Here is a 115,343-nt window from a genome sequence, read left to right as displayed (position 1 = left end):
GTTATTCCTCTTTAGCCTATTTGACAGAGTACCCAATTGACGTATTAAAAATTGATCGTGCTTTTATTTCTAAAATTGGTGATCACAAACAAGAAGCTATTGTAAATGCAATGATCGCGATGGGTAAAAGTATGGGACTTAAACTGGTTGCTGAAGGTGTAGAAACAAAAGAACAAGTCACCTATCTACAAAAACAACAATGTGATTTTTTACAAGGCTATTTCTTTAGTCGCCCTATTCCTGCCGAGCAGATTATTCCTTATCTACAAACAAATCCGCATATTTCTTAATTGTTCCAATCATCTACTTTACCTATGCTGCTTTTTCCAAAAATGAGCGTTTTTGACTGTGAGAAATAAAGAAGTAGTGTTATATTCTTTAGCATTTAGCTCACCACGGGGCTATTGGCAATTCGTCTACTATTCTCTTAATTGGTAAAAATTAAAGCGTAGTTAAAGAAGTGAGTTGCCTCTCCCTAAATGAGCAATTTGACTAGTTTGCTTTTTTGTATCAAATAGAGACTCAGATGGACGATCAATCTTTAAAACAGGCCGCTTTAAATTACCATGAATATCCAAACCCAGGGAAAATCAGCGTCACCCCAAGTAAGCAACTTGTCAACCAACGAGATTTGGCTTTAGCCTACTCACCAGGAGTTGCTGCGCCATGTTTAGAGATTGAGCGTGATCCATCTGCTGCTGCTAAATATACAGCTCGCGGAAACTTGGTTGCCGTAGTCAGTAACGGTACAGCTGTTCTTGGTTTAGGTAATATTGGACCATTAGCGTCTAAACCTGTAATGGAAGGTAAAGGCGTACTTTTCAAGAAGTTTGCTGGTGTTGACGTATTTGACATCGAAATTGCAGAAAACGATCCAGATAAAATTGTAGATATTGTTGCCTCTCTTGAGCCAACTTTCGGTGGTATCAACCTCGAAGATATTAAAGCGCCAGAATGTTTCTATATCGAAAAGAAACTTCGCGAACGCATGAAAATTCCTGTATTCCATGACGATCAACACGGTACAAGTATCATTGTAGGTTCAGCTTTGCTTAATGCATTGCAACTTGTAAATAAGAAAATTGATGAAATCAAAATTGTAGCTTCAGGTGCAGGCGCTGCTGCCCTTTCTTGTTTAGATTTACTTTGTGCTTTAGGCGTAAATAAAGAAAATATCATTGTTGCCGATTCTCGCGGTCTACTCACTACTTCACGTGAAGGCTTGGATGAATCGAAAAAACGTTATGTTCAAGACATTAAAGCGACTCAGTTACATGAAGTAATGGCTGGTGCTGATATGTTCTTGGGTCTTTCTGCTGCTGGTATTCTCACCAAAGAAATGGTGAAACAGATGGCTGAGAACCCTATTATTTTTGCTTTGGCAAACCCAGATCCAGAAATTTTACCTGAACATGCACATGAAGTACGTCCTGATGTAATCATGGCAACTGGTCGTTCTGACTATCCAAACCAAGTAAACAACGCATTATGTTTCCCTTACATTTTCCGTGGTGCGCTTGACGTTGGTGCAACAACGATTAATGAAGACATGAAAATTGCATGTGTACATGCAATTGCACGTATGGCACACGTAGAAGCAGATGCAGCAACTTATGGCGAAAAATCTGCTTCATTTGGCCGTGACTACTTAATTCCACGTCCACTTGATCAACGTTTAATTTTAGAAATTGCCCCTGCTGTTGCTAAAGCTGCAATGGATTCAGGTGTTGCAACTCGTCCGATCGAAGATTTCTCTGCATACCGTCAAAAATTATCTGAGTTTGTTTATAACTCTGCATTCTTGATGAAACCGATTTTTGCTCAAGCAAAAACTGATCCTAAACGCATCGCATATGCTGAAGGTGAAGATGAGCGCGTATTACGTGCAGTGCAAATCGCAGTTGATGAAGATTTAGCTAAACCAATTTTAGTAGGTCGTACTGCTGTAATTGAAGCTAATATCAAAAAATTAGGCTTACGTTTACAACATGGCGTAAACATTGAGATTGTAGATCAAGAACAAAACCCGATGTATGAAGAGTTTTGGAAAGACTACTATCAAACTATGCAACGCAAAGGTATTACTGTTGAATATGCTCAACGTGAAGCACGTCGCCGTTCAACATTAATTGCATCTCTACTGGTTAAATTCGGTAAAGCAGACGGTATGTTATGTGGTACTTACAGTAGCTATAACATTCACCTTGACTTTGTACGCAATGTCATCGGTCTAAAAGAAGGTATGAATAACTTCTTCACCTTAAATGCATTAATGCTTGAAGATCGTAACTTGTTTATTGCTGATACATACGTAAATACAAACCCGACTGCTGAACAACTTGCTGAAATGACTATTTTAGCAGCTGAAGAAGTACGTCGTTTTGGTATTACTCCGCGTGTAGCCCTGCTTTCTCATTCAAGTTTTGGTAGTGACCAGACTGACTCAAGTGCTCAAAAAATGCGTGAAGTTTATCGTATTTTATCTGAGCAAGCTCCTGAGCTTGAAGTTGAAGGTGAAATGCACGGTGATGCAGCATTAGACGAAAACATTCGTCAATTTGCATTCCCTGGCTCACGTTTCAAAGGTTCGGCAAACTTGCTCATTATGCCAAACCTAGATGCAGCAAATATTTCATTTAACTTGTTGAAAGCAACTTCTGGTAACAACGTTACTATTGGTCCAATTTTACTTGGTGCAGCAAAACCTGTTCATATTTTGACACCTACAGCAACAACTCGTCGTCTTATCAATATGACTGCTTTAACTGTTGCTGAAATCCAACAACAAGAAAAGTAATTTAGAAACTGCTTTTTACGAAAAGCATCTCTAATGACTTGAGAAAACCTCTATTCTGTAGCATGATTGCTTGAAGAATAGAGGTTTTTTCATGCAAGTGTATTTAGTAGGCGGTGCCGTCCGTGATTTTTTACTTGGGCATCCCTATCAAGAAAAAGATTATGTTGTTGTCGGTGCAACGCCGGAACACATGCTCGCCCAAGGTTTTCAACCTGTAGGCAAAGATTTTCCTGTGTTTCTTCATCCCGAAACGAAAGAAGAATATGCACTTGCACGTACTGAAAGAAAATCTGGTAAAGGCTACCACGGCTTTCAATTTTTTACCGATACCACAGTAAGTTTAGAAGAAGATTTAATTCGCCGTGATTTAACCATCAATGCCATAGCAATGGATCAAGATGGCAAATTATACGATCCATATGGCGGTCAAACAGATTTAGAAAATAAAACTTTACGTCATGTTTCAGAAGCTTTTGCTGAAGATCCTTTACGTGTTTTACGTGTTGCACGCTTTGCGGCTCGCTATTCTTCATATGGTTTTCAGATTGCGCCAGAGACAATGCAGCTTATGCAAACCATGGCCGAATCAGGTGAGCTTGATGCCTTAACACCAGAACGTATATGGAAAGAGACTTCTCGCGCACTTTTAGAAGATCATGCGGATGTTTATTTTCAGACATTACGTGACTGTGGGGCGTTGAAACATCTTTTCCCTGAAATTGACGCATTATTTGGTGTACCACAGCGCCCTGAATATCATCCAGAAGTGGACTGCGGCATACATACCTTAATGTCGTTACAGCAAGCTTGTAAATCAAACTATTCACTTGATGTTCGATTTGCTGTTTTAGTACATGATTTGGGTAAAGCATTGACTCCAGCTAACGAACTTCCTCGCCACATCATGCATGAAGAACGTGGAGTAAAACCTGTTACCGAGTTATGTGAACGTTTAAAAGTTCCAACTCAAACTCGACAGTTGGCATTATCAGTGTGTAAAGAACATCTAAAATGTCATCAGATTATGTCGTTAAAACCAGGAACAGTATGGCGTCTATTACAGCGTCTAGATGTATTACGTCGTCCTGAGAGAGTGGAAGCTTTTGTACAAGCATGTGAATGTGATGCTAAAGGAAGATTAGGTTTAGAAGACCGACCTTATCCACAAGCTCAGTACATGTTAGATGCGATGCAAATCGTTCGCTCTATTAAAGTTCAGGATTTACCTGAAAACATTAAAGGTGCGGAGATTGGTGAAATGCTCATTCAGTACCGTATTGATGCTTTAACTGAGTTCAAACATCAGCATCAAGCACTGTCTCATACTTAATTAACACCAAGAAAAAAGCCTCATTACGAGGCTTTTTTATCTTTACTGTTTAGGCAGCGGTATAAATTGTGATTGAGTATTTTGGTTTTTTCTTTCCCCTACTGTCACCACAAAGTTTTGTTGCTTCCCATCTCGCTCGACCATTACATTAATTTCGCTGTTAGGCGCTTGTAATGCAACATAATTAATCAAATGAGATGCTGAAGTGATTTGTTGGTTATTCACCTGAATAATTTTATCACCAATCTTAATACCTGCTGATGCAGCTGGACCATTTTTCAAGACATCTGCAACCACAACACCAATTTGCTGTTTAGGTGCTAATACGTCTTCTTGTGTAGGCGGTACTAAACTAATACCTAACCATCCACGGACTACACGGCCATCTTTCAAAATCGAGTTTAAAACTTGTTGGCAAACTTTAGCAGGAATTGCAAAACCAATTCCTAAAGAACCACCTGACTGAGAGAAAATAGCAGTATTTACCCCGATTAAATTCCCAGCCACATCAATTAATGCTCCACCAGAGTTACCTGGGTTAATTGCGGCATCTGTTTGAATAAAGTCTTCATAGGTATTAATGCCTAAATCAGAGCGTTCAGTCGCAGAAATAATACCTTGAGTTACCGTTTGGCCTACGCCAAATGGGTTACCAATTGCTAAGACCACATCACCTACTTCATTACCACTGAGTTTAAATGGCAATACAGGTAATTTATCTAAATCGATTTTAATTACAGCTAAATCAGTATCAGGGTCTGTTCCAACAATCGTTGCTTCTGCACGACGGCCGTCATGTAATGCAACTACAATCTGATCAGCTTGAGCAATCACATGATTATTCGTCAGAATATAACCATCAGCTCGTACAATAACCCCAGAGCCTAAGCTATTTTCATTTTGCTGTTGTTGTTCAGGAACCTGATTTCCAAAAAACTCACGGAAGACCGGATCACTTAATAATGGATGATTTTGTTTAACTTTCTGGGTCGTAAAAATATTAACAACTGCTGGCGCTGCAACTTTTACTGCAGCGCTATAAGATACCACCCCGCCCGCTCGCGAAGTATCAACGAGTGGTTCAACTTTCTCAGCAGGCATTTGCACCCCATCAACTGCAACAGTTGGTTTCGGCTGATGGTATTTTTGCCATGCAATAAAACTGGCAATTACAATAATAAGTAACACCCAAGGTAACCATGTAAAGGTGCGGCGCACGTTCATATCCTCTACGCAAAGAAGTTTTTAATTAAATTAATATATTGAACAAAAAGAGTTTTCAGTTAAGCATTTTAAATTAAATATGTCGATATACATAAAAAAGTCAAAAAAGATTTGTCTAGCTTTAGTTACACAACAAAATATGTTTCTATAGCTTTAGCAATTATTTACTACTCAATTCAGGAAATATCATGGCAAATTTGCATGAAATTATTCAGTGGTGCGACCAAACCTTAAAAGCGGCAGAATTTAAAGATTACGCACCAAATGGCCTGCAAATTGAAGGTTCAACTGAAGTAAAACGTATCGTTTGTGCGGTTACTGCTTCCGAAGATGCGATTGATGCAGCAATTGCTCAAAATGCAGATTTATTACTCGTACATCATGGTTATTTTTGGAAGGGTGAACCGTATCCAATTATTGGAATGCGAGGCAACCGCATTAAAAAACTCATTCAAAATAATATTTCATTAGTCGCTTATCATCTACCTTTAGATGCACACCCAACTTTGGGCAACAATGTAGCGATTGCAGAAAAACTAAACTTGAAGAATTTAGAACCACTCGATTTAACCGAGAAACATCCGATTGGTAATATTGGTTATTTAGAGCAAGCAGTTTCTGTAGATGAGTTTAAAGCACAGCTTCAAAACAGTTTTGATTTTAAAGTGATTCATTTGCCAGCAGAAAAGCAAAGCATTCAAAAAGTAGGCTTCTGTACAGGCGGCGCTCAAGATTTTATTGCTAAAGCTGCTTTGCAAAATTGTGATGCTTATATTTCAGGTGAAGTCAGTGAACGAACTTTTTATGAAGCAAAAGAATTAGGGGTTCACTATTTCGCCTGTGGTCACCATGCTACTGAGCGTTATGGAGTTCAGCGTTTGGCACAAGCGATCTCAAAACAGTTTTCAATTGAAGCTGAATATTTTGAATTGAATAATCCGATTTAATTAAGTCTTTTTTTCAATCTGTGTTATGCGTATTAATTAGATCTTTATTGTGTATAGTTCTTTAAAACGATGCCCTATTGTTACCAGAATCATTTACAATAGAGCCACTTAATTGTATAACCCAGCAAATGCAAGGAATAGGAACATGACAACCATTACTTTACCTGCACTTCCATATGGCTATGATGATTTAGCGCCACATATTAGTAAAGAAACTTTAGAATACCATCACGATAAACACCACAATACCTATGTTGTTAACTTAAACAACTTAATCAAAGGGACTGACCTTGAAGGTAAAACTTTAGAAGAAATCATTAAAGCGACTGCTGGTGATGCATCTAAAGCTGGTATTTTCAACAATGCTGCTCAAGTTTGGAACCACACTTTCTACTGGAACAGCATGAAGCCAAATGGTGGTGGTAAGCCTACTGGCGCAATCGCTGCTAAAATTGACGAAGCTTTTGGTAGCTACGAAAAGTTTGCAGAAGAATTTACTGCTGCTGCAACAACTCAATTCGGTTCAGGTTGGGCTTGGTTAGTTGCTGATGAAGTAAACGGTAAATTATCTATTACTAAAACTTCTAATGCAGACACTCCACTTGCACATGGCCAAATTGCTGTATTAACAATTGACGTATGGGAACATGCTTACTACATCGATTTCCGTAACTTACGTCCTAAATACATCGCAACTTTCCTAGAAAGCCTTGTGAACTGGGACTATGCAAATGCAAAACTTGCAGGTCAACCAGCTGGTGTAGAGAAATAATTTTATTTCTTTATGAAAAACCACCCTATTTGGGGTGGTTTTTTTATTTTTAATACAGCAAAAGCATATTAATCAAGCAAACGATTCATTTTCTTTAATATTCTTATTGACGCTTTTAGATTTCATCCATAAAATGCGCATCAGATTCTCCAATAGCTCAGTCGGTAGAGCGACGGACTGTTAATCCGCAGGTCCCTGGTTCGAGCCCAGGTTGGAGAGCCATCTACTAATCTCCCATAGCTCAGTCGGTAGAGCGACGGACTGTTAATCCGCAGGTCCCTGGTTCGAGCCCAGGTGGGAGAGCCAAGATTCTAAAAGCCCGCATTTATTGCGGGTTTTTTCTTTTCTAATGATTTAATAATTTTTCATTATTTTGAATAAAATCAATGTTTCGAGTATTTTTAAACCAAACGATTAGATATTCACTCTAATTCTGTTATTAAGGCTTGACCCAGCCCTCTTTCCTGCCTAAAATCCTTTTCCAGATTCTCCCATAGCTCAGTCGGTAGAGCGACGGACTGTTAATCCGCAGGTCCCTGGTTCGAGCCCAGGTGGGAGAGCCAAGATTCTTAAAAACCCACTCATCATGAGTGGGTTTTTATTTGTATGATGCCTTCACATGTTCGAATCGAGTCACTTATTTTTTATTGTTTTAGGTTGCGTAAGCACCTGTATTTTTCTTCTTGTTTGTTTACGCCCTTATTTATTTCCAAAACAAAAATTCTTTGCTCGCCCTGTCATTACAAACTTTGAAACTCAAATGTTTATACGTTTAAAACAAAGTTTTCCAAATTATCATGTGTTAGCACAAGTGGCGTTTAGCGCATTAATTACCAGTAATGACTATAAAATTCGTAGTCAGTTCAATCGTAAAGTTACTGACTTTGTTGTGCTCAACGACAAGATGGAAGTCATGGCCATCATTGAACTAGATGACCCTACCCATCTTGAAAAAGTAGAAGAAGACCGTATTCGTGATCAAATGCTTACTGAAGCAGGCTACCTTGTAAAGCGTTACACAAATATTCCTACTGTACGCCAATTACAAAAGGATATTCATTAACAAGCTATTTCGATTCAGAATTTGCAGCTTCTTTCTCAGCTATTCTTTTTGCCATCTCTAAACGCTGTTGTTCATATTGTTTTTTATTCTTAGCATCGCTTTTTGCAGCCAAGAAAAGTATTCCAATAATTAGAAAAGGAATAAGTAAACCTAATCCCATTAATAACCAAGGAACAGATTTTTTTTCAACAGGTTGCTGGCTCATAAGTTCTTCAAACTCAAATAGTATCAAATCAAACTGTGTAACAATATAACAAAAAAGGCCCTTTTCAGGACCTTTTTAATTTGAAGATTTTAAATACAAAAAATTATTGTGCTATTCCAGTACATTCAACATTCTTACTGGCATCTATTACTGATGGATCAAGCACTATATTTGTTTTAGCTGGCATCTTAGATTGAACAAATTGATAAATTTCAGCATTTCTACATACAATCGCCTGAGTATGGGCAGCTCCAACAACAGGTACAAATGTCACATCAGTTCCCATTTTTTTAAGTCCCTCTTGTAAGGCATTAGTAACAGGATATGGTACAGCCATATCCGCAGTACCTTGAACAATCATGACTGGTGAATTAATTTTTTTGGTAGCAGGTTGATTATCTACCAAGAATTTTTGTACCGTTGGATTCTCCTGGAAATTACCAGCTAGGCCTGGATAATCTAGAACTGTTTTACCAGTATTAGTCGCAAGAAAATCTCGAATATCATCTGCAAATTTATTATGCAAATCAGTTAAACAGACTCCATTTTCACCCGTAGTGCCTTCTGCAAACTCAGCTATACTTTGAGAACGTTGTTGAAAGATTGCACGATAATTAAATTTAGGTTCATAAGCAGTAATACCCACTGTGGTATATGCAGCATATGCAAGTAGCTCGGCATACACTTCCACAGCCGTACCAACAGGTGCGGTACCAGCCTGCTCTTTCTGAAGAATGTCTCTAATTGCTTGCGGAGCAATTTTAGAAATAATATCGCCAAGGCTAGAAGCTGGTGCTGTTGCAACAGCTCCTTTGTAGTTAGTGTCGTTATTAGCAAATTCAGCTGTTCCTAATGAAGCATGGCCTCCTTGAGACTGCCCAATTGACATCCATGAACTATTTAACTGACTACCGTAATGATCTTTAGCAGCTTTAACTGCTGCAATTGCAGATTTAGCCTCACTTCCTAAATTAAGGTATGGATGCATGCCTCTAGTACCTAAACCTTCATAGTCAGGTGCCACAATCACATAACCAGCAGCTAATAAAGTATCCGCTAGAATTTTAAAACGTGGATTAATCGTATTGTTGCTTGGTGCACAACTATCCCCTACACCTACTGTGCCGTGCTCCCATACCACTACGCGATAACCATCTTTTGGTTGAGCAACTTTAGGGAACATTACCAAAGCAGTTGCTTCAGCTGTTTTCCCTTGTACATTCACCATGTTATATGTCATCACTTTTATAGATGAAGCACCACTTAAGGTATCCTTAGAATAGGATTTTTCAGAAACATAAGTTTTATCAGGATTTACACCAATATAGTCATCATCATCGTCATTACACGCTGTAAGAAATAGTGCTGAAGTTGATAATGTTATAGCTAAAGCAATTTTTGACCGTTTCATAGAATATCCTTTTTATGTGTTATTTATTCCGCATATTTTTATGCACAAATATTAAGACATAAAAAAAGTGCTCTGCATAGAACACTTTTCAACCTCACGGTCATTTTTACTATATGAAATTTAAAAATATTCCTAGAAAAATGATTAATCCCACCCAACGATTGTGACGAAATGCCCAAAAACAAACTTGAGGGTTGCGGTCTTTGGTTTTAACTGTTTGATATACAAAATCAAAGGCCACTACAACTAAAGCAATAATTGCCCAGGGGAATAAAATATTTTCTAAATATAGTGCAGTACCAATCAAAACAAGACTAGTTGCTTGTAAAAGAGCAATAATCTGGATGTCATATCGGCCAAAAAGAATAGCTGTAGATTTCACGCCAATCTTTAAATCATATTCACGATCTGTAATTGCATATTGAGTGTCAAAAGCCACTGTCCATGCCAAATTACCAAAATAAATTAGCCAACACGTTATATCTAAAGGCTTACCCATTGCAGTAAATGACATTGGAATCCCCCAAGAAAATGCCATACCTAACACTACTTGCGGTAAATGGGTATAACGTTTCATAAAAGGATATATAAATGCTAACGCCAAGCCCCCTAATGCACAGTAGAACGTCGCGATAGGTAAAAAGAACAGCGTACAAGCACTGGCAAATACTAATGCTAAAAATACATATACCGCTTCTCTTGGACTAATTACCCCTGTTGCCAAAGGGCGCGTTTTTGTACGCTCTACATGTCCATCTACTTTACGATCAGCAAAATCATTAATCGCACAGCCAGCGGCACGCATAAAAATTGTACCGAATACCATCGCCAAAAGAATATGTAGAGGTGGCATTCCCTCTGCTGCAATCCAAAGTGCCCACATGGTTGGCCAAAACACCAGTTCTGTTCCAACAGGCTTATCAAATCGACATAGATAATAATAAGCTTCTAAACGCTGACGCCATGTTGTGCCTGTTGCAGTCGTCATAGTAATTCCTTGTCGTGCTGCTGATTTAAAAAAGCTTCAAAAGCCGGTAAGAATGTTTCTTGGACGATAAATTTACATCCATGCCAAGTATAGCAACTTTGTCGCGTCCAGCCTTCTGGCAAACGAATGACACGACGGTCACAAAGCGGAGTTGTTCTTTGAAATAGAAAAAAGCCAATCGGTTTAGAACCGATGTGCTGAAATATACGCGCTTTTTTTTGTAAACTTTGAATTGGAAAAATACTTTTTGCTTTCACCCACGGCTCTGCTTCACAGCCATATAAGTAGGTTTCCCTTACCCATGAAGTATGAGCATGAGACATGTTCATCCATTGGCTATCTACAAACGTTAAACGCTGAAAGTGTTCTTTAAAGGGCCTCACACTAAACTGGCCGCCACCGAGCTCAGTTAATTGTTGAGTCAGAGAACCAGAAGCATACAACCATGTTTTCAACTCAGGATTTAAAGCCTTTTCCTGTTTAAGTACTGGTTGTCGTTTACGCATAATCTGCTCACATGAAAACTCGCACTTAGTTTACTCCAATTTTTTGATAAAAAACGTAGAGAATTCAATCAACATTCCAGGCAATAAAAAAGCCTGCATATGCAGGCTTTTTTACGAAATACGTATTACAAGCTGTAGTACATATCGAATTCAACTGGATGAGTAGTCGTGTTAAGACGACGTACATCTTCAGTTTTAAGTTCGATGTATGCATCAAGCATTTCTTTAGTGAATACGCCGCCTTTTAACAAGAATTCGTGATCTGCTTGAAGTGCTTCAAGAGCCATATCTAAGCTATGAGCAACTGTTGGGATTTTTGCTTCTTCTTCTGGAGGAAGATCATACAAGTTCTTATCAGCAGCTTCGCCCGGATGGATCTTGTTTTGGATACCGTCGATACCAGCCATTAACAATGCAGCGAAACCTAAGTACGGGTTCATCATTGGGTCTGGGAAACGAGCTTCGATACGCTTACCTTTAGGGCTAGAAACGTATGGAATACGGATAGAAGCAGAACGGTTACGTGCTGAGTAAGCAAGCATGATTGGTGCTTCGAAGTGAGGAACCAAACGCTTGTATGAGTTTGTAGATGGGTTTGTGATTGCATTCAATGCACGAGCGTGCTTGATGATACCACCGATGAAATACAATGCCATTTCTGAAAGGCCTGCATATTCATCACCAGCAAACAAGTTTTTGCCATCTTTAGAGATAGACATGTGAACGTGCATACCAGAACCGTTATCACCTACCATTGGTTTAGGCATAAACGTAGCTGTTTTTGCATATTGATGTGCAACGTTCCAAACAGCATATTTGAACTGTTGAACTTCATCAGCTTTACGTACAAGTGTATTGAAGCTCACACCAATTTCTAACTGGCAAGAAGCAACTTCGTGGTGATGTACTTCTACACGACCTGGACCCATGATGTCTTCGATTTTTGCACACATTTCTGCACGCATATCTTGTGAAGAATCAACTGGAGGAACTGGGAAGTAACCGCCTTTAACACGTGGACGGTGACCAGAGTTACCAGACTCGTAATCTTTACCAGTAGACCAAGCAGCTTCTTCAGCGATTAATGTATGACGAGCGCCAGACATATCGATGTCCCACTTCACTTCGTCAAATACAAAGAATTCTGGTTCTGGACCAAAGAATGCAGTATCACCGATACCTGTAGATTTTAAGTATTCTTCTGCACGGCGAGCAATCGAACGCGGGTCACGCTCATAACCTTGACCAGTTGAAGGTTCAATAACGTCACAAGTCACAACTACAGTTGGTTCAGCAAAGAACGGGTCGATAAAACCAGTTTCCGCATCTGGACGTAAAATCATGTCAGATGCTTCAATGCCTTTCCAACCAGCGATTGAAGAACCATCAAACATTTTACCGTCTTCAAAAGTATCTTCATCAATAGAATCAGCTGGGTAAGTTACGTGCTGCTCTTTACCCTTAGTATCAGTAAAGCGAAAATCGACCCATTTTGCGCCACTTTCTTGTATGAGTTGAAGGACCTTGTTCGCCATGCTCATTTTGCTCCAATGAAATTTTGTTGCACTTGTTAAGTGCGTGTTAGTTGCTGGTATTTATATAGCAATTCTCATACCAACTTTATAAGACTTACCTAAAACATTGAATTGCTTATAACTATCCATGATTTAGGCCCCTTGTCTTGAACCCATTATACTGTTTGCATAGTTAAATGCACCATATTCAGACATTTTCAAATTATGGCATACAAGAATAGCTCGCAATCGCCCTAATTTAGTGCAAAATTGTTGCGCTAATATGAATCACCGCATCAATATCTAACAGTAATTTGTGATCATAATACTTTCTTATATAGAAATCTGACTTTCTTACTGTAATCCTTAAAAATAATAATCTATTCCCGATAGAACTATTAATCTCTAAATTAGACGATGGTATCTACAATATGCCCTTGCCAAAAAAGTTTGAACATAAATACGATTTCTAAGTAACTCTACACAATTTTTTTAAATAATATCAATTACCACTCTTCACTGCCCATCCATAGAAAGGTTGAGGTTTTAAAGTGTTAATTTAATTTTTCTTATCGTAGTTTTACGCTAGGGCTGGTCTGATCAGCTTTGGTGCAGCAAGAGGAATCTTTTCGACTGATAATTTCAACTTTCTAATTTTTTACCATTTGTTATATACCTTTTTTATACATGACCAACTTGCTTTTTCATTTTAAAAAATCTAAAAAATAAAACATAACTTTTTTTTATAATTAAACAAACTAAAAGTTTTGTTTTATCTAAACTACAAATATGTTCAAAGGATTTGAAATGAAGCATGAACTCGAACAATATGACAGAGCTTTTTTCGGCCATCCAAAACCATTAAAAACTTTATTTTTTACAGAGCTTTGGGAAAGATTTTCTTATTATGGTATTCGGCCTTTACTCGTTCTTTATATGATTGCAATGGTTAATGACGGTGGTTTAGGTCTTGACCGTCCAACTGCAGCCGCCATTGTGGGATTATTTGCAGGTTCCATGTATTTAATGACCGTCTTTGGTGGATGGATTGCCGATAACTGGTTAGGTCAGGCGCGTGCTGTCTGGTATGGTTCTATTATTATTGCACTAGGTCATTTATCAATTGCCCTCACCACCATTTTTGATCAATTCTTTTTTTATTTCGGTCTAGTTCTGATTGTTCTTGGCTCAGGTTTATTTAAAACTTGTATTTCAGTCATTGTAGGAACTTTATACAAAGCTCAAGATAGTAGACGAGATGCTGGATTCTCCATTTTTTATATGGGAATTAATATGGGCTCGTTTATTGCCCCGCTCATTACAGGCCTATTAGCTCGCGATTATGGCTGGCACTTAGGCTTTGGTATTGGTGGTATTGGGATGCTCATTGCTTTATTAATTTTCCGCTTTTTAGCTATCCCGCAGCTCCAAACTTTTAATGAGTTACGTCAAGAAAATGACAATTGGAATAAACCTGTCGTACAAAACAAAAATGCACCAAAAATTGCTTTCTCCTTTTTACTATCTGTTGCAGTCGTTATTGCTCTTACCTTATTTGGTGTCATTCATATCAATCCGGTCGAGGTAGCAACTTATTTAACAGTTGGGATTGGTATTGGGATTATTGCTTATTTTGCATATTTACTGCTTTTCCTGAATTTAGAACAACATGATAAATTTAAAATTATTATTTGCTTTGTTTTATTAGCAGCCTCTGCCCTATTCTGGTCAGCTTTTGAACAAAAGCCCACAACTTTTACTTTATTTGCACAAGACTATACAGATCGTATGTTTTTTGGATTTGAGATTCCAACTGTATGGTTTGAATCAATTAATGCCCTATTCATTATTATTTTTGCCCCAGTTGCAGCATGGCTTTGGGCAAGACTAGGTAAATCAAATAAAGACCCAAGCTATATCAGCAAATTTATTATTGCATTGTTATTCGCAGCAGGTGGCTTTCTTGTTATGTCTTTTGCTAGTCGTTTCGCAATTGCTGGCGGGCTAGTTTCACCATTTTGGTTAGTAGGAACTTTATTTTTACTTACCATAGGAGAACTGTGTTTAAGCCCAATTGGGCTATCAACCATGACTAAACTTGCACCTGATGTCATACGCGGTCAAATTATGGGGCTATGGTTTACTGGCACAGCTTTAGGTAATCTCATCGCTGGCTTAATTGGCGGGCATGTATCAGCAGATAATATTGATCATTTACCAAATCTCTTTATGCGATGCGTTTTGGCATTAGTCGTTGGTGCAATCGTGTTATTTTTATTAAAGAAACCTATCAATAGATTAATGAACAAAAGTACCAGTAAAGTTCAACCTGAGTTGGAAACTATATGAGCGTTTTAACTGTTCCAGAAAAACTTGAGAAACTTCGTCAACTCATGCGCAATCAGCATATTGATGCTTTGATTGTGATGAGTGCCGATCCCCATATGTCAGAATATTTACCAGACTACTGGAAAGTAAGGCAGTGGTTAAGCGGTTTTAGTGGTTCTGTTGGTACGCTTGTGGTGACCCAAAAGTTTGCAGGTCTATGGGCGGATGGTCGCTATTGGGTACAAGCCGAGCAACAACTCGCTGAAACTGGCTTTCAATTACAAAAACTGACCAGTGATGAGTCTTCAACACATCTCGTGTGGATTGAGAAAAATTTATCAACTGGTTCGGTCATTTCAGTAAATGGACAAACGCTTTCAATCCAGCAATTTAAAGCTTTGGAAAATACGGCAAAACAACGTGGCTTTAAACTTGAAACACAGCAAGATTTAATTGGTTCGATCTGGTCTAATCGTCCAGAACTTCCTTTAGAGCAGATTCATTTAATGCCTGAAGGGTTAAATGCCCTATCTCGTAAAGAGAAAATTCAGGCAATTCGCGAGAGCTTAGCTAACAAGAATATTGCGGGTCATTTTATTTCATCTTTAGATGATATTGCTTGGGTCTTAAATGCACGTGGACAAGATGTAGAGTATAACCCTGTATTCCTTTCACATTTGTATATCAGTACTCAACAGGCTGTTTTATTCATTGATAGCAACAAAGTTGATTCAACCTCTCAACAAGCTTTCAAAGCTGATGACATTGAAATTCGTAACTACGAAGATACAGCTAAGTTTTTATCGAATATCTCTGATGCTTCAGTACTTTTAGATCCAGCCAAAGTCTCGATTTTTCATGAACAAGTCATCGCAAAAGATATTCGAGTTGTATACGACATCAACCCGAGTACACTTTTTAAATCACGTAAACATGAAAGTGAAATTGCCCATATCCGTCATGCCATGGTGAAAGACGGAGTCGCGCTTTGCCACTTTTTCCACTGGTTAGAGAAAGCCCTTCATCATGGTGAAAGCATTTCAGAACTCACTATTGATGAGAAGATTACAGCTTTCCGTGCTGAGCAAAACGGATTTATAGGCCCAAGTTTTTCAACGATTGCTGGCTTCAATGCTAATGGTGCTTTACCTCACTACCGTGCAACTGAAGAGCACTATTCATTTATTGAAGGCGATGGTCTATTACTCATTGACTCTGGCGGGCAGTATATTGATGGAACAACAGATATTACCCGTGTTGTTCCCGTCGGGACACCAACAGAGCAACAAAAACGTGACTATACTCTGGTTTTAAAATGTCATATTGCTTTGGCAAAAACGATTTATCCAGAAGGTTTAGCCGCTCCTCTACTCGATTCAATTTGTCGCCATACGCTATGGCAACATGGTTTAGATTATCGCCACGGCACAGGCCACGGCGTAGGCTTTGCGCTTAATGTTCATGAAGGTCCGCAAGTTCTTTCTTATTACGCGCCTATACATGCCTATAGCAAATTGTGTGAAGGAATGATTATTTCTAACGAGCCGGGCTTATACCATGAAGGACAATACGGCATTCGTATTGAAAACCTCGTTGCAAACAAACTTCACTCAGGGTTTGAGAAAACCTACGGCGATTTCTTAGAGTTTGAAACGCTGACTCTTTGCCCGATTCATTTAGATTGTATTGTTGTTGACATGCTAACGAATGAAGAGAAAGACTGGTTAAATAGTTATCATCAAACTGTTCAAGAAAAACTGGCTGAACATTTATCTGGCGATGTTTTAGATTGGTTGATTTATAACACACGTAAGATTTAATCTTCTTTTTGATTAAGGCAGAATAGTTTTTTATTTACAATAGAAGCTTATTCTGCCTTATTTGTACTTATCTCTAATTTCAAAAGGCTCACTTCTTAAAGCCATTTTTTCTGTAAATTTCTAACGAATGAAATAGTTAAACTGGTTACTTCTTTTTTTGCTATATTAGCCCATTAGAAAGCGGCTTTTTATTTGATCAAATAAAAGTACTTTTTAAAAAATGAGTAACATTGTGAGTAAAACTCTAGTCACTTATTAAATATCTATTAATTATCATGAGGTTAAGTTCATCATGCTTCTAATGATCGACAATTACGACTCTTTTACCTACAACATCGTCCAATATTTTGGCGAGTTGAATCAGGAAGTAAAAGTAGTTCGCAATGATCAAGTCACATTAGAGGATATTGAACGATGGCAACCTAAATACCTTGTGATTGGTCCTGGCCCTTGCTCTCCAAGTGAAGCAGGTATTTCAATTCCTGCAATTAATCACTTTGCCGGAAAAATTCCTTTGCTTGGCGTGTGTTTAGGGCATCAAAGTATTGGGCAAGCTTTTGGCGGAAAAATTGTAAGAGCCAAAACGGTGATGCACGGACGTTTATCTGATATGTACCACAGCAATAAGGGTATTTTCAGTAATCTTCCTAGCCCATTCTCGGCAACTCGTTATCACTCTTTGGTGATTGATCAGCAAACACTGCCTGATTGCCTTGAAGTAACATGCTGGACCAATGAAGCAGATGGCTCAATGGAAGAAATTATGGGTGTTAAACATAAGACACTTCCTGTTGAAGGCGTGCAGTTCCATCCTGAATCAATCTTGAGTCAACATGGCCATCAAATCTTTAAAAACTTTTTAGATATCTATGCATAAGGCAGCCGTAAATAGATTATTTTAAAAGTAATTTGATAAGAAACTGAATAAAAAAGCCAACTACGATCAGTTGGCTTTTTTCATGCTTGAATCAATTACAACTTTAACTGCTGCACAATCGATCCATCTTGTTTTGCCACCAAAGATTCGCAGAGTTGAATACGCTCTTTGGTCTGTTTCAATCCTCTTTCCACCCCGACCAATTCTTTAGTTCGTGGTGCAAAAAAGTCATTTAACTGGACTGCCTGTTGTTGGGTACATGCGGCCCCACTAAACATTGCAGGGAAACGCCCAGCCGAAGATTTACCTAAACGATCAAACACGGCGTCATGATTTACTTTAAACCAAGACCATAAGCCACCTTGTTCATCTCCATAATTATTGATTGAGTTGACCACGGTACGAACTTCACCAACTTTAACACGCGGGTTTAAAATCAACTGTCGTGCTTGTTGGCGTGTTGCTTCTTGATTTGCTGAACCTAGAGCCGTAAGAATCGCAAGACGTTGTGTTGGTTGAGTCACGCGTTGTAACTCTCCAGATAAACGATCAAAAGCAGGTTGGCCTTTTTCTTGTACACGTACAGCTAAAATGGTTGGCAATAATTCAGGGGTTACTTGCGCAAAGTTAAGCTGCTTTTGAGCAAATAGAGCATCTGACTGTTTTAACAGTTGTGTACGGACTTCTGGAACTTGAATATCTAAAGCAAGAAACTTAACTAACTCGCTACGCCATAAACTGTCTTCGGCTGATTCATCTTTTTTGTTTACATAACCCAACTGATTTAATTTAGGTAAATATAAATTGGCCAAGACTTTTCTAAAATGTTCACGTTCAGCTTCCGTTTTCAACACATGACGATTAATGGTACTTAACTGAGAAAACAGCGCTGTACTAATTTGTCGGCTATTCGAATTGGCAAATTTCTTCGCAGCATCTACGACAACCAATAAATTAATATCGCCATGGTTAAATGCCGCTGAAATCGCGTAGGCGTAGGCCAACTGTTCAGTGTTAGAAAGCTTTTCTGTAGCAGCAGTCAGACGAGTAAATTCTTTTTGTGGCAAACTAAATTGGTAGTATCCTGCCGCGTCTGCATTTGGTATATACCAACTGCCAAGGCTGGCACCTTTGAGTTCAATCTTGGCTTCTGCTTGGTCTACCAATTCACATTGCACTTTACTACCTGCATTTGGAACATCATAACGTACACATAATGGTACACCCCACAGGCTTCTTGCATCACCTTTTGAACCCACAGGTAAGTAACGGCTTTGCTTCACATTTAAAAAGACTTTATTGCCTTCTTGCTGTAATGCGGTGTTAATTAAAGGCACACCAGGTTGATCAAGGAAACTTTTCATCGCTTTGGCAAAGCGCTCACCTTGCTCAGACTGCTCTGCTAAAGCGCTAATTAAATCATTGGCTGTCGCATTACCATATTGGTGCTTATTAATATAATTGCGTACGCCTTGTTTGAATTTTTCTTCACCTAAGTAGCTTTCAAACATATTTAAAACAGCCGCACCTTTTTGATAAGTGATGCCATCAAAAGCCGTTTGAATATCGGCATTGCTTAAAATAGGCTGACGAATACGACGCACACTTACCAAGCTGTCACTTTTCATTGCATCTGCGGTATCCGCAATACGTTCTAAGTCAGCATTAAATTCGGGATGTAATTTTTGAGTGATTTTACTTTGCATCCATGTCGCAAAAGATTCATTTAGCCATAAATCATCCCACCACGGCATCGTGACGACATCACCAAACCATTGATGCGCCAACTCATGTGCATTGACATTAAATGAATTCTGTACAAAAGAGACTGGCGAGTCCTTATCTAGCAACATCAAGTAATCTCTAAAAGTAATTAGCCCTGGGTTCTCCATTGCACCAGCGGCAAAGTCTGGTGCTGCCAGTAAATCTAGCTTGTCAAATGGATAACCAAAGGCAAAATAATCTTCTAAAGTTTTTAAAATGGCTGGCGTTTCAGATAAGGCATGCTGCATTTTTTCAGCTTTTGCATCGGGTGCAATACCACGTAACTGGATCGGCTGCTTACGCCATGAAGTTGCTCTAATATCAGGCCCGTTTTGTAATTGCCACGGTCCAACAGCCAACGCAAGTAAATACGTTGGTAGTGGTTTGGTTTGTGCAAAACTAAGCGTTTTCCAACCCAACTTCTCTGCTTGCTCCGACGTTTGTTGAGTATTGACAAACCCTGAATATTTGCTTGGAATCGTCAAACGAATATTAAACGGTGTTTTAAAACGTGGCTCATCAAATGATGGGAATGACTGGCGTGCACTAATTGCTTCCATTTGAGTCATCACATAAGGTTTACCCTCAAACTCGATTTTATAAATACCGTCAAGTTGCTGGTCATACGCTGCATTAAAATCTAGAACGAGTTGATACTGTCCTGCGGGCAAGGTTTTGGCAAATTTAATTTTACTCACCCCATCTACCTCGGAGGCTTGCTCATATTTTGCTTTGGTTTTGACGCCCTCTGCCGATGTGATATTCACATCTTTCACCGTCAAAGATTTACCATGAATCCAAATGTGATCTGTGGCTTGAGCCAGTTTTAGATGAATCGTAGTTTTACCGGTATAGCCTTTTTGTGCGGGATCAATCTTAAAATCTAAATCATAAGATTCTGGTACAACCCATTCAGGTAATTTACCAATCGGGATTTGTTCACTGTTATTCGATGCAAAAATCTGTGTCGCAGATAAAGATAATAATGTTGTAAGTAGCAATCTTTTTTTAAATGAAGGCTTGACCAGCATAAGGGGTTTTATCCTCTGTAGTTTTAAATAAAAAGATGCAGCAAATGCTGTACCACTTCGCTGCATCCATACATCATTCTTAGAATTTATAGTTAAACTCCAACCAACCTTGACGGCCAAATGGTGAATATGATCCTACCGGATAATACGGCCAACCGCCTGTGTCATCTCGTTTCACTTTGTCAAACAGGTTATTAATAATGATTGAAGCAGACGCTTTTGGAGAGATTTGATAAGTACCACTCCAGTTCACCAAATACGTTGGGCTTAGGTAAGCAGTTTGATCGCCGTTTGGAATTTTGCCATAGCGATTAACTAATACTGTTGATGCCCAATCTCCGAAACTCCAGCTGAGACTGGTATTAAAACGGTCACGCCAATCAGGAATGGTTAAATCTTTTAAATAGTCATCTTTCTCGCCATCTTTTGATTGTTGATATTCATGTTCTAGTACACGGCTATAATTGATCATCCAGAGAAAGTTACCAAAGCTCTCTGTTTTCCAGCGCCATCTGCTAGTGAAATCAATCCCACGGGTATGGTCTGATGCAGCATTAATCGGAACAATATTAATATTCTTAATCACATTTGGATCGACAACTGCATTTGCAGGATTACGCTCTACACGTGCCAATGCATCAATACAGGCCGCAGAGTTAATATCTTGGTTGCCTAAACGACAATCTGCCTCTAAACGTAGAATTTTATCTTCACTTAAATTGGTCACAAGATTATCAATCTTGATATCCCAGTAATCGATGCTGATATCAAATTTATTGGTTGGTGACCAAACAAAACCTGCACCATAAGATTTACCCTCTTCAGGTTTCAGCTCTTTGTTTCCAGTTAAAGTATAGTTCGCCCCAGGCGAGTAATCTTTAAAGCTACATTTATCTAAAGGTTGTCCCGTTTGGCTACAACGTAAATAATCGGTCGTACTTGGGAAATAACCTTTTTGCTTATTTAAGAACAGATAGTTCATATCTGGTGCACGAAAACTAGTTGCGTAGTTACCGCGCACCAATAAAGTCGGATGTGGCCTAAACTCAAGGCCTGAACCGAAAGTTAGCTTATCAATACTGTTATCTGACAAAGCATAACGATCATAACGTCCAGACAAGGTTAAATTTAATGGCTTTGCTAAAGGTAAGAATAATTCTGCACCAAGTGCTTGGCGTGTACGAGTGCCACTATATTCGCCACTAGAACTCGTATTATAAAACTCACCATTTTCAAGTGCCTGATCTGGCTTAATCGAAAAACCTTGACGCCCAATTTCAGCCACTGCTGCAAGTTTGGCAGTTCCCGCAGGTAACTTAAACACATCACCATTCGCACTTAAGGTTAAACTTTGTGCCCACGATTTATCTTTTTCTTTTGTTGTGCCCGAAATACTTTCAAATTCACTTGCTGTTAGTGGTCGACTTAAACGATCTAAATGAGGGGAATAAATAGGAATACCATCTGCATCTGTACCAAGTTGCTGACCTAAGAAATATTCATCAACATTCGAACGTAATAAGCCTTGGCGGCGTAGCTGACTGGTATAGATGGAACCATTATAGGCCGCCTCATAACTCCAGCTCGTCTCCCCAATATCGCCTCGAATTCCAAAATTTAAGTTTGAAGAAAGTTCTTTCCATTTTTTATTTACTCGCTCTACCCCGCCTAATTCTTCAGGTGCAAAACGACGATTCCAAATTTCATAATTTCCCGAATCTTGATTGAGGAAATAACCACTTGATCCACCTAAAGATGTCCATGTCGGACCACGCGTATTGTTTTCAATTTGATTGGCGCCAATTAAAAAATCGGCAAACAATTGAGTTTTATCATTTAACTCATAGTCTAAACCGAGATAACCATTTTGACTGCGGTTTTGGGTTTGGATCGTCCAATAGGTTGGTCGTGCCAAACCACTAGCACAATTGTCTGCACCAGCTTGTCCTATATTACTGACTGAACCTTTGAATAAACCATTAAAGGCCTGACACCCACCAATGGAAAGATATTTTCCAGTATTGGCATTTTTACGACCTACAACCGTATCTGGTTTTTCTCCCAAACGAGTTCGGCCCGACATAAAATCTCGATCGGCTGCCCAAATCGGTTCACGGCCACTGAGTTCAACCCCATAAACAAGGCTGAGCTTGTCTAAAGTTTTACTACCACTCAGTTGTAAACGTAAGTTTTCACCAGCTTCTTTTGTTCCGCCTGCCTTAATATTAAATTGTGTGCCGTCTGTTTTCTTTTTCAGAATAATATTCACCACACCTGCAATTGCATCTGAACCATAAATTGCAGAAGCGCCACCGTTTAATATTTCAATACGGTCAATAATGGCAGTGGGAATATTGGCTAAATTTACGAAATTGACAGAACCGTCGTACGGTACAGGATAGTCTGCAACCCGATGTCCATTAATTAAAGTTAAAGTATGATTGGGCCCCAAACCTCGTAAACTAATGGCATTAGCCGCAGGTGTAAAAGTATTTCCATAATCGGCACCTTGTACAAAACCCGTGTTCTGCGTCAGATTATTAAGCGCATCAAATGCATTACTAAAACCTTGTTTTTCAATATCGGCTGCGGTAATTACGGTCACACTCGTCGGGCCATCTTTTTGTGCTTTTGAAATCCGAGACCCTGTCACAGCAACACGGACTACTTTATCTGTTTTAGCTTGCTTTTGTGGTTGCTCTACAGCTTCTTGCGCATAGCTTTCCAGTGGATGAAACAGTGCAACAAATACAAAAATAAATGAGCGCTTATTTTTTAAAGCTCCTACATATTTCAAGTTATTTAAATACATATTTATTAATAGACAAAATAAAGATCGCCCTACTATATCCACTTTTATTTGACTAATTTATACGCATTTTTCCTAGATATATTTATGTTTAAGATATACCAAATGTTTAATTATTTATCATAAAAACTCACAACAAACTAAAACCTTTTTCAATGAATAAATTCTGTTTATTAATCAAACTAAAGTAATAAACCAGCAAATTTTTTAAAACTCGTATCGAACAACAAAAATCTTTGGTTATTTTCTGCTAACATAGCTCCCCGTAGCTAGTGAAACATGGAACGCAACAAGCTGAACATCCCACTCTTGATCAACTTCACCTAAAAATTTTAATCATTAATGCTGTAAATCATGACTATGAATATCCAACAGGCGCTCAACCACATTACCAAGAACATTCATTTGACTCAGCCTCAAATGGAAGAAATTATGCGCAGCATCATGCAAGGTGAGGCAACCGAAGCACAAATTGGTGCTTTGATGATGGGCCTACGCATGAAAGGTGAAAGCATTGACGAAATGACAGCTGCTGCACGTGTCATGCGCGAATTTGCGATCAAGATCGATGTTAGTGATATCAAACATTTAGTTGATATTGTGGGTACTGGTGGTGATGGTCAAAATTTATTTAACGTCTCTACAGCGTCAAGCTTTGTCATTGCAGCAGCAGGCGCAACCATTGCAAAACATGGTAACCGTGGCGTTTCAAGTAAATCAGGTTCATCAGACCTACTTGAACAAGCAGGTATTCATCTTGATTTAGATATGCAACAAACCGAGCGCTGTATCCGTGAAATGGGTGTAGGTTTCTTGTTTGCACCAAACCATCACAAAGCCATGAAATACGCTGCTGGCCCACGTCGTGAACTTGGTATTCGAAGTATTTTTAATTTACTCGGCCCACTGACCAATCCAGCTGGTGTAAAACGGTTTGTAATTGGTGTGTTCTCAGATGAACTGTGTCGCCCAATTGCCGAAGTGATGAAACAGCTTGGTGCTGAACACGTGATGGTTGTTCATTCAAAAGATGGTCTTGATGAAATCAGTCTTGCCGCTCCCACTGCTATTGCCGAACTCAAAGATGGCGAAATTACTGAGTGGACGCTTAATCCTGAAGATGTCGGAATTGAGTCGCAAACTTTAAGTGGTTTGGTTGTCGCTGATGCAACAGCAAGTCTAAAGTTAATTAAAGATGCTTTAAGCAAAAATAAATCTGATATTGGTGAAAAAGCAGCAAACATGATTGCGCTTAATGCAGGTGCAGGCATCTATGTGGCGGGCATTACCAAAACTTATGCTCAGGCTGTTACATTCGCTCAAGATATTATCTATGGCGGCCAGGCTTTAGAAAAAATGAGTGTTTTGGCTGAATTTACCAAAACATTAAAGCAATCTCAGGCAGATTAAGGATTTCTCATGATTAATATTCAAAATACCATTTTAGGTAAAATTGTTGACCGTAAACATGAGGAACTTGCTGCGCGTTTAAAACAACGTAATTTGCAAGATGTTGAAGAACTAGCAAAAGCTGCGACTCCAGTTCGAGGCTTTGCAAATGCTTTAAAACATAAACGCCCGGGTGTAATTGCTGAAATTAAAAAAGCGTCTCCATCAAAAGGAATCATTCGCGCAGACTTTAATCCTGCCGAAATTGCCCAGCAATATGAACAAGCTGGAGCAGCATGTCTATCGGTACTGACCGATGTTGATTTCTTTCAGGGAGCAGATGAAAATATTGCGATTGCCCGTAATCATTGTGCCCTCCCTGCTTTACGTAAAGACTTTTTGGTAGACCCATACAATGTAGTTGAAGCACGTGCTTTGCATGCTGACTGTATTTTATTAATTGTTGCATGTTTGTCTGACCAGCAACTCGAAGAAATGTCTAAAACTGCGTTTGAACATCAACTCGATGTATTAGTTGAAGTTCATGACGAAGAAGAAATGGAACGCGCTTTAAAGCTTTCTGAGCAATGTTTATTAGGTGTGAATAACCGTAATTTAAAAACGTTTGATGTGGATTTAAATACATCCATTCGATTGAAAAAATTACTTCCGGCCTCACGTTTACTAATTACTGAAAGCGGTATTGCGACACCAGATGATGTACATATGATGCAAGAGCATGGTATTCACAGCTTCTTGGTGGGCGAAAGTTTTATGAAACAACCTCGTCCAGATCAAGCTTTTACTGCCCTTTTTGGACAACCCCAAACGGTTTAATGAAGATATATGAGTAATAAAGATTCATCGCTTTCTAAAGAGCAACAGAAGTTATTGAAGCAATTTAAAAAGCAAATCTCCAATCCTCATTCAAGCAAAATCACAAATCAGCCTGAGGCTAAAAAATCTCAGGCTGAGTCTGAAGAATTGGAAGATACCCATCTGTTTCAACAGGCTGTTGCAGGTGTAAAACGCATCAACAATAGCAATGTTGCCGATGTAAAAACACCTCGTGCCAGAAAAGTCGACGCACAAACGCTAGCGAAACGTGCAGCTGCCGAAGGTGGTCGTGACACCGAACATGCTGAGTTATCCGATACTCAAGCTGCTTTAAATCCGGTCGCAAGCCAAGCAACGCTAAGCTATCGCATTGCGACTCTTCAACATAAAGTTTTTGAAGATTTAAAAGCAGGCAAGATGCGTTGGTTTGAAGCTGTAGATTTACACGGCTGCACGATTGAGCAAGCACGTGACGCAGTTTTACAAATTATCCAGATGGCAAAAGATGAAAATCAAAATGTCATCAAAATTGTGCATGGTAAAGGCCCAGAAGCAGTCTTAAAAACCTATGTCAACGGATGGTTACGTCAACACCGCGATGTTTTGGCCTTCGTAAGTGCACCTGAAAATCAAGGTGGTACAGGTGCCGTTCTCGTACTGCTTAAACGTGCAGAAAAAAATCCTAAGTTCGAACAAAAAAAATGATCCTTTGGGATCATTTTTTTACATCAAATACTTGTAATAATTGAGCAACTACAGCAATGGCAATCATTGCAGGTTGTTTCGATGAAATCCCTTCTATCCCGATTGGGCAAACCATACGTTGTAATGTTTCCTGAGTATAACCTCGCGCCTGCATACGCTTTTCAAAAATAGTCCTTTTACTTTTTGAGCCAATCATCCCAACATAAGCAAATGGTTTTGCCGCAGGTTTCAAGGCTGAAAAACATAGTTGCAAATCTAATTGATGATCGTGAGTTAATATTAAAATTGCGCCTGAACGGTCAAAATACTCGATCTCGGCTTCTAAGGTATCAGTCGTTAAGCATTGCACCTGTTGCAGTAAATCTGGTGGAAAAATATCATCACGCGGATCAATCCATTTCACCCGAACACCAATAGGCAATAAACAACGGACAATTGCTTCACCCACATGCCCTGCACCACAAATCAGCACTTGCATGACATTTGGTTGAATCTGCTGGCCAAATTGCCATTCTTCACTGCTGCCAGAATGAAACTCGAAACTTGGTTGTTGCTTCATATCCATAGTCTGCCAAGTGGATGCATATTGATGTGAGACGTTACGCCATATATGCTTTCCAGCTCGCCATGCTTGCAAACTCACAGATAAATCCGACGCAATTTCAGCGGGTGATATTTTTTCAAACAATAACCACATTACTCCGCCACAACACTGCCCTAACCGAGCACTGAGGTTAAAGCGTTCAATACGTCTCACACAAGTTTCCGTTTCTTTTAACATTGCTTTAGCAATATCAATAGCCTGAAACTCTAAATGCCCACCGCCGATCGTATCTGACTGCTGCCATTGCTGTTGCAAATTAAACCGCAACAACATGGTTGCACCAACCTCTCGCGGTGTAGAACCATCAGCGCGGACTACTGTGACCAATACCATAGGTAGAGCATCGACTTGCCACGCTACAAAATCAGTCCACCATTGTAAATGTTGCATAATCTTCTACATTTTAGCCTGTGGGCGAGCAGCCAAAGCTTGTCCCCGTCCAATCGCAATTGCACGTAAAATTTCCTCGGCAGTTGCTGGAGCATTGAGCACGAGCGGAGCTTTTTCGGGAATAGCCGCCTGTACCGCCTGACGAATTGCAGAGAAAACAGATAATGCCAACATAAATGGGGGTTCACCTACCGCTTTGGAGCGGTAAATGGTGTCTGCCTGATTTTGATTATTGAACAGTTTGACATTAAAAATATGAGGAATATCTATACTGGTCGGGATTTTGTAAGTTGAAGGCGCATGGGTAAACAAACGGCCTGCATGTGGTCCCTGCGGCTGCCAATACAGCTCTTCTGTCGTAAGCCATCCCATCCCTTGCACAAAACCGCCTTCAATTTGTCCAATATCAATTGCAGGGTTAATTGACCGCCCGACGTCATGCAAAATATCAGCGCGCAATACTTTCATTTCCCCAGTTAAGGTATCTATTGCGACCTCACTGACTGCTGCACCATAGGCATAATAGAAAAATGGACGCCCCAAATGATTGACCTGATCATAGTGAATTTCTGGCGTTTTATAAAAACCGCTGTCCCATAGCTGTACACGTGCCATATATGCCCGTTGAACCAAATCTGGAAATGTCCATGAGTGACCATTCGCTGTTGAAACCATACTATCTTCAAACTGGACTTGCCCTGCATCACTGTCGCTTATGTCTGCTGCAAGTTTTGCCAGACGCTCACGAATTTTAATACAGGCATTTTGAACAGCTTTACCATTTAAATCCGCGCCACTCGATGCTGCAGTTGCCGAAGTATTTGGCACCCGAGAAGTATCAGTTGCAATTAAACGAACGCTATCTATTGGTAAACCCAACTCATGTGCAACGACCTGCTGTACTTTGGTATATAGCCCTTGTCCCATTTCTGTACCACCGTGCGTAATCGCGACAGTGCCATCCATGTAGACATAGACCAGTGCACCTGCCTGATTGTAATGCACTGCATTAAACGAAATACCGAACATTAATGGTGTTAAAGCAATACCACGCTTAATGATGTCATTGTTCTGATTAAAGGCATGAATAGTCTGTCTACGCTTCGCGTAATCACTACTTTGCAATAGTTCGGCTACCAATTTTGGCGCAACATTATCACGGACTTCTGCCCCATAGTGCATATGGTCACGTCCAGCACCGGGCTGTTCGGCAAAGAAATTACGTTGCCGAATTTCAACCGGGTCACAACCTAAATAACGAGCAATGTCATCAATAATATTTTCGATGACAAACATGCCTTGCGGTCCACCAAAACCACGGTATGCGGTATTAGAAACAGTATTGGTTTTACAACGTAAGTTACGTAGCTCAACTGCATTTAAATAATAAGCGTTGCCAATATGGCAAATCGCTCGTTCATTTACTGGCCCAGAAAGATCAGCCGAAAAACCACAATTTGAAGCCAGTTGTACCTTTAAACCTTGCAGAACACCACTGTCATCAAAAGCTACAGACCACTCATAAGCAAAACCGTGACGTTTGCCTGTAGCACTCATGTCATCATCACGATCTAAGCGTAATTTACACGGACGGCCTGTTTTTTGTGCTGCCAAAGATGCAATGCATGCCCACTGTGCCGACTGCGACTCTTTACCACCAAAACCACCGCCCATACGGCGGCTTTCCACACTCACCTGATGCATATTCATGCCTAGTGCATGACAAATCAGCAGTTGCATTTCGGTTGGATGTTGCGTTGAGCAATAGACTTTTAAGCACTGATTTTCTTGTGGAATCGCATAAGAAATCTGTCCTTCAAGATAAAAATGCTCTTGCCCACCCAGCTCAATGGTTCCAGAAAGTTGATGGGCTGCGTTTTGAAATGCTTGTTCAACTTCACCATGGCTAAATTCAACAGGCGGTAACACCCACGATTCTTTTTCAATCGCATCTTGAATCGTTAAAATCGGAGTTTCGGGCACATACTCAATTTTTGCCAAGCGAACTGCCTTACGAGCTTGCTGATAACTCTCGGCCACAACCACAAATAAAGCTTGTCCATAAAATTCGACCTGCTCTTCGGCAAAAATTGGGTCATCTTTTACAATTGGTCCCCAATTATTTTCAACCTCAATATCCTTTGCCGAAAAAACTGCATGGACACCTTCAGCCTGACGTACGGCATCTAAATCAAACTTACTGATTTTACCTTTGGCACAACTTGAAAATCCGACCGCCAAATGCATGGTATTTTCAAGCTCGGGTAAATCATCAATATAAGTTGCCTGCCCCGTTACGTGTAAATGTGCACTTTCATGTGGAATCGAGTCGCCTGCTTTAGCTGATTTTTTAGAAATATTTAAGTCAATGGTTTGATTCATATTAGATCTCCACCATAGCAATCAGGTCATTCACACGAGTGAGTGTTTGAGACAGAATTTTTTCTACATAAAAGCGCTGTAAACAGTTTTTCGCGACGTGTAAACGATATGCCGAGCTAGCACGTCCATCATCTAAGGGTTGATAGTCTTGCGACAAGGCCTGCTGCGCCTGAACGATCAATTCTGCTGTAATTTGCTGGCCTTCCAATATGGCTTCTGCATATTTTGCACGTTTGGGAATAGCAGCCATACCACCAAAAGCAATTCTTACATTGTGAGCGACATCATCATTATCTAAATCGCATGAAATGGCTGCACATACCGCAGAAATATCTTGCTCAAAACGTTTGGCAATTTTATAGCTGGCAAATTTAAAACGTGTCTGCCCTTCGCGAAGCGGAATAACAATCGCCTCAACAAACTCACCAAGTCGTAATGCTGTTTTTTGATAGTCTAAATAAAAGTCTTCCAAAGCAATTTCACGGGTCTGCTCACCTACACGCAAAATCAATCGTGTACCTAGCGTAATTAATGCCGGCATTGAATCACCAATAGGCGAACCATTAGCAATATTTCCACCTAGTGTTCCTGCATTTTTAATCGGCATGGAAGCAAAACGGCGCTGTAATTCTTGAAAGTCGGGATAAAAATCTGAAATTTTAATGAGTGCATCGCTCAAACTTACATTTGCTCCAATCGTTAAAGCATGGTCTGTGACTACAATCTTTTTCAGCTCTTCAACTTGACCGATATAAAGCATATCGCCCAAATCACGGCCCTGCTTTGTGACCCACAAACCTACATCTGTGCTACCTGCAACAATACGTGCTTGCGGCAACTGTAAACGTAAAGTAGCAAAATCCTGCAAAGTCTTGGGTGCAAAAAATTGCTGCTTTTGATCATTCAAATGCAATGCAGGTAATGTTCTGATCTCTTTTAATACATCAATTAATTTTTGACGTTCTAATACAACACGTGGATAGTCATAAGCTTTTTGTGCTGCATCTAAAATAGGGCGATAGCCTGTACAGCGACATAAGTTTCCAGAAAGATAATCACTGATTTTATCTTTGCTTGGAGAATGTTGTTCATTTTCGTACATTGACCATAACGACATGATAAAACCGGGTGTACAAAAACCGCATTGTGAACCATGCATATCAACCATCGCCTGTTGTACCGGATGAAGTGTGCCATCTTGTACAGGCAATAAGCTATGAAGGTCTTCTACTGTAAATAAGGCTTTACCATCTAAAGTGGGTAAAAACTGAATACACGCATTCACAGTGCGTAATTGCAGGTTGTCATTGACGAACTCACCAATCACTACTGTACATGCACCACAATCGCCCTCAGCACATCCCTCTTTTGTACCAGTCTGCCTAGTCTTACCAGTTTGGGTATATTCTCGTAGAAATTGTAAAACCGTCATTGTAGGTACTACATTTTCTACTTGCTGCTGACCACCACGGAAAAAGAAGGTGATTGGACGTTCTAACATGGTTTATCCTTATGCTTTATAATAATGCTTCTGTGCAAATATGATGCCATTACGCGATCATTTAGAACTTACCAATATTAAGCGCACATTTCATGTCCAAACACTTGACTATTAACGATAAAAAACATGAAATTTATTCATCTTTTATTAAGCTTGCGCAAAACCAAAATAAATATAGTGCGAGGATTTATGAACATCAGGTCATGTTTCTGATACAATGCCGAGCTTGTCTAATAGAGTAAATTTATACGTCTTATGTCAATGCAGCAATCGTACGCAAATATCCTGACTGCCGTCGGTGAAGATCTTGATCGTCCCGGCCTTAAAGATACGCCTGTGCGTGCGGCTAAAGCTTTTTCATATTTAACTTCTGGCTATAGTAAAACTTTAGAAGAAGTCACCAATAATGCTGTTTTCCCATCAGATAACCATGAAATGGTATTGGTGAAGAATATTGAATTCTATTCGCTTTGCGAACATCATCTCCTCCCATTCTACGGCCGTGTTCATGTAGCCTATTTACCGGAAGGCAAAGTTCTCGGTTTATCTAAATTTGCACGTATTACTGAGATGTTTGCTCGCCGTTTGCAAATTCAGGAAAATCTGACTCAACAAATCGCAGAAGCCGTTGCTGAAGTGACTGGCGCTCGTGGTGTTGCTGTAGTTATCGATTCAGCACATATGTGTATGATGATGCGTGGTGTAGGTAAACAAGAATCTACAACTCGTACAGTTTCATTTGTCGGCGATTTTAAAACCGATAAAGAAGCACGCCGTGAATTTTTAAGCGCAGTACCAGAAAGTTATTAATCTGGTTTTAATGCAAAAATAAGAGCCCGACGACGTTGGGCTTTTTTATATCTAGTTAAAGCACTTAATCTATAAAACATAACAATTAAATTAAGTGATTTTTGTTATAAAAGTACGCATCTTTCTTTTTAAATAATTTATGAGTTCATCATGCGATTTAAAAAAATTTCTTGCTTACTTTTACCGCCTCTTTTTATTTTTAGTACCTCAATTTATGCGGGCAATACACCAAAAGAACAAGAAGTTAAAAAACTGGTAGATCAAAATTTTAAGCCTTTATTAGATAAATATGATGTGCCTGGTATGGCCGTGGGGGTCATTCAAAATAATAAAAAATATGAAATATATTATGGCCTACAATCCGTTCAGGATAAAAAAGCCGTAAATAGCAGTACCATTTTTGAACTAGGTTCGGTCAGTAAATTATTTACCGCTACAGCTGGTGGATATGCAAAAGCAAAAGGAAAAATCTCTTTTGATGACACACCCGGAAAATATTGGAAAGAACTAAAAAATACACCGATTGACCAAGTTAATCTTCTTCAACTTGCGACGTATACAAGTGGCAATCTCGCCTTACAATTTCCAGATGAAGTTCAAACAGACCAACAAGTTTTAACTTTTTTCAAAGATTGGAAAACTAAAAACGCAATCGGTGAATACAGACAATATTCAAATCCAAGTATTGGCTTATTTGGAAAAGTTGTGGCTTTGTCTATGAATAAACCTTTTGACCAAGTCTTAGAAAAAACAATTTTTCCACCTCTCCATTTAAAAAATAGCTATGTAAATGTACCCAAAACTCAAATGCAAAATTATGCATATGGCTATAACCAAGAAAATCAGCCGATCCGAGTTAACCCTGGCCCGCTAGATGCCCCTGCATACGGCGTTAAATCGACACTACCAGATATGCTGACTTTTATTAATGCCAACCTCAACCCACAGAAATATCCGAAAGATATTCAACGTGCAATTAGTGAAACACATCAAGGTTTCTATCAAGTCGGTACGATGTATCAAGCATTGGGTTGGGAAGAATTTTCTTATCCAGCACCTTTACAAACTTTATTAGACAGTAATTCAGAGCAAATCGTGATGAAGCCTAATAAAGTGACTGCCATTTCCAAAGAACCTTCAGTTAAGATGTTCCACAAAACTGGCTCAACAAATGGCTTTGGATCTTATGTGGTGTTTATTCCAAAAGAAAATATTGGTTTAGTCATGTTAACCAATAAACGTATTCCAAATGAAGAACGCATTAAGGCAGCGTATGCAGTATTAAATGCAATAAAGAAATAATCGTCTTGTTTAAAAACAAAAAAAGAGAAATGAATAAACTCATTTCTCTTTTTTTATACATTTATTCTTTAAAAGAACCAAACATATCCTAGACTTGATTTCATCCAGTCTTGATGGTTTTGTTGCTCATAGTCCCAATTCAATCGAACAGCATTATTGCGATTAATCACATATTGCCACTGAGTATTTACTCTCAAATTCCATTGGTTTTGATCTTCCCAATATGGCAATTCAATTTGCACCACAGAGTTGAAACGCTCAAACCATTGATTCATACAACCTAAAGTTGGCCCCATACCTACGCGCCACCCTTTATCTAGATTTGAACCTGTTTGTACGTAGGTCTGTACTTGTCCATAGCAAATATGCTTTCGCCCATAGTCTGCAAGACTGTAACCGACCTGAGCATTAAAGCTTGCTACGCCGTGTTGTTTGTCTTCACTAAAGCTTCCATCATGAATAGCTTCTTGACGCCAACCTAAGTTAAAACCCCAACTCAGTGGTGTTTTAAATGGTTGAATCGGGTTATAAGAGTTCACTTCTAACAGATCAAGACGTTCTAGTTTTAAATGGTCATCTCGCCACTGTGCATTACCATTTAAAAATAGTAATTGAGTACCTGCACGATAGCCTCCTTGAGGATCTATTAAATCATGATAGGCTTGGCGATGACCAAGTTCGATAAACTTATCGCCTTGAACCTCACCAGCTTTTAATGAAAGATTACGTGCGTTATGGCCTTGAGTCGGCTCCTTTGTTGGTCTTTTTGGTTCTTGACGTTGCTTATCTAAATCAATCTGACTTCTGAGTGCTAAAAGCTGACGTAACTGCGGCTGAGCAATGCTTTCTTCAACTTTACGACCAATAAACTGTAGATATAAATCATCGTAAGCCATCTCGAGGATTTTAGCCTGATCCTGCTCAGTAAATGATTTTAAAATCTGAGAAGACTGCTGTATAGGCAGCATCGCAATTTGATGAGCCACCTTCGCCAGTGAGGCGCCATGCTGATGAGCTTGGGCCAATAATTGGGTTTCTAAAGCAGGTCGATATACAGGAGCTTTGGTGAGCCCCTGCTGCTGCATCGATTTAATGGTTTCCATTGGAATCGATGCATAGGTGAATTTCTCTTGCAAGTTAGATTCAGGTTTTACTAAATCCACTAACCCCAACAATCGATAGGCACAGTTATCACTCACAAAATAATAAGGAAAGCTCACATGTTGCATTTCCCAAATATGGCTTACTAAAAACCGAGTTTCTTCAGGTGATAGATTTAACTCATATTCCCACAAATCGCGGCTTTCAAAATCACCATACTCTTTTACCTTACGATAATAAGGCATCAATGAATATTCGCCTGGATACTGCCCCGTTAAACCTTTCCATGCATATGACCAGTTGTCGTTGCCTGCCACAGTTGCTGCATAGTTTACGGCGTAAGAGACAAGGTTTAACTGCTGTTGATCTTTTGGGTCCAAACGCAATAACGTATGACCAAACATTGAGCTAGGATTGCCCATAAAATCGGTCGCATAAATTAAGGTCGCTTTATGAGGCTTAATCTGCCCAATCCAGTTTTCAAATTCGGTACACTTTACTTGAGGCAATTCATTTTCTTGAATGCCGACTTTTTGCATGAGCCATTGACTACGTGCCGGAAACTTACAACGAATCGACTGATTATCTTGAGCAGGCACAAATAATGCTGAAATGTCAGCTTTTAGTTCTTCTTTTAAGTTATTTTTTCCATTTTCTGATAAGAAATAGCCAGAATAAGTAACCTCACTTTTCTGATTTTTATTGGCATACATCAGCCTTTGCCATGTAATGTCTTGATCTAGATTTTGTTGTTCTGCAATTGACCAATATTTTTGAATAGATGGATTTATATCTGCTGAATAAGCAATATTCACTGCCAGAGAGGCAAAAACTAAAACAACTGACTTCATTAAGCTCATCAATTTTTATCATTAAATATAAGAAAAACCCTGCCATACGACAGGGTTTTCAGTTTCAAACTTATACGTAAGCTTTTAAAACGTCATCTTTAGCCATTACTGTTTGTAATGATGCTAAAACTTGAAGCGTATTTTGATTATTTGCAGAATAGATTTCACCAAAGTTTGCTTTTGAAACTTTAAAGAAACGATCTTTGTCTTGAGGTTTGATTTGCATTAACTCAGCAAGTACGTTCAGGCTTTCACCTTGGCCTACTGCCATATCACGTGCTAAAGCTTCAGCATTTTCATTTGTGAATGTAACCACTTGCGCAGTTACTGTTCCGCCTTGACGGCAGCCTAAAGTACCAAAAGTAATCCCTAGTAATTGGTTAGTAAAAATACCATTTGTTGTTGCAGCAAGAATTTTAGGCACCACTCCTTTTTGGCCAGCCCATACTTGCGTACCCACACCACAACCTACATCGTTATCAGCCATAGCAACACTTGAACCAGCTGCTAACAAAGCAGCTAAAGCTAATTTTTTTAACATAGATGTATATCTCCAAAATCATTATTGATTGTTTCTTATGTATTGTTATGTGTAATTCTTATTACACGATATTAAAGATAGCGAGAAGGCTGTGATTTAGCAATTAAAAAATAAATAATATGATGAAAAGTGCTAACGAAAAAATTTACCTTAGATTCCAGTTACCTTGATTATCTCGATGACCTAATATTTTAAGCACGAGAACCAAACTTAAAAGTAATAATAAATACCATGACCCCAGTTTACCCCAACCTACCATATGCCAAGCATCTACCTGACTTGGATAGAGCCAGATTTTATAAAAAGTACTAATATTTTCAGCAATCCAGATTAGAAAAGCGAGGGTCAACAATACAGGTAACATCGGGATTTTAAATTTATATTCATTTAGCTGAAAATAAAGTTTGGTCTTCCAAAAAATAAAAATACTGATCGCAAATAAAATATAGCGAATATCAGGTACAAAAAATTTACTCATAAAGTTTATATATGAGAAAAATGCGAGTAAAAGCATCGTTCCAAAACTTGGAAGTTTTTCAAAAGAAACCTTAAATAATCGGAGTGATCGCGCAAAAAAACTACCTACAGCCGAATACATAAAGCCTGCAAATAAAGGCACAGTTAAAATTTTAAATATCGCAGGCTGAGGATATTGCCATGATGCAATCGCAGGATGCGTTAAAAATATTTCCATGACCATCGCCATGACATGAAATAAAGCAATAACTTTAGCTTCTGCCCATGATTCAAGTTTTAAATATAAAAGACAGATCTGAATCAGCACTGCATAGATGAGTAAATAATCATAACGATAAAAACCCATATATTCATGGCTTCCCATCGGTGCTGTTAAAGCAAAAGCAATTAAAAGTAGAATACCAAACAAGGCTGCCGAAACAGCCTTGCCGATAAAATGAATTGGTAAAGTGAGATGGCGCACAAAAAACTATCCTAGATATTTAGCACTATACTCATGTACTGTATCTACAAAGATTTTTGGTTGCGCAGGGTCTACCCACTGGGTAATACCGTGGCCTAAGTTAGCAACGTAACCTGTTTTTTCACCGTTTGCATAAGCATCGTCTAACATTGCTTTTACAGCTTTTTCAATTGAAGCAGCCGAGCCATATAAAACAGCAGGGTCAAGATTACCTTGTAGCGCTACACGTCCCGACACAATATTACGAGCTGTATTAAGTGGAGTAGTCCAATCTAAACCTAATGCATCTGCACCAGTCGTAATCATTGGCTCTAACCATTGACCGCCACCTTTAGTGAAAACAATAACAGGAATACGGCGACCATCTTTCTCACGTTGCAAACCAGCAATGATTTTATTCATGTAGTTTAAAGAGAATTCGACATATTCACGATGTGCTAATGCCCCACCCCAGCTATCAAAGATCTGGATAGCCTGAGCACCTGCATCAATTTGAGCATTTAAATAGTCAGTAACTGAATCTGCTAGATGATCAAGTAAAGCATGCAAAATTTCTGGTTGCGCGTACATCATCTGCTTGGTAAAACGGAACTCTTTACTTGAACCACCTTCAACCATATACGTTGCTAATGTCCAAGGACTACCAGAAAAACCAATCAGTGGAACTTGGCCACCTAAAGCAGAGCGAATTGTGCTTACTGCATTCATCACATAATCAAGGTCTGACTTTGCATTTAGCTTGGGTAAATTCGCGACATCTTGTTCAGTACGAACAGTTTTTTGAAACTTAGGGCCTTCACCCGTTTCAAAATAAAGCCCTAAGCCTAATGCATCAGGAATTGTTAAAATATCTGAAAATAAAATTGCTGCGTCTAAATCGTAACGGCGTAAAGGCTGCAAAGTCACTTCACAAGCAAATTCTGTATTTTTACATAGAGATAGAAAGTCGCCTGCTTTTGAACGTGTTTCACGATATTCAGGCAAATAACGTCCTGCTTGACGCATCATCCATACCGGTGTGGTATCTACAGGTTCGCGTAACAAAGCTCGTAGGAAACGATCATTTTTCAAAGTCGTCATTACCAATCTCTATATTCTTTATGTGGCAGCATCATATCAAAAACATAGAGATTTTTATAATTTCAATTTCACACAAAAAACTCGTCAATCTACTAAAAAATGCATATTTACACAAAAGTCTACTGCAAGCAGCAAGGTTTTCTGCAATACTTGCAACATGTTACATCGGGTCTATTGATATTCTTTTAACCACTAAATTGCCAATCTTGGGCTCATAGAGATGAGTTATTGGTAATTTTATGCAATTTTAGATTAGATCATGCCCCTATTGCTTATATGAAAATTCTTAAGGTTGAATTACATGTTTGTTCGCTCATTACTCGCTATGAGTTTAAGTTGTATTATTGCTAATGTTGCTTTTGCTGCTTCAACAACTGAGCAACCCCTGAACCCTAAAAAGGTATCAGCTCCTGTAGAAGATCCGATTGATCCTTTAGCAGTAGATGCAGCTTCAACTGTAAAAGCTCAAGCTTCGACACAAATTACCGCTCAAGAACAAAGTGACTTAAATCGAGCGTCAACAACATTACAAAATTTGCAAAAAACTGAAGACCAAAATGCTGATTCAGGTATTGCCGCTTCAGCACCGGTAGCCGTAGCTAAAACGACCACAACAACTGCAAAGACTTCAGCTCCAGCAGTTTCTTGGACATTAGATAGCTTAAATTCGGCTGAATGGTATGAAAATATTGGTAAAGGCCAGTTTCCAGTTTACGCTCGTGCTCACGTCATGCTAAATAATGCACATGCATCACCAGGTGCAATTGACGGTATGAGTGGCAAAAACACTTTAAAAGCAATCTCTTCATTCCAGCAAATGAATGGTTTATCACCTACTGGTGAACTGACTAAAGAAACTTGGGATGCATTAGTTGCTAAGCAAACAAAACCTTCATTTATTGAATACACCATTACTGATGCTGATTTAAAAGGCCCATATGCACAATCAATTCCTTCTGATTATGCTTTACAGGCTAAAATGAAAGGTTTGTATTACACTCGTGTTAGCGAAATGTTGGGCGAAAAGTTTCATATCGATGAAGCTTTCTTAAAAACAATCAATCCAACAGCAACATTCAAAAAAGCGGGTGAAAAAATCATTGTTCCAAACGTACGCAATGATTTACCAGAAGACATTCATTTGATTATTGCGCATAAAGGTGCAAAACAATTGTATCTCTTCAATAGCCGTAACCAAATGATTGCGTCATTTCCTGCAACAATTGGCAGTACTGATACGCCTTCTCCGACCGGTACTTACAAGGTAGTTGGTGTGGCTCGTAATCCTTGGTATAGCTACTCACCATCAAACTTTATTCAAGGTAAAAACTTGAAACCTCTTTCTTTACCACCTGGTCCAAATGCACCTGTAGGTAATATCTGGATCGGTTTAAGTAAAAAATCTTTTGGTATTCACGGTACACCAAACCCGTCTTTAATTTCTAAAACTGCATCACATGGTTGTATCCGTTTAACAAACTGGGATGCTAACGATTTAGGTAGTAAAGTACGTTCTGGCGTAACCGTTAAATTCTTAGAATAATCCTCTTAAATAAAAGAGCCTGCTTTATGCAGGCTTTTTTATTAAATTTTTAATATATCTCACTAGAATACTTAGTTATTGTTTTGACTATAAAAATAAAACCAGCCTAGGTTTAATAATTACACAGCAATTTTTGTATTTAGAATATTTAGCATGGTTTGCATTTTAGCTTCTGTTTCTAACCATTCAGCTTCAGCATCTGACCCTTCGACAATCCCCGCACCAGCATATAAGCGCATTTTATTTTCACTGAGTAGACCACAGCGAATCGTCACTACCCATTCTCCATTACCCTCGGCATCCATCCAGCCGACTAACCCCGTATAATAATGTCGGTCATAACCTTCATGATCTAAAATAAACTGCTTAGCAACATGAGTTGGTGAGCCACAAACTGCTGGTGTTGGATGTAATTCTAATGCAAGGTTTAATGCATTCGGAGCTTGTTGCTTAAGCACACCTTGGAATTCTGATGATAAATGCAACATTGTTGATGTTTCTAGAATATCTGGAAATTCAGAAACCTTAAGCTCTACACAATGAGTGGCTAAATTTCTAATAATATTTTCAACCACAATTCGATGTTCATGTTGGTCTTTCTCAGAATGATTTAATTCTTGTTGGCTGACGAAATTTTTTTCAGAAATTTGAGATTTGGGTCTAGAACCGGCCAAAGGATTACTGGTTACAATACGACCTTGTTTTGATAAAAGCAGTTCTGGGCTTGCGCCGAGAATATAATTATTATGTTCTACTGGAATCACAAAATTATAAGCATTTGGATTTTGTTTTAATAAAGCAGCCAATAAATTTTCTGGCTCTTGATGACGGTTAAACTCATATTCAATAGCCTGAGAAAGAACAACTTTTTCTACCTTCTTTTTCTCAAAAGCATCTAAAGCTAACTGCACTGTACCTTCAAATTTTTGGCGTTGAATAAGTAATGATTTATTAATTACCTCAATGTTATTACGATTTTTTAATGAGTTAATCGTAGAAGATGCTTGTGTTATTTTTTTATGATCAGCATAAAAATTTAAGCTACTTTTCTTTGTAATATCAAAAGGTATAGCACCAATTAAAACTGGATTTTGATGGCCTTGCTTTTTAATTTCTTCAAAACATTTTCCAATCTCATCATTAAATAGTGCGGTATTTGCTGCAGGTGTATTTACCGTTTTAACGAATTCGTTGACTTCGAGATAATAATTCTTCGTAGAGAAACATGAAAATTTCTTTTGACCGATATGATCTAAATTTTGCTCTACTGATATTTGAGTCTGCATCATCTGTATATCACCTCTCACATTGATTTTTTTCAAGCAAATTCTGTAGTACTTCTTTTTAAATATAGGAGTATAAAAATACTGAAACACACATTAATGCAAATGATTATTATTATCAATAATAAAATTAGTTTTCAATGCAAGAAATTGTAATTATCTCGTTATTTGTATAAAAAAATTGAACTTTAATCTCTAGATTTATCTCGATTGAACTTTCTTGACTAAGGTAAAAATAAAGAAACTCGCCATCTAGTTTTTTAAAATTTATATTTTTAAAATCAATAATTTGCTTATATTTTAAATAAATTGATTTAATGATACTTTCTTTAGCAGAGAATATTACCAAATATAAATATGCATGACTTTTTTGCAGCTTTTCAATTTCTGCTTGTTCATTTTTATTTAGAAAAACATCATAAAATTCATCTTTCTTTTGAAAAAAAATATAATGTTTTTGAGACTCTATATCGATTCCAAATATTTTTTCTTTAGCCGTGGTATTTCTAGCATATGCGATGGCATGACATGATTTTTTTGATCCAACATGGCTAATCCCACCTATCACTCCTTCGGGCCATAGCGGTTCCCCATGTCTACCTTGATAGACAATAGAATGTTCTAAATTGAGGCTTTGTAATGCATATTTTGCTGCTAAGCGTCCCGTCAAGAATTCTAATTGTCGAATGAAGCGTGAGCTTTTTATCTTCGGTGGAAGAAATATATTCAGCTCCTGATAGATATGATCAAGCTGAGGTATTTCTTTGATTTCACTGAGCTGGACTTTATGTATGTCTAGCCCGAAAGCTGTTAACTTTTCATATTGAATATTTATTTCATCCAGACATGAATTAGCCTTTCTATTTACCTGCTTCTCCCTATTCATAGCCTGCACTTTATTCAATATTCACGGTCAATGTTTCAACGATGGCAGCAATATTTTTAAGCATCTTTCCTCGAGTCTCGGGATTGAGAAAGTAGAAATGGTCCCCTTCAAACTCAATACTTCCTAACCAATTTTCTGTGTGTTGTTGCCATGCATCCATCATTCTTTTGCCAGGAATATCAGGGTCCTGTTTGCCATAAAATGCAACGATCGGAACTTCAGTCTTGTGTATGTTCTCCCTTAATAATTGATCACTAAGATAGAAGTCGTTACGAATGATTTTAAGAAAGAATGTGAGTGCATCCTGATTATTTAAAATTTCATCAGGAAAATTATTGTATCGCTTTAATTCATCAATAATTTTTTCATCAGTTAACTCATGCTTGTACCGCATATGTTGAATATAGTGATGCTCAGGTCGGCTACTTATAACAATTAATCTCAACTGATCAATTATGGTTTTTTCATTCAAATAATTGAGTACTTTCCAAATCAAGCCACCTCCTACACTATGTCCAAATAAAATAAACGGTGTGTCTGAATAAGCTTGTATTTCATTGGCAATTTGCATAGCCAATAGATCAGGATCATCAATCAGTGGTTCATTTATTTTTATACCATGCCCCGAATATTCAATAGGAATAATACGAATATTGTCAGAGATCTGCTTTTTCCATGGATGATAAATACTCGCGCTACTCCCCGCAGGCGGTAAACAGAACATATTATATTGAGGTTTATTCATTTAAGAATTCTCCAAATATTAAGCATTTTTCTTTTATAAAAAATGCTTAAATCAGGTTTCTGCGCTATTTTTTAAACAGAGGTTGAAGCTAAATTTATAGTTTGAGTCGGTTGCCAAATGGCTGAATCACGATGTGTGACAAAAATAACCGTAGAAGAAAGAGCACGTATCGTTGCAACAATTTCCTGCTCAGTCTCTTCATCCAAGGCAGAAGTGGCTTCATCAAGTATTAAAATCGGCGCATTTTTGAGTAATGCTCGCGCAATTGCGACTCGCTGACGTTCACCACCGGACAATGCGGTGCCTTGTTTACCAACCGACTGATTAATTCCTTCTGAACTGCGGTCAATCATTGCCCCTAATGCGGCATCTCTTGCAGCTTTTTCTAATTCATCATCAGTTGCATCAGGTTTTCCTAAACGGATATTTTCAGCCAGTGTTCCTGTAAACAAAATAGGTTCTTGTGTGACATAAGCAATATTCGAGACCAAATCTTCATATTTCATTTGATCAAGAGCTATGTCACCTAGGGTAATTTTTCCTCTTTGTGGATCATCAAACCGTGTAAGCAATTCAAGTAAAGTGCTCTTACCACTACCGCTTGGTCCGGTAACCCATACTCTGCTCCCCAATGCGATGTCGAGATTCATATTTTCAAGTGCTGGCGCATAGCTAACGCCTTGTACCGAAATATGATGGCCAGTAGGAATTTGAGGATGTAATGGCTCAGGCAACTCAGGTGGATGTGTGATCTGATTAAAGTTGCGCAGTGCAGCAAACAAATCATTGATATGTAACCCTGCGGTAGCAAGTTCACCTAATGGCGCTGCTGCACGTCCAATTAAGACGAGTAATGCCAACACCAAAGCAGCATGATTGACACCAGCAAGTACCAGATAAGTTGCCATCCCAGCAATCGGTAAAACACTTGCCAAGGTTGCAATAAAACTTGCAAATGCAGCAGCATGGTTGATCCGTACTAATGTCTCTTCTTGCTCTTCCCAACGATGTTCTAGCCTTTGGACTGCACGTTCTGGTCCCGCGGCTGTGCGTAATAACTCAACATGATCAACTAATTCCAGCGTTGCTTGTGAAGCCGCTAAATCGGCAGTATTACGCTTTTTATCAATATGCATGAGTGCACGTTGTGCTAGGAACTGAGCAAATAAAGAGAGTAAAAGTAAGCCTAAAGCGACAAATGCTACGCCTGCTCCAGCAAGCAGGCCTATTCCTATTGTTAGAAATAAAGGCATAAAAGGCGCATGTAAAAAGGTTTGCAATTGATGAGCAGGAATACTCATAAACCCAGGAATTCCCTGTCCAGCAATCGTCTTAATCTGAGCACGCTGTTCATTGGTAAACCAAGAGAGCTTGGCACGAGCTAAAGATTTGCCTAACTCAGCAAATAGGTCGCCTGCTAAACGCACACCAGTAAGGAAGCCAGCACGAGTGACCACCACTGTCACTAATATTGCTGCAATTGCACTGATGAGAACCCAACTTGGTGACCATTGATTGACAATTGCAAATGCCAATACGGTATATGCGATTGCTTCAATTGCGGCAACAATGATCCATCCGATACCAACAATAATTAATTTTTGTTTGGCCGCACGAGGAAGCATCGAAAAAATCTGATCTTTATTTAATTTAGCAGCAGTATTCATAAAGATTTCCCTGAGTCAGTTGGGCCGTTAAGCACTAACCTGCTGTCGGCATGAGCAGCTAAGACAAGATCATGAGTGACCATGACGATAGTTTTATTCTGGTTTTTAGCTAAGTCGCTTAATTCCAATATTATTTTTGTCGCATTGGTCTGGTCGAGTGCGCTCGTTGGCTCGTCTAATAAAATAATAGGAGCTGAAGATAAAAACGCACGCGCTATTCCTAGGCGCTGTTTTTCACCGCCTGAAAGTAAAGTTGCATCTGCATTTAAATCTACCTTTAATTGGGCCTTGAGTAATGCCTGCTCAAGTTGTTCATCATTTGCATTAACGGCAGATAAGGACAAGTTTTCTCTTACTGTGGTCGGTAATACATCTCCACCTTGTGGAATAAAAAAAACCTTTTCATGTCTTAGTTTTTCATGTAATTGCAAAATATCTGTTTTTGCTAATTGAACGACACCTTCTTGCAATTCGGCTAACCCAGCAAGTGTTCGAAGCAATGTTGTTTTTCCAATTCCACTTGGCCCTGTAATTGCAGTAATTGAATTTTTTGGAAATGAATAACTTAATCGATCTAATACTTTTTGATTTTCAATTGTAAAGCTCGCATTAACTATTTCGAGTGTTACATCTTGCTCAATCTGTTGTAGATTGCCCGATGAGAGTACTGGCTCTTTTAAGAATGCCGATAAACGACTAGCTGCAGCTCGTCCAGCAGCGACATAATCAAGACCATGTCCTAAACGTAGCGAAGGTGTCACGATGGCCAAACTAAAGAAAAGTGTTGCAGCCAAGGTCATGCTGTCGTATTGATAAGCTACAAAATAGGCTATGGCAAAGGTTGCAACAGCTTGTAGTAATGCAGTGGCAACAGCAGCAAGAGTTGCGACTTTACTCACCCAAGACACCATAGTTTGAGTGAAATTTTGTGCTGATTGAGTATAGGCTGTTAAAGCGCCAGATTGTTGCCCATATATTCGGTTATCACGAATGCCGCGTGCATAATCATCAGCAGAACCAATAATATCTAACATGACCTGCATACGTGCAGCGCCATCCCGTTTTGATACATGGGGAACAATAATTAAATAATAGAGTGAAGCAATTGCCCCAGGTAATAATACCCAAAGTGCCATCGGGCCAACCAACACAACTAATAAAACAATAGAAACTAAAGGGATTACAGCAAAAATCGCAATTTCCGACGGTAAATGTGCCACCATATGATGTAAAGTTGCGATATCGTCTGAAACCAGTCGTTTTAAGTTTTGGTCACCCTGTTTTGATAGGGTTGTGTTAGGTAACCGAATTAAATGATGAGCAATTTGACGACGTAATCGTGCCGAAAATCCAGCCTCTGCATCATGCACTAACCATGAAGCTAGTGCTGCCAATGCCGCCCCGACTATCCAAAAAACCGCTGAAAAGATTACCCAATAAGAAGATAAATAACCAATCAACTGAATCATACCCCACAGGGCAGTTAAAATGGCTAAACCAGAAAATACCGCAGCAAGCGTTCCTGCAAATAATTTAGGAAATGCTGGCTTGAGTGCAGGTGCCAAGGAAGAGTCTGTCATCAGATGAGATAACTTTAAATCAGACATGCTTATCTCTCTTTATATTCATAGAAAAAGCGGTACTTAAAATAAAATCTCGCTTCAATTGACCAGCAAGAATTGCCATTTCCGGCTTTAAAAAAGCATGAATAAGAAAATCATATAAAAAGTATTTTTTTAAAAACTTTAATTGCATCAAAACTTCCTAACCGCCCTATCAAAATATTTTTAGATCATTTTCTAGACTGTAAAAATTAATATGGATTTGTCTAAATCATTCTGGTTGATATGACTAAAAACCAACTGTACGTTTAGAGGCACCTTGTAGATCAAAAATAACGTCATCAATTAAGCTATCAATCTGACGTGTATCTCGGTGATGTGCCGTAGTAATTAAATGAGCCATATTTCCCGAGGTTGCCAGATAATGCTTTTTCCAGACGTGCTCAGAAGGACAAGGAAATACCACAGTGATTGAATTCGGATTTCGCCAAGCAGGAATCCCAACAGCCTGAAAGCGATCAACTGCGTACTGGGCCATTTTGAGGCAATGTTGAATTCTCTGTCGTCTTTGTAAATTAGTTTGGCTACGTATTGCCGCCCACATCAGCAAGACGGTATGACCATTGCGTGAACCACTAATGGTTTGATCACGTGTAGAGATATAGTCAACATCTACTGATATACGCTCTACATTTTGGCGTTTGGCCACAACAATGCCACACGGAATTGGTGAACCAATCATTTTATGACCAGACACACAAATCGAGTCGATGCCATGAGCAAAGGAAAACGCTTGAGGATGATCAACAAAAGGTAAAATCATGCCACTTAAGGCAGCATCGGCATGAATATAATAATCTCGGCGCATGATTCCGATTTGCGCTAAGCGCTCTTGAATCATTTCAATATCATCAATTGCGCCAGTCATGGTCGTACCAATATTTGCAAAAATAATGGGATGACTTTCTTTATTGGTTTTTATTTTACGGATTAAATCATCATAGTCGATTTCACCATTATCCAACGATTCGATTACACAAGATTTCATCTGCAATAATTTGGCGATTTTTCCCACCGAATAATGCGTATCTTTTGAGTAATATAATGTGGAATCTGGAAATAGCTCACGCGCCAGATAGCAGCCAAACATATTACCTTCTGTGCCACCGTTGGTTACGTATCCCCAGCTTTCTTCAAAGGGAATTTGAAAAATTTCAGCAAAATACGCCATCACATCTTTTTCAAAATCAAAAGAATTCAATGCGTAATTGCTATAGTCTTTCCAATCACCACAATTATTAATAGAGAATTTGAAAAAACGGAATAAAGCGGAATAATCAAAATCTGCAGATTCAGGATATCCAATATTGAAATATTGATGTTTTAAACAGTAATTCCAGAATGTCTCTATTTTCTCTTGATCAGCAGGCGATAAAAGCATTTTTTTCTCCGTTAATATGACGATTACAAGTCGTCTAAGGAGTCGCTATCAAAGATATAAATTTTATGTAAAATTTAGCGACCAGGATTTGTCGTATGCCTTATGAGGCAACCCTCTACCCTGCAATCCGTTGCCGTGCATCAACCAATGACCACCAATTTGATAAAGTGGGTGTGCGTCCTAATTCCTCAAAACTAATATTGATTCCCTGCGCTTTGAGTTCCGAAGAAAACTGCATAATTCGTAATGAGTCCAGTCCATAAAGAATCAGGTTTTCTTCTGGATCTAATTCATCTTCTTCAATAAGCTGCTGGACCTTTTTCTCTAACCAAGGTCGTGTAATGCCTGTTGCCACCTGCCCCACTACAGATTCGGTATCCACAACTTGACCGCAACGTGAAGATACATATTTCAAAGCTAAGCGATGTTCTTCTTCTGAAAAATCGGCAACTGCATCCCCAACCAGAAAGGGTTGTATGTCGCTCATAAAAGCTTCAATTGCCGTAACCATACAACCGATATGAGCATAGACACCGCCAATAATGAGCTGATCACGATTCCAGTTTTGCATTCTTTCAAGCAAATCCGAACGTTTAAACGCGCTATAACGCCATTTCGTTAAGACAATGTCATGTTCAGCAGGAGAAAGTTGATCAATAATTTTTTGCTGATCGATTGTTGAGGCTGGCAAACCCGGCCCCCACATGGCATTCAGTAATGCACGATCTGCCGCTGGTTGTTCATAGGGCTGTGCTGTATAGACAACAGGAACATTGTTCCGATGTGCCCAACTTCTGAGTTGAATTAAATGATTAACAACCATTTTAATTAATTCACTTTCAGCATCGTAAAAATTTAAAAAGTAACGCTGCATATCATGAATTAATAAAACTGCTCGAGAAGGATCTAACTGCCAGTCTGTTTTATTATTTGGATAACTCTCTCGTTTGGGCATGAGATAAGTAGAAATTTTTGAAATAGCCATATGCTGCTCAATATTTATTAAGATGTTGTAGATGTATTTAAAATGCTGCGAAGTTGTTTTTTGTCCACCTTACCGACTGCAGTCAGTGGCAAACTTTCGATTAATTTGATCTGGTCTGGAAGTTTGTATTGTGCAATACCCAACTCCATGAGATGGCGTCTGAGCACAACAGCTTTAAGTTCAGGATTCCGAGAAACAATAAAGGCACAACTCTTTTCACCGAATTGTTCATCAACAATTGCGACCAAAGCTGCGTGCATAACTTCTGGATGCAAAAGAATAAGTTTTTCTATTTCTTCCGAAGCAATCTTTTCACCACCACGATTAATCTGGTCTTTAATTCTTCCTACTACACGTAAATTACCATCCGAAGTACGCTGTACGAGATCGCCCGAATAGTAATAGTTGTCCTCATCAAAAACCTGTGAATTATGTTCAGGGCTTTGGTAATAACCACAAAAGGTATAAGGCCCCCGAGTCGCAAGCATTCCTATTTCACCTTCTGGAACTTCTTTATACTGCTTATCTACAATTTTGATTTCATCATCAGAACTGATAGGACGCCCTTGTGTCGTAAAGATTTGCTCATCGGAGTCATCGAGTCTGGTGTAATTGACCAAGCCTTCGGCCATTCCAAATACTTGTTGTAATTTACAATTGAGGACTTCAGGAACTTGACGGGCTAAAGATTCAGGGAAACTTGCACCACCTACTTGAAGCAACTCTAAAGACTGAATTTGATCTTTATATTGCGTGGCTTTTTCTAGCCACATAATGACAGCACTCGGCACTAAAGATGCCATATTGACTTGATGTCTTTGAATAATAGAGAAGCAATTGAGCGGTTCAGGATTTGGTGCCATCACAACACATCCACCTGCATGTAAAACACCTAATGCACCAGGTGAACTCAACATAAAGTTATGGGGAGCTGGTAGAGCGCACAATAACCGTGTATTCGAGTTTAAACCGCAAATCTCGGCACTGGCCCGCACACTATAGTCATAGTCATTATGCGTGCGTGGAATAAGTTTTGGTGTTCCCGTACTTCCACCTGACAACTGAAAGAAAGCAACTTCATCAGCAGGTGTAGATGAAAAATCGACAAAGGTCTCTGCTGGTGTTTCAATCCAGTCTAATAGTCCGAAATCGGTAGCTTGATGATTGAGCATCAAAATAATTTCAAGACTTAAATTTACTTCATGAAGTGAGTCAATAAATTGATTATTGCTAAAGACTTCATGCTGACGCGAACCAATTAAAAGCTTAGGTTGAATCTGTTTAATAAAGGCATTTAGTTCATATTGGCGATGGCTATATAGCGCATTGAGCACAACCACGCCTGCCTTAAGCAAGGCAAAAAAGACAATATAAAACTCCGCAACATTGGGAAGTTGTACTAAAGCAGTATCACCCTTGCCCAAGCCTTTTTCAGCTAGTCGAGTAGCTAAATTTGTTGATAGCCGGTCCAGCTCGATATAACTCAACTGACGCTCACCACAAATAATTGCCGGCGAATGCGGATGCGATTGAACCCCTACCGTTAAAATGCGCGTCAAAGGTTGGTCAATCCAATAACCTTTATTTCGATAGTGTTGCGCTCTCTCTGGAGACCAGCGAACAAACTCAATCAACTGTTTTTTCATGACATTCTAAATATTCAATTTAATTTAATGGTTATCAAGCTATTGATTCTTAGTAAATTTTCTTACATATCGGCATAAATATTTAATTTGAATACCGACAAAAGAAAACTCTTAAGACGGACAAGCTATATATTCAAAGCAAAATTGGAAATGATTAACAAATGCAACTGGTAATCATTTTCATTTGTTTGTATGATGCTGAAACAAGATTAATTTGTCAACCGAGTTATCGTTCAATGTGTGAATTAACTTCGATGCAAGCGGCCTGCTGGTTTGGTCGCTCTGGCAACGCAACTTTAGGTGGGGTTGCTGCCCACCTCTATGCAGAATTTGACGGTCAATTTATTGATCTACAAAAATTACATTTAGCACTTCAACGACTTTATAAAGAACACCCTATTTTGAGGTTAAGTTTGAGCGCCGATGGCATCGCAAACATTATGTCTGAGAAGACTCAACAGATATTAGAAGTCGATGATTTTTCAAAGCTTAGCGATCATCAAATTGAGCAAATGCTCATGCAAAAACGGGAGCAATGGACCCATCAAAAACTTGATTTAAGTCAGGGTCAAACTGCAAGATTTTCTGTAAGTGTTCTTAAAAATAATATTTTCCGTTTTCATGTAGATACGGACATGATTGCTATAGATCCGTCCAGTTTTTTGAACTTGATGGAAGATCTTTCTTTGTTTTATGAAGACCCAGAAATATCATTCTCCCGTCCGCCTAATTTTTTTGACTGGTATCAAAAAATACGGACAGACCCTGAGCTAAAAAAATTAAACCAACGAGACCGCTTATGGTGGAAACAACGTCTGCCTCATATTAGCCCTGCTCCGTCTCTACCTTTCATTCATCAAGAATTCAAAACAGCAAAAAGTGATCGTTTAAGTACTTGGTTATCGCCAAAAGAACGAAAAGCATTACAACAACTTGCTAGAGAACAACAGATTACTGTGACTAACCTGTTATTAGGTTTATTTGCATATACGCTTGGTCATGCAACCAAAGATCACAGCTTCCGATTAAATATTCCTACTTTTTGGCGTGAGCCGGTTTTAAAAAATGTCGAAGGCACTATTGGTGATTTTGCTAATTTAGTCATCCTTGATGTCGATATGAATGAGACGACTACCTTAGCCGCATTCTGCAAACAAATAGCAAATCAAATGCTTGAGTTATTAGAGCATTCACATTATTCGGGTGTTAATGTTCTACGTGACCTGTCCCGTTATCATGGTAGTGCACAGATTGCTCCCGTGGTATTTACAGCAGCACTCGACTTAGAAAATGATAATTTACTTTCCGAACGTGTCCGCCGTGTTTTTGGCTCAATGAATTGGGTCATTTCACAAGGGCCACAAGTTGCACTTGATGCACAAGTTGCTCATGTAGATGACGGTATTTTAGTTAACTGGGACATCCGTTTAGATGCTCTACCCAAAGAATGGATCACGAATTTATTTAAATCTTTCATTCATTTACTTAAAAATCTTGCAGCGCACCCTGAACAACTTAATACACAAATTATAAGCCCAGCCCAAAATACTCCATCAGATCGTACATCCCAAAAATCATTAAACGCGTTACAGCAAGCCTACCTATTAGGCCGAACTCAAGCCCTTCCTTTAGGTGGTGTTGCCATGCAAGAGTTTAGGCAGTATCACGGCGAAATGGATATTGTTTTATTAAAACAACGATTGACAGAAATGGTACGGCGGCATGACAGCTTACGAACCTATATTGATAAAAATAGGTTAGTACAATATGTAAGCAATCAAGTGAGTATCAATTTAAAAGAAATAGACCTAACTACATGGGAACCTGAACGTGCTTCTCACCACATCGAGTCCTATAAAAATAGTTATACGCATGAGCTATTTGATTTAAATCAGTCGCCTTGGAATATCACCGTCTTTTTATTAAAAAATAATCTACTAACGATTTTTGTCCGCTTTGATGCATTAATTTTAGATGGCCGATCTATAGCTTCACTAATGTTAGAGCTATTCGATGGACAACAACATGATATCCAAACGCAAATAGAAGAAAATGAAGCTGAAAATAGCTTGTCTGTTCATCAGGAAGATATGGCTTACTGGGAAAGAAAATTTTCTAAATTATCGGCTATTCCTGCGCTTCCGTGGAAAACACCCTTACAGAATCTACCGACTTCTCGTTACCAACGTAACAGTCTAGTTATAGAAAAAGCCAAATTTAAACAGTTGTCTAAAATTGGCGCAAAACATTCACTGTTTAAAAACTCAGTCATCATGGCGATTATTTTGGAAGTGCTATCTCATTGGAACACGGACAAATCTCTATGTGTTGCTGTTCCTACACTTCCCCTCTATGCCGGACCATTTTCCAATAGCTCTACGTTTATTGCTGTTGAGTGGAAAACTTCAGATCAATTTGCTGAACAAGCAAACCGTTTGCAGACGGAAGTTTTAGAGGGTTTACAGCATCTTTCATTTTCAGGCGTTGATCTCGCTCGACTATTATTTGAAAAAGTTGGCACTGCTCCAGTATTACCAATTGTAATTACAAATGGTTTGTCATGGCCTGTATTATCTGAATCTCATCCTATTCAGCAACAAGATGGACTAACCCAAACCCCTCAAGTTGCAATTGATATTCGCTTTAGCACAAGAAATGACTGCGCTTTAATTTTCGATATTGATTATGCTCAAGAAGCATTTCCTCCCCATATGATTGAGGATTTCTTGGACGCGCTACAATTGGCAATCAAACAAATTATTGGTTCAGAAATATTCAGTTTTGATCTCAGTAATTTTTTCAGTGAGCTTCAAAATAAACGACTATATTTTAAGAATAATGAGTCCGATCATTCGTCTATTCCACTTGATAATAATACTAAACAGCAAAGTCAACTACTCGATATTTATTTAGAAGTGATAGGCCACAAGCCAAATAAGGAAGTGGACAACTCAACTCATTTTACTCATCTCGGGCTGCGTCCACATCATTTAAAGGTCGTTTCAAAACGTATTAATGAAACATACGCGATTCAGCTCTCACCGGTTCAACTTATTCAATGTCGCAATATTGCTGATGTAGAGAAACTACTAACACCACATTAATTCGTATTTTGAACTTTCATCATTTTGGAAACAGATAAAGTATAAACATGAAAAAAATAGATATTACCGGAATTGGTATTGGGCCATTCAACTTAGGTTTAGCTGCTCTTTTGTCTCATCATCCCGAAATCAAAAGTGTATTTTTAGAACGCAAACCAGAATTTCGATGGCATGAAGGATTACTATTGCAAGGCACGACATTACAAGTTCCTTTCTTTGCCGACTTGGTTACTATGGCCAATCCTTGCCATCCTTTAGGTTATATTAATTATTTACATCAACATGATCGTTTACATCAGTTTTATTATTACGACAGTTTTTTAATTCCACGCCGTGAATATGACCATTATTGCCGTTGGGCTTCAAAACAATTACCTGATTGTCAATTTGGAGAAAACGTAAGTCATGTTGAATATGATGCCAAGCTCGATAAATTTATTATAGAAAGTGAATCAGCTTCGGGCGAAAAACAAAAATATATAAGCCAAAATCTGGCGATTGGTATTGGGACTAAACCTCGAATTCCTACGTGGCTTGAAACATGCAAACACCCTTTAGTAAAACATTCTGCGGAGTTTGCGAAAATTCAGGAACAACTCAAACAATGTAAACAAGTCACGGTTATTGGCTCAGGCCAGAGTGCAGCAGAATGTGTGCTTGCTTTATTTAATTCACTTACACTAGAACAAGTAAAAGCAGGTGCCTCTATTCGTTGGATCACACGTTCTGCCGGCTTTCACCCAATGGAATATTCTAAACTTGGGCAAGAATGCTTTACCCCTGCATATATGCAATATTTCCAAAGCCTGCCTAGAGATAAACGCCGCGATATTGCTGCTAGTCAGGGCCTGATCTATAAAGGGATTAGCTTCTCAACCATTGGCGATATATATGATGTGCTTTATGAGCGTTCAGTGGCCGGTGAAAAATCCGGTTTAAGCCTATACACAAGCTGCGAAGTTGAATCGGTTGAAGAACTTGAATCGGGTTCTCTGCGTTTAACCTGTTTGCACACCCAACTCGATCAACGTTGCGAATTAGAAACTGATGCCCTTGTCGCAGCTACAGGCTATGTTCATGATTGGCCTGAATGGTTCCAAAATATGAAAGGTTCTATTTTAGCGGTTGATGATAAAAATGATTGTATTGTTCAAGAAGACTTTACGGCTTTACGTTGTGATCAGGGACAAGGTCGTATTTTCATTCAAAATGCCGAGATTTTTCAGCAAGGTGTAGGTTCTCCAGATTTAGGAATCGGAGCAACCCGAAACTCAGTGATTATTAATCAATTACTGGGGCGTAATGCTTACCGAATTCCTAAACAGTCTTCTTTCCAGCACTATGGTTTGCCAGAATAAAATGTGAATATCATAAAAAACCCGCGATTGCGGGTTTTTTATTCGGTTGAAGATTACAACAAATTAAAAGTCATATGATACAGATAGCATATACGTTCTTGGTGCGCCTAAAGCCAAATTCGTCAATTGTGGCTGTGCCCAATACGCTTTGTTGGTTAAGTTATAGATATTGGCACGGAAAGTCACTGGGTGGTTCTCGACTTTCGTGCTATAGCGTGCGCCAACATCTAAGAGCGTACGTCCAGGTACGGACAAGGTATTTTCTGCATTAATATATTGCTTGGAAACTGCATTGATATTTCCTGATAAGGTTAAAGTCCCTTGTGCTACTTGAGTATCCCACTCTGCTCCAAGCTTAGCCTGATTTTTTGGCACAGCAACTGCTGTATGACCATCGTTTTTTCCACCGTTAGTCTTAGTAAGTTCAGGATCAAGATAGGTAAAGCCACCCATTAAACGCACATGTTCAATCGGTGAACCAAAGAATGACCATTCAATACCACGATTTCGTTGTTCTCCATCCGAAACAAAGGTAGATAAGTTATTCACAAGCTTTGAAGGATCTAAATAACTATTTGGTTTGGTAATTTCAAATGCACTCAATGTATGCGCAAATGTCCCCAAATCAACCTTCAAACCAAGTTCCTGTTGTTTGGTTTTTTGAGGCGGAAATATTTCCCCTCGATTTGATGCATTTGCAGGCGCCTGATCACCCTTTGTCAAACCTTCAATATAGTTTGCATAAACAGAAATTTTATCATTCGCTTTAATCAGTAAGGCGACACCAGGCGTAGTTGCTGATTTAGCATTTTCAGGTAATGTATTAACAGAACTTGTTGCTTTTACATTCTGATGACGAAGTCCTAAAGTCAACTGTACTTTATCTTGAGCAAACGACAATGTATCGGCTAAACCGAAGCTAGAGGTAGAGAGTGTCGAATGCAATAGAAACGGCGGTGTAAATTCCGGTTTAGGCCCCCAATTTGGATTGGGATCATAAATATTCGTAATAACAGGCTTACTAAAACCTGGGATAATTCTATAACCATAATCATCTTGTGCATGATTATAGTAGGTTGCATTGGCGACCCATTGATGTTTCACAGGCCCCGTCTCAAACTTACCTTTAAAACCAGCATCTGCTGATTTTTTATCAACGTCAAAAGCAAGTTGTCCAAGTGTTGAACTCAGTGTTCCAGTGCTACTCGTAATCGTCCCTGCACTTGCCCCATTATATTTATATTGGGTTGTACTTTGTCCATAAGCCGCATATGCCATTAACTGATCAGAAAAATCATATTCGCCACGAATCATGGCACCTTTATCTTTGGTTTCCACAGAGCCCCAATCCGGACTAAGTAAGGTATCCGCTTTCGGTGGTTTCGGAATTCCAACTGCAGTAGAGACGTTAACACCACGTGTCACACCATCAACATGATCTAAGGCATCGTAAGCATCAACAAAAACACGTGCTTTTTCACCTTGCCAATCTAAGCCAAGCGAAAATAAACGACTTTCTTTCGACTGATCATTAACTGCTGCATCACCATCTCTATACATCCCATTGATACGAACGCCGAATTCTTTATTTTCACCAAATCTTCTTCCAACATCGACATGTCCACCAAACTGAGCATCCGACATATAAGTTGTGGTCAATCGTGCAAACGGTTCATCAGCCGCATATTTGGTCACTAGATTTACCGTTCCACCCACCGATCCTGCTGGCGGCATCCCATTTAACAAAGCGGAAGGACCTTTCAACACCTCAACGCGGCTAAACATTTCCGGAGAAGTTCGATAAAACGGTGTGATACCAAAAAGTCCGTTCATTGACATATCATTCGTGCTCGAAGCATATCCACGAATATAATAGTTTTCACTCCAACCACCACTTGCACCGTTGGTATATATCGATGGATCAGTTGCTGCAATCACTTCTGTAATATCTTTTGCCTGTTTATCTTCGATATATTTATCGGTATAACTAATCGTATTAAATGGCGTATCTAGAAATTTTTTACTGCCGAGAAATCCAACATTGCTCGATGTTGCAACTTGTCCACCTGCATAAGTATCGTCTTGTTCAGCTTTTACGGTAATTGCTGGTAAAGCTGCTACATTTGTTTGAGCAGCTTGTTGTTCTAGAGTTTTTGTTGAATTATTAATAACAGCAGCATAGGTATTTGATGCACATAGTACAAATACAGTGCCTAATGCATAGCCTAATCGAAGGGCCATTTGTGCAGATGCAATACCATTTAATACAAAAGAACGGTGATTAATTCTTTGATCATTCCCACTTTTAAAATTACGGTTATCGCTAACGTTGTTCATTGAAAGACCTTTAATGTTGTGATTCATTTTTTATTGACTATCTGCTTAAAGTACAAAGCAAAATAGTGAAAATTTATGCTGTAAAATTTGATTACGTGATGTGCATAAAAATTTATTGGTAGCCTTTTTTTACATCTTCCATCACTATTTTAAGTGAGGTTGGGCTTGCAGCCGTGGTGTACCACGCATCGGCATCGACAAAAATGACACGACCGTTTTTCCACGCTTTGGTTTGACGTAATAATGGATTTTCAACACTGGCAGCATTAATGTTTGAGCGATGTTCCATCACAGCAGTTCGGTCCACGATATAGAGAATATCCGGGTCCGCTTTTTTGATGAATTCACTCGAAATTGGTTGCCCATGTAGACTTGTATCCATCACACCACTTGCAGGCTTTACTCCAAAAGCATTAAAAATAAAGCCATAGCGTGACTGAATACCAAAATTACTAAATGCTCCATTGTTATGAAGAACGACTAATGCTCTTTCTGGGCGATTGGCCGTTACGGCTTGTACTTGCTTCACTTGTTCATCAAGTTCAGAAACTTTCTGGCGAGCTAAGTCTTCTTTATTAAATATTTTTCCTAAGGTCATCATATGGTCTTTAACCAGACCAATATGATTACTCTCGCTATTGTTGAAGTTAATATCGTAATGAATGGTCGGGGCAATTTTTGACAGTTCCTGATACTGATTAACGTGTAATGGCGTCATCAAAATCAAGTCTGGTTTTAATGCATATATCCGTTCCATATTGGGCTGTACAATTGCACCCAAATCCTGAATCTGTGCATCTTTTTTATATTTTTCCAAAAAGTGTGGAACATAATCTTTTGGCATTCCCATAATCGGGACATTCAGTTGATCTAGAAAGTCAGCTTCATTCATATCAAGTACGGCAACGCGTTGCGGTAGATGATCTATCACCGTAGTTCCAAGCGCATGTTTTACCGTAATCGGTTCTGCTAGCTTCTGAGAAGCTTGAGTGGTATCTGCAACTTTTTGATCACATGCTTGTAGAGTGACAGCTGCCGCTATGATTAGGGCTACTCCCCCATACTTTTTCTTCCAGTTCATATGTATTCAAGCTCCAGATGAGTTGAAGTAATTACACATACAGCCACGCTCACTGTATGTAATTTCAAAATCAAGCTCGTACAGATCATTTAATTGCGCCTCTGTAATCACTTGTTCGGTTAACCCACTGAAATGAAGCTTGCCGTTCTTCAGCGCGACAATATGGTCCGAATAATTCGTGGCAAAATTGATGTCATGAATGACTAAAATCACAGTGCGCCCTTGTTCATCACATAGGCGTCTGAGTGCACGCATAATTTGAACGGCATGTTTCATATCAAGGTTATTTAAGGGTTCATCTAATAAAAGTACGTCTGTTTGCTGTGCGATCGTCATCGCCAAAAAGGCCATTTGCCTTTGACCACCACTAATTTCATCGATGTAAGATTTGCGCAGCGGCTCTAAAGAAAGAAACTCAATAGCTTCATCAACCACCTGATGATCTTGCTCGGTTAAAACACCACGGCTATAGGGAAAGCGTCCAAATGACACCAGCTCTTCTACGGTTAAGCGCAAATTAAAGCCAGGTGCTTGACGTAAAGTCGCGACATGCTTGGCGTAAACAGCGGTTTTAATATCCGCAATATTTTGATGATTAAGAAAAATCTCGCCTTTATCTGGTTCAATTAAACTTGCCATCATCATGAGCAAAGTCGATTTTCCGGCTCCATTTGGACCAATGAGTGACGTCACCTGACCTGTAGGAAATTCAACATTTACGTCTGTCAGTATTGGCTTATTTCCATATGACTTATTGATATTCTTGACATGAATCATGCAACACCTCGGGTACGAACCGTCAGCGCAAGGAAATAAATGCCACATACCAGATTGACCAAAATGCTGACGGTCGTTTTGTAATTAAAAACGTGCTCAACTAAAATTTGAGCAGCAATAAATATGGCAATCGTGATGGCACAGCCCATGGGCAGCGTTAATTTATGCTTATAACTTCTTGCTAGTGCATAAGTAATGTTGGCAATGAATACGCCCATAAATACTGTCGGGCCAATGAGACTGGTAGATACCGCAACCAAAATAGCGATCAGGGCTAAATAGAAACTGACATAGCGGTGATGATGAATGCCTAATGAAATGGCTTGCTCACGTCCTAAAACCAGAACATCCAAAACAGGAAGTGCTTTTCTGCCGAGGAATAGAACAATGACTACGGCTACGCTGGCATACAATAAAGTTTCTGGTTGAGAGCGATTAAACGAAGCATAGCTAAGGCCTTGGAAAACAGAAAATTCACCAGGATTAATTTTGAGTTGAATAAATTGAGTAACCGTCCCGACGACCATCGTAAGGACTAAACCTAAAAGCAACAGGAGAAACACATCATTTCTGCCATATGGCAATAACCACTTATGGATTACCCACGAATAAAGCAGCATTAAAACGATAGAGATAAAGAAATTACCGTTTACGCCTAACTGGCTTAATCCATGCGTTCCCCAAAAAAACAACAACAAAACTTGCCATAAGAGATAAATCGCTTCATAGCCCATAATGGAAGGGGTCAAAATACGATTACCGACCAGTGTTTGAAAAACAATCGAGGAAAAAGCAACACAAATACCGGCTATCACAATCGTGGCAAGACGCAGAAGTCGATTAGGAATGACATAATCAAAATCTAACCCTGAGTTTAAAAATAAAAAACTTATTGCTAGACAGACGACAATCAGGTAAATCATCCATAGCTTTGTAATACGCATTATCTGAACTCCCTCAAAATGAGGATGAGGAAAATAATTCCCCCCACACCACCTGCGGTAAGTCCGATCGGCACTTCAAATGGGTAAATAATTGAGCGGCCAAGAATGTCGCAAATCAGTAATAGAGACGCCCCACCTAAAGCCACAATGGGCAAGGTTTTAGCTAAGTTTTCTCCGTATTTCAGTGCGACTAAATTAGGGACTACGAGCCCGACAAAAGGAATAGCACCAACCGTAATTACTGTGGTCGAAACTGTAATGGCAACCAGTATCAAACCAATCGCGGCTATAGCTGCATAACTGAGCCCTAAGCTAGAAGCCATCTCTTCACCCATACCAATTACGGTAAAGCGGTGTGCAAAAAGATAAGTCAGGACAACAATCGGAAAAATAATGTAAATAACTTCATAGTGGCCTTGGACAATTTTTGAAAAATCTCCTAAAAGCCACCCTTGCATACTTTGTAAAATATTAAAGCGATAGGCATAAAACTCAGCTAAGGCACTCAGTACACTGCCGTACATCAAGCCAATAACCGGTACTAAAACTGTATTTCTAAAACGGATCCGGCGGATAATTGCGATATAAATTAAGCTGGCAATAAAACAAAAAATGATCGCAAATATCATCTTACTCAGCGTGCTGGTTACCGGAACTAAAGTTAACGACACTAAAATTCCTAGTTTGGCAGCATCTAAACCGCCCGACGTTTCCGGTTCAACAAACTTGTTACGCACAATATGCTGCAAGATGACACCACATACCGCCAGCCCGATACCGGTGAGCACAATGGTAATTAAACGAGGGATACGGCTGGCTGTAAGAGTGAGCCAACTCTCATGAGAAAAAGAAAATAAGGTAGACCACTGTATTTGCTCAGCCCCGAGCAATAATGAGCAAATACATAAAAGGATAAAAATACAGAATAAGCCAAATCGCATCAGTGGCGTGCCCCACTTGAGCGTAATAAAACCGATGCAAATTGTAAATTTAGTCCCATCAAACCAAAGCGAGGGAAAATTTGTTCAACATTTGATGGGCTTATTAACCTTTCATGATTGAATATTCTCATGAAAATTCCTCAATTTTATCGAGACAACAAAATAAGTTCCTTTTTGAATAGGCAAAATCACAGCCCTATTCTTAGGATCGTTTTTTCATCTTTAAATTATTTTTGCTGAACCAATTTCGAATTAAATAAATATTAATCAATCACTTATTATTTATTTTCTATTTTAAAAATTCGTCATTCTCAATTGGCACCATCTTCTTGCAAATAATAATCTTGATGTAAATGAGAATCAATTATAGTATGTTTAAAGGTAAAATGTAACCCTACTGTTACATCAGTACAGTTCATGTGGACATCAACTCATTAGAAAAAGGTCAATTTTTGCAAACAAGCAAATCTATAACATTATGAATTATATGAAATTTAATCTAATGTAAAAAATTTGCGAAATAAAAATTGATGAAAATAGCCATTTGATAAACCAGGATTCATTTATGTTGGAACAATTTTCCAAATCGCCCTCTCTCCTTTCGGTTACTGATTACGAAGAACATATCTGGATGTTGCAATTACAGCAGCCTGAACAAGTTAATCGACGTTTTAATCTGTGGAAAGTTAATCAAGGTTTAGACATTCAACTGCTGATTAAAGCAATTCAAGACATTATTAAAACTACGCCTGACTTAAATGTCCGCTATACATTTAGTGACGAAGGCGATTTATACAAATATCCATTTGATGACCATTCAGCTTGCCTAGAATTAAAAAAGAGCAATACAGAACAGGTATTTGAGCAGATAGCTACCTTAAAAGCGCAATCATGGAATGCAGAATTTCATCCCCCTTTTTTTACAAGTCTCGTAGAAACTGAACAAGACTATTTTCTTATTTTAGCGCTCCACCCGATTCTTGATGAAAGCTATCAAAAGTCAGATTTCATTCAGGCTATACAAAATCGCTATCAACAATATTCAACCAATAATATGCCATTGGTACTGACTGAAATTGATATCTCACATCATCTAGATACAAGTTTCGCAAAAGCGCCACAACAACCTAACCAAACCTATGTTTCAGAAATTATTTTAGAAGAGTTCCGAAATACTCTCGCTGAACCAGAAATGAGCCAACATGATGACTTTTTTGATTTTGGCGGCCATTCACTCTTAGCAACACGAATTATTGGAAACCTACTCAATAAACATGGAATTGAGATTCAATTTAATGATTTCTTTAAATCCCCATCTGCTGCTGACTTAGCCCAATACGCTTTCGTTAAATCTGCAAAAACTGAAAAATCCACCTTAGAAAGTGTCGATAAAGCCCCGCTTACTTTAGCTCAAGATTTCCTGTGGCAAGCTTATTCTGCGTTCGATTTTAGCCCAATTTATAACTTGCCATTTGCCGTAGAATTCCTTGCAGAAATTAATGAAGATATTTTCTTGCAAGCGTTTACAGATATTGTTGAGCGCCATGCAGGTTTACGCACAATTTTTAATAGAGCCAATGGTCAAACCTATCAACAGGTGGTTCCTACGTCTGAACTTCAACAATTCAAATGGTTTTGGAACAGTGCCGAAAGTCACGATGCAACGCTTGCAAGTGAAGCTTCATATAAATTTGATTTAACTCGCGAACTTCCCTTAAGAATTCGTTTAATTCGAAATGCCAAAGGTCGCCAAACTCTATCGTTTTTAGTTCATCACATGGTGATTGATGAATGGTCTTTAAATACGATTATGGCTGACCTTGCGCATGCTTATCTTGCTCGCTCAAATGCTCAAGCACCAAACTGGAAGGCACCTGCCCAATCTATTCTTGATTTTTCTTTACTCAAGCAAAAGCAAGGGATCAACCAAGACCATCTAAATTATTGGACTAACCTGCTAACAGGGGCAACCAAAGGTTTACATCTCCCTATTTCGCAAAATGAATTAAATGCTGAAAAGGAAAAACCTCCAGTCCAATGGCTCGAACTTAAATTTGCACCGGAAATGCATGACAAGCTCCTCGCATTTTCGAGACAACACGGCTCTTCTATTTTCGCAGTTCTCTATACTGCTATCGCCAATGCGTTACAGCAACAAGGCGATTTAAAAGATATTGTGATTGGTACTTCTGCTTCTGGACGAACTGATCCTGAATTTTTTGATACGGTGGGTTACTTTACGACCATGGTTGCGCATCGCACACAATTTAGCCCATCAGATTCATTCCAATCGTTGCTCCACAATATCAGCACAATGATTAATACCTCGATGGCCTATGCAGATATTCCCATCAACCATATTCAAAATGCATTAGGAATGAGCGCAGATGAAGGACTGTTATTTGATGTGTTTATTCATATCCATTCAAATAACGCTTTAAACGGCGCGCTCAAAACACCTCAGGGACAAGACCTTCCTTATCGCCAGATCTTGCCCGAACGTGATGAATCGATGTTCGGATTGCATTTTGAAATTATGGAAAATGTGATTGATGGACAACATCAGTTAAGCATGATCATTACGTATCAAGCCCACCGCTTCCCGACAGCAACAGTGGAAAGTATCTGTGAAAAAATTAAGGCAACCTTAGCTCAAATCTAGTTGCCCTAAAACCCACCATGTGCTTAAAAGCAAACAACTCAACTCCGCTTTTAAGCACATTTCAATTTTTTCTATTTTATTTGTTGCTCTACTTTATTCACCACATCCTGAATTGTTTTGCAGCTAATGAGTGTATAAAAATCAATTTCTGTATTGAGCTTCTGAGAAAGTTTCTGAGCAATACTCATGAGTTGTTTCGGACGAATTCCTATCGCTAATATTTCACTTCTATAAAAAATATCCATTCTTTCAGCTTGGCTGTCAGCTATGCATTCACGGAAAACCGATAAGACCGAATCTCCCACCTCAGCGACTGATGACAGTGTTTTAGTGGAATTTGTAGCCAACGTAGAAGATACATAAATTTTCCCCTGAGCGATTTCTTGCACAGCTTTACGATCAATTTTTCCATTCCGGGTCAAAGGTATGGTTTCGACGACCAAATATTTCGAAGGAATATGTGAACTCGGCAAATGCACTTTTAAAAAGTTCTTTAATTCGGGGCTATTTAAGCGAGTAGTTTTGTATTTATTTTCTAGAGTATAAACGGCGACTAGCTCTTGAGTTTCAGTCGTTGGATGTATACAACTTACCACCACACAATTATGAATATACGGGTTCTTCGTTAAAGTATTTTCAACCTCGGCCGCAGAGATTCTCACGCCTTTTATCTTTAAATAACCTTCCTCACGTCCAGCAAAAATAATATTTCCATCTTCCCTAAAATATCCTTGATCACTCATGCGAAAAGCAGTTTGAGTTTCATTTCCGCTCACTTGAATATCCACGAAATCTTTATAATAAATTTCCCCATCAAGTAAATAACCATTAGATAAATTCAAACCAGTCATATACATCGTACCGACCTCGCCCATTTGGCAAGGCTTCAGATTTTCATCCAAAATAAAATAATTGTTATTTTCTAAAGCTTTTCCATACGGAATAATTTCCTGATCTTGCTCATTTATTTCATGCCATATACTCCAAATTGTGGTTTCGGTAGGTCCACCTAATGAAAATAAACGAGCGTTAGGCAATTGTTCTCTTAACTTCGAAATGAGTGAAGGTTTAATGTAGTCGCCGCCTTGGGCAATTAAACGCAAAGACTGTAGTTGTTCTTTTTGAGCTACACTGAACAGCATATCGACAATAGCAGGCACACTGCTCCAAAGCGTAACCTTGTAGCGATCTACTAAATTGGCCCAGACAACAGCATCTTTACTTTGCTCAAAAGATGGCACCACCAAAGTTGCGCCCACTGTCATTGCAGCAAATACATCAAATACCGACATATCATGATGAAACGGTGTTACCGCCATAATTACATCGTCAGCAGTAATTTCCCATTCCGAGATCGTCTGTTGTAGCGTGTTTTCTGTCGCTTGGTTATTTAAGACCACACATTTCGGAGTCCCTGTACTTCCCGAAGTATATAAATAATATGCAGGAAGTCGGTTAATTTCGGCATTAAAGCTCGGTTTGTACTCAGTTGTAGCCGATAAAATTTGATTAATATTTAAGTTTTGAACACCAGCAATAGATGAGTCACTCACCACAACATCTGCCCGACTATTCGTCAATAAATAGTTCAGTCTCGATGGCGGAGAATCCATATCTACAGGTAGCCAAATGATGCCTGTGAGCGCACATGCCAAAGCGGTATAAATATGCTCAGGACTTTTTCTCAAGCAAATTGCAACCACAGACCCTGTCGCCAAATCTTGCATTTTTAGCGCATACATAACTTTGGCGACCTGAGTCCCTACCTCAGCATAACTAATGCTACGGTCTTCAAAAATAAGTGCTGTTCGATGGGAATTTTGATCAAAAATATTTTCATAAATTCGCTTTAAGAAATTTTCTAGGTTGTTATTTTTATCATTCATTTGCCCTAAATTTTGACTCAAATTTTTTAGCATTTATCTTGGTCCTCACCCTATTCTTTATGCAATACCACCCCACCTAATATTCAAAACAAAGTTATAAAAATGTCGTCTTTATCGCTGTTTGTTCGAATAATAGATATCTCAGCACAATAATACAAATGATAATCATTTACAATTAATATTGTGAGAAATATCAATTTCCCCCCTTTAAAAGCACTTTATAAAAAATAATAAATATCAAAACAATAAGATAATTTTTAACCTTAGGTCTAATCGCTTAGAGGTCTATATTTATGATCTAAAAACCACAATTAATAATGATTATTATTTACATTTAGAGCCAACTTGGTTATCGTAATGAATAGAGAGACTACATCTATATCAATTATTACGCTCTATAGTAATCATGAAGCTTGGGTTATATGTATGACAAAAATTGCAGAAAAATCGAAACAAGAATATGGCGACTTACTAAAAGAAAAAGACCATCTACAAGATATGGAACAGCTTGAGATGACCATCGTCTCGATCCATACGCCGTATCCGTCCATTGTAAGAATTCAAGGAAAAATCAACACATTACAACCAGAGCTTTGGCAAGCTCCCAATTTGGCAATTCGTTTAATTGTGAGCAATCCGCCAGAGGGACAACCCATCTCACGCGTCTATACGGTCCGTTCGTTCAACCCTGTAAACACTCAAATCGAAATTGATTTTGTTAAACATGAAGATTTAAGTCCAGCAATGGAATGGCTTAATTCGGCTCAAGTGGGTACAAAAATCGGGCTTATTGGCCCCCGCCCTCATTTCATTCCCAACTTCATACATAAAAAACATGTGGTCATGTTTGCCGACGATACAGCCATACCCGCGTTATATTCGATACTGAATGAATGGGAAAATGGCGTAAGTGCGGATATTTTCATTGAGAGTTTTGAAAAAGATATTGCTAGCCAATTACCCCATCATGACCATGTCAAAATTCATTCGTTCCATAAAGAACATCACACACCACAAAAAGGTCTTCTTTTAAAAGCAGCATTTGCACTAAAAACTTATGACAATATTACGATTTGGGCGGCTTGTGAACGCAAAGAAGCCAGAGCTTTACGCCAGTTTTTTTTAGAAGACAAACAGTTTAATAAAAATGACGTGCGTATTGCTGGCTATTGGAGAGATGGCGTATCAAGTTCAGAACTAGACATATTACGTGCTCAACATTATCAGAAACATATTCAGCAAGGTAAGACATTGAATGAATATGATGACCTTGATTTAGCGAACTAAGATAAGCAATCATTTGAATAAAGCCTGCCTTGTGCAGGTTTTTTTATGCGTCAACATACATCTATAAATATAAAGCTATACGACCATATCAATTATGCAACGACATGTTGCAGTTAACCTATTTTTCTAGCCTCTATAGAACATTAAGATATTTCTCAAGAGATAAATAAAAAATTTGGGAGATTAGATCATGAATGCTTATCTACATCGTAGTGAAGATCGAGGTCATGTAAAAGCAGGCTGGTTAGAGTCTTATCATAGCTTTTCATTTGGTAGTTGGTACGACCCTAAATATATGGGTGTAAGCGCTCTACGCGTAATTAATGACGACCAGATTGATGCGCATAATGGTTTTGGTACGCACTCCCATGACAACATGGAAATCTTAACCTGTGTGTTAGATGGTGCAATTTCACATCGCGACACGATGGGAAATGAAGGCCAGATTAAAGCAGGTGAATGGCAACTCATGAGTGCCGGCACAGGTGTTGCCCACAGTGAAATCAACAACACTGACACGCCTGTACATTTACTACAAATCTGGATTATTCCTGATGAAAGAGATGCAGAGCCAAATTACCAGCAAATTAATCTTGACCCGCGTAAGGATCCAAACAAATGGCATTTAATTGCAGGACCTGATGCAAATGCACCAATGCATATTCGCCAAAATGCAGAAGTAAAATCTGCCGTGTTGGAAAAAGGACATGAGTTAACTGTTGATACGGTTAAAAAAGTGAACTATGTGCACGTGATTTCAGGTGTAGTTCGCATTGGCGATCAAGAAGTTAAAGCAGGCGATGCTTTAGTTTTTGAAGATAAAGCGACAATTCACGCAACTGAAGACAGTCAATTTATCTGGTTCGATTTACCTTAAATGATCAAAAGCCCTTTGCATAAAAGGGCTTTTTTTAATCTCCCCCGCCACCACCGCCATCACATCCTCCTGAATCTGAAGATGATGAGGAACAGTCATTTGAGTAACTAGAGCTATGATGATGACTCGGACTATTATCATGAAAATGATGTGTTAAAGCAGATGAATGATCCTGCTCACCAGATGGTGAATAATTTTTTAAATTTCTGAGTAGTGCGATTAAACAAATGAGTCCAATACTAGAAAAAATTACTGTGAATATAATAGTAAATAACTTCAAATAACGACCTCCTAGATCAAGCTATAGAGATGCTTGTTGTGTTCCCATTTATTATATGAGTCATGTTTAATAAACAAGTTGTTTTTTTGATAAATAAAAGTTGCATTAAACCAACCCCGCCAAAAAACAATCCAACACCTTTTCCCGCTCAATTGCCACATCCGAGCTTAAAAGTTGAATGATTGTACCTTCAATCATATATAAAAATAATTTGGCATCCTGAAAAGTCGCATCGTTTTTAAGTGTTCTCAGCTGGCTATAAATTTCATTGATGAGCCACGTTCTATATCTCACTGCGGTGATATAGGCTTTTGGATAGGTCAGTTTCGTTTCAAAAATTGCTTTAAATAATAAATAGTATGGCCCTTCTACATCGCTATGTAAGAAATAAAGTTTCTTAAGTTTATCCTTCACGTTTGTACTTTGATCGTACTCAACAATTGAGACTACTTTTTCTTTTAAGCGTTCTTTTTGCACGATCAAACAGATTTCAATAAATCGCTCTTTAGAATGAAAGTAGTTATAAAAAGTTGCTTTTGGAGTGTGAGACTCTTTCACGATTCGGTCGATGCCCACTGTGTGAAATCCGTGATGATGAAACAAATGAATCGATGTATTAATGATTTGGATCGCACGTGTTGAGAGAACTAAATTTGGCATATTTTTACCGTTATAAATTCTTGTTGTTTCTAAACGAGATACTTTTTTGGGAGAAAAAAAGGCATAGCAAAGCCGTAAGACTGTGCTTGGCACATCTCAAGTTTTATTGTTAATGCAAGTTTTTTTGAGCCGTAATGACTTAAAGCCTGAAAACCCTAAAGGGCATCAAGCTGCTTTAAATTTTTAAGTTGTGTCGTTATAGCTTTTGGCAGTCGCTGCCAAGAAATTAAGAATGTGCAAAGCCAACTCCTTTTTATTGGGAGTTCTGCCAGACATTTATAGAATTATGGTGGCAGAACGGAAGAAGGTTGACAGACTAGTATTATCTCAAACTAGCACACCCGAAGGTGTCCCTCTCCCGTCCTACCGCTACGGGAAAGGGACGAGTAGCTACCACACAAGACTATTCCTCAGAAGAAATAACTCTGATGCGGGAGATAATATTCAGCCTGTCAAAGCCGGCTGGCAATGTGGCCAGCAGGCAAAGGATAGTGCTCTGCCCTATTGCAGTCAAGCACACAAAATGACATTTGTTTTAAATTAGATCATTAAAAAGTAAGGATAAATAATGAATATGTGATTGTTTAAGAGGGGTTTATAAAGGTGGGTTTTTAGGGGTATGTAGGTTTTGTGAATTAGGAATGAATTAGTAAATTTATAGGATTCAATATATTGCTGTATCTCAAACCAATAAAAAAGCCCTAAACCATTATAGATTAGGGCTTTTAAAGTCATATAAAGCTATTAGAGTTTATCGCTTAATCTTCATCTTTTTTTTCATCATCTAAAGATGTCAATTTTTTAGCATCTTCTACAAGAATTTGCGTAATACCATTTTTATTAATACTAAAAAATAAATAATCTCTATTAGCATAAAGTAGTGAAATATTTGATGTTCCACTTTTCTTAACAAGTTTTTCTAAAAGAATATGAGAGTTATAAAATTTTTCATCCTTAATAATTTTATCATTCAAATCTTTAATTTTATTTTCCAACAAAAATGATATAGAAATTATATATGAAATTAAAAAAATCCAATATATAAAATCTAAAATTTTATAACTATTATCAATACTAATATTTATCACCAATAAAGTAATTATATAAACAACCAAAACCATTAAATTTAAAAACAGAAAATCATAAAAAATATAAGTAATTATTGATTCTGGATTAGATTCCAAAAACTTAAAAGTAAGTAAAATCAACGCAAAAGACAAAATAATTATATAAAATACTTTAGTTCTTACACCACCAATATTATCCACATTCCAATTAAAAAATTTAATCATTTCAGTAAATATAGAAATCACAAATACAAAATAGATAAGAAAAATTCCTACTAAGATTCCATCAGGAATAACTTGTGCTACTGAAAAAAATCTTACATAAGGAAAACCGACATAATAGATAATATTTACTATTTGATATAGCCCACCAATTACTGTGGGAAATATTAAAAAAAGACTTAAATATTCTTTAAAAAAATCTAGTGCCTGCTTCAAATTTTATTTCCTATCCAAATCAAATATAGCTAAATTCCATAAAACTTTGAAATAGATTCAGCTAATAATGTACCTGCCGTAGCAATACCAATTTCCCAGCTACCATTTGCAGCTTTTCCCATCATATTTGCGATCCACTCACTTACATTTACGCCTAATTTTTTAGAATTTTTGGGTTTAGGATCTGCTTGAATAGCAGCCTCTAATTTTTGTATATCAGTATATCCAACTTTATTTTCCATTAGATATTTTGCTAAAGAGTCAAAATCATATTCTGTGATATTCATTTGATTATTCTGATTTACCGTTCCACCTGAGATAGTACCAACAACTCCTTGCATATTTTGAATATTAAAATTATTAACTGACATAGCGGCCTTTTTTTCCTTTTCTGAAAACTTCATACCTTCCCCCAAAATTCCGTCCTCTTCGAGCTGTAATGACCAATTTAATATAATATTTCTTAATTTTGAAGGTATAGTTAAAAGCTGACTTCTTTCAAAAATGACTCTTGGTTCTAATTGAGTAAATCCCTTTTGCATAGACATTAATTTGGACTTAGCTTCATTACTAATAACATTTTCAAAACTATTACCTTCCTGACTTAGTAAATTATTAATTTCACCAACTGATTGTTTGATCTTAATAGTAGTTACTAATCTATCTAATGTATCAGGAATTATAAAAGGTTGGAGCCCATGGTACGGATTAAATACCTTAAGTTGCCCTTTAATTACTCTATAATCTGGAATATTCTCTTTATCATATCCTTCAAGTTCATTCTCGCACCATTTTCTAAATTTTTTAATTTTAAGTTTTCTTGCTACTAAAAGTGCTTTATTTAATAGCTCTTCAATATTACTATTAGGATCTACTGCTAGCTCTTGCAATTGTAAAACTATAGATGTCTCACTCAATTTAATTACCTACTTATGCAATAATCTGTCTATATAAATAGTCTAGTTTTAAAACCCTTTTTAGAATCAATCAGTCCTACCATTTCTAACTTTAAGAAAGTAGCTCAACATAGGTATTCTCTCCAGCTTCTTGAACTTTTATCCTAAAATAGATACCAACTTCTTGCAATAAATCTCCTATTTTCTGGTACTTATCAATACTATAAACATCTAAATTTGCTTCCAAATCATTATTAAACTCTAATAAAATTTTATTTAGCTCTAAAAAATAAGGTTCAAACCAAGTTTCTCGGACAACTTTAAATCCCAATGAATCTGTTATTTTGATATTTTTCCCTAATGAAGTTCCTATACAGTAACTTGAGAAAACAAAAATTTGTGAAAGATATTTAAATATACCATCACATAGGCCTCCCCAGTCCCCATAAATTATATTATTTTTTACCTTCGAAATATTCCCATCAATGGCAGTTAAGGAGTCCTCTAATAATGTTGCATAACCTGGTTCAGGATCTTGACCATATCCACAGCACAAAGAACAAACTTTAAACTCATCTAAACATCTTAATAATGTATTACCTCTAATAGAATCTAATTTATTTCTAAAAGATCGTTTACCTAATACATCTGAGAAAATTTTAAAATAATATTTGCCTACATGTACATGACAAAGCTCATGTGCAATAGTTTGTATCATTAAATCAATTATATCTTCATAATCTTTATTTTCCTTAGATAAAGTTTCAAAACCATCCAACAAAGGTATTAAAACTGCTTCAGCACAAAAAGCAACTGTATAGCCTATAAGTTTTCCCTTATCAAAAATTGGTAAAGACATAGCTATACCAGTCCCATTTTCGGTTGTTGCTGTTAAATCGCTATTAAACTCTTTTAAACCATTATGATAATCTTTTAAGCTTCTTCCAATAATTAGATGATCTAACCCATCTAAATCCAAAAAGTTAAATTTATAAATAATATTTACTAAATTTTGTGCAACTCGATTAGCTTCTTCTTCACCAAAACCAATACATTTAACCTGACTAATCATTTCTTCTTCCCCATGAATTTATATAAAATAATCATAATGTAAATTTAGTTTTATATAGAGGTAGCCCCCTAAATTAAACGACGACTTACGTCGCTGTAAAAGCTATATTATTTAAATATTCTTCAATATTTATTTTCAATATTTAATCTAACTAAATTTATAGTATTTAACCTCTAGCAAATAACTAATAAAAAAATGTAACATCCATCAATAAAATACTTATAATACAATAGGATGAGTTAATAAATACGATTTAATTATATAAAATATATCTTATATGTCTTACCATAATTTTCATAAAATTCAAAAGTTGTATCGACTTCATTAAACTGCTTTTTTAAAAAGTAGTATAGTCTTTATCATAAAAATGAAATCATAAAAAAAGCCCTAAACCATTATAGTTTAGGGCTTTTTCAGTCATATAAAACTATTCGAGTTTATATGACTTTAAATCTTGGTAGGTATATCCAGACTCGAACTGGAGACCTCTACGATGTCAACGTAGCGCTCTAACCAACTGAGCTATACACCTAGAATGGAAAGCATCATATTCATTTTTCAAAAGCAAAACAAGTGATTTGCCATCGAAAAAAATACAAATGAGCAGACTTTAAGCAAACTCTTTTTCATTTTCCAAAAAAGAAAAACGGTACATGGTTTAACCACATACCGTTTCTTTAGCTGACTATTAATCTCAACTTAACAAGGACATTTCTTTAAGTTACCACCTGCCGATGGATATCTCGAATCAACACAATGACGGTAGAAAGTCGTCGCATCCATTGGGGTTAAATCAGGATGATGAGCTTTCATGTGCTCCAGATAAGTTTGATAGTCTGGAACCCCAACCATGAGTCGAAAGCTTTGCTGCAAACGCTGCCACAAGGTTGCAATGCGCGACCAGTTCTTTGGAGAAAGTAATAGCTCTTTTTGCGAGAGCACTGTCATTTTGATGATTTTCGCAATAATGACAGTTCCATTTTTTGCAAATTTAAAATTCATCATGACTCTCCTCGTGGGGTTACCACTTCTGGGTCCGCATATACAGCTGGTGCTTCTTGAGCAGTTGGTGTCGGGCTTGCTAATGCACGGCGCACAATACCAATCGCAGCAATCACCATCACAATCGCAACGATCATGAAGAAGCCACAAAGTGCAGCATTGATTTGGTTTGACATCACAATCGTCTGCATTTCTTCAAGTGTTTTTGCTGGTTTAAGAATTTCACCACGTGCAATCGCATCTGAAAATCTATTCGCTTGTGCTAAGAAACCAATCTTTGGATTTTCGTGGAAAATCTTTTGCCAGCCCGCAGTCATACAAGTAATGAACAAGAAAATTGTTGGGAAAATCGTTACCCATACATATTTTTCTTTTTTCATTTTAAACAGAATAACTGTACCCAAAATGAGTGCCATTGAAGCCAACATCTGGTTACCCACACCAAATAAAGGCCAGAGTGAATTGACACCACCTAACGGATCAATCACACCTTGATAGACGAAGAAGCCCCATCCACCTACCGCAACAGCAGTACCTAGCAAATTACCAAAGAATGAGCTTGAAGATTTAACCGCAGGAATAACAATACCAACCGTGTCTTGTACCATGAAACGACAAGCACGAGTACCCGCATCGACAGCAGTTAAAATGAATAATGCTTCGAATAAAATCGCAAAGTGGTACCAGAATGCCATCATTTGGCGGCTGTTAAAAATTTCAGAAATGATATGTGCCATACCAATCGCAAAGGTAGGCGCACCACCTGTACGTGAAAGAATCGAGCTTTCACCTACTTCTTGAGCCAACACGGTTAGCATTTCAGGCGTAACGACAAAGCCTAAATTACGCACAGCTTCTGCCGCAGATTCTACAGTTGTACCGAGTACAGCCGCAGGCGCATTAATTGCAAAGTACACACCCGGGTCTAAGACAGTTGCACAGATCATCGCCATAATACCGACGAAAGATTCCATGAGCATGCCGCCGTAGCCAATCACACGAATGTCAGCTTCGTTATCAACGAGTTTTGGTGTTGTACCACTTGATACAAGCGCATGGAAACCAGAAATGGCACCACAGGCAATAGTAATAAATAGGAATGGAAATAAGCTACCTGAGAATACAGGGCCAGTACCGTCAATAAAATGTGTCACGGCCGGCATTTTCAATTCAGGTAATGCAATCACAATACCAACGGCCAAGCCAAGAATGACACCAATTTTAAGGAATGTTGATAGATAATCACGTGGTGCTAACAATAACCAGACTGGTAAAACTGATGCGATAAATCCATAAATGATTAAGCACCATGTAAGCTGTGTTCCTGTTAAAGTGAAAAATTCACCCCAGTAAGGATCTGCTGCAACCTGTCCACCATAAACGATGGCAAGCATCATTAAAACGAAGCCGATAATAGAAACTTCGGCAATACGTCCCGGGCGAATAAAACGCATGTAAACGCCCATAAACAATGCAATTGGAATCGTCGCTGCAATACTGAAAACACCCCAAGGACTATGGGCAAGTGCTTTCACCACAACTAATGCCAGTACCGCAAGGATAATAATCATTACCCCAAGCGCACCAAGCATGACCACAATACCGGCAAAAGAACCGAGTTCTTGTTTTGCCATTTCACCAAGTGAGCGACCGTCTCGACGTGTTGAAATAAATAAAACTAAAAAGTCTTGTACCGCACCCGCCAAAACCACACCGACCAATAACCAGATCGTTCCTGGTAAAAAGCCCATTTGTGCAGCCAAAATTGGTCCGACTAATGGTCCCGCTCCTGCAATTGCAGCAAAGTGGTGACCGTAAAGCACATATTTATTGGTGGGTACATAATCCAGACCATCGGCCAAGCGATGTGCTGGGGTTAAACGTCTTGGGTTTAATTCAAATACTTTAGTTGCAATAAATAGACTATAAAATCGATATGCGATGCTATATACACATGCTGCAGCAAGTACAAGCCAAACCGCATTGACATGTTCACCACGACTGAGTGCCAGCATCCCAAAAGAAATTGCACCTATTATTGCCACTAGGCTCCAGACCAGCTTGGAGGGAAGCGTAGATTTCGCTTGCATTGTGTCCATTCTTAACCTCTCAATAAATAACTACAGCATTTTTATATTGTTATGTACTGTTTCTCTTAATCCCTGTGACTCTACTCCTCCTTTTTCTTTTTTCCTCTTATACTTTCGCATAAAAAAAGGGATGATTTACATCATCCCTTCGATAATAGTGTATTTTTTAACTATTATGCACGCTCTAAATAATCGCCAGTACGAGTATCTACACGAACGCTTTCTTCTTGCTGAACAAATAACGGAACACGAACAACCGCACCTGTTTCAAGCTTAGCTGGTTTACCGCCACCGCCAGATGTATCACCACGTACGCCCGGATCAGTTTCAACAATTTTCAATACAACGAAGTTCGGTGGGCTTACTGTTAAAGGTACGCCGTTGAACAACATAATTGTACATTTTTCATTTGAATCGTCTTTTAACCATTTAGCAGCATCGCCCATTGCAATTTTGTCTGCCGCGATTTGCTCAAAAGATACAGGATCCATGAAGTTCCACATTTCACCATCGTTGTATAGGTATTCCATTTCAACTTCAACGATGTCAGCTGCTTCTAAAGAGTCACCTGATTTGAAAGTTTTTTCTAATACTTTACCGGTTTTAAGGTTACGTAATTTTACACGGTTGAACGCTTGACCTTTACCTGGTTTTACATATTCGTTTTCCATGATTGAACATGGGTTACCATCAAGCATAACCTTAAGGCCTGCTTTGAAATCATTTGTAGAATAATAGGCCATGAAAGGCACACTCCAAACTTAACAAGTCAACTATGCGATATAATGCGTTGTTGCATTATCTTAATCGTGTCAAATGATAAACTATTTATACCAAGAGCAAAACTGGCAATCTCAACTGAGTGACCTTATTACTGATCCTTCGGAATTGCTAAGCCTACTCGAGTTATCCTCAGAACAGCTATTATCGGGTGCGATTCTGGCTTCTGAAAAGTTTAAATTGCGTGTTCCTCGTGCGTTCGTCGGAAAAATGAACGCTAAAAACCCGCTTGACCCGCTTTTGCTACAAGTATTACCCCATCATCTAGAACTCGAAGAACATCCTGAGTTTGTGACTGACCCATTAGGCGAAGAAGCAGCAAATCAATTACCGGGTGTATTACATAAATATAAATCGCGTTTTTTATTAACCTTGACTGGTGCTTGCGCCGTACATTGCCGTTATTGCTTCCGCCGTCATTTCCCCTATCAAGAAAATTTGCCAAAAAATGAAGATTGGCTAAATATTAAAAACTATATTGAAGCAAACCCGAACATTAACGAGATCATTTTGAGTGGTGGTGACCCGCTTACGCTTTCTAACCGTAAATTAGCACTTTGGTTAGAACGCCTATCATCTCTCAAACAAATCGAGATTCTGAGAATTCACTCACGAGTCCCAATTGTTATTCCTAACCGGATCGACGAACAGCTGATTTCTTTATTAAAAAACAGTAGGCTGCGTATAGTTCTGGTGGTACACTCAAACCATGCTTCTGAACTCGATGACTTTACTTGTTCAAAATTGTTGCAGCTATCTGACCATCACATTACTGTACTAAATCAAGCAGTATTGCTGAAAGGTGTCAATGACTCTGCACAGACGTTAATTGATTTAAGTTATCGTTTATTTGAAGCTCGCGTTATGCCTTATTACTTACATGTTTTAGATAAAGTAAAAGGTGCACAACATTTTGATTTAGAATCATCCAAGATAGATGATATCTATCGTGACGTGTTAGCGAACCTACCGGGGTATTTGGTTCCTAAACTCGTTAGGGAAATTGCGGGCGAAAAGAATAAAACACCGCTTTTTGGGGCTACAACTTTTTGAGTTATATAATAAGTGATGATGAATAATGCGCTGTCGGACATTTTTCACAATCAAACCGAACTCTCTCGTGAACGGTTAAGCTTTTGTGAAGCCAATATTAAAGATCTTAATGAATGGGTCACTACCCTTTCTATTATGCAACTCGGTGATACGTCCAAAGCATTATTCACAGCCATTTTAGAGCTCAATGAATTAAAATGTAGTGAAACCTTACGTTTCGATCTCATACAAACGCTTCATCCGACCATTAACAATGTACTCGCCAGCCTAGAGAAAAACTTCTTTAACCAAGGCGTGATTAGTACAGATCGTAATGAGCACATTATTGAATTAGCGATGTTGCTCCGCTGCTATTTCGCCAGTATTTATTTAAATATTGCACAAAATAGTCATGAGCAGCTACAGCATCAAAAGTTTTCAATTTTTGCCTATAAGCAAAAAAAGAATCTGCAAACGGCGCGTACTTTATCGACGTTTCATGCGCTACAACAATTAACGAGCCTCCTTTATCAGCAGCACATGCTTTATAGCGAGCCTCTTAAAGGTCAATGGTTAATAGCGCATCAGCTCTATGAAACCGCAGTTCAGCACAAATATCATCTCATCAATATCAATCATATTCAGGGCATACAGCATCCTTTAGCGAATATTACACAAGCTTATGCTCAGTTGATTTTGCTGGATATTTTAAATACGAACCAGATTCGTCAGTCAGAAATTCAGGCATTATTTCAATGTAGTTTTGACTGGGCAAGAATGATTCATATTTTGCCGAAAGATACCGCATTAACGAAATATGTGGTCGATCCAAATAAAGACCACCCACCTGTCTATAATACAAAGCGTAGCTCTAACTTTAACCCTAGCATCTTCATCGGTACGCAAGCTTTACTTGAGCATGTCACTGCAACCATGCATAAAAATGCTCAATATATTTCTAAGAATGAAAAGTTTTATTTAAGCCCAGCTTTAAAATTTCATGTTCAAACGATTTTAGGAACAACGGCTCAACGTCGCCATGAACGTTATGAATACAATGCAGAGCTTCAAATTTGTTTTGGTTTAAGCACTGCCCATTTCTATCTATCAAAAGCAAAAAACTTTGAAGAAACGCTACAGCTTAACCATAACTATAACTTACAAAGCGAATCTAAAGTTTTATCCAACTTAGAGAAAAAAGAACAACAAACTAGCTCTTATCAACGCTTGAGTCGTGAAAGCAAAACCATTTATCAAACCACCGTTCTCGATATTAGTGTCAATGGATATCGTATTAAATGGTCTGGCGAAGCACCGAAAAACTTAAGAACTGGTGAATACATTTTAGTTAAAGAAACTTTGCATGGACAATGGCGTGGCGGTGTGATTCGCTGGATTAAACAATCGACAGAAAAATCCCTAGAGTTAGGTTTAGAGATTTTGTCGCAAGCCATGTTCCCTTGTTCAGTGCATATTCAAGCTGAGCGTCATACTCGCAATTATCATCCCGCACTATTACTACAAACACAAAATCTAGAAGAAATACAAAATACGCTTATTTTACCGGGCTCTCAAATTTTTAGAGAGCAACAAACAATTCATTTACGATTGGGGACAGAAGAAATCAAAGTGTATCTACTCAAAGCACAACTCATTACGCAAAGTTTTATTCAATTTCATTTCGAACTTTTAAATGAGCAGCAACAAGGTCTGCTTGATCAGTTCATGATGAAAAAGGGTAATAACTCTAGCACTCAAGATTTATGGGAAGCACTAAAGTGAGAAACTCTTTATTATCTAAAAAGTTAAAACGTACTGAAACACGTTTACTCATTATTGATGACAACCAGCTACGTTATAACCAGATTTTAAATTTATTATTGGGGAATGATTATCAAGTTCAGGCATTATTACTTGATGATTTAAAAAGTTTTGAAAAACAGTTAAATACGCCGTGGGATACTATTATTTTTGGTCGTGCTTATGACCTAAAAATTGAACAAACTCTCTCCCTCATTCAAGCATCTGAGCAGCCAAATTTACCTGTTTTATTATTACAACCTGAAGATTATCAGCCTCAGCAATATCAGGCTTATATTCAAAAAGGTATCTATGATGTAGTTCCATTAGAACCATTAGATTATTTTTATATCAATCTTATTCGAACCTTGTCGTATAGCCACTTATTGCAGACGGAACAACGCCTGACAAATGAGTTAGAAACAATTCACTCCCATACACAAACATTGGTCAACAATAGCCATAAAGCAGTTGCCCTTTTTCAAGAAGGGATGCATGTTAAGGCAAACACAGAATACCTCAACCTTTTTGGATTTAAGCAAGAAGACGAGATTATTGGCCTACCGATTTTAGATGTTTTACAACCTGATGATTTAAATGTTTTTAAACAAAGATTTAAGAAAATTTCATTAGGCCAATTTGATCAGGCACGTTTTGAAATTCAGAGTCAACATGCAGCAATCGCAGGTAACAATGCTCTAAAACTAGAGTTTATTCCTAGTCAGGAAGAAGATGCCGTACAGTTAACCATTGACTACCAACTAGATTTAAAAACACCTGCAAATACACTTTTTTCAGAAAAGAGTTATGGTGTACAAACGCCTTGGCAACAAATTAATCGACAACTATCGACCTACCGTGCTCAAGCCAACGCATTAATTTTATTTAAATTAAATCAGTGCCCAGAGCGAGTATTTCAACAAGATTGGCAAACTCCTGCACAATATTTTAATCAGCTGCACAGTTTCTTAAAAGAACACGCGCAAATGCCGATTTTTAATATCGAACTTGGTGCATATGTTGGCGTTTTACAAGCTGAAAACAGCACAGTCCTTAACTCCCAACTGACTAGTCTACAAAGTTTGCAAAAAGAGCATTTATTAAAGATCAATGAGCTTAACTACTCGATCCAATTTAAGTTGAGCTATGCCCCAATTACTGAACCTTTAAATGAAGATAGCTTTACAAGCTTACTTGATCAAACAAATCAGCAAGAGTTACCTAAGGCGCAGGCAGAAATTGAGTTGGCACCAACCATCGATATTGTCACTCCTGAGCCTATCAAATCTTCTCTATCGCTTGATCTAAGCCTTGAGCAAGTCGATACTCCTATGCAATCTTCGTTATTGCAGCAATTAAAGCAGCAGCTAGCTCGAAGTGAAATTCATTTAAAATATCAACAGATCTACGATAAACACGATCAAGAAACCCATAACTATGAGGTGACTAGCGGTTTTATTAGCGATGATCAATGGTATGACATAAATGACTTGGCTGAATTAAGAGAAGACAGTGAACTTTCTATTCAATTAGATCGCTGGATTTTGGTTGAGGCATGTAAGCAACTACATAACTTTATTACTCAGTACCCGAAAGCTAAACTGATTATTAACCTCAATATTGATATCTTGCTCAAAGATAAATCTTTCCCTGAACTCATTTCAAAACTACTCACCATTATTGGCAGTAAGCTTGAAAGCCCCCTAGTTTTACAATTTTCAGAACAAGCAATTCAGCCTCATCTTGCAATTGCCCAGCAACACATAGCTCGCCTGCGTCAACACGGCGCAGAAATTTCGATTCGGGATTTCAGCTCTTCTATTTATAGCGAATCAATATTGCAACAACTAGACGTTCAATATTTAAAACTGCAATCGAAGAAAACTGAGCTATTAAAATCAGATGATGGTTTAGCACGCTTACAAGAAAAGGTTTTGAACTATTTAACTGTAAAACCTGTAGGGATTTTACTTAGTGATCTAGATGACATGAACTCATTTGCAAATGCTTGGAATGTAGAAACTCGTTTCTTGCAAGGCCAATATTTCCAGAAAAAACTTGATCGATTAACAGATGTACAAGACCAATAATGGTCTTGTACTGAAAAACAAAAAACGGGCATAAAGCCCGTTTTTTGTTTCGTGTTGCAGTATTAACGCTTGATAGAGCGAGACATACCAGCAAAACGTTGTTTGAATTTGTCGATACGACCACCAGTGTCTACATTCTTTTGCTTACCAGTGTAGAATGGGTGGCAAGCTGAACATACGTCAAGGTAGATAGTTTCTTTACCTAAAGCAGAACGAGTTTCGATTACGTTACCGCAAGAACAAGTTGCAACTAATTTTTCATATTTTGGGTGAATATCGGCGCGCATCGTCGATTACTCCTAATTGGAAGAAAGGCTTAAGCTGTCATCGCAATTGATCACTCTCAACTAAGTTGAGGACAGGCTCAAAATGAGCAGATCAACACCACAACAGACCATTCTTTTGGCCCACCGAAACCTCTAGGGTTAGAGCTAAGCACAACAAGTGGGCAGCATTATACGTCAAATAATTTTCTTTTGCGAATTAATCTTTCGATTTAGCCCAGTAATTTGCAATCACGCCACACACCATTAATTGGATTTGGTGAAAGATCATAATAGGCAAAACGATCATGCCTAATGGTTGGCCAATAAATAAGATTTGCGCCATCGGAACACCACTTGCCAAGGTCTTTTTAGAGCTACAAAAGAAAACCGTAACTTGATCTGCTCGGTTAAAACCTAAAGCACGTGGTAGGTAAAGTGCTAATAGCATAATGACTGTTAAGAGCACTGAACACGCAATTGTTAGAATGAGTAAAGTTTTCCAACTTACTTGATGCCAAAGTCCTGCAACTACTGCTCCACTAAATGCGCCATACACCACCATCAAAATCGAGCCTTGATCGAATGCTTTAACAATACTCGGAACTTTTGCCATATAAGGGAAAATATAAGGACGTAATAATTGACCTAAAATAAATGGCACTAACAGTAATAATGTAATTTGTATAATTGAAGTCGTCGGGTCAAATCCATGTTGGCTTTGGCCTAAAATAAAAAAGCTCACCAAGACTGGTGTAATAAACATACCAATCAAGTTTGAAAAAGATGCACTGCACACCGCTCCCGCCACGTTCCCTTTTGCAACTGACGTAAATGCAATAGAGGATTGAACTGTAGAGGGTAAAAAGCACATAAATAAAAAACCCCAGTACAGTTGTTGACCTAACAGAGGTAATAAAATTGGCTTAGCCAACAGACCAATTACAGGGAAAATAAAGAAAGTAAATGCGAAGACCAGTAAATGCATTTTCCAATGCAAAATACCTTCAATCACAGCCTCACGTGATAGTTTCGCACCATGCAAAAAGAATAAGATTGCAATCGCGACTGTGGTCAGTGTATTGAAATATTGAGCTGCTTGACCACTGACTGGAAAAAATGTTGCTAGTAGCACCATTCCAACTAACAAAACTGTAAATCGATCAAGCGCCAATAACTTCAGCATAGCCATATCCTATGATTATTCTAGATAAATAAAAAAACCCAGTTGATAAATTGACCATTTGGTCAAGCGTTCATCATACTGGGCTAAAAAAATAAAGCTAGACTTTTAAGAACTAATTCTTAAAGCATCACAGTCAATTTTTAGTTATTTGTCGCATTAGCATCTTGTTGAATCAATTCGACTTTATAGCCGTCTGGATCTTCAACAAATGCGATAACAGTAACACCACCTTTCATTGGCCCCGCTTCACGCACAACTTTGCCACCACGTGCTTTAATTTCTTCACACGCTTTGTAGGCATCATCAACACCAATGGCAATGTGACCGTAGGCATTGCCTAAATCATAACTTGATGTATCCCAGTTATGGGTAAGCTCAAGCACGGTATTGGTTTCTTCATCGCCGTAACCAACAAATGCTAGTGTAAAGCGCCCTTCTTCATAATCACGCTTACGAAGTAACTTCATCCCTAATACTTCGGTATAGAACTTTAAAGATTGTTCTAAATTGCCTACTCGCAACATTGTATGAAGCATTCGCATATATTTATCTCCTAGGAAACTTTCATTTTGATGATTGATTAGCCAACAACTTACCCACCCAAATCACGAGTAATAAAATTGGTAATCCCATCAAAAATGTAGCCGTAAAAAAGCCTGAATAACCGATATGATTCACTATTGTACCTGAGTAACCACCAATCGTTTTTGGTAACAACAGCATTAGCGAGCTAAAAATAGCATATTGCATGGCAGTAAATGACACACTAGTTAAACTAGAAAGAAATGCAATAAAAACTGCCCCAGCTAATCCGGAGGCTAAGTTATCAAATATGATGCCCATTACTAACCAAACTTTGCTATAGGGAACAACTACTTTTCCTTTCAATTCGATATCCATATTTTTATCAATCGGAATCGCTGGAATATCGGATAAACTCATACGATAACGAGGTTGATTCTCTTCTAGCTGCTTTTGATAAGAATGGTTTAAAGTTAAAGTATGTATTTGCTTATTGGCTTCATAATTTGCTTCTACTTGTATTGAATTAAGTTTAGCAAGATCATTTCCAGGAATAATAACATTCCAATCACTACCTTTAATCTTACCTTCTATTTTGTTTTGTGAATTCAATAAAATACTAACGGATTTTAGCTCACTATTTTTAGGTAGATTCAATAAACTACCATGAAGAATTACATCTTTTTTCAGCTCATCTTTATATAAAAGATTATCTCCACCAATTGCTTGAACATAAATATCTGGTTGTGATTCTGAGTTAAATACTTTTATTGGAAGGTTTATCTTTAAAGGTTCAGCATAGCCTACAGGCTGAGAATTAATTGAGACTTCATTCTGAGCTGTCGTCAATGTATTACTCGGGAATTTTAGTGACCAATTTCCTACTTCATCAGGGCTTGTAGTATAAGTTTGATCCCCTATATGGACTTGAACATTTTGCATAGTAGCGCCAGATTTAACTAATCCAACAAAAATCAAGTTGGTAGTGCTTGCTAAAATTGCTCCTAACAACATCATTTTCATTACATTATAGCGTTGCGCTAACATTCCTCCGAGAAAACCACCCAATATGACAAAGAAGATTGCAAAAAACTTATTAAACCAAGCAATTTCTTCTTTATCAAAATTTAAGTCTAAATAGAATAAATTAGCCATTACACCAGCAACGACATCTGAAATACGATAAAAACCTATTAGCAATAAAATTGCTAAAGCAACTTTTAATCCGTATCGCTTAAAAAAATCTAGTAAAGGTGACAACCATGTTTCTACAACAATTTTCTTATTAATTAGACCAAATTTAATTAACCCCAAAATTACAATAACCGCAAATGATATACTAATTAAAAATTTAATGACTAAAAGTAGAAAGTTTAAAAAAGCATCTTCGATAGAAAACGAATCAAAAATTAAACCAATTTGGTAAAAGCTAATCCCAAAAACGATGGTTGAAATAACAAAAACCGAGAATAACTGAAAATAGTCTTTAGCTTGATAGTGATGTTGAATACGTTTAACTTCAGGCTCATGAATAAATAATGTTGTAATTATTCCTATACCCATGAGGCCTGCCATTAATAAATATGTAGTTCGCCAAGCTTCATATATATAATTACCAACAGCTGTACCCAGTGAAGCTGCAAATAATAACGCACCTAATTGTGTAATGATTGTAGCAGTACGATATCCAGCATTATACGTTGAAGCTAAAACAGTTTGCACATTAGGATCTTCAGTTAATTCAATACGATAAGCATCAACAATAATATCTTGAGTAGCTGAAGAGAAGCCAAGGAAAATAGCAGCTGCTGCCATAATGGTCAGATTTGAAAATGAGCCAAAATCAGAAGTATTTGGTAAGGGATTTGTAAATGCCATTAAGCAAATTGCACAGATAACCAAAATTTGTGCAACTAATAGCCAACTACGTCTTAACCCCATTTTTCTTGTTAAATAAGGAAGTGGTAATTTATCTATCAAAGGTGCCCAAATAAACTTGAACGAATAAGCCAAAGCTGCCCAAGAGAACATGGTGATAGTACTTCTGTTAATTCCAGCTTCAGTCAACCAAAATGATAAGGTTGAAAAAATTAGAAATATGGGAATTCCTGATGAAAAGCCTAAAAACAACATAATAATTGCTCGGCGATCCAAGAAGGCCATAAAGGAACTTTTCCACCCTTTTGATTCAGCACTCATTCGTTTTTTATTTTCCATAAATTATAAATGTGCCTATTCAAACCCTTCTTACAATTGCTTTCAAGATTCTTTATGCAATCAATTTCGTTTTGGCGATAAAAACGGCAAGTTTGCTTGATATTTTATGCTAAACCTGTATACCTTTAAGCTTCAACCTTCGTTTTCTTTTGCTGGATATCAACAGTGACACAAAAACTTGATCAAGTGACCATCTCAACTTTATCACTCGCTAAAACAAACACCACAAACGTCACAATAAATGCATTTCCTTCAGCTTTTGAGCAACCTGATATAAAAATGACTTTGGATAAAACAGCCTTAAAACCCGAACAACTTACACATATTCCAGATTTTGAAAAAATTCCAGCTTCTACAAAACCTATAAAACCGCTTAATAACTTTTTAGGGCAAGACCGTGCCAAAGCATCGGTAGAAGCAGGTATTTCTTTACCCTACTCTGGCTATAACATTTTTGCAGTAGGAACAGCAGGCTTAGGTAAACGCACCATGATTAAGCGTTTACTCCAACAACATGCGAAAACAATGCCTACTCCAGATGACTGGGTATATGTCTATAATTTTAAGCAGGCACGCCAACCACTTGCTCTACGCTTCCCTGCTGGACAAGGGACAAAGTTTCAACATGCCCTTCATCAAACTTGGCAAATTATTTTAAAACAGCTTGAACGCCGTTTTAGTGCCGAGACCTATCATAACCGGATTGAGCGTATCCGTGAGGAAACTGGAGATGAGCAGCAACAAGCGCTTGTCGAGTTAACCAAAGAAGGCGAAGAGCTCGACTTAAAACTCATCTCCCGTAATGAAAAGCATGGCTTTGTACCTGTACAAGTAAAAGATGATCAGGTGCAAGAACTGACTCAAACAGAAATTGATGCTCTAAATACTAAGCAACGTGCTGAAATTGCAGCGAATGTTCGCTACATGGATAAAAAACTCGAGCGTCTTGGTTTGCATTTAGGTGATTTAGAAGATGACGCACGTGACAAAGTCTCTGTGTTGAATCGAGACATCGCGACTCAAGTGGTTAAGCCACGCATGGATTTGATTTTAAATAAATATGGTCAAGTCAAGGGCCTTGAAGATTATTTAAAACAATATGCTCAAGATGTAATTGATAATGTTGAACTCATTTTAGAGCAAGAAGAAGATGACTTTGCTCCGGCAATGTTCAATCGTGTGCCTGCACGTTATCAGGCCAATGTAATTGTCTCAAACAAACCAAACAGTGGTGCACCGGTTATTTTTGAAGATTTCCCAACGCACTACAACTTGCTTGGTCATGTTGAACAACTTACTCACAACGGCACAATTACCACAGATTTCACTCTCATTCGTCCAGGTGCTCTACATCAAGCGAATGGTGGCTTTTTAATGCTTGAGGCCGAGCAATTACTCGAACAGCCTTATGCATGGCAAGGTTTAAAGCGCGCCTTAAAATCAGGCCAACTCAAGCTTTCTTCTCTTGAACATATGCTGACGTTAACAGGCTCTATCTCGATTGAACCTGCTGCTGTTCCGCTTGATATTAAAGTGGTTCTTATGGCAGAACCTGAAATTTATTATGAAATTTTAGAAGTAGAACCAGAACTTGGTAGCGTATTTAAAATACGTGCAGATTTTACTGATACTCTGCAACGTAATGACGAAAATGAACAAGCTTACATGCAGCTAATTGCTGACTATGTACAAGCGGATAAATTACTTCCGTTTGACCGCAGTGCTTTAGCAGCTTTACTTACCGACTCAAGTCGTCAGGCAGAAGACCAAAGCTCACTGTCGTTACATGCTTCAACTTTAGGCGACCTCATTCGCGAAGCACATCACCATGCATTTAAAGCCAATGAAAAGCTTGTAACTGACCAGCACATTAACTTGGCACTACAACACAGACAGTATCGCTTAGGCTATTTAAGAGAGCTTTACTGGCAAGATCTGTCACGTGGAACTCAGTTAATCGAGACTTCTGGTCATCGTTTAGGTCAGATTAATGCCCTCTCTGTTATTCACTATGCAGATGTTGAGTTTGGTTTACCTTCACGTTTGACTGCATCAGTCTATCAAGGTGGTGGCGATATTCTTGATATTGAGCGTAGTGTAGAACTTGGCGGTTCACTGCATGCCAAAGGCGTATTGCTCATGTCTAGCTTCTTGAAAGCTCACTTCGGTCGTGAACAGATTTTACATTTCTCTGCTGCGCTTGCATTTGAACAAAGTTATGGACAAGTAGACGGCGACAGTGCAACAGTTGCCGAGCTTTCTGCATTAATTTCTGCAATTAGCCAAATACCAATTGATCAATCATGGGCAATTACGGGTTCTATGAACCAGTTAGGCCAAGTTCAACCAATTGGTGGTGTAAATGCAAAAATTGAAGGCTTCTATGATGCGTGTAAATTACAAGGTTTAACTGGCAAACAAGGTGTCATTATTCCACGTCAAAACATGCAGCACTTGATGTTACGCCAAGATGTAATTGATGCGGTACAAAGTGGTCAATTCCATATCCATGCGATTGATACGATTGATCAAGCGCTTGAGATTTTAATGGCCCGCCCTGTCGGTACACTCGACAAAAAAGGTAAGTACAGTAAACACTCTATTTATGCTGCTGTAATGGAGCAACTCGAATATTGGCAAGCCATTGAAGATGGCGCAGAAATTGAAGAGGAGCCAAAGAAGAAAAAGAAAAATAAGAAAAAAATTAAGAAGCATGAAGAACTTACTGCGGAAGATCTGCCGCAAGAAAGTGTAGAAGAAGTCGCAACCTTAAAACAGAAATAATAAAAAAGGGCCTGTCAAATACAGGCCCTTTTTACTTTTAGAGGCGAAAATTAGCGAACGATTTGGATCGCTCGTCCTCCTGCTAACTGACTAAAATATTGTTTAAGTGCTTCAACACAGCGCTGAATTTTCATTGGCTGTTGGTCATGCTTGGCAACTTCTGCATACAAAGTAAAAGTTGGTAATTTCCAATCTGGCATGAGTTCAATTAAAGAACCATTTTTTAACTCTTTTTGAGCATCTAAATATAAAATTCTTGCAATACCATGTCCTTGCTGACATAACGCTTTTGCAACTTGTAAATTATTGCTTTGCAAACGGCTTTGCATTTCAACATTAAGTGTTTCACCCGTTTTTACATGTTGAAAATGGAAATGGTGCGCGTCATTCATGACATTAATTGATAATAACTCATGATCTCTTAAATCATTAGGATGCACAATTGGACTAGATTGATTCAGATAACTTGGAGAAGCTACCAAAATCTGATCGACAAAAGCCATCGGAATGACAGAGCTGCTTTCTTCTACCGGCGTAGAACTCATGCGCACTGCAATATCAATTCGCTCTTCAATTAAGTCGATATAACGATGCCCAACTTCAAAATGCACAGATAAACCGCGATGAGCTGACATCCAGTGAGATAACGCAGGAATGAGGTGCTGAACTGCTAAATCAGGAGTAGTTGCGATACGCAAATCCCCAATTAAGTCATCCCTCAACTCATTAATTCTGATTTTCCCCCTTTCAGCAGCCGCCAACATTTCTTGACAGCTTGAAAAAAAAGCCTGTCCGGCTTCTGTCAAACTGAGTTTACGCGTGGAGCGATGTAATAGAATTACATCCATTTCATGCTCAAGGGATCGAATCTGCTGGCTCACCGCACTTGTTGTAATTCCTAATTCACGTGCCGCACCACTAAATGAACTTTTTTCAACCACACAAGCAAAAACACCCATCGCACGAAGCTGATCTAACATAGGTTTCCTCAAATCTAATTCTAAATTTATAAAAAAATGCTTATTGTTGTAATGAAAGCAACCAATTATATTATACGAGGAAACCTAAGTTTTATGCATTAGCTATTTTGGTAAAAGATTTATAGGATTAATTGGTTTTCCATCCAAACGGATCTGGAACTCAAGCATGACCTGAGAAGCCCCAGTAGAGCCCATCTCGGCAATTTTTTGTCCAGCAGTTACATTGTCACCGCTTTTCACCAACATCTTGCTATTGTGGGCATAGGCACTGATATAGCCGTCAATATGCTTAATTAAAACCAGATTGCCGTATTCTTTTAAGCCATCAGCTGCGTAGACAACTTGACCATCTGCTGCGGCATAAATAGGGTCACCCTGATTTCCACCATAACGGATTCCTTTGACATTATTTGCCAAATTAAACCCTTGAATCACTGGCCCATTATTCGGTTTTATCCAGCGTAAACTAGAATTTGGTGCAACCGAAGTCACTGTCGTATTCGTTGACGGTGCGGTCGTTGTAGGCTGAGTTACTGGTGTAACAGGTTGTGTGGTTGGTAGAGCAATGGTTTGACGTTTGATTTGCTCAGGTTGTGCCATGACTTGCGTAGATACTGTTCTTGGTGAAGAACCTTTCTTCAAACGCAAAGACTGATTAACATAAATACGATATGGCGGAGCAATATCATTCATTTCGGCAATACTAATATAGTCGAGGCCATAACGCATTGCGATACCACTTAAAGTATCACCTGAACGAACTGTGTAATAGTTAGGAGCCATTGCATAGCGAGAACTATTATTAATTTGTGGTTTAGAAGCACACCCTGCCATAGCAACGGTAAAACCTACAGCCACAGACAACAACATAATTTTCATTATTTTGTCTTTTTGGATATGCACTCTGCTTTGTTGCCCAATTAAATGCATTGATCTCCCTCACTAAATGCTACAAATCATTTCGGCTAAGAGTACCAAAAAAGTAAGAGGAAACACGTTCCTCTTTTTCTTTATTCACAAAGTTATAACATTCGAGGCAAATTATTGACTCAAACTGATCTGTAAATCTTCTAAAACAGCGTAATTTGTTGCATCCATTTGAATAGGGGTAACACTTACATAACCGTTTGCAACAGCAAAGAAATCAGATTGAATCTGGCTAGAAACACGTTGCGGATCTGTAACCGCCTCACCTGCTAGACCAATCCAGTAAACTTGACGGCCTCGTGGATCGACATGACTGGTAATAGGCTTAGATTGAGCACGGCGACCTTGATATGTAATCTGCGCCCCTTTTAACTGCGGCACGTCAGGAATGTTTATATTAAAGATATGTCGCGGAGGCAAAGCTGGTAATCCGCTTGCAATAAAATCATGTACCCATTGAGCAGCCTGAGCATAATCTTCTTTATCGTTATAAGCACGTACATCAGGACCCGCTAAAGACACAGCGATTGCAGGTTGTTTCATTAAACGACCTTCAAATGCAGCACCGACTGTTCCTGAATATAAAACATCATCACCTAAGTTCGCACCACTATTGATTCCGCTCACGACCAAGTCAAACTCAAAATCAAACAAACCATTCATGGATAAATAAACACAATCTGCTGGTGTACCATTCACTGCCCAGACATCTTCGGCAATTTGAATGGGGCGTAATGGTCGATCCAATGTTAATGCACTTGAAAAACCACTTCTTTCACTTTCTGGTGCAACCACAACCACGCGTCCAAGTGGTCTTAATGCTTCAGCTAAAGCCTGTATACCTGGCGCAAAAACACCGTCATCATTCGCAATTAAAATATTCACTAAAATCTTTCTCTACAAATAAACCTAAAGGTTTTCACAATTGAATTATTTGTTGAATTATATATATTTATGCCTCCATAGCATTATAAAATTGTGAAAAAATGAAAACTTTTGCTCCTTTTTTTCAGGTATTGGGGATCAGCATCACATTGTGTACGCAAGCGGTTTTTGCAGATGAGGATATCTCAACACAAGAGGCTGATAGCTTAATTAAAGATGACATTGCCGCAACGCAAGTTTTGCAGGAAATCTGCCCAGCTTTTGTCGGAACAAATAAAAAACTTGAGTCAAACGCTCAAAAGATTATTGCAATGTATTTAAGTGGTTATTCAAATAAATCAATGACCTTAGCGACTCTACAAAATGATGCTGAATTTAAAACTTTATTAAATGAAGCACGTCTTGCGGCAAAACAAATGGATCATCATGAGCAACATGAGCTCTGTGAAGAGATCGTTAATTATAAAGAATAGATCTTACTCTTTTGTGATATAGAGACTTATTCATTTTGGGTTTTCTGTTTGCCATTAAGCAGAAAACCAACATAACAATACATTTTTTCCATTTTTTTAAACTCTAAATTGGTTAAGCTAACGGCATATTTAGAAATTTTATTTTGGGTTATCGATGTTTATGAAGAAAAGCTTAGTTCAATCGCTCTCTTTGGTTTTACTTATGAGCATGGCAACAGTTGGTTTTGCTGCTGATAAGAAGAAAACAACTGAAAAGAAAACCGAAAATGAAAATGTTGTTGAAGTCACTCCACAACAAGGCACGACTCCTGAAGAATTAGCTGCAATTCAAGTGCTTTCTGAAATTTGTCCAAGTTTGATTGGTAAAAAAGACGCTGATTTTGCTCAAGGCTATGAACGTTTAGTTAAAGACTACCTACCAAATGAAACTGATGCTGTTTCTGCATTAGAAAAACGTAGTAAAGACAAAGCTTTCAAGAAATACTTAAAAGAAGCACGTAGCGATGCGAAAGCTGCCGGTGATGAACAAAACACATTAGTTTGCCAAGACGTGAAAGCATATCAATCGCAAAACTAAATTAGTAAAAAACTCTTGAGTTACAATACTGTTTGAAAAAGCCGACTTCTCCCGTAGAAGTCGGCTTTGCTTTATCCTAAAATGCTAGGCTCTTCTGCTTCATACAAGATATTGGAATTACCTAGAATGACTCGAAAAAGCGCTATTGCTGCACTACTCCTCTTACCAAGTTTTTCTTATGCAGCAACTGTCTTATCAGCTCCGCCAGAATTAAATAATAAGTCTTATGTATTAATGGATTATGAGACAGGCCAAATTCTCGCTTCTAAAAATGAAAACGAAAAGCTTGCACCTGCGTCTATGACAAAAATGATGACCAGTTACATCATTGAACAAAAATTATTAAAAGGTGAACTGACTGAAAATGAGCAGGTTCGTATGAACGAGTCTGCATGGTGTAAAGGAAGTAGCTCTGAATCATGTATGTATGTTCCTTTAAACGGTACAGCGACAGTTCTAGAAATGCTCCGCGGTATTATTATCCAGTCAGGTAATGATGCATCAAAAGCAATGGCTGAACATATTGCAGGAAATGAAGGCACGTTTGCTCATATGATGAATCAGGAAGCAAAACGTATCGGCATGGTAAACACCCAGTTTATTAACTCGACTGGTATGCCAGCTGAAGGCCACTATTCAACTGCAAAAGATATGGCTGTGTTAGCACAACATATTATTAAAGACAGTTCAAAATACTACCCAATTTACTCTGAAAAAGAATTTACTTTTAATGGTATTAAACAAGGTAACCGTAATGCCTTGCTTTACACCGACCCAAGTGTAGATGGTTTAAAAACAGGTCATACAGATGAAGCTGGTTACTGCTTAACTACTTCAAGTAAACGCGGTCCAATGCGTTTAATTTCAGTGATTTTTGGTACTCCAAGCATGTCTGAACGTGCCGATCAAACGCGTACCTTACTGGCATGGGGCTTTGCAAACTTTGAAACTGCAAATGTTCAACCAGCCAATCAGGTTCTTGCAAAAGCAAAAGTTTGGTTTGGTAAAGAAGATGAAGTTCAAGTCGGTTTAGCGGAAAACTTTAGTGTGACTATGCCTAAAGGTAAAGCTGATGGCATTAAAACTCAGTTAGTGGTTCAACCTAACTTAAATGCACCACTTCAAAAAGGTCAAGTTGTCGGTAAGCTTGTTGCTAGCCTAGATGGCAAAGTAATTGCTGAAAAACCTTTAGTTGCACTAAAGCCAGTTGAAGAAGCAGGTTTCTTTGCTCGTTTAATCGATCATATCAAACAATTCTTCAGCAACTTATTCTAATTTTTGAATAGTTGAATTAAGCACTCATGCTATTTAGCCTGAGTGCTTTTTTATTTTATAATTCGACTAAATTTTATTTTGATACTACTCATGGCAAAGAACATTCGTCCTTATCTTGAACACCACCCTAAAGTAGATAAAACATGTTATATCGATGAAATGGCTGTTGTGGTTGGTGACGTTAGCTTAGCTGAAAATGTTTCTGTCTGGCCTTTTGCAGTCATCCGTGGTGATGTAAATAGTATTCAAATTGGCAAAAACAGTAACGTACAAGACCATTGTATGTTGCATGTAAGCCATAAAAATGATGCCAAACCGAATGGCTCACCTCTGATTATTGGTGAAGATGTAACGGTTGGACACCATGTGACTTTGCATGGCTGTACCATTGGCAACCGTGTTTTAGTCGGAATCAACACCGTTATTCTAGATGACGTAATTATTGAAGATGATGTGATGATTGGTGCAGGAAGTTTAGTCCCGCCTCGCAAAGTCTTAAAAAGCGGTTATCTCTATGTAGGAAGCCCTGTACAACAAGTGCGGCCATTGACTGAAAAAGAACTGGCGTTCCTTCCTTATTCAGCAAGACATTATGTAAAAGTGCAAAATAATCATAAAAATAGTTAAGTCTAACTTTGCTATTTTTAGTTTAATTGATACATATATGGCACTTACAAAAATAAGAAACCTTTGAGAAATAAATAATGAGCTTAGATAATACCCATAATTGCCCTAGTGAACATGAGCTAATAAACCAAATCAAAATCAATATTGAAAAATATGGATTACAAGTTATGGGAATTAGTGCAACGAACTATTTACCTTCTTTCAGTTACAGTGTGGGTTTATATGAGAGTTATCAGCATCCTGAAATTATTTGTTTTGGATTACCTACGGATCTAGCTCATCTCATTATTAATGATGTAGCAAACCTAATTAAAAATGGCGAAAAAATTACCTCCTATCAAGATTATGATGATCAGTTTTTTAAAGAAAGTCGTGCTCAGTTTTTACCTGTAGACTTCAGGAATATTGATGATTATTTTGGTGGGGCGTTAAATTATTACCAACATAATAAATTCTCAGCTTTACAATTAGTCTGGACTGATCGCAATGACAAATTTCCTTGGGAAGATGGATATCAAGAAGAGTTTATTTATGATCAGCCTTTACTAGATCGAAATGCTGATTTTAAATTTAGAGAGGCCAAAAATTTAGGGGTTTTCACCACTCGACAGTGTCTGGAGTTCAATCAACCTATTTTAAGAGTTGTACATGATCATGATGGAGATTGGCAATTTTTGACAGGTAATCAGGAACCTGAAGATATTCGTCTTGTCGCCTTAGAACAAATGATATTAAGAGATTCGAGCTTAAATGAAGTTTTTGATCTTGACTACGGCCAAACTGCTGAGAGAGTCTCCATTAATAATTCATGGCAAATAACAAATCTTGATGAGTAAAAAGAGTTATAAAATAATACTGTAATCTATAAAAATCTTATCGTAGCCAAAAACCCCTAAATTTCGTATTATACGTCTTTTAAATCATGGTGCTTTTTTATGGCCGCATGGACTCCTCATGTCACTGTTGCTACAGTCGTAGAAAAAGACGGACGCTATCTGTTTGTAGAAGAACATAGCGAAGGTTTTGTACACACAGTATTTAACCAACCTGCTGGTCATGTGGAATGTGGTGAGTCATTAACAGAAGCTGCCATTCGAGAAACACTTGAAGAAACAGGCCATCATATTGAAATTGATGCTTTGCTTGGTATTTATACTTATACCCCACCAATGTTTCCCGATCGCACCTATTACCGTTTCTGTTTTCTAGCGCATGTAACTCAGGTTGAAATTGATCCTCAACTCGACACAGGTATTATCGCTGCTGTGTGGATGACACCGGATGAACTCAAAGAATCTGCCCGTGCTCGCAGTCCTCTTGTGCTAAAAGCAGTTGAAGATGCTATGAAAGGCCACCATTATCCTTTATCGCTTATTTATGAGCACCCCTTCTCTCCCTCATTAACTTCTCATTTGGATGCCTAGTCCTATGCAACAACGTGTCATCGTCGGTATGTCTGGTGGTGTAGACTCTTCTGTTTCTGCAGCACTTTTACTTCAACAGGGTTATCAAGTTGAAGGTCTTTTCATGAAGAACTGGGAGGAAGACGACGGCACGGAATACTGTACGGCAATGGAAGACTTAGCCGATGCCCAAGCAGTAGCTGATAAAATCGGTATTAAGCTGCATACAGCAAACTTTGCGATGGAATATTGGGATCGAGTGTTTGAACTTTTCCTAGCTGAATATGCAGCTGGTCGCACACCAAACCCAGATATTTTATGTAATAAAGAAATTAAGTTCCGTGCATTTTTAGATCATGCTATGACTTTAGGTGCAGACTTTATCGCGACTGGTCATTATGCACGTCGTGGTGAAACTGCATATAACTCTAAAGGCGAAGCATATGCACCATTATTACGTGGTGTAGATAACAATAAAGACCAAACCTATTTCTTGCACGCTGTTCATGGTAGAGAAATTAATAAAACTTTATTCCCTGTAGGCGAAATCGAAAAACCTGAAGTTCGCCGAATTGCTGAAGAACTTGATCTTGCTACAGCCAAGAAAAAGGACTCAACAGGAATCTGTTTTATTGGAGAACGTCGTTTTAATGACTTCCTTAAACAATATTTACCCGCTCAGCCTGGGAAAATTGTACTTGATACAGGTAAAGAAGTTGGTGAACATCACGGTCTGATGTACTATACGCTCGGTCAACGTGGTGGAATTGGTCTAGGTGGTTTGAAGGGTGCAGCTGAAGGTGCATGGTTCGTACTACATAAAGATCTGGCCAATAATCGCCTCGTTGTTGGTCAGGGACATGAACACCCACTCATGCAAAGTACTCAACTATGGAGTGAGTCAATTGACTGGGTAGCTGGTGAACAGAATATTCCAGTTGAAGGATTACGCTGTACAGCTAAAACGCGTTATCGCCAACCTGATCAGGCATGTACGATTTTTATTGATGAAAACACTGAACACGGTGTTCGCGTTGAGTTCGATGAACCTCAGCGTGCTGTTACACCTGGTCAAAGCGTTGTATTTTATTCAGATGAAGTTTGCTTAGGCGGGGGTGTCATTCACCATACAAATGCCCCTACACCAAATTTTATTTAAGGGAATGAATGGCATGGTGGAGTTACCATTTCAACAATCACAAGCCTTGAATGTTCGCCAAAACCGTGCCCTTGCCTTGGCTGGGGTATTTCAGGCCACTCAGCTCACCCACATGACAGCCATGACGGGTCAGCAAAGTATTGGTGAAAGTGGTAACTTCTATTTTGAACTATTAATCAAAGCAAGTTTAAATATTCGCCCTACAGCCAACAATGGTGTTCAAACCTTAGATTTTTTTAATCAATTAGCAGATATCTCTTTAGGGCTTAAAACACTCGAAAATTGTATTATTCAACCTTTTTCGAACATGCCTAAGTCTCGCCTTCCAAAAATGGGAACGGCCAAATTGCCAATGTCCTACGCGATGTCGCTCTTGCAGCTAGAAAAAAAGGTTTATAGCAACCCTGAATATGTCGCAATCATTGAAAAAGCTCAGCAGAAAATTTTAAAACAGCTGTCTTTTTTTGATAATAACTACTTACACCCGAGCATTTTAGCTAATTTGGCGCAAACTTATGTTGATACGGCTGGTCAGATTAATCCACGCATTTTAGTTCGTGGTAATGCAGAAGCATTTAAAGATACCAACCATACTAACCGCATCCGTGCTTGTCTGTTTACTGGCTTGCAAATGGCCCATTTATGGCGACAACTCGGCGGTAGTTCGTGGAACATGATTTTTAGCAAACGTAAATTGCTACAGGATATTCAAGCACTTGCTCGTTTACAGTACCAAGTCGTTTAAGACTATAAACGAGATTTTTTTAGTTTTATGTTTATTCCAACATTAAGGAATCGTTATGAACGCTTTAACCGCACTATCACCATTAGATGGGCGTTATGCCAGCAAATGTGATGCGCTACGCCCTTTTCTTTCTGAGTTTGGTTTAATCCATGCTCGTGTCACTGTAGAAGTGCGTTGGTTACAAGCACTTTCTAACCATCCGGAAATTGTTGAAGTTGCACCTTTTTCAAACGAAACAAATGCAGCTTTAGATGCAATTGTTAGCAACTTCTCTGAAGAAGATGCAAATCGTATTAAAGAGATTGAACGTACGACTAACCATGACGTTAAAGCAGTTGAGTATTTCTTAAAAGAGAAAATTGCTGGTATCGCTGAATTACAAAATGCGGGTGAATTCATTCACTTTGCATGTACTTCTGAAGACATCAACAATTTGTCTCACGCGCTTATGCTTAAAAACGGTCGTGAAGTTTTAGTATCAAGCATGAAGCAAATCCTTAATGCAATCTCTGCTTTGGCAACGACTCACGCAGAACAACCAATGTTGTCTCGTACACACGGTCAAACTGCTAGCCCAACAACTTTGGGTAAAGAAATGGCGAACGTGGCATACCGTTTAGCTCGTCAAATCAAACAATTTGAAAACGTTGAGTTACTTGGCAAAATCAATGGTGCTGTAGGTAACTACAATGCTCACCTTTCTGCTTATCCAGATGTTGATTGGGCTGCTCACGCACAAGCTTTTGTTGAATCTTTAGGTTTAGCATTCAACCCTTATACAACTCAAATCGAACCACATGATTACATGGCAGAGTTGTTTGATGCGTTACGTCGTTTCAATACGATTTTAATCGACTTTAACCGTGACGTATGGGGTTACATCTCTTTAGGTTATTTCAAACAAAAATTGAAAGAAGGCGAAGTTGGTTCATCAACAATGCCACACAAAGTTAACCCAATTGACTTTGAAAACTCTGAAGGTAACTTAGGTATTGCAAATGCAGTATTGGCTCACTTAGGTGAAAAATTACCAATTTCACGCTGGCAGCGTGATTTAACTGACTCAACTGTATTACGTAATATGGGTGTTGGTTTTGCACAAAGCTTAATTGCTTTCGATGCGTGCTTAAAAGGTGTTGGTAAACTTGAGTTAAATGCAAACCGATTAAATGAAGATTTAGACCAAGCTCAAGAAGTTTTAGCTGAACCAATTCAAACTGTAATGCGTCGCTACAACATTGAAAAACCATACGAAAAATTAAAAGCATTAACTCGTGGTCAAGCAATGACGCGTGACATGATGGTTAATTTCGTAAATGGTGAAGAGCTTTCTCAAGTACCAAGCGAAGAACGTGCGCGCTTAGCTGAACTTACGCCTGCAACTTACACAGGTAATGCAGCTGAACAAGCGAAACAAATTAACGATTTAATTAGCAAAATCTAATTAAAAAGTTTACAAAAAGCGGAGCTTAGGCTTCGCTTTTTTATTACACTCATATAAATCACAATAAAGACTTCATAAAATGATCGAAAAACAATTCAAACTTAAACACTATATTGCTCTTGGCTTGCTTTTGATTGCGATTGTCATTTCAGCTATTCAGCCTCTTGAATTTGAAGCCTATTTACTTCATCAAGCGGGCACAGTGTTTATGTTGATTTTGCTCTTTGTTATTTTTAAGAAGATTGGACTCGATTTTTTAAGTTTTACTTTCTATCTGCTGTTTTTGCTCATACATATTGTTGGCGCACATTACCTTTATTCATACGTTCCATACAATGATTGGATACAACAGGTATTCAATTTTAATTTAGATCAATACATGGGTTGGTCCCGTAATATGTATGATCGTTTGGTTCATCTTGCCTATGGTATTTTTCTCTACCCTCTTACTTATCGCGTGTTTCAAGTGTGGTTACCATCAGTAAAGCCATTCAGTCTTTTTTTATTAGTAGTTCAATTTGTAATGGCATCAAGTGTTTTATATGAACTTATTGAATGGGCAATTGCTATTGGATTATCTCCCGAAGAAGCCGAAAACTATAATGGGCAACAAGGCGATATGTGGGATGCCCATAAAGATATGCTGTTAGCGACTATTGGGGCAATTTTCTATGGACTTCTTGCACTGATGCTTCCATCCAAAATAAATAACTCATAAATAAAAAAGCGCTCAATGAGCGCTTTTTTAAGATCACTTTAGACAACAGGATAGGTTTGTTCTAAAAGGCTTTGTAAAACCGAAGAGGTCGTATCAGGTAAAACATACTCAAGATTGGCAGTGGTATTGCTAGCGTTCGTAGTTATATCACTCTGATCATTTACCTGAGTAGGCTTTAATGCCGCTGAAGATAAAAGAGTTTCAATTGGGTCTGGTTCACTAGATGTAGAGCTTTTTAACAAATCATCTAATGGCACAGATTTCTGCTGCTGGCTATCCGTTTCATTTGTTGTGCTTTGTACTAACTTTAATGTGTTTAACCCAACACTATCAGCAACAGATACAGTTTCTGTATGAGCAGTATCAACAGCTACCTCACTTAAATTCGCAACCTTTGGAGCGACCACGTCAAACGTAAAAGGTAAACTTATTTCGCTAGTAAACCCTTCAGCATCTGTTTGCATTAAAGTAATCGTATGTTTACCAATGGCTAAAGTTTTATCAAGTGTAAATGACCACTCACCATTAGCATTTACCTGACCTATTTTAATAATTGAAATTGCTACTCCGTTATCGTAAATAGTCAAACTTGCATGTGATTCAGCTTTGACAGTGAATTTCGGGGTTGCATCATCTGTCTCAGAGTTAGCAAGAATTTGTTTTATAGAGGTTCCATTATCATCATATACCTTAAAACTCGGTTTATCAGGAGGTGTATCCTTTGTACCATTGATTTCTAGAGCTACAGAACTATTTCCAGAGGCATCTATAGCAGATACAGAGGCTTTATCTTTAACAGTTAAAGCGGGTGAAATCGTAATTGTAAATTTTCCATCCGCATCAGCTACTCCACTACCAATAACCTTAGTACCTATTGTTATTTGTATTTTTGCATTTGCTTCAGCAGTTCCTGTTACCGTTGTTCCATCTGCATTAATTTGAGCTGAAGGTTTATCTGGCGCCAGAGTGTCATAGCCAGATTTAATTTCTAAGGGTTTAGAGGTATTACCTGCTGCATCTTCAACAACAACTGTTGCCTTTTGGGACTCTTTTAATGCAGGCGAAAGCGTGATTTGAAACTCACCTTGTGCGTTTGCGGTACCAGTTCCAATCACTTTACCATCAGCATCTTTTATCTGAACTTTTGCATTAGGCTCAGTTTGTCCTTCGACTGTGGTACCTTCTTTATTGACTTCAACTAAAGGAACATCTGGAGCGAAAGTATCCTTTCCGGCAATAATTTTAGTTGGTTCAGATTTATTGCCTACAGCATCTTCAGCGACAACTTTCCCACCTGCGTCACTTGTCAATGGAGGAGTAAGCTTTAAAGAAAAAATACCATCTTTATTTGCAGTTACAGTGCCTAGTACATTACCACTAGCATCATAAACAGTGATTTTTGCATTTGCTTCAGTTCTACCATCTAAGATTGAACCATCTTCACTTAACTGGGCGCGTGGGGCATCTGGAGCAATTGTGTCTTTACTACCAGTCACAACACCTGGTTTAGAAATATTACCAGCAGCATCCTCAGCTAAAACATTTAATTTATTCCCATTTGCTAAAGGCTTATCGAGTTTAATTGTAAAATTTCCACTTGCATCTGCAACTCCCGTTGCGACCGTATTACCAGCAGCATCTTTAATATAAATTTTTGCATTTGCTTCTGCTTTACCAGTAACCGTAACGGTATCATCCGCAACAGTAGCAGTCGGTGCAGCAGGAGCTAAGATATCTACAGGTCCTGAAGAATCATCTTTGTCATCATTATCAAAAGCCCAAAGATATAAACCTTCAGCAGCTAAAACCGCCAAACCAGCTTTTAGCACGTTACCCATCGAAAAAGTTGGGGAATCATCAACCGCCATTGTCGAAGCTGGTTGGTTCGTGCTGGTATAGGCTAAATCTGTGACATGGTTTAAACCTGTATAGTCGATCACCTTACCCTGAGCGTCAAATTGTGCTTCAACAAATTTTCCATGTTCAGTCGGAAGAACAAGTGAATGTTCTGTTGTATTCGTTACTTCATTAAAGAAATTTTCTAAGACAATAGTCTCTCCATTTTTTAAATGGACGACTAGATTTCCACCTTGTTTTTCCACCGATGCTATATCTTTTTGACTTACGCCAATTTGAATAATAGAAGGTTTACTTAACACGACCTTATTGAGCTGACCATCTTGCAGAACGTCCAAACCCTCTTTGGATGCTACAATTATTCTTGTCATTATTTCCTGTCCTAAATTTCAGTTATATTTTTAAATGTCTAACTTTTTAAATATTTCATTTAAAAGCTATTTTATTGCTGTTTAAAATATCAAAACCATGTGTTTATCACAATTCAAAAATTATATTTATCAATATTTATTTTTTACTTTCCATTAAAAATCTAAGCGTATTTAATAAGACAATTTTGAATATTAACTTTATAGAAAAAACCAGCATTTAAGCTGGTCTTTTATAACATTTGAATTAGATAAACTTATAGTTTTGGATCACGTACCTGTACAAGCGTCGTGTTCGCTTTTGCTAGACTTTCCATGACTTTGCTCATTACAGTAGGAATCAAACTATCGGCCATTTGCGCTGCTTGTAAACCCAGCTTTTCACCTAAAGTCGCTTTCTTACGTGTATTAATGACATACACATCATGTTGCGGCAATAAAGCTAATAAATACTCATCAGATGTTTGTAATTTATCAACAAGGTTAAGATCTAGCGCATCTTCACCATACCAATGTTCACCTGTCGCCACTTTATCGACATTAAGCTGTGGGCGATATTTTTCTACAAAGTGCTTAAATAAAACATGAGTTTGTTGCAGCTCTTCTTCGAACTTGGCTTTACCTTCAGGCGTATTTTCACCAAACATGGTTACCGTACGCTTATACTGCCCTGCTGTGTAAAGCTCAAAATCCACATTGTGTTCTTTTAAAAGACGATTAAAGTTTGGAACTTGAGCAACCACACCAATTGAACCCACAATAGCAAACGGTGCTGCAATAATTTCATTTGCAATACATGCCATCATATAGCCACCACTTGCAGCGACTTTATCAACACAAATTGTTAAATGAAAACCTGCATCGCGTAAACGCACCAACTGAGCTGCTGCTAGACCATAACCATGCACCATACCACCTGGGCTTTCAAGACGAACTACAATCCGGTCACGCCCTGCTTTAGCAGTTGCTAAAATCAGGGTAATTTCTTCACGCAAGTTTTCAACTGCCGAAGCTTGAATATCACCTTTGAAATCTAAAACAAAAATCTTCTGATTATTTTTACGGCGAATTTTAGCCTCTTTAGCAAGTTGTTGAGCTAATTGTAAAAGTTCTAAACGGCTTGCTGTAGTTTGCGCAATTTTTTTTCTCTGTTCATTCACACGTGCATTTAAATGGCTGACACGTATTTCCGCAGGGAGTTTAGGCAAATGGAATAACATAAAATTCTAAGCTCATAAGTTTATCTTTATAGCCTTAAGATGTGGTCCTTTTGATTAAAATTCAATAGCGATTTTGCAAAATAGAGTCATTTTCATTTATAAAATAAAAAAAAGAGCACGTGGCTCTTTTTCTTTTATTGTTTACTAATCAACCGAAGCGACCAGTAATATACGCTTCCGTTAACTGATGGTCAGGTTGAGTAAAGACTTTTTCAGTTGAGTTGACTTCAATTAAATCACCTAAATGGAAATAAGCAGTACGATCAGAAACACGTGCCGCTTGTTGCATTGAGTGAGTCACAATCACAATTGTGTATTGATTAGACAATTCAGAAATAAGTTCTTCTACTTTTGCTGTTGCAATTGGATCGAGTGCCGAACACGGCTCATCCATTAAAATCACTTCAGGACTAACAGCAATGGTACGTGCAATACATAAACGTTGTTGCTGACCACCTGATAAACCTGTACCTGGCTGGTTCAAACGGTCTTTAACCTCATCCCACAAACCAGCTTTGCGTAAACTATTTTCAACAATTTCTTCAAGGTCATATTTATCACGCGCTAAACCGTGAAGTTTAGGCCCATAAGCCACGTTGTCAAAAATAGATTTAGGGAATGGGTTTGGCTTTTGGAACACCATACCAACCTGAGCACGCAATAATACAACGTCTAGATTTGGATCATAAATATTGTGGTTATCGAGGGTAATTTTACCTGTTACGCGGCAACCATCAATCGTATCGTTCATACGGTTTAACGTACGAAGAAAGGTTGATTTACCACAACCTGAAGGACCAATAAATGCAATCACTTCATTTTGGTAAATATCTAGGTCAATACCCTTGATAGCTTCAAAATCACCATAATAAACATGGGCATCTTGTGCACTAATTTTGATTTCGTTTGAGTTCTGCTTTTTTGAAGTATGTGGTTCAAAATGCGAAACATACGAAGTGCCATGATTCAGCGATTTATCTGTAAATTGAGATTGTTCAGTATTCACTAACTTATCCTTTTCTAAGGAATTCGTAATATCAATAGTATTCATGATTTATCCTCTATTACCAACGCACTTCGAACTTTTTACGTAACCAAATTGCAAGACTGTTTAAACCAATCATTAATGCAAGTAGTACGATAATCGCAGCAGCAGTACGGCCTTCGAAGAAGTTACGCAACTCATTACCCTGCCATAAATAAACCTGTACAGGTAAAGCAGTTGCTTGATCAAATGGAGTTGCTGGAATACTTGCAACGAATGCACTCATTCCAATTAAAAGTAAAGGTGCGGTTTCACCAAGCGCATGTGCAACACCAATAATTGCACCTGTCATAATGCCTGGTAATGCCAACGGTAAAACGTGATGGAAAATCGTTTGGAACTTAGAAGCTCCCAAACCAAGTGCCGCTTGTCGAATAGAAGGTGGCACTGCTTTTAATGAAGCACGCGTGGTAATAATCACTGTTGGCAGTGTCATTAAGCTTAAAACCAAACCACCCACCAACGGAGCTGATAAAGGCAAATGCATCCAGCCAATGAAAATCGCAGCACCAAGTAGACCAAATACAATTGAAGGAACAGCAGCAAGGTTATTGATGTTAACTTCAATAATATCGGTAAGAACATTTTTTGGAGCAAACTCTTCGAGATAGATTGCGCTGGCAACACCAATTGGGATCGCAATGATGATCACGATGAGCATCATGAATAATGAACCCATGAATGCACCTGCAAGACCACTAATTGCTGGAGAACTACGTGAGTCAGGGTTCTTAAATAAGTTCAAGTTAAATGTACTTTCAAGAACACCTTTCGCCTTTAATTCATCTGCGAGCTTACGCACTTCTGGATCGAGTTGTTGCTGATCATCTGGTAATGAACGATCAATATTACCTTTTAACCAAACATCGACATTCGCATCACCTAAGAAGGTAATATTTTCTTTTTTACCAATAAGTGATGGATCTGCAAAAACCATATCACGTAGACGATAAGCTTCCGAGCTTGCATATAAGCTGCTCAAGTAGTCACGTTGTGATGCAAGTGCAGGATCTTTAGCAATCATTCCATTTACAATGATGCCATCCCAATCGACCATACCCATTTTAGTTTGCCAATCAACATAACGTTCTTGGTAATGTGCAGGTGTTTCACCTTGAGTGCGTACAGGTACTGGTCCTGCATCAATCACTTTAGGGTCAAAGTAAATTGGAACATTCATACTGGTTTGCCAAAAAGCAGGTAAACCTTTTGCCAAGATACTACCGAACAAGAGAGCAACGAATGCAAGACCAATAATGACTGCCGAGAAACCCGCAAAACGGAAAGCTTTTTCTTTACGATGACGTTTAGCCAAAGATTTTTCAATAACCTGTTTACGTCGTTCACGTGTTTCGGCAGCAGTTTTCGGATCAAATACGTTCTGATCCATAGGAGACGATGTATTTGATGTACTCATTCGTATTGCTCACGGTATTTACGCACAATGTACAGTGCTACAATATTTAATCCCAAGGTAATAACAAATAGTGTTAAACCTAGCGCGAATGCAACCAATGCTTGTGGACTTGAGAAGTCTGTATCTCCAGTCAACTGTTTTACAATAGTTACTGTCACTGTCGAAACAGCTTCAAATGGATTTGCGTGTAAAAGTGGACTGTTCCCTGCTGCTAAAACCACAATCATGGTTTCCCCAACAGCGCGAGAGACTGCCAATAAGAAAGCGCCTGTAATCCCCGGTAAAGCTGCCGGTAATACGACTTGACGAATTGTTTCAGACTTAGTCGCACCAAGTCCTAAAGAACCGTCACGTAGTGCACGCGGGACTTGAGTAATAATGTCATCTGACAAAGATGACACAAACGGGATAATCATAATTCCCATTACAAAGCCAGCAGTTAAAGCACTCGTCGCATTAATCTCTAAACCAACATATGCACCCGCTGCTTTAAAGAATGGTCCAATAATCATCATGGCAAATACACCATAAACAATTGTTGGAATACCAGCTAAGACTTCAATTGTTGGTTTTGCCCATGAGCGGAACCATGGTGAAGCATATTCAGCTAAATAAATTGCGATCATTAATCCAACTGGTACAGCAACGAGTAGAGCGATACCACTGACCATGAGCGTACCCCATAGCAATGGTAATAAACCATAACTGCCTTCAGCATTACCAGAAGTACTAAAGCCCGGATTCCATTCTGTACCAAAGAAAAAGTCCATTGGACTGACAAAACGGAAGAAGTGCATTGCTTCGCCAAACATCGACATAACGATACCGATGGTTGTTAAAATCGCAACACCAGAACATAAAATCAAACCAACATTAATGGCACGTTCAACTTGGTTACGAGCACGATATTGTTGGCTGATTTTTTTCTTTGCCCAAACCAACCCCAATAAAGCAGCACAAATTACAACAGCAAATTTGGCAAAAGAGCCAATGGTTTGAAATTTTGCAAACTGTTGAGCAGCAGCTAATTCGTAGGCTGCCGGTTTATCGCTCACCCCAAAACCTGAAGCAATTGATTGAACACGATCAACCAATACACTTCTACCCGCTTCATCAAGAGAAGCACTTACAGACGCCGGAATATTATTAAAAATAATATGATTTAAAATACTTGGTTCAACCAAGTTCCAAATGATCAAAATTAAAAAAGCAGGGATACCGCACCAAAGACCAACCAGTGCGCCATAATAACCAGGACGAGAATGTAACGTCGCCGAGTTGCTTCCCTTACCTGCTATGTTACGGCTCTTTCTCAGCCCAAGTTGATATGCAATTGCCACGAGGGCTAACAACACACCGATAAGTAGCAGATTCATGTACTCTCCACTGTTTTCTCAATTGTCATAATTTGGAAAAACAAGTTAGACAAAAAGGCTGATGAACTCTTAAGATCACCAGCCTTCATTCAAACTAACTTATTTAACAGTTTTACCTGCTTTAAAGTCAGCCAAAACTTTTGCACGTTCAGCATCAGACATCGCGATTAAACCATCACGCTCAGCTTTAGAACCTTTACCAGTTGCTTTCTTGCTTACGAAATATTCTACATATTGCGGTAAGCCTTTAACTGATTTTAAGTGTTCGCCTTTCACGTAGAAGTACAATGGGCGAGATACAGGGTATGTACCATTCAATACTGTCTTCTCAGATGGAACAACGTTGTTTACTGTTGCTACACGTAACTTGTCACGGTTCATGTCATAGAAACTTAAACCAAACACGCCTACAGCACTTGGAGAAGTTTTTAAGCGCGCTAATGTTTCTGTATAGTCGCCAGCGATTTCAATTACACGGCCATCTTTACGGAAAGTAGAACATGCTTTCTTCTGAGCATCTTTATCTAAGCTCTTGAAGTATTCATATGCTTCACAACCAGCTTCAACCATTTTCTCTTGGAAAACTTCACGAGTACCGTGGTTAGATGCAGGGATTACAAGAGTAATAGGTTCATTTGGAAGTGTTTTATCAATTTGATTCCAGTTTGTATATGGGTTTGGAACCAATTTACCTTTTGAAGGTAACTGTGCAGCTAAAGCAGCAAACACGTGGTAAGGTTTTAATTTATAAGCTGCTTTGTTTGAGTTAGACGCGAATACAATACCGTCGTAACCGATTTTGATTTCTTGAATTTGTTTTACACCAGCTTTGTTACAAGCTTCGATTTCAGTGCTTTTAATTTTACGAGAAGAGTTAGCAACGTCGATCGTGTTATCGCCAACACCTTGACAGAATTGTTTCAAACCAGCAGAAGAACCGCCAGAACCAACTACAGGAGTTTTAAATTGAGGGAAAGTATTACCAAACTCTTCAGCTACAACGCTGGCAAACGGTAATACAGTTGAAGAACCAGCAATTTGAATCGTATCACGAGCTGCATTTGCAGTCGTTGTTACAGCTGCCCCAGTTACTGCTAACGCAATTGCGATTTGACGTGGATTTAAGCGCATTCTGTTCTCTCTCATTAATGCAATAGGTTGTACGTCACTTTTTGTTGAGTGCTTGTACGCTCTTCGATAGCTGCATTGTGAATAGAAAATATGACAATTAAGTTACAGTATGATGACGCTTTAATGATTTCGATATTGTTAACTGTCACATTAATATTTTTTATGTACTATCAATTAGTTATTTTAAATATAGAGATTATTTTACCCTCTCTATCAATCTATATTATGACATTAACTAAAAATATTAAATTTTTATTTTTTATAAAATATAAAAACAAAAGGTATTATAAATATATTAAAAAACGGTAATTTAGTGATTTATTAATTTTATTATTTCAATATTTTCTGTCATTAAAATTATTATTAAAAATTTCTAGAAAAAAATAATTTCTTTGTAACATGAAAATAATATGACAAAAGATAAAGGGTTACCGACCTTAAGGCTGATAACCGCAATATCATTGTCAATTTAAAGGATCAATTCGATTGTACTTCTGGCAGAACAACCATTTTTTTACGATATTTTAAGAAGTACATCACAGCTAAAACAACAAGCCAGATTGGCCCTAAAATAACTGCCAATCTCATATCTGGAGTCATCGCCATAATAATAAGAATAAAGCATACAAAGCTAATGGTTAAATAATTACTCCAAGGACTCATAATGCTTTGGAACTTAGTTTGGCGTCTTTGCAATTTCATTGCTTTAGTAAATTTCAAATGCGTCACTGAAATCATGAGCCAGTTAATGACAAGTGCAGCCACCACAAGCATCATAAAGAGCTGAAAAGCTTGACCAGGAATCAGATAATTCACGACCACACATATTGCTGTGATAGATGCAGAAACAACTGCTGCTGGAACTGGAATACCGCGACTGTTTACTTTTTTCAAAATTGCAGGAGCATTACCCTGCTCTGCCAAACCATGTAACATACGACTATTACAATAGATACAGCTGTTATAAACTGAAATAGCAGCAATTAAGACCACAAAGTTCAGAACGTTCGCAACACCGTTACTATTGAGTGACTGGAAAATCATAACAAATGGACTGCCGCCTTCTGCCACCATGTTCCATGGATAAAGACATAAAAGAATACCGATTGCACCGATATAAAAAATTAAAATACGGTACACAATCTGATTTACTGCTTTAGGAATAGTCGTTTCAGGTTTCTTCGTTTCAGCTGCAGCAATACCAATTAATTCCAAGCCACCAAATGCAAACATAATGACAGCCAAAGCCATGACAAAACCGTGAATCCCGTGCGGGAAAAAACCACCGTGTTGCCATAAATTTGCAACACCCGCTTGCGGACCTGCTGAGCCTGAAAGTAAAAGATAAGCACCGAAACCAATCATGCTTAAAATAGCAACAATTTTAATGCAGGAAAATAAGAACTCGGATTCCCCAAAAAAGCGGACATTTACCAAGTTAATGCCGTTAATTAAAATAAAGAAAAATAAAGCAGTCAGCCATGTCGGAATTTCAGGCCACCAAAACTGTATAAACGTCCCAATCGCACTCAATTCAGCCATACTGACGAGTACATATAATACCCAATAGTTCCAGCCAGACATAAAACCCGCCATTTTGCCCCAATATTTGTTCGCAAAATAACTAAAAGAACCACTGACCGGCTCTTCAACAACCATTTCACCTAAATGGCGCATAATTAAAAAGGCAATAATTCCTGCAATTGCATATCCTAATAAAATTGAAGGACCAGCCAATTTAATTGTTTGTGAAAGACCTAAGAATAATCCTGTACCAATCGCCCCTCCGAGTGCGATGAGTTGAATATGCCGATTGGATAAGCCTTGTTTTAACTCGTGCTTATTGTTTGCATCCATAACATTATCTCCAATGTTGGTGTCACTTCCTGTACACCTTTATTCAGCACCATATCCGAAGGCCAGAAACCGACCTTCGGACATAAATAGCTTTAATATGAGTCCATTTAATTTTTGAGAAGACTTGTCCTGTCTTCTATTTAAAAAGAGATTGCATCCTTACATTTAACGGGTTGGGAACGCTCCTTTAAAATTTCGTAGCCGCGATCACCGTAGTCAAAACGCGCAATCACAGAAGCAAATTTTTTCAAACTTACTGGCGCATCCATTGCTGGTAGTTTTAATTCAATGAAAGTTAACTGATCATTTTGCTGAACGTTGTCTAAAACACTCTTAAGCTGTCCAGCGGTTTCAACCACATAAGTTGTATGGCCTTTTTTACCGTTAAATACCGCAGGAATTTCAGTGTATTTCCAGTTTTGCACGTCGTTATAGGCCGCGTTTTCACCCATAATTAAGCGCTCAATGGTATAGCCGCCATTGTTCAGCAAGAAAATGATTGGTTTTAAACCATGACGGATAATTGTAGAAAGCTCTTGTACCGTAAGCTGGAAAGAACCATCGCCAATAAATAAAATTTGACGGCGTTCAGGAGCTGCCAGCAAGCTACCAAGTAAAGCTGGCAAGGTATAACCAATAGAACCCCAAAGCGGCTGGGCAATATATTTAGCTGTAGCAGGAAGTTTGATACCTGACAAAGCAGAGTTTGATGTTCCTACCTCACCAATAATCACATCATCTTCTTTTAAGAACCCTGAAATGTAATTCCAAAGCACATCTTGGCTTAACTTTTGTTGAGCTGGAGCTTCAATTACTTTCTGAGGTTGTTTTTCAAGAAGCGGTGTTGTTGATTTACGTGGCGCGACTTTTTTATTTAGCTCGACAAGTAATTGTCCAATTTCAATACCTGGAAAATCCTGACCAAAAATATTTAGGCCATAAGATTTAATTTCGATGTAGTTTTTGGTCTCAATTTGATGAGTAAATACAGCTGAACCTACATCGGTAAAACGTGCACCAACACCAATTAAACAGTCAGATTGTTCAATGATATTTTTTACATGAGGTTGGCTTGCCCCACCCACATAAGTTCCAATGTAACGAGGTGAACCTTCATCCATAATATTTTTTGCAGTATTCATGCCTGCAAATGGAATTGAGCATTTTTGAGACAAATCATTTAAAAGTGACGTTACACCAAAAACTGAAGCTTCATTATCAATAAGAAGTGCAGGACTTTGAGCATTCTCAATAATGTCACAGAGTTTGCTTACCACACTCTGCAATAATTCAGGTTCAACAGCTGGATAACTTAGGTCGAGCGGACGCTCAGACACTTCAATTTTAACGTGAGTAATATCACCAGGTAGTTGAATGTGTACAGGACGGCGTTCAAGGAAACACTGACGTAATACACGGTCAATTTCAAAAGCTGCATTTGCTGGAGTTAAACGTGTTTGGGCAACTGTGAACTCTTTCATACAGTTCATAATATTGTCGTAGTTACCATCGACAAGCGTGTGGTGTATTAGTGTGCCCTTTTGAACCGCATGTAAAGGCGGAATACCTGAGATATGAATAAGAGGTACATTTTCTGCATAGGCACCTGCAATACCATTAATCGCACTTAAGTCACCTACACCATAAGTGGTTGCCAAGGCAGAAAAACCGTTAATTCGTGCATAACCGTCTGCTGCATAGGCAGCATTTAATTCATTACAATTTCCAATAAATTCGAGTTGTGGGTCTGCTTCAACTTGTTCTAGATATGAGAGGTTAAAATCACCAGGTACTCCAAAAAGATGTTGGATACCCATTTGTTTTAAACGAAGATTTAAAAAGTCACCGATTTCTATGAACATTGCTCTATATCCTTTGAGACCAATTTTTATTCCATAGAAAAATAATATTTCATCTATCTTTTAGATTTCGTGCATAATGAAAACGCATTTTAATAAAAATACATGATTTGTGTATCATAAAAGGATTTTATGCAATGGATAAGTTCGACTGGCAAATCATTCAGGCACTACAAAAGAATGGACGGCTCACCAATCAGGAAGTTGGAGATTTAATTGGTTTATCTGCTTCTCAATGTTCTAGAAGAAGACAGCTACTTGAGCAAAAAGGCATAATTTTAGGTTACACGGCCCGCATCCAGCAACAAGCGCTAGGACTGGAAGTTACAGCGATGATTCACATTAATTTAAGAACACATGAGGCAAAATCTCAGCAGGCTTTTCAAGAGTTAATTGAAGCAGAAGATAACATTCAAGATGCATTTTCAATTAGTGGCGATGCGGATTTTATTTTAAAAGTCGTTGCTGAAAACTTAGAACAGCTTTCTCAATTTGTAACCGAAAGATTGCTTTCTTATAATTTTATTGGCCACATAAAGTCTTACATTGTTCTAAAAAAAATTAAAGAACAGAATCATTTTTTAATCAAACCTAAAGGTCACGGTTACCATCACACGACTTAAACAGGTTAGTATTTAATAAGATAATTTAAAATAAAAAGGCGGATTTATCATCCGCCTTAGAATTAATATTTAGACTTTACTAATATGAACTGTTTGCCCAATCGTATTTTCAAGCAAGCCTTCCAGACCAAATTCAGCACCTAGACCAGACATTTTCCAGCCACCAAAAGGCGCATGAGGCAGGACTTCTGCATGGGTATTAATCCAAACAGTACCGCATTGAAGCTGACTAGCGTAAGTCTGTGCTGCTTTAATATCAGAAGACCAAATTGAGCCACCTAAACCAAACTCACTATCATTGGCACGAGCAATAGCATCGTTGATATCGGTATATTTTAAAACAGGTAACACAGGGCCAAACTGTTCTTCTTGCACCACGCGGCAAGAATCAGAAATTTCAGTCAAAATAGTTGGTGCAATAAAGTAGCCCTGCTCTGGTAACTGCTTTTGCCCAGAAAGTGCTTTTGCCCCCTGTTCAATCGCTTCAGCAATAAGTGCTTTCACTTTGTTATATTGCATTTGATTTTGTACTGGACCAAATGTTGTAGAAGACGCCATACCATCACCCACAACTTGAGCGTTGGCAATATCAGCTAACTTTTGAGATAAAGCTTCATATTGGCTTTCATGCACATATAGACGCTTTAAGGCTGCACATGTTTGACCAGCGTTTAAGAACGCCATATTAAAAATCTTGGCTGCAATTTCATCGATATTTGCATCAGGCAATACAATACCAGCATCATTACCACCCAACTCTAAAGTTAAGTGTTTTAGGTGCTGAGCTGCCCCAGCCATAATGTGCTGACCTGTTCGAGTTGATCCCGTAAACACGACTTTTTGTACATCAGGGTGAGAAGATAATGCTTCACCAATCTCACCAGCACCAACTACAATTGAAATTACGCCAGCAGGAACTTCTTGCTGAATGATTTCACATAAACGTAAAGTCGATAGTGGGGTGTATTCAGAAGGTTTACTAATGACAACGTTACCTGCACGCAATGCAGGCATGATATGCCAAACCGCAATCATCAATGGCCAGTTCCAAGGAGTAATTGAAGCCACTACACCTAATGGTTGGCGATGGCGCTCAATACGCTTGGTTTCACTGTCTTCAATTACTTCTACTGGTAAATCCATAGTAGCTGCGTAACGCGTCCAGCCAATTGCGCCCTGCACTTCCATTTGAGCAAGTGCGAGTGGCTTACCCTGTTCAAGCACAACCAACTCTGCGAGCATTTCAGCGTGCTTTTCAATGCCATCTGCAATCTTGCTCAAGATTGACTTACGCTCTTCGTGTGAAACTTGTTGCCAAGCTTTAGATGCTTGTTTAGCAGCACTCACTGCCTGATTTACCTGCGCAACCGAAGCTTTTGCACAACGTGCAGCAGTTAAACCTGTAGCGGGGTTAAGAATTTCTAGCTCGCCTTGCTCACCTGAACAAAGTTGACCGCCAATAATGAGTTTAAATTCATTGAGCATATTCGCTTGTTGCATTTCTTCTTCCTTGTCTTAATTGTAATTACAGCCACTTACTTTTTTCAGTTAAAGCGGGATTATTCAAAGTAAGTATGATATTGATATATCAATGTGACCAAAAATATTGGGGACATACCAATACAATAAGAAATTTGCTCCCCATAAATCATGCATAATTATTTTTGTTTTTTGAAAATATGCATGATTTGTGCATGTATTCTTTTCTTCATACACAATTCAAATAAAAATAATCTGCAATAAAAAAGCCCGGCAATAAACCGAGCTTTTTTTTGTTATCAACTCAATTAGTCGATTGGTGGTACATAGTTACCAGAAGCAATTGCATCTTTAATGCGGTCAGCTTCAGCCAATACTTGACCTAAAAGGTTTTTAACGTTTTCAAATGTCACAACAGGGCTTAATGTTGTCATTTTCAATGACTGTACATTACCAACTTTTGTTACACCGATATTTGCCTCACCACGTGCAAACAATTCGTCCGCTACGTTTTGGTTCAAGCTATCGATAAACTCAACTGGGTAGCCTTGTGGCACAACACGGAATAATACCGAAGCAAACTGAGGCTCAACTAAAAGTTCTAAACCATCAGTTGCCTTAATGTAATCTGCAACTTCACGAGTAAGTTTTACACCATGGTCAATCATTGAACCATAAAGGTCTTCACCTAGTGATTCGATTGTCATCCACAATTTCAATGCATCAAAACGACGAGTCGTTTGTAATGATTTAGACACAAGGTTTGGTACACCGTGCTCTTCGTCATAAGCAGAATTCAAGTATTCAGCTTCGTAGTGCATGAAACGATAGTTCGCTTCATCTTTCAACAAGAACGCGCCACAGCTAATGCTTTGGAAATAATGCTTATGGAAGTCGAGGGTAATCGAGTCAGACAACTCAATACCATCAAGCATTGCACGATAGTCATTTGACAGAATTAATGCACCGCCCCATGCCGCATCGATATGCATCCATGAACCATATTTATTGGTAATTTCACGGATTTTCTTCAATGGGTCAATTGCACCAGCATCGGTTGTACCTGCTGTCGCAACGACACAAGCAACAACTTTACCTTCAGACTGAAGATGCGCCATCGTTTTTTCGAGAGCATCTACATCCATCTGTGCATTTTCATTCACAGGAACAGTCACAACTGACTGGAAACCCATGCCCATCATTGCCATGTTCTTTTGCACAGAGAAATGCGCATTTTCAGAACAAATGACTTTGACATTTTTCATTGCATCGGCAGGAATACCATCACGCTGTACAGACCATGGGTTACCATTTTCGTCTTTCCAGTTTTTCGAGATGCACCAGTCACGAGCAAGCAATACACCCATCAAGTTAGATTGAGTACCGCCAGAAGTGAAAACACCAGCCTGACCAGAACCATAACCTACTTTTTGACGCAACCAATCAATGAGCTGAACTTCCATTAATGAACCTGCCGGGCTTTGATCCCATGAGTCCATAGATTGGTTAGTTGCATTGATTAACACTTCCGCAATCTGGCTCATCACCATGGTTGGGCAGTGTAAATGTGCTAATGAATGTGGATGATGTACTTTCAAGCTTTTATTCAAGAAAAGCTCAATCATACGTTGAAGAGATTCTTGTACACCCATACCTTCTTTTGAAGGTTGGAAAGAAATTGCTGAACGCAATTCTTTAATGCTACCACCAGTGTACATCTTTTCATTTTGCAACCATGCTGAAACGGCTTTTACCGCTTCGCCCATTGCTGACTCATAGTCAGCAATGGATTGTGCATCATTGCAGAGTAACGCTTTACGATGTTCTGCAAAATCCACCATACTTATGCGCCTCGTACTGCAACCAATGCTTCTGCAATTGCTTTCTTAAAGCGAGCAACTACTTCAACACACTCGTCTTGAGTGATGATAAGCGGGCAAAGTAAACGAATTACTGTACCGTTACGACCACCTTTTTCAAGCAATAATTTATTGTTGAAACAAGCAGTTTGAATTGCAGCAGCTAATTGTGAGTCAGCAGGATGCGAACCAATACGATCAGCTGGTTTACGCTCGTCAACGATCTCAACACCGATCATTAAACCGCGACCACGTACGTTACCGATACATGGGAATTCTTGAGCTAATTTTTTAAATTCAGCTTGTAAGAAGTCACCACGCTCTTGCGCATTTTGAGCAAGATTTTGTTCGCTAATCGTTTTTAATACGACAAGACCAGTACCCATAGCAAGTTGGTTACCACGGAAAGTACCCGTGTGACCAGCAGGCTGCCAAGCATCAAATTTACGTTTAATACCTAATACTGCAAGTGGTAAACCACCACCTACTGCTTTAGACATTACAACAACATCAGGTTCAATACCTGCATGTTCAAATGCAAACATTTTGCCTGAACGTGCAAAGCCAGCTTGAACTTCGTCTAAAATTAAAACGATGTTGTGCTTTTCAGTCACTTCACGGATTTTTTGCAACCATTTTACTGGAGCTGTAACTACGCCGCCTTCACCTTGAATCGCTTCAAGAATCACAGCAGCCGGTTTTGTTACACCGCTTTCTACATCTTCAATAAAGTTTTCAAAGTAGTAAGTTAAAGCGTCAACACCAGCTTCACCACCTAAACCAAGTGGGCAGCGGTATTCATGCGGATATGGCATGAATTGTACGCCTGGCATTAAACCGTTAACTGCATTTTTTGCACTTAAGTTACCAGTCATAGCAAGCGCACCATGGGTCATACCATGATAACCGCCTGAGAAACTGATCACTGAACTACGGCCAGTGTAAGTCTTAGCAAGTTTAATTGCTGCTTCAGTTGCGTCTGCACCAGCAGGACCACAGAACTGCAAGCAATATTCTTCTTTACCACCA

At 38.4% G+C, this 115,343-nt stretch carries 91 protein-coding genes and 4 tRNA genes (2 of these 95 running past the window's edge); 38 read left to right on the top strand and 57 right to left on the bottom strand.

Going from position 1 to position 115,343, the window contains the following annotated elements:
• The 3 genes from F928_RS07170 to cca all read left to right on the top strand — a co-directional run.
• Positions 1–290: the 3' end of a putative bifunctional diguanylate cyclase/phosphodiesterase gene (locus tag F928_RS07170; RefSeq protein WP_002118155.1), read on the top strand. It extends 2,563 nt beyond the left edge of the window; only the last 290 of its 2,853 coding nucleotides appear in the window; its start codon lies off the left edge, out of view; the stop codon is at positions 288–290.
• A gap of 236 nt (positions 291–526) precedes the next feature.
• Positions 527–2,797 (top strand): NADP-dependent malic enzyme, encoded by a 2,271-nt coding sequence (maeB, locus tag F928_RS07165; RefSeq protein ID WP_002118176.1) that lies wholly within the window; start codon positions 527–529, stop codon positions 2,795–2,797.
• A 91-nt stretch (positions 2,798–2,888) separates the two neighbouring features.
• Complete coding sequence (cca, locus tag F928_RS07160; protein ID WP_005073421.1) at positions 2,889–4,127, top strand: multifunctional CCA addition/repair protein; 1,239 nt, start codon at positions 2,889–2,891, stop codon at positions 4,125–4,127.
• A gap of 42 nt (positions 4,128–4,169) precedes the next feature.
• Here cca and algW read toward each other — a convergent pair whose 3' ends face one another.
• Positions 4,170–5,345, bottom strand: a complete 1,176-nt coding sequence (algW, locus tag F928_RS07155; protein WP_005068179.1) for a S1C family serine protease — start codon at positions 5,343–5,345, stop codon at positions 4,170–4,172.
• 194 nt (positions 5,346–5,539) lie between these two features.
• Here algW and F928_RS07150 point away from each other — a divergent pair, with 194 nt between their 5' ends.
• The 6 genes from F928_RS07150 to F928_RS07125 all read left to right on the top strand — a co-directional run bounded on the left by F928_RS07150 (position 5,540) and on the right by F928_RS07125 (position 8,133).
• Positions 5,540–6,298 (top strand): Nif3-like dinuclear metal center hexameric protein, encoded by a 759-nt coding sequence (locus F928_RS07150; RefSeq protein ID WP_005073418.1) that lies wholly within the window; start codon positions 5,540–5,542, stop codon positions 6,296–6,298.
• A 145-nt stretch (positions 6,299–6,443) separates the two neighbouring features.
• Entirely contained in the window at positions 6,444–7,070 is a 627-nt protein-coding gene (gene sodB / locus F928_RS07145; protein WP_000208083.1) for a superoxide dismutase, read from the top strand.
• Positions 7,071–7,216: 146 nt separating this feature from the next.
• Positions 7,217–7,292: transfer RNA gene (locus F928_RS07140), tRNA-Asn, on the top strand.
• An 8-nt stretch (positions 7,293–7,300) separates the two neighbouring features.
• A tRNA-Asn gene (locus F928_RS07135) sits at positions 7,301–7,376 on the top strand.
• 181 nt (positions 7,377–7,557) lie between these two features.
• A tRNA-Asn gene (locus tag F928_RS07130) sits at positions 7,558–7,633 on the top strand.
• 56 nt (positions 7,634–7,689) lie between these two features.
• Positions 7,690–8,133: a DUF2726 domain-containing protein gene (locus tag F928_RS07125; RefSeq protein WP_005068176.1), complete on the top strand. Its 444-nt coding sequence runs from the start codon at positions 7,690–7,692 to the stop codon at positions 8,131–8,133.
• A gap of 4 nt (positions 8,134–8,137) precedes the next feature.
• Here the strand turns inward: F928_RS07125 and F928_RS07120 are convergent, their stop codons facing one another.
• The 5 genes from F928_RS07120 to glnA form a co-directional block, all read right to left on the bottom strand.
• Entirely contained in the window at positions 8,138–8,338 is a 201-nt protein-coding gene (locus tag F928_RS07120; RefSeq protein WP_000082753.1) for a hypothetical protein, read from the bottom strand.
• Positions 8,339–8,441: 103 nt separating this feature from the next.
• Positions 8,442–9,749, bottom strand: coding sequence for an alpha/beta hydrolase family protein (locus F928_RS07115; protein ID WP_002119060.1), 1,308 nt, complete (start codon positions 9,747–9,749; stop codon positions 8,442–8,444).
• Positions 9,750–9,858: 109 nt separating this feature from the next.
• Complete coding sequence (ubiA, locus tag F928_RS07110; RefSeq protein WP_002119072.1) at positions 9,859–10,737, bottom strand: 4-hydroxybenzoate octaprenyltransferase; 879 nt, start codon at positions 10,735–10,737, stop codon at positions 9,859–9,861.
• Positions 10,734–11,243 (bottom strand): chorismate--pyruvate lyase family protein, encoded by a 510-nt coding sequence (gene ubiC / locus F928_RS07105; protein WP_001231788.1) that lies wholly within the window; start codon positions 11,241–11,243, stop codon positions 10,734–10,736. Before ubiC ends, ubiA begins: the two co-directional genes overlap by 4 nt.
• Positions 11,244–11,368: 125 nt before the next feature.
• Positions 11,369–12,784, bottom strand: coding sequence for a type I glutamate--ammonia ligase (gene glnA, locus F928_RS07100; protein WP_002052696.1), 1,416 nt, complete (start codon positions 12,782–12,784; stop codon positions 11,369–11,371).
• Between the two features lie 762 nt (positions 12,785–13,546).
• Here glnA and F928_RS07095 point away from each other — a divergent pair.
• The 3 genes from F928_RS07095 (at position 13,547) to trpG (ending at position 17,782) form a co-directional block, all read left to right on the top strand.
• Positions 13,547–15,106, top strand: coding sequence for a peptide MFS transporter (locus F928_RS07095; RefSeq protein ID WP_080632640.1), 1,560 nt, complete (start codon positions 13,547–13,549; stop codon positions 15,104–15,106).
• Positions 15,103–16,905 carry an aminopeptidase P family protein gene (locus tag F928_RS07090; protein ID WP_005073412.1) on the top strand — a complete coding sequence of 601 codons (1,803 nt, stop codon included), beginning with the start codon at positions 15,103–15,105 and terminating at the stop codon, positions 16,903–16,905. The genes F928_RS07095 and F928_RS07090 overlap by 4 nt, the downstream gene beginning before the upstream one ends.
• Before the next feature lie 292 nt (positions 16,906–17,197).
• Positions 17,198–17,782, top strand: a complete 585-nt coding sequence (trpG, locus tag F928_RS07085; RefSeq protein ID WP_000925676.1) for an anthranilate synthase component II — start codon at positions 17,198–17,200, stop codon at positions 17,780–17,782.
• A 95-nt stretch (positions 17,783–17,877) separates the two neighbouring features.
• Here the strand turns inward: trpG and F928_RS07080 are convergent, their stop codons facing one another.
• Both F928_RS07080 and btuB read right to left on the bottom strand, forming a co-directional pair.
• Entirely contained in the window at positions 17,878–20,643 is a 2,766-nt protein-coding gene (locus tag F928_RS07080) for a M1 family metallopeptidase (RefSeq protein WP_016806269.1), read from the bottom strand.
• Positions 20,644–20,656: 13 nt separating this feature from the next.
• The gene (gene btuB / locus F928_RS07075) at positions 20,657–23,389 is read right to left on the bottom strand and encodes a TonB-dependent receptor plug domain-containing protein (protein ID WP_005073407.1); all 2,733 of its coding nucleotides are present in this window, start codon (positions 23,387–23,389) and stop codon (positions 20,657–20,659) included.
• A gap of 357 nt (positions 23,390–23,746) precedes the next feature.
• Here btuB and trpD point away from each other — a divergent pair, with 357 nt between their 5' ends.
• From trpD to F928_RS07060, 3 genes are read left to right on the top strand one after another with little or no spacing between them, the layout of a single operon-like run.
• Positions 23,747–24,796: an anthranilate phosphoribosyltransferase gene (gene trpD / locus F928_RS07070; protein WP_002118605.1), complete on the top strand. Its 1,050-nt coding sequence runs from the start codon at positions 23,747–23,749 to the stop codon at positions 24,794–24,796.
• Between the two features lie 9 nt (positions 24,797–24,805).
• Positions 24,806–25,612 carry an indole-3-glycerol phosphate synthase TrpC gene (gene trpC / locus F928_RS07065; protein WP_005073401.1) on the top strand — a complete coding sequence of 269 codons (807 nt, stop codon included), beginning with the start codon at positions 24,806–24,808 and terminating at the stop codon, positions 25,610–25,612.
• Positions 25,613–25,621: 9 nt separating this feature from the next.
• Complete coding sequence (locus F928_RS07060; protein ID WP_005073399.1) at positions 25,622–26,317, top strand: Smr/MutS family protein; 696 nt, start codon at positions 25,622–25,624, stop codon at positions 26,315–26,317.
• Positions 26,318–26,327: 10 nt separating this feature from the next.
• Here F928_RS07060 and xdhC read toward each other — a convergent pair whose 3' ends face one another.
• The 3 genes from xdhC to xdhA are packed head-to-tail and all read right to left on the bottom strand — an operon-like array spanning position 26,328 to position 31,194.
• Positions 26,328–27,311: a xanthine dehydrogenase accessory protein XdhC gene (xdhC, locus tag F928_RS07055; RefSeq protein ID WP_005073398.1), complete on the bottom strand. Its 984-nt coding sequence runs from the start codon at positions 27,309–27,311 to the stop codon at positions 26,328–26,330.
• Positions 27,312–27,317: 6 nt separating this feature from the next.
• The gene (xdhB, locus tag F928_RS07050; RefSeq protein WP_005073394.1) at positions 27,318–29,693 is read right to left on the bottom strand and encodes a xanthine dehydrogenase molybdopterin binding subunit; all 2,376 of its coding nucleotides are present in this window, start codon (positions 29,691–29,693) and stop codon (positions 27,318–27,320) included.
• 1 nt (position 29,694) lies between these two features.
• Positions 29,695–31,194, bottom strand: a complete 1,500-nt coding sequence (gene xdhA, locus F928_RS07045; RefSeq protein ID WP_005073392.1) for a xanthine dehydrogenase small subunit — start codon at positions 31,192–31,194, stop codon at positions 29,695–29,697.
• A 261-nt stretch (positions 31,195–31,455) separates the two neighbouring features.
• Here xdhA and folE point away from each other — a divergent pair, with 261 nt between their 5' ends.
• Together folE and ampC are read left to right on the top strand one after the other, a co-directional pair.
• Positions 31,456–32,004, top strand: coding sequence for a GTP cyclohydrolase I FolE (gene folE, locus F928_RS07040; protein WP_002118643.1), 549 nt, complete (start codon positions 31,456–31,458; stop codon positions 32,002–32,004).
• Between the two features lie 150 nt (positions 32,005–32,154).
• Positions 32,155–33,306, top strand: coding sequence for an extended-spectrum class C beta-lactamase ADC-18 (gene ampC, locus F928_RS07035; protein ID WP_002118772.1), 1,152 nt, complete (start codon positions 32,155–32,157; stop codon positions 33,304–33,306).
• Between the two features lie 68 nt (positions 33,307–33,374).
• Here ampC and F928_RS07030 read toward each other — a convergent pair whose 3' ends face one another.
• From F928_RS07030 to hemE, 4 genes are all read right to left on the bottom strand, one after another.
• Positions 33,375–35,267, bottom strand: coding sequence for an Lnb N-terminal periplasmic domain-containing protein (locus F928_RS07030; protein ID WP_016806023.1), 1,893 nt, complete (start codon positions 35,265–35,267; stop codon positions 33,375–33,377).
• Between the two features lie 61 nt (positions 35,268–35,328).
• The gene (locus F928_RS07025) at positions 35,329–35,799 is read right to left on the bottom strand and encodes a DUF3015 family protein (protein ID WP_002118800.1); all 471 of its coding nucleotides are present in this window, start codon (positions 35,797–35,799) and stop codon (positions 35,329–35,331) included.
• 145 nt (positions 35,800–35,944) lie between these two features.
• Positions 35,945–36,739, bottom strand: a complete 795-nt coding sequence (locus F928_RS07020; RefSeq protein ID WP_005073379.1) for a DUF817 family protein — start codon at positions 36,737–36,739, stop codon at positions 35,945–35,947.
• A gap of 6 nt (positions 36,740–36,745) precedes the next feature.
• The gene (gene hemE / locus F928_RS07015; protein WP_002118698.1) at positions 36,746–37,819 is read right to left on the bottom strand and encodes a uroporphyrinogen decarboxylase; all 1,074 of its coding nucleotides are present in this window, start codon (positions 37,817–37,819) and stop codon (positions 36,746–36,748) included.
• Positions 37,820–38,120: 301 nt separating this feature from the next.
• Here hemE and F928_RS07010 point away from each other — a divergent pair, with 301 nt between their 5' ends.
• Positions 38,121–39,362, top strand: coding sequence for a L,D-transpeptidase family protein (locus F928_RS07010; RefSeq protein ID WP_005073376.1), 1,242 nt, complete (start codon positions 38,121–38,123; stop codon positions 39,360–39,362).
• Positions 39,363–39,481: 119 nt separating this feature from the next.
• On the opposite strand, the gene basJ is transcribed toward F928_RS07010, so the two are convergent.
• The 9 genes from basJ to basE form a co-directional block, all read right to left on the bottom strand.
• A complete protein-coding gene (basJ, locus tag F928_RS07005) occupies positions 39,482–40,651 on the bottom strand; it encodes an acinetobactin biosynthesis isochorismate synthase BasJ (RefSeq protein WP_005073374.1) in 1,170 nt (389 codons plus the stop codon).
• Positions 40,652–40,775: 124 nt separating this feature from the next.
• The gene (gene basI / locus F928_RS07000) at positions 40,776–41,531 is read right to left on the bottom strand and encodes a 4'-phosphopantetheinyl transferase family protein (protein ID WP_005073372.1); all 756 of its coding nucleotides are present in this window, start codon (positions 41,529–41,531) and stop codon (positions 40,776–40,778) included.
• 10 nt (positions 41,532–41,541) lie between these two features.
• Positions 41,542–42,276 (bottom strand): acinetobactin biosynthesis thioesterase BasH, encoded by a 735-nt coding sequence (gene basH / locus F928_RS06995; RefSeq protein ID WP_005073370.1) that lies wholly within the window; start codon positions 42,274–42,276, stop codon positions 41,542–41,544.
• Positions 42,277–42,347: 71 nt separating this feature from the next.
• On the bottom strand, positions 42,348–43,943 hold the full coding sequence (barB, locus tag F928_RS06990) for an acinetobactin export ABC transporter permease/ATP-binding subunit BarB (RefSeq protein ID WP_005073368.1): 1,596 nt from the start codon (positions 43,941–43,943) through the stop codon (positions 42,348–42,350).
• Positions 43,940–45,550, bottom strand: coding sequence for an acinetobactin export ABC transporter permease/ATP-binding subunit BarA (barA, locus tag F928_RS06985; RefSeq protein WP_005073366.1), 1,611 nt, complete (start codon positions 45,548–45,550; stop codon positions 43,940–43,942). The genes barB and barA overlap by 4 nt, the downstream gene beginning before the upstream one ends.
• A complete protein-coding gene (locus F928_RS06980) occupies positions 45,543–45,698 on the bottom strand; it encodes a hypothetical protein (protein ID WP_001176132.1) in 156 nt (51 codons plus the stop codon). Before F928_RS06980 ends, barA begins: the two co-directional genes overlap by 8 nt.
• Positions 45,699–45,794: 96 nt before the next feature.
• Positions 45,795–46,946: an acinetobactin biosynthesis histidine decarboxylase BasG gene (basG, locus tag F928_RS06975; protein WP_005073362.1), complete on the bottom strand. Its 1,152-nt coding sequence runs from the start codon at positions 46,944–46,946 to the stop codon at positions 45,795–45,797.
• A gap of 115 nt (positions 46,947–47,061) precedes the next feature.
• On the bottom strand, positions 47,062–47,931 hold the full coding sequence (gene basF, locus F928_RS06970; protein WP_005073360.1) for an acinetobactin biosynthesis bifunctional isochorismatase/aryl carrier protein BasF: 870 nt from the start codon (positions 47,929–47,931) through the stop codon (positions 47,062–47,064).
• A gap of 17 nt (positions 47,932–47,948) precedes the next feature.
• On the bottom strand, positions 47,949–49,577 hold the full coding sequence (gene basE, locus F928_RS06965) for a (2,3-dihydroxybenzoyl)adenylate synthase BasE (RefSeq protein WP_005073357.1): 1,629 nt from the start codon (positions 49,575–49,577) through the stop codon (positions 47,949–47,951).
• Positions 49,578–49,738: 161 nt separating this feature from the next.
• On the opposite strand from basE, the gene basD reads away from it, so the two are divergent.
• Positions 49,739–52,681, top strand: coding sequence for an acinetobactin non-ribosomal peptide synthetase subunit BasD (basD, locus tag F928_RS06960; RefSeq protein WP_005073355.1), 2,943 nt, complete (start codon positions 49,739–49,741; stop codon positions 52,679–52,681).
• Positions 52,682–52,728: 47 nt separating this feature from the next.
• Positions 52,729–54,039 (top strand): putative histamine N-monooxygenase, encoded by a 1,311-nt coding sequence (basC, locus tag F928_RS06955; RefSeq protein ID WP_005073353.1) that lies wholly within the window; start codon positions 52,729–52,731, stop codon positions 54,037–54,039.
• A gap of 63 nt (positions 54,040–54,102) precedes the next feature.
• Here basC and bauA read toward each other — a convergent pair whose 3' ends face one another.
• From bauA to bauD, 5 genes are all read right to left on the bottom strand, one after another.
• Positions 54,103–56,403, bottom strand: coding sequence for a TonB-dependent ferric acinetobactin receptor BauA (gene bauA / locus F928_RS06950; protein ID WP_025465571.1), 2,301 nt, complete (start codon positions 56,401–56,403; stop codon positions 54,103–54,105).
• Positions 56,404–56,488: 85 nt separating this feature from the next.
• Positions 56,489–57,457: a siderophore-binding periplasmic lipoprotein BauB gene (bauB, locus tag F928_RS06945; protein ID WP_005073348.1), complete on the bottom strand. Its 969-nt coding sequence runs from the start codon at positions 57,455–57,457 to the stop codon at positions 56,489–56,491.
• Between the two features lie 6 nt (positions 57,458–57,463).
• Positions 57,464–58,234: a ferric acinetobactin ABC transporter ATP-binding protein BauE gene (gene bauE, locus F928_RS06940; RefSeq protein ID WP_005073346.1), complete on the bottom strand. Its 771-nt coding sequence runs from the start codon at positions 58,232–58,234 to the stop codon at positions 57,464–57,466.
• Entirely contained in the window at positions 58,231–59,178 is a 948-nt protein-coding gene (bauC, locus tag F928_RS06935; protein WP_005073343.1) for a ferric acinetobactin ABC transporter permease subunit BauC, read from the bottom strand. The genes bauE and bauC overlap by 4 nt, the downstream gene beginning before the upstream one ends.
• A complete protein-coding gene (gene bauD, locus F928_RS06930) occupies positions 59,178–60,119 on the bottom strand; it encodes a ferric acinetobactin ABC transporter permease subunit BauD (protein ID WP_005073339.1) in 942 nt (313 codons plus the stop codon). Before bauD ends, bauC begins: the two co-directional genes overlap by 1 nt.
• Positions 60,120–60,750: 631 nt before the next feature.
• On the opposite strand from bauD, the gene basB reads away from it, so the two are divergent.
• Positions 60,751–62,781, top strand: a complete 2,031-nt coding sequence (basB, locus tag F928_RS06925; protein ID WP_080632638.1) for an acinetobactin non-ribosomal peptide synthetase subunit BasB — start codon at positions 60,751–60,753, stop codon at positions 62,779–62,781.
• Between the two features lie 71 nt (positions 62,782–62,852).
• Here the strand turns inward: basB and basA are convergent, their stop codons facing one another.
• Positions 62,853–64,700 (bottom strand): AMP-binding protein, encoded by a 1,848-nt coding sequence (gene basA / locus F928_RS06920; RefSeq protein WP_005073329.1) that lies wholly within the window; start codon positions 64,698–64,700, stop codon positions 62,853–62,855.
• A gap of 393 nt (positions 64,701–65,093) precedes the next feature.
• Between basA and bauF the strand changes: the two genes are divergently transcribed.
• On the top strand, positions 65,094–65,954 hold the full coding sequence (gene bauF, locus F928_RS06915; protein ID WP_016806241.1) for a siderophore-interacting protein: 861 nt from the start codon (positions 65,094–65,096) through the stop codon (positions 65,952–65,954).
• Between the two features lie 190 nt (positions 65,955–66,144).
• Positions 66,145–66,831, top strand: coding sequence for a pirin family protein (locus tag F928_RS06910; protein WP_005068005.1), 687 nt, complete (start codon positions 66,145–66,147; stop codon positions 66,829–66,831).
• Positions 66,832–66,865: 34 nt separating this feature from the next.
• Here the strand turns inward: F928_RS06910 and F928_RS22750 are convergent, their stop codons facing one another.
• From F928_RS22750 to efp, 9 genes are all read right to left on the bottom strand, one after another.
• Positions 66,866–67,111 carry a hypothetical protein gene (locus F928_RS22750; protein ID WP_005073323.1) on the bottom strand — a complete coding sequence of 82 codons (246 nt, stop codon included), beginning with the start codon at positions 67,109–67,111 and terminating at the stop codon, positions 66,866–66,868.
• A gap of 105 nt (positions 67,112–67,216) precedes the next feature.
• A complete protein-coding gene (locus F928_RS06905) occupies positions 67,217–67,771 on the bottom strand; it encodes a TetR/AcrR family transcriptional regulator (protein WP_005073320.1) in 555 nt (184 codons plus the stop codon).
• 758 nt (positions 67,772–68,529) lie between these two features.
• Positions 68,530–69,276 (bottom strand): hypothetical protein, encoded by a 747-nt coding sequence (locus F928_RS06900; protein ID WP_005073319.1) that lies wholly within the window; start codon positions 69,274–69,276, stop codon positions 68,530–68,532.
• A 29-nt stretch (positions 69,277–69,305) separates the two neighbouring features.
• Positions 69,306–70,193: an AbiTii domain-containing protein gene (locus tag F928_RS06895; RefSeq protein ID WP_005073317.1), complete on the bottom strand. Its 888-nt coding sequence runs from the start codon at positions 70,191–70,193 to the stop codon at positions 69,306–69,308.
• Between the two features lie 91 nt (positions 70,194–70,284).
• Entirely contained in the window at positions 70,285–71,244 is a 960-nt protein-coding gene (locus tag F928_RS06890) for a hypothetical protein (RefSeq protein ID WP_005073313.1), read from the bottom strand.
• A 455-nt stretch (positions 71,245–71,699) separates the two neighbouring features.
• Positions 71,700–71,776: transfer RNA gene (locus F928_RS06885), tRNA-Val, on the bottom strand.
• 167 nt (positions 71,777–71,943) lie between these two features.
• The gene (locus F928_RS06880) at positions 71,944–72,249 is read right to left on the bottom strand and encodes a YbdD/YjiX family protein (RefSeq protein WP_000980869.1); all 306 of its coding nucleotides are present in this window, start codon (positions 72,247–72,249) and stop codon (positions 71,944–71,946) included.
• Positions 72,246–74,345 (bottom strand): carbon starvation CstA family protein, encoded by a 2,100-nt coding sequence (gene cstA / locus F928_RS06875; RefSeq protein WP_005073308.1) that lies wholly within the window; start codon positions 74,343–74,345, stop codon positions 72,246–72,248. The genes F928_RS06880 and cstA overlap by 4 nt, the downstream gene beginning before the upstream one ends.
• A gap of 164 nt (positions 74,346–74,509) precedes the next feature.
• Positions 74,510–75,079, bottom strand: a complete 570-nt coding sequence (gene efp, locus F928_RS06870) for an elongation factor P (protein WP_002118666.1) — start codon at positions 75,077–75,079, stop codon at positions 74,510–74,512.
• 73 nt (positions 75,080–75,152) lie between these two features.
• Between efp and epmB the strand changes: the two genes are divergently transcribed.
• From epmB to F928_RS06855, 3 genes are read left to right on the top strand one after another with little or no spacing between them, the layout of a single operon-like run.
• Positions 75,153–76,169 (top strand): EF-P beta-lysylation protein EpmB, encoded by a 1,017-nt coding sequence (epmB, locus tag F928_RS06865; RefSeq protein ID WP_002118545.1) that lies wholly within the window; start codon positions 75,153–75,155, stop codon positions 76,167–76,169.
• 15 nt (positions 76,170–76,184) lie between these two features.
• The gene (locus F928_RS06860; RefSeq protein ID WP_005073306.1) at positions 76,185–77,930 is read left to right on the top strand and encodes a hypothetical protein; all 1,746 of its coding nucleotides are present in this window, start codon (positions 76,185–76,187) and stop codon (positions 77,928–77,930) included.
• Entirely contained in the window at positions 77,927–80,038 is a 2,112-nt protein-coding gene (locus F928_RS06855) for an EAL domain-containing protein (protein WP_005073304.1), read from the top strand. The genes F928_RS06860 and F928_RS06855 overlap by 4 nt, the downstream gene beginning before the upstream one ends.
• A 62-nt stretch (positions 80,039–80,100) precedes the next feature.
• On the opposite strand, the gene rpmE is transcribed toward F928_RS06855, so the two are convergent.
• From rpmE to F928_RS06835, 4 genes are all read right to left on the bottom strand, one after another.
• Positions 80,101–80,325, bottom strand: coding sequence for a 50S ribosomal protein L31 (gene rpmE, locus F928_RS06850; RefSeq protein ID WP_001200845.1), 225 nt, complete (start codon positions 80,323–80,325; stop codon positions 80,101–80,103).
• A 196-nt stretch (positions 80,326–80,521) separates the two neighbouring features.
• Positions 80,522–81,493: a bile acid:sodium symporter family protein gene (locus F928_RS06845; protein ID WP_005803805.1), complete on the bottom strand. Its 972-nt coding sequence runs from the start codon at positions 81,491–81,493 to the stop codon at positions 80,522–80,524.
• 134 nt (positions 81,494–81,627) lie between these two features.
• Complete coding sequence (gloA, locus tag F928_RS06840) at positions 81,628–82,029, bottom strand: lactoylglutathione lyase (protein ID WP_005067992.1); 402 nt, start codon at positions 82,027–82,029, stop codon at positions 81,628–81,630.
• A 22-nt stretch (positions 82,030–82,051) separates the two neighbouring features.
• Positions 82,052–84,226 carry an AmpG family muropeptide MFS transporter gene (locus F928_RS06835; protein ID WP_005073300.1) on the bottom strand — a complete coding sequence of 725 codons (2,175 nt, stop codon included), beginning with the start codon at positions 84,224–84,226 and terminating at the stop codon, positions 82,052–82,054.
• A 165-nt stretch (positions 84,227–84,391) separates the two neighbouring features.
• Here F928_RS06835 and ycbZ point away from each other — a divergent pair, with 165 nt between their 5' ends.
• The gene (gene ycbZ, locus F928_RS06830) at positions 84,392–87,010 is read left to right on the top strand and encodes a Lon protease family protein (RefSeq protein WP_005073298.1); all 2,619 of its coding nucleotides are present in this window, start codon (positions 84,392–84,394) and stop codon (positions 87,008–87,010) included.
• A gap of 50 nt (positions 87,011–87,060) precedes the next feature.
• On the opposite strand, the gene aaeR is transcribed toward ycbZ, so the two are convergent.
• The 3 genes from aaeR to surE all read right to left on the bottom strand — a co-directional run bounded on the left by aaeR (position 87,061) and on the right by surE (position 89,802).
• Positions 87,061–87,990, bottom strand: a complete 930-nt coding sequence (gene aaeR, locus F928_RS06825; protein WP_002118686.1) for a LysR family transcriptional regulator — start codon at positions 87,988–87,990, stop codon at positions 87,061–87,063.
• A gap of 102 nt (positions 87,991–88,092) precedes the next feature.
• Complete coding sequence (gene nlpD, locus F928_RS06820) at positions 88,093–88,920, bottom strand: peptidoglycan DD-metalloendopeptidase family protein (protein ID WP_002119027.1); 828 nt, start codon at positions 88,918–88,920, stop codon at positions 88,093–88,095.
• Between the two features lie 111 nt (positions 88,921–89,031).
• Positions 89,032–89,802, bottom strand: coding sequence for a 5'/3'-nucleotidase SurE (gene surE / locus F928_RS06815; protein WP_005073294.1), 771 nt, complete (start codon positions 89,800–89,802; stop codon positions 89,032–89,034).
• Positions 89,803–89,903: 101 nt separating this feature from the next.
• Between surE and F928_RS06810 the strand changes: the two genes are divergently transcribed.
• From F928_RS06810 to yjdF, 10 genes are all read left to right on the top strand, one after another.
• A complete protein-coding gene (locus tag F928_RS06810; protein WP_005073292.1) occupies positions 89,904–90,275 on the top strand; it encodes an MCR_0457 family protein in 372 nt (123 codons plus the stop codon).
• Between the two features lie 154 nt (positions 90,276–90,429).
• Positions 90,430–90,852 (top strand): MCR_0457 family protein, encoded by a 423-nt coding sequence (locus F928_RS06805; RefSeq protein WP_016806044.1) that lies wholly within the window; start codon positions 90,430–90,432, stop codon positions 90,850–90,852.
• Positions 90,853–90,978: 126 nt separating this feature from the next.
• Positions 90,979–92,127 (top strand): D-alanyl-D-alanine carboxypeptidase PBP5/6, encoded by a 1,149-nt coding sequence (gene dacC / locus F928_RS06800; protein WP_002118558.1) that lies wholly within the window; start codon positions 90,979–90,981, stop codon positions 92,125–92,127.
• A 90-nt stretch (positions 92,128–92,217) separates the two neighbouring features.
• Entirely contained in the window at positions 92,218–92,754 is a 537-nt protein-coding gene (yrdA, locus tag F928_RS06795; RefSeq protein ID WP_005073289.1) for a gamma carbonic anhydrase family protein, read from the top strand.
• Between the two features lie 77 nt (positions 92,755–92,831).
• A complete protein-coding gene (locus F928_RS06790) occupies positions 92,832–93,590 on the top strand; it encodes a DUF4262 domain-containing protein (protein ID WP_005073287.1) in 759 nt (252 codons plus the stop codon).
• A 99-nt stretch (positions 93,591–93,689) separates the two neighbouring features.
• Positions 93,690–94,178 (top strand): NUDIX hydrolase, encoded by a 489-nt coding sequence (nudJ, locus tag F928_RS06785; protein ID WP_005073284.1) that lies wholly within the window; start codon positions 93,690–93,692, stop codon positions 94,176–94,178.
• Between the two features lie 4 nt (positions 94,179–94,182).
• Positions 94,183–95,316 (top strand): tRNA 2-thiouridine(34) synthase MnmA, encoded by a 1,134-nt coding sequence (gene mnmA / locus F928_RS06780; RefSeq protein WP_005073282.1) that lies wholly within the window; start codon positions 94,183–94,185, stop codon positions 95,314–95,316.
• Positions 95,317–95,329: 13 nt separating this feature from the next.
• Complete coding sequence (hflD, locus tag F928_RS06775; RefSeq protein WP_005073279.1) at positions 95,330–96,061, top strand: high frequency lysogenization protein HflD; 732 nt, start codon at positions 95,330–95,332, stop codon at positions 96,059–96,061.
• Positions 96,062–96,116: 55 nt separating this feature from the next.
• The gene (gene purB / locus F928_RS06770) at positions 96,117–97,505 is read left to right on the top strand and encodes an adenylosuccinate lyase (RefSeq protein ID WP_005073277.1); all 1,389 of its coding nucleotides are present in this window, start codon (positions 96,117–96,119) and stop codon (positions 97,503–97,505) included.
• A 79-nt stretch (positions 97,506–97,584) separates the two neighbouring features.
• Positions 97,585–98,223 carry a DUF2238 domain-containing protein gene (gene yjdF, locus F928_RS06765; RefSeq protein ID WP_005073275.1) on the top strand — a complete coding sequence of 213 codons (639 nt, stop codon included), beginning with the start codon at positions 97,585–97,587 and terminating at the stop codon, positions 98,221–98,223.
• 38 nt (positions 98,224–98,261) lie between these two features.
• Here the strand turns inward: yjdF and blp2 are convergent, their stop codons facing one another.
• From blp2 to F928_RS06725, 8 genes are all read right to left on the bottom strand, one after another.
• Positions 98,262–100,451 carry an Ig-like repeat protein Blp2 gene (gene blp2 / locus F928_RS06760; protein WP_005073272.1) on the bottom strand — a complete coding sequence of 730 codons (2,190 nt, stop codon included), beginning with the start codon at positions 100,449–100,451 and terminating at the stop codon, positions 98,262–98,264.
• 254 nt (positions 100,452–100,705) lie between these two features.
• Positions 100,706–101,668: a protease SohB gene (sohB, locus tag F928_RS06755; RefSeq protein ID WP_002118820.1), complete on the bottom strand. Its 963-nt coding sequence runs from the start codon at positions 101,666–101,668 to the stop codon at positions 100,706–100,708.
• A gap of 148 nt (positions 101,669–101,816) precedes the next feature.
• Positions 101,817–102,719, bottom strand: coding sequence for a phosphate ABC transporter ATP-binding protein PstB (gene pstB, locus F928_RS06750; RefSeq protein WP_005067963.1), 903 nt, complete (start codon positions 102,717–102,719; stop codon positions 101,817–101,819).
• Positions 102,720–102,732: 13 nt separating this feature from the next.
• Positions 102,733–104,130, bottom strand: coding sequence for a phosphate ABC transporter permease PstA (gene pstA / locus F928_RS06745; RefSeq protein ID WP_005073268.1), 1,398 nt, complete (start codon positions 104,128–104,130; stop codon positions 102,733–102,735).
• Positions 104,127–105,506, bottom strand: a complete 1,380-nt coding sequence (gene pstC / locus F928_RS06740) for a phosphate ABC transporter permease subunit PstC (RefSeq protein ID WP_002119004.1) — start codon at positions 105,504–105,506, stop codon at positions 104,127–104,129. The genes pstA and pstC overlap by 4 nt, the downstream gene beginning before the upstream one ends.
• 99 nt (positions 105,507–105,605) lie before the next feature.
• The gene (gene sphX, locus F928_RS06735; protein WP_005073265.1) at positions 105,606–106,637 is read right to left on the bottom strand and encodes a substrate-binding domain-containing protein; all 1,032 of its coding nucleotides are present in this window, start codon (positions 106,635–106,637) and stop codon (positions 105,606–105,608) included.
• A gap of 477 nt (positions 106,638–107,114) precedes the next feature.
• A complete protein-coding gene (locus F928_RS06730) occupies positions 107,115–108,494 on the bottom strand; it encodes an amino acid permease (RefSeq protein ID WP_005073263.1) in 1,380 nt (459 codons plus the stop codon).
• A gap of 140 nt (positions 108,495–108,634) precedes the next feature.
• Positions 108,635–110,356 carry an alpha-keto acid decarboxylase family protein gene (locus F928_RS06725; protein ID WP_005073262.1) on the bottom strand — a complete coding sequence of 574 codons (1,722 nt, stop codon included), beginning with the start codon at positions 110,354–110,356 and terminating at the stop codon, positions 108,635–108,637.
• Positions 110,357–110,490: 134 nt separating this feature from the next.
• Between F928_RS06725 and F928_RS06720 the strand changes: the two genes are divergently transcribed.
• Positions 110,491–110,976, top strand: coding sequence for an Lrp/AsnC family transcriptional regulator (locus F928_RS06720; protein WP_004643588.1), 486 nt, complete (start codon positions 110,491–110,493; stop codon positions 110,974–110,976).
• Positions 110,977–111,045: 69 nt separating this feature from the next.
• Here F928_RS06720 and F928_RS06715 read toward each other — a convergent pair whose 3' ends face one another.
• The 3 genes from F928_RS06715 to dat form a co-directional block, all read right to left on the bottom strand.
• The gene (locus tag F928_RS06715; protein ID WP_002118947.1) at positions 111,046–112,476 is read right to left on the bottom strand and encodes an aldehyde dehydrogenase family protein; all 1,431 of its coding nucleotides are present in this window, start codon (positions 112,474–112,476) and stop codon (positions 111,046–111,048) included.
• Between the two features lie 287 nt (positions 112,477–112,763).
• Complete coding sequence (gene ddc, locus F928_RS06710) at positions 112,764–114,296, bottom strand: pyridoxal phosphate-dependent decarboxylase family protein (RefSeq protein WP_002118849.1); 1,533 nt, start codon at positions 114,294–114,296, stop codon at positions 112,764–112,766.
• 2 nt (positions 114,297–114,298) lie between these two features.
• A protein-coding gene (gene dat / locus F928_RS06705; protein WP_002118718.1) for a diaminobutyrate--2-oxoglutarate transaminase crosses the window boundary here: on the bottom strand, positions 114,299–115,343 show its 3' portion. 329 nt of this gene lie beyond the right edge of the window; 1,045 of the gene's 1,374 nt are visible here — the last part of the coding sequence; its start codon lies beyond the right edge, outside the window — the gene reads right to left on this strand; it ends in the stop codon at positions 114,299–114,301.

Source organism: Acinetobacter pittii ATCC 19004 = CIP 70.29 (genome assembly GCF_000369045.1).
In the GTDB taxonomy this organism is placed as follows: Bacteria; Pseudomonadota; Gammaproteobacteria; order Pseudomonadales; family Moraxellaceae; genus Acinetobacter; species Acinetobacter pittii.
This window is presented reverse-complemented; position numbering and strand designations above follow the sequence as displayed.

Excerpts from the sequence above, each read along its gene's own strand:
- maeB (WP_002118176.1), top strand. The coding sequence starts at position 527 with ATGGACGATCAATCTTTAAAACAGGCCGCTTTAAATTACCATGAATAT.
- cca (WP_005073421.1), top strand. The coding sequence starts at position 2,889 with ATGCAAGTGTATTTAGTAGGCGGTGCCGTCCGTGATTTTTTACTTGGG.
- F928_RS07150 (WP_005073418.1), top strand. The coding sequence starts at position 5,540 with ATGGCAAATTTGCATGAAATTATTCAGTGGTGCGACCAAACCTTAAAA.
- sodB (WP_000208083.1), top strand. The coding sequence starts at position 6,444 with ATGACAACCATTACTTTACCTGCACTTCCATATGGCTATGATGATTTA.
- F928_RS07125 (WP_005068176.1), top strand. The coding sequence starts at position 7,690 with ATGTTCGAATCGAGTCACTTATTTTTTATTGTTTTAGGTTGCGTAAGC.
- F928_RS07120 (WP_000082753.1), bottom strand. The coding sequence starts at position 8,338 with ATGAGCCAGCAACCTGTTGAAAAAAAATCTGTTCCTTGGTTATTAATG.
- F928_RS07115 (WP_002119060.1), bottom strand. The coding sequence starts at position 9,749 with ATGAAACGGTCAAAAATTGCTTTAGCTATAACATTATCAACTTCAGCA.
- ubiA (WP_002119072.1), bottom strand. The coding sequence starts at position 10,737 with ATGACGACTGCAACAGGCACAACATGGCGTCAGCGTTTAGAAGCTTAT.
- ubiC (WP_001231788.1), bottom strand. The coding sequence starts at position 11,243 with ATGCGTAAACGACAACCAGTACTTAAACAGGAAAAGGCTTTAAATCCT.
- glnA (WP_002052696.1), bottom strand. The coding sequence starts at position 12,784 with ATGAGCATGGCGAACAAGGTCCTTCAACTCATACAAGAAAGTGGCGCA.
- F928_RS07095 (WP_080632640.1), top strand. The coding sequence starts at position 13,547 with ATGTTCAAAGGATTTGAAATGAAGCATGAACTCGAACAATATGACAGA.
- F928_RS07090 (WP_005073412.1), top strand. The coding sequence starts at position 15,103 with ATGAGCGTTTTAACTGTTCCAGAAAAACTTGAGAAACTTCGTCAACTC.
- trpG (WP_000925676.1), top strand. The coding sequence starts at position 17,198 with ATGCTTCTAATGATCGACAATTACGACTCTTTTACCTACAACATCGTC.
- F928_RS07080 (WP_016806269.1), bottom strand. The coding sequence starts at position 20,643 with ATGCAGCGAAGTGGTACAGCATTTGCTGCATCTTTTTATTTAAAACTA.
- btuB (WP_005073407.1), bottom strand. The coding sequence starts at position 23,389 with ATGTATTTAAATAACTTGAAATATGTAGGAGCTTTAAAAAATAAGCGC.
- trpD (WP_002118605.1), top strand. The coding sequence starts at position 23,747 with ATGAATATCCAACAGGCGCTCAACCACATTACCAAGAACATTCATTTG.
- trpC (WP_005073401.1), top strand. The coding sequence starts at position 24,806 with ATGATTAATATTCAAAATACCATTTTAGGTAAAATTGTTGACCGTAAA.
- F928_RS07060 (WP_005073399.1), top strand. The coding sequence starts at position 25,622 with ATGAGTAATAAAGATTCATCGCTTTCTAAAGAGCAACAGAAGTTATTG.
- xdhC (WP_005073398.1), bottom strand. The coding sequence starts at position 27,311 with ATGCAACATTTACAATGGTGGACTGATTTTGTAGCGTGGCAAGTCGAT.
- xdhB (WP_005073394.1), bottom strand. The coding sequence starts at position 29,693 with ATGAATCAAACCATTGACTTAAATATTTCTAAAAAATCAGCTAAAGCA.
- xdhA (WP_005073392.1), bottom strand. The coding sequence starts at position 31,194 with ATGTTAGAACGTCCAATCACCTTCTTTTTCCGTGGTGGTCAGCAGCAA.
- folE (WP_002118643.1), top strand. The coding sequence starts at position 31,456 with ATGCAGCAATCGTACGCAAATATCCTGACTGCCGTCGGTGAAGATCTT.
- ampC (WP_002118772.1), top strand. The coding sequence starts at position 32,155 with ATGCGATTTAAAAAAATTTCTTGCTTACTTTTACCGCCTCTTTTTATT.
- F928_RS07030 (WP_016806023.1), bottom strand. The coding sequence starts at position 35,267 with ATGAGCTTAATGAAGTCAGTTGTTTTAGTTTTTGCCTCTCTGGCAGTG.
- F928_RS07025 (WP_002118800.1), bottom strand. The coding sequence starts at position 35,799 with ATGTTAAAAAAATTAGCTTTAGCTGCTTTGTTAGCAGCTGGTTCAAGT.
- hemE (WP_002118698.1), bottom strand. The coding sequence starts at position 37,819 with ATGACGACTTTGAAAAATGATCGTTTCCTACGAGCTTTGTTACGCGAA.
- F928_RS07010 (WP_005073376.1), top strand. The coding sequence starts at position 38,121 with ATGTTTGTTCGCTCATTACTCGCTATGAGTTTAAGTTGTATTATTGCT.
- basJ (WP_005073374.1), bottom strand. The coding sequence starts at position 40,651 with ATGATGCAGACTCAAATATCAGTAGAGCAAAATTTAGATCATATCGGT.
- basI (WP_005073372.1), bottom strand. The coding sequence starts at position 41,531 with ATGAATAGGGAGAAGCAGGTAAATAGAAAGGCTAATTCATGTCTGGAT.
- basH (WP_005073370.1), bottom strand. The coding sequence starts at position 42,276 with ATGAATAAACCTCAATATAATATGTTCTGTTTACCGCCTGCGGGGAGT.
- barB (WP_005073368.1), bottom strand. The coding sequence starts at position 43,943 with ATGAATACTGCTGCTAAATTAAATAAAGATCAGATTTTTTCGATGCTT.
- barA (WP_005073366.1), bottom strand. The coding sequence starts at position 45,550 with ATGTCTGATTTAAAGTTATCTCATCTGATGACAGACTCTTCCTTGGCA.
- F928_RS06980 (WP_001176132.1), bottom strand. The coding sequence starts at position 45,698 with ATGCAATTAAAGTTTTTAAAAAAATACTTTTTATATGATTTTCTTATT.
- basG (WP_005073362.1), bottom strand. The coding sequence starts at position 46,946 with ATGCTTTTATCGCCTGCTGATCAAGAGAAAATAGAGACATTCTGGAAT.
- basF (WP_005073360.1), bottom strand. The coding sequence starts at position 47,931 with ATGGCTATTTCAAAAATTTCTACTTATCTCATGCCCAAACGAGAGAGT.
- basE (WP_005073357.1), bottom strand. The coding sequence starts at position 49,577 with ATGAAAAAACAGTTGATTGAGTTTGTTCGCTGGTCTCCAGAGAGAGCG.
- basD (WP_005073355.1), top strand. The coding sequence starts at position 49,739 with ATGCAACTGGTAATCATTTTCATTTGTTTGTATGATGCTGAAACAAGA.
- basC (WP_005073353.1), top strand. The coding sequence starts at position 52,729 with ATGAAAAAAATAGATATTACCGGAATTGGTATTGGGCCATTCAACTTA.
- bauA (WP_025465571.1), bottom strand. The coding sequence starts at position 56,403 with ATGAATCACAACATTAAAGGTCTTTCAATGAACAACGTTAGCGATAAC.
- bauB (WP_005073348.1), bottom strand. The coding sequence starts at position 57,457 with ATGAACTGGAAGAAAAAGTATGGGGGAGTAGCCCTAATCATAGCGGCA.
- bauE (WP_005073346.1), bottom strand. The coding sequence starts at position 58,234 with ATGATTCATGTCAAGAATATCAATAAGTCATATGGAAATAAGCCAATA.
- bauC (WP_005073343.1), bottom strand. The coding sequence starts at position 59,178 with ATGCGTATTACAAAGCTATGGATGATTTACCTGATTGTCGTCTGTCTA.
- bauD (WP_005073339.1), bottom strand. The coding sequence starts at position 60,119 with ATGCGATTTGGCTTATTCTGTATTTTTATCCTTTTATGTATTTGCTCA.
- basB (WP_080632638.1), top strand. The coding sequence starts at position 60,751 with ATGTTGCAATTACAGCAGCCTGAACAAGTTAATCGACGTTTTAATCTG.
- basA (WP_005073329.1), bottom strand. The coding sequence starts at position 64,700 with ATGCTAAAAAATTTGAGTCAAAATTTAGGGCAAATGAATGATAAAAAT.
- bauF (WP_016806241.1), top strand. The coding sequence starts at position 65,094 with ATGACAAAAATTGCAGAAAAATCGAAACAAGAATATGGCGACTTACTA.
- F928_RS06910 (WP_005068005.1), top strand. The coding sequence starts at position 66,145 with ATGAATGCTTATCTACATCGTAGTGAAGATCGAGGTCATGTAAAAGCA.
- F928_RS06905 (WP_005073320.1), bottom strand. The coding sequence starts at position 67,771 with ATGCCAAATTTAGTTCTCTCAACACGTGCGATCCAAATCATTAATACA.
- F928_RS06890 (WP_005073313.1), bottom strand. The coding sequence starts at position 71,244 with ATGATTAGTCAGGTTAAATGTATTGGTTTTGGTGAAGAAGAAGCTAAT.
- F928_RS06880 (WP_000980869.1), bottom strand. The coding sequence starts at position 72,249 with ATGATGAATTTTAAATTTGCAAAAAATGGAACTGTCATTATTGCGAAA.
- cstA (WP_005073308.1), bottom strand. The coding sequence starts at position 74,345 with ATGGACACAATGCAAGCGAAATCTACGCTTCCCTCCAAGCTGGTCTGG.
- efp (WP_002118666.1), bottom strand. The coding sequence starts at position 75,079 with ATGGCCTATTATTCTACAAATGATTTCAAAGCAGGCCTTAAGGTTATG.
- epmB (WP_002118545.1), top strand. The coding sequence starts at position 75,153 with ATGATAAACTATTTATACCAAGAGCAAAACTGGCAATCTCAACTGAGT.
- F928_RS06860 (WP_005073306.1), top strand. The coding sequence starts at position 76,185 with ATGATGAATAATGCGCTGTCGGACATTTTTCACAATCAAACCGAACTC.
- rpmE (WP_001200845.1), bottom strand. The coding sequence starts at position 80,325 with ATGCGCGCCGATATTCACCCAAAATATGAAAAATTAGTTGCAACTTGT.
- F928_RS06845 (WP_005803805.1), bottom strand. The coding sequence starts at position 81,493 with ATGGCTATGCTGAAGTTATTGGCGCTTGATCGATTTACAGTTTTGTTA.
- gloA (WP_005067992.1), bottom strand. The coding sequence starts at position 82,029 with ATGCGAATGCTTCATACAATGTTGCGAGTAGGCAATTTAGAACAATCT.
- F928_RS06835 (WP_005073300.1), bottom strand. The coding sequence starts at position 84,226 with ATGGAAAATAAAAAACGAATGAGTGCTGAATCAAAAGGGTGGAAAAGT.
- aaeR (WP_002118686.1), bottom strand. The coding sequence starts at position 87,990 with ATGTTAGATCAGCTTCGTGCGATGGGTGTTTTTGCTTGTGTGGTTGAA.
- nlpD (WP_002119027.1), bottom strand. The coding sequence starts at position 88,920 with ATGCATTTAATTGGGCAACAAAGCAGAGTGCATATCCAAAAAGACAAA.
- F928_RS06810 (WP_005073292.1), top strand. The coding sequence starts at position 89,904 with ATGAAAACTTTTGCTCCTTTTTTTCAGGTATTGGGGATCAGCATCACA.
- F928_RS06805 (WP_016806044.1), top strand. The coding sequence starts at position 90,430 with ATGTTTATGAAGAAAAGCTTAGTTCAATCGCTCTCTTTGGTTTTACTT.
- dacC (WP_002118558.1), top strand. The coding sequence starts at position 90,979 with ATGACTCGAAAAAGCGCTATTGCTGCACTACTCCTCTTACCAAGTTTT.
- yrdA (WP_005073289.1), top strand. The coding sequence starts at position 92,218 with ATGGCAAAGAACATTCGTCCTTATCTTGAACACCACCCTAAAGTAGAT.
- F928_RS06790 (WP_005073287.1), top strand. The coding sequence starts at position 92,832 with ATGAGCTTAGATAATACCCATAATTGCCCTAGTGAACATGAGCTAATA.
- nudJ (WP_005073284.1), top strand. The coding sequence starts at position 93,690 with ATGGCCGCATGGACTCCTCATGTCACTGTTGCTACAGTCGTAGAAAAA.
- mnmA (WP_005073282.1), top strand. The coding sequence starts at position 94,183 with ATGCAACAACGTGTCATCGTCGGTATGTCTGGTGGTGTAGACTCTTCT.
- hflD (WP_005073279.1), top strand. The coding sequence starts at position 95,330 with ATGGTGGAGTTACCATTTCAACAATCACAAGCCTTGAATGTTCGCCAA.
- purB (WP_005073277.1), top strand. The coding sequence starts at position 96,117 with ATGAACGCTTTAACCGCACTATCACCATTAGATGGGCGTTATGCCAGC.
- yjdF (WP_005073275.1), top strand. The coding sequence starts at position 97,585 with ATGATCGAAAAACAATTCAAACTTAAACACTATATTGCTCTTGGCTTG.
- blp2 (WP_005073272.1), bottom strand. The coding sequence starts at position 100,451 with ATGACAAGAATAATTGTAGCATCCAAAGAGGGTTTGGACGTTCTGCAA.
- sohB (WP_002118820.1), bottom strand. The coding sequence starts at position 101,668 with ATGTTATTCCATTTGCCTAAACTCCCTGCGGAAATACGTGTCAGCCAT.
- pstB (WP_005067963.1), bottom strand. The coding sequence starts at position 102,719 with ATGAATACTATTGATATTACGAATTCCTTAGAAAAGGATAAGTTAGTG.
- pstA (WP_005073268.1), bottom strand. The coding sequence starts at position 104,130 with ATGAGTACATCAAATACATCGTCTCCTATGGATCAGAACGTATTTGAT.
- pstC (WP_002119004.1), bottom strand. The coding sequence starts at position 105,506 with ATGAATCTGCTACTTATCGGTGTGTTGTTAGCCCTCGTGGCAATTGCA.
- sphX (WP_005073265.1), bottom strand. The coding sequence starts at position 106,637 with ATGCGCTTAAATCCACGTCAAATCGCAATTGCGTTAGCAGTAACTGGG.
- F928_RS06730 (WP_005073263.1), bottom strand. The coding sequence starts at position 108,494 with ATGGATGCAAACAATAAGCACGAGTTAAAACAAGGCTTATCCAATCGG.
- F928_RS06725 (WP_005073262.1), bottom strand. The coding sequence starts at position 110,356 with ATGTTCATAGAAATCGGTGACTTTTTAAATCTTCGTTTAAAACAAATG.
- F928_RS06720 (WP_004643588.1), top strand. The coding sequence starts at position 110,491 with ATGGATAAGTTCGACTGGCAAATCATTCAGGCACTACAAAAGAATGGA.
- F928_RS06715 (WP_002118947.1), bottom strand. The coding sequence starts at position 112,476 with ATGCAACAAGCGAATATGCTCAATGAATTTAAACTCATTATTGGCGGT.
- ddc (WP_002118849.1), bottom strand. The coding sequence starts at position 114,296 with ATGGTGGATTTTGCAGAACATCGTAAAGCGTTACTCTGCAATGATGCA.